At 57.3% G+C, this 115,343-nt stretch carries 104 protein-coding genes and 2 pseudogenes (2 of these 106 cut by a window edge); 74 read left to right on the top strand and 32 right to left on the bottom strand.

The genetic code is table 11. The features are described from left to right. On the bottom strand, positions 1-333 hold the beginning of the coding sequence (locus ABH912_RS20115; protein WP_033059745.1) for a TerC family protein. 435 nt of this gene lie to the left of the window's left edge; only the first 333 of its 768 coding nucleotides appear in the window; it begins with the start codon at positions 331-333; its stop codon lies off the left edge, out of view. Positions 334-417: 84 nt separating this feature from the next. Then, a complete protein-coding gene (locus tag ABH912_RS20120; protein ID WP_033059743.1) occupies positions 418-1,725 on the bottom strand; it encodes a CitMHS family transporter in 1,308 nt (435 codons plus the stop codon). 319 nt (positions 1,726-2,044) lie between these two features. Here ABH912_RS20120 and ABH912_RS20125 point away from each other — a divergent pair, with 319 nt between their 5' ends. Beyond that, positions 2,045-2,446 carry a GFA family protein gene (locus tag ABH912_RS20125; protein ID WP_429511462.1) on the top strand — a complete coding sequence of 134 codons (402 nt, stop codon included), beginning with the start codon at positions 2,045-2,047 and terminating at the stop codon, positions 2,444-2,446. A 5-nt stretch (positions 2,447-2,451) separates the two neighbouring features. Here ABH912_RS20125 and ABH912_RS20130 read toward each other — a convergent pair whose 3' ends face one another. Then, entirely contained in the window at positions 2,452-2,778 is a 327-nt protein-coding gene (locus tag ABH912_RS20130) for a DOPA 4,5-dioxygenase family protein (RefSeq protein WP_429511463.1), read from the bottom strand. Between the two features lie 82 nt (positions 2,779-2,860). On the opposite strand from ABH912_RS20130, the gene ABH912_RS20135 reads away from it, so the two are divergent. Then, complete coding sequence (locus ABH912_RS20135) at positions 2,861-3,532, top strand: NAD(P)-dependent oxidoreductase (RefSeq protein ID WP_429511464.1); 672 nt, start codon at positions 2,861-2,863, stop codon at positions 3,530-3,532. Here the strand turns inward: ABH912_RS20135 and ABH912_RS20140 are convergent. Beyond that, complete coding sequence (locus tag ABH912_RS20140) at positions 3,519-4,469, bottom strand: choline sulfate utilization transcriptional regulator (protein WP_429511465.1); 951 nt, start codon at positions 4,467-4,469, stop codon at positions 3,519-3,521. The genes ABH912_RS20135 and ABH912_RS20140 overlap by 14 nt on opposite strands. Before the next feature lie 114 nt (positions 4,470-4,583). Here ABH912_RS20140 and betC point away from each other — a divergent pair, with 114 nt between their 5' ends. From betC to ABH912_RS20155, 3 genes are all read left to right on the top strand, one after another. Continuing rightward, positions 4,584-6,098 carry a choline-sulfatase gene (gene betC / locus ABH912_RS20145; RefSeq protein ID WP_429511466.1) on the top strand — a complete coding sequence of 505 codons (1,515 nt, stop codon included), beginning with the start codon at positions 4,584-4,586 and terminating at the stop codon, positions 6,096-6,098. A gap of 16 nt (positions 6,099-6,114) precedes the next feature. Then, the gene (choX, locus tag ABH912_RS20150) at positions 6,115-7,035 is read left to right on the top strand and encodes a choline ABC transporter substrate-binding protein (RefSeq protein WP_008155658.1); all 921 of its coding nucleotides are present in this window, start codon (positions 6,115-6,117) and stop codon (positions 7,033-7,035) included. A gap of 263 nt (positions 7,036-7,298) precedes the next feature. Beyond that, on the top strand, positions 7,299-8,867 hold the full coding sequence (locus ABH912_RS20155; RefSeq protein WP_429511467.1) for a SulP family inorganic anion transporter: 1,569 nt from the start codon (positions 7,299-7,301) through the stop codon (positions 8,865-8,867). A 41-nt stretch (positions 8,868-8,908) separates the two neighbouring features. Here the strand turns inward: ABH912_RS20155 and aroE are convergent, their stop codons facing one another. Beyond that, positions 8,909-9,730 carry a shikimate dehydrogenase gene (gene aroE / locus ABH912_RS20160; RefSeq protein WP_429511468.1) on the bottom strand — a complete coding sequence of 274 codons (822 nt, stop codon included), beginning with the start codon at positions 9,728-9,730 and terminating at the stop codon, positions 8,909-8,911. Between the two features lie 13 nt (positions 9,731-9,743). Next, on the bottom strand, positions 9,744-10,658 hold the full coding sequence (gene hemF / locus ABH912_RS20165) for an oxygen-dependent coproporphyrinogen oxidase (protein WP_033059730.1): 915 nt from the start codon (positions 10,656-10,658) through the stop codon (positions 9,744-9,746). Positions 10,659-10,836: 178 nt separating this feature from the next. Between hemF and ABH912_RS20170 the strand changes: the two genes are divergently transcribed. Further along, positions 10,837-11,814: an NADPH:quinone reductase gene (locus tag ABH912_RS20170; protein ID WP_429511469.1), complete on the top strand. Its 978-nt coding sequence runs from the start codon at positions 10,837-10,839 to the stop codon at positions 11,812-11,814. Between the two features lie 105 nt (positions 11,815-11,919). On the opposite strand, the gene ABH912_RS20175 is transcribed toward ABH912_RS20170, so the two are convergent. From ABH912_RS20175 to ABH912_RS20185, 3 genes are all read right to left on the bottom strand, one after another. After that, complete coding sequence (locus ABH912_RS20175; RefSeq protein ID WP_429511471.1) at positions 11,920-12,477, bottom strand: L-threonylcarbamoyladenylate synthase; 558 nt, start codon at positions 12,475-12,477, stop codon at positions 11,920-11,922. A 54-nt stretch (positions 12,478-12,531) separates the two neighbouring features. Further along, a complete protein-coding gene (gene dprA / locus ABH912_RS20180) occupies positions 12,532-13,632 on the bottom strand; it encodes a DNA-processing protein DprA (RefSeq protein WP_429511472.1) in 1,101 nt (366 codons plus the stop codon). A gap of 80 nt (positions 13,633-13,712) precedes the next feature. Continuing rightward, the gene (locus tag ABH912_RS20185) at positions 13,713-14,738 is read right to left on the bottom strand and encodes a LysM peptidoglycan-binding domain-containing protein (RefSeq protein WP_033059722.1); all 1,026 of its coding nucleotides are present in this window, start codon (positions 14,736-14,738) and stop codon (positions 13,713-13,715) included. 172 nt (positions 14,739-14,910) lie between these two features. On the opposite strand from ABH912_RS20185, the gene def reads away from it, so the two are divergent. The 5 genes from def to ABH912_RS20210 all read left to right on the top strand — a co-directional run bounded on the left by def (position 14,911) and on the right by ABH912_RS20210 (position 19,627). Continuing rightward, the gene (gene def, locus ABH912_RS20190; protein WP_033059720.1) at positions 14,911-15,417 is read left to right on the top strand and encodes a peptide deformylase; all 507 of its coding nucleotides are present in this window, start codon (positions 14,911-14,913) and stop codon (positions 15,415-15,417) included. Positions 15,418-15,474: 57 nt separating this feature from the next. Further along, positions 15,475-16,434, top strand: coding sequence for a methionyl-tRNA formyltransferase (gene fmt, locus ABH912_RS20195; RefSeq protein WP_429511473.1), 960 nt, complete (start codon positions 15,475-15,477; stop codon positions 16,432-16,434). After that, positions 16,431-17,741, top strand: coding sequence for a 16S rRNA (cytosine(967)-C(5))-methyltransferase RsmB (gene rsmB / locus ABH912_RS20200; RefSeq protein ID WP_134421100.1), 1,311 nt, complete (start codon positions 16,431-16,433; stop codon positions 17,739-17,741). Before fmt ends, rsmB begins: the two co-directional genes overlap by 4 nt. Before the next feature lie 22 nt (positions 17,742-17,763). Next, positions 17,764-19,137 (top strand): Trk system potassium transporter TrkA, encoded by a 1,374-nt coding sequence (gene trkA, locus ABH912_RS20205; RefSeq protein ID WP_033059713.1) that lies wholly within the window; start codon positions 17,764-17,766, stop codon positions 19,135-19,137. A 175-nt stretch (positions 19,138-19,312) separates the two neighbouring features. After that, complete coding sequence (locus ABH912_RS20210; RefSeq protein ID WP_429511474.1) at positions 19,313-19,627, top strand: tetratricopeptide repeat protein; 315 nt, start codon at positions 19,313-19,315, stop codon at positions 19,625-19,627. Here the strand turns inward: ABH912_RS20210 and ABH912_RS20215 are convergent, their stop codons facing one another. From ABH912_RS20215 to tag, 3 genes are all read right to left on the bottom strand, one after another. Continuing rightward, entirely contained in the window at positions 19,628-19,867 is a 240-nt protein-coding gene (locus ABH912_RS20215) for a PilZ domain-containing protein (RefSeq protein WP_033059710.1), read from the bottom strand. It lies immediately after the preceding gene. 71 nt (positions 19,868-19,938) lie between these two features. After that, the gene (locus tag ABH912_RS20220; RefSeq protein WP_429511475.1) at positions 19,939-20,826 is read right to left on the bottom strand and encodes a lysophospholipid acyltransferase; all 888 of its coding nucleotides are present in this window, start codon (positions 20,824-20,826) and stop codon (positions 19,939-19,941) included. Positions 20,827-20,866: 40 nt separating this feature from the next. After that, on the bottom strand, positions 20,867-21,424 hold the full coding sequence (gene tag, locus ABH912_RS20225) for a DNA-3-methyladenine glycosylase I (protein WP_033059707.1): 558 nt from the start codon (positions 21,422-21,424) through the stop codon (positions 20,867-20,869). 81 nt (positions 21,425-21,505) lie between these two features. On the opposite strand from tag, the gene glyQ reads away from it, so the two are divergent. From glyQ to ABH912_RS20245, 4 genes are all read left to right on the top strand, one after another. Beyond that, a complete protein-coding gene (gene glyQ, locus ABH912_RS20230; RefSeq protein ID WP_003213601.1) occupies positions 21,506-22,459 on the top strand; it encodes a glycine--tRNA ligase subunit alpha in 954 nt (317 codons plus the stop codon). Next, positions 22,456-24,510 (top strand): glycine--tRNA ligase subunit beta, encoded by a 2,055-nt coding sequence (gene glyS / locus ABH912_RS20235; protein ID WP_033059705.1) that lies wholly within the window; start codon positions 22,456-22,458, stop codon positions 24,508-24,510. Before glyQ ends, glyS begins: the two co-directional genes overlap by 4 nt. A gap of 4 nt (positions 24,511-24,514) precedes the next feature. Beyond that, the gene (gene gmhB / locus ABH912_RS20240; RefSeq protein WP_197281768.1) at positions 24,515-25,054 is read left to right on the top strand and encodes a D-glycero-beta-D-manno-heptose 1,7-bisphosphate 7-phosphatase; all 540 of its coding nucleotides are present in this window, start codon (positions 24,515-24,517) and stop codon (positions 25,052-25,054) included. 82 nt (positions 25,055-25,136) lie between these two features. Beyond that, positions 25,137-25,916 carry a lysophospholipid acyltransferase family protein gene (locus ABH912_RS20245; protein WP_429511476.1) on the top strand — a complete coding sequence of 260 codons (780 nt, stop codon included), beginning with the start codon at positions 25,137-25,139 and terminating at the stop codon, positions 25,914-25,916. A gap of 286 nt (positions 25,917-26,202) precedes the next feature. Here ABH912_RS20245 and gyrB read toward each other — a convergent pair whose 3' ends face one another. The 4 genes from gyrB to dnaA are packed head-to-tail and all read right to left on the bottom strand — an operon-like array spanning position 26,203 to position 32,419. Further along, entirely contained in the window at positions 26,203-28,626 is a 2,424-nt protein-coding gene (gyrB, locus tag ABH912_RS20250) for a DNA topoisomerase (ATP-hydrolyzing) subunit B (RefSeq protein WP_008155700.1), read from the bottom strand. 5 nt (positions 28,627-28,631) lie between these two features. Then, complete coding sequence (recF, locus tag ABH912_RS20255) at positions 28,632-29,735, bottom strand: DNA replication/repair protein RecF (RefSeq protein ID WP_007969883.1); 1,104 nt, start codon at positions 29,733-29,735, stop codon at positions 28,632-28,634. A 20-nt stretch (positions 29,736-29,755) separates the two neighbouring features. After that, positions 29,756-30,859, bottom strand: coding sequence for a DNA polymerase III subunit beta (gene dnaN, locus ABH912_RS20260; RefSeq protein WP_008155702.1), 1,104 nt, complete (start codon positions 30,857-30,859; stop codon positions 29,756-29,758). 39 nt (positions 30,860-30,898) lie between these two features. Next, positions 30,899-32,419, bottom strand: a complete 1,521-nt coding sequence (dnaA, locus tag ABH912_RS20265; protein ID WP_429511477.1) for a chromosomal replication initiator protein DnaA — start codon at positions 32,417-32,419, stop codon at positions 30,899-30,901. A 567-nt stretch (positions 32,420-32,986) separates the two neighbouring features. Between dnaA and rpmH the strand changes: the two genes are divergently transcribed. The 30 genes and pseudogenes from rpmH to ABH912_RS20415 all read left to right on the top strand — a co-directional run bounded on the left by rpmH (position 32,987) and on the right by ABH912_RS20415 (position 66,800). Beyond that, entirely contained in the window at positions 32,987-33,121 is a 135-nt protein-coding gene (gene rpmH, locus ABH912_RS20270) for a 50S ribosomal protein L34 (RefSeq protein WP_003213577.1), read from the top strand. Between the two features lie 16 nt (positions 33,122-33,137). Then, positions 33,138-33,539: a ribonuclease P protein component gene (gene rnpA, locus ABH912_RS20275; RefSeq protein ID WP_033059892.1), complete on the top strand. Its 402-nt coding sequence runs from the start codon at positions 33,138-33,140 to the stop codon at positions 33,537-33,539. After that, positions 33,532-33,777: a membrane protein insertion efficiency factor YidD gene (yidD, locus tag ABH912_RS20280; protein WP_074872215.1), complete on the top strand. Its 246-nt coding sequence runs from the start codon at positions 33,532-33,534 to the stop codon at positions 33,775-33,777. Before rnpA ends, yidD begins: the two co-directional genes overlap by 8 nt. 2 nt (positions 33,778-33,779) lie before the next feature. Then, positions 33,780-35,465, top strand: coding sequence for a membrane protein insertase YidC (gene yidC, locus ABH912_RS20285; RefSeq protein ID WP_033059691.1), 1,686 nt, complete (start codon positions 33,780-33,782; stop codon positions 35,463-35,465). Positions 35,466-35,544: 79 nt separating this feature from the next. Next, positions 35,545-36,915 (top strand): tRNA uridine-5-carboxymethylaminomethyl(34) synthesis GTPase MnmE, encoded by a 1,371-nt coding sequence (mnmE, locus tag ABH912_RS20290; protein ID WP_429511478.1) that lies wholly within the window; start codon positions 35,545-35,547, stop codon positions 36,913-36,915. Positions 36,916-37,466: 551 nt separating this feature from the next. Beyond that, positions 37,467-39,365, top strand: a complete 1,899-nt coding sequence (gene mnmG, locus ABH912_RS20295) for a tRNA uridine-5-carboxymethylaminomethyl(34) synthesis enzyme MnmG (RefSeq protein WP_033059688.1) — start codon at positions 37,467-37,469, stop codon at positions 39,363-39,365. After that, positions 39,362-40,006, top strand: a complete 645-nt coding sequence (gene rsmG, locus ABH912_RS20300) for a 16S rRNA (guanine(527)-N(7))-methyltransferase RsmG (protein WP_429511479.1) — start codon at positions 39,362-39,364, stop codon at positions 40,004-40,006. The genes mnmG and rsmG overlap by 4 nt, the downstream gene beginning before the upstream one ends. Positions 40,007-40,024: 18 nt before the next feature. Further along, positions 40,025-40,822 (top strand): ParA family protein, encoded by a 798-nt coding sequence (locus ABH912_RS20305; protein WP_008155709.1) that lies wholly within the window; start codon positions 40,025-40,027, stop codon positions 40,820-40,822. 9 nt (positions 40,823-40,831) lie between these two features. After that, positions 40,832-41,704, top strand: a complete 873-nt coding sequence (locus ABH912_RS20310; RefSeq protein ID WP_033059686.1) for a ParB/RepB/Spo0J family partition protein — start codon at positions 40,832-40,834, stop codon at positions 41,702-41,704. 148 nt (positions 41,705-41,852) lie between these two features. Beyond that, complete coding sequence (locus ABH912_RS20315) at positions 41,853-42,260, top strand: F0F1 ATP synthase subunit I (protein ID WP_007948092.1); 408 nt, start codon at positions 41,853-41,855, stop codon at positions 42,258-42,260. 16 nt (positions 42,261-42,276) lie between these two features. Next, a pseudogene (gene atpB, locus ABH912_RS20320) lies at positions 42,277-43,147 on the top strand (F0F1 ATP synthase subunit A). Between the two features lie 133 nt (positions 43,148-43,280). Next, the gene (gene atpE / locus ABH912_RS20325) at positions 43,281-43,538 is read left to right on the top strand and encodes a F0F1 ATP synthase subunit C (protein WP_002555987.1); all 258 of its coding nucleotides are present in this window, start codon (positions 43,281-43,283) and stop codon (positions 43,536-43,538) included. A 56-nt stretch (positions 43,539-43,594) separates the two neighbouring features. Continuing rightward, positions 43,595-44,065, top strand: a complete 471-nt coding sequence (locus ABH912_RS20330) for a F0F1 ATP synthase subunit B (protein ID WP_008027535.1) — start codon at positions 43,595-43,597, stop codon at positions 44,063-44,065. 12 nt (positions 44,066-44,077) lie between these two features. Continuing rightward, the gene (locus tag ABH912_RS20335) at positions 44,078-44,614 is read left to right on the top strand and encodes a F0F1 ATP synthase subunit delta (RefSeq protein WP_033059683.1); all 537 of its coding nucleotides are present in this window, start codon (positions 44,078-44,080) and stop codon (positions 44,612-44,614) included. 21 nt (positions 44,615-44,635) lie between these two features. Further along, positions 44,636-46,180 (top strand): F0F1 ATP synthase subunit alpha, encoded by a 1,545-nt coding sequence (gene atpA, locus ABH912_RS20340; protein ID WP_033059681.1) that lies wholly within the window; start codon positions 44,636-44,638, stop codon positions 46,178-46,180. A 50-nt stretch (positions 46,181-46,230) separates the two neighbouring features. Continuing rightward, positions 46,231-47,091 carry a F0F1 ATP synthase subunit gamma gene (gene atpG / locus ABH912_RS20345; protein ID WP_033059680.1) on the top strand — a complete coding sequence of 287 codons (861 nt, stop codon included), beginning with the start codon at positions 46,231-46,233 and terminating at the stop codon, positions 47,089-47,091. Between the two features lie 27 nt (positions 47,092-47,118). Further along, positions 47,119-48,498 carry a F0F1 ATP synthase subunit beta gene (atpD, locus tag ABH912_RS20350; RefSeq protein ID WP_033059678.1) on the top strand — a complete coding sequence of 460 codons (1,380 nt, stop codon included), beginning with the start codon at positions 47,119-47,121 and terminating at the stop codon, positions 48,496-48,498. A 45-nt stretch (positions 48,499-48,543) separates the two neighbouring features. Further along, entirely contained in the window at positions 48,544-48,969 is a 426-nt protein-coding gene (locus ABH912_RS20355; protein ID WP_033059677.1) for a F0F1 ATP synthase subunit epsilon, read from the top strand. Positions 48,970-49,085: 116 nt separating this feature from the next. Next, a complete protein-coding gene (gene glmU / locus ABH912_RS20360) occupies positions 49,086-50,453 on the top strand; it encodes a bifunctional UDP-N-acetylglucosamine diphosphorylase/glucosamine-1-phosphate N-acetyltransferase GlmU (RefSeq protein WP_429511480.1) in 1,368 nt (455 codons plus the stop codon). A gap of 203 nt (positions 50,454-50,656) precedes the next feature. Next, entirely contained in the window at positions 50,657-51,433 is a 777-nt protein-coding gene (locus ABH912_RS20365) for a DeoR family transcriptional regulator (RefSeq protein WP_033059674.1), read from the top strand. A 1-nt stretch (position 51,434) separates the two neighbouring features. Then, a complete protein-coding gene (gene glmS, locus ABH912_RS20370; protein ID WP_429511481.1) occupies positions 51,435-53,267 on the top strand; it encodes a glutamine--fructose-6-phosphate transaminase (isomerizing) in 1,833 nt (610 codons plus the stop codon). A gap of 279 nt (positions 53,268-53,546) precedes the next feature. Further along, positions 53,547-54,401 carry a TnsA endonuclease N-terminal domain-containing protein gene (locus ABH912_RS20375; protein ID WP_429511482.1) on the top strand — a complete coding sequence of 285 codons (855 nt, stop codon included), beginning with the start codon at positions 53,547-53,549 and terminating at the stop codon, positions 54,399-54,401. Further along, positions 54,398-56,566 carry a Mu transposase C-terminal domain-containing protein gene (locus ABH912_RS20380; RefSeq protein WP_429511483.1) on the top strand — a complete coding sequence of 723 codons (2,169 nt, stop codon included), beginning with the start codon at positions 54,398-54,400 and terminating at the stop codon, positions 56,564-56,566. Before ABH912_RS20375 ends, ABH912_RS20380 begins: the two co-directional genes overlap by 4 nt. Continuing rightward, positions 56,563-58,014 carry an ATP-binding protein gene (locus ABH912_RS20385; RefSeq protein WP_429511484.1) on the top strand — a complete coding sequence of 484 codons (1,452 nt, stop codon included), beginning with the start codon at positions 56,563-56,565 and terminating at the stop codon, positions 58,012-58,014. Before ABH912_RS20380 ends, ABH912_RS20385 begins: the two co-directional genes overlap by 4 nt. A gap of 15 nt (positions 58,015-58,029) precedes the next feature. Then, the gene (locus ABH912_RS20390) at positions 58,030-59,697 is read left to right on the top strand and encodes a TnsD family Tn7-like transposition protein (protein WP_429511485.1); all 1,668 of its coding nucleotides are present in this window, start codon (positions 58,030-58,032) and stop codon (positions 59,695-59,697) included. A 395-nt stretch (positions 59,698-60,092) separates the two neighbouring features. Beyond that, positions 60,093-61,724, top strand: coding sequence for a TniQ family protein (locus ABH912_RS20395; RefSeq protein ID WP_429511486.1), 1,632 nt, complete (start codon positions 60,093-60,095; stop codon positions 61,722-61,724). A 411-nt stretch (positions 61,725-62,135) separates the two neighbouring features. Then, a complete protein-coding gene (locus ABH912_RS20400; RefSeq protein WP_429511487.1) occupies positions 62,136-63,302 on the top strand; it encodes an SAVED domain-containing protein in 1,167 nt (388 codons plus the stop codon). Next, positions 63,303-64,553: a nucleotidyltransferase domain-containing protein gene (locus ABH912_RS20405; protein WP_429511488.1), complete on the top strand. Its 1,251-nt coding sequence runs from the start codon at positions 63,303-63,305 to the stop codon at positions 64,551-64,553. Beyond that, a complete protein-coding gene (locus tag ABH912_RS20410) occupies positions 64,537-66,321 on the top strand; it encodes a HesA/MoeB/ThiF family protein (RefSeq protein ID WP_429511489.1) in 1,785 nt (594 codons plus the stop codon). Before ABH912_RS20405 ends, ABH912_RS20410 begins: the two co-directional genes overlap by 17 nt. Continuing rightward, positions 66,318-66,800 (top strand): Mov34/MPN/PAD-1 family protein, encoded by a 483-nt coding sequence (locus ABH912_RS20415; RefSeq protein ID WP_042556859.1) that lies wholly within the window; start codon positions 66,318-66,320, stop codon positions 66,798-66,800. Before ABH912_RS20410 ends, ABH912_RS20415 begins: the two co-directional genes overlap by 4 nt. A gap of 28 nt (positions 66,801-66,828) precedes the next feature. Here the strand turns inward: ABH912_RS20415 and ABH912_RS20420 are convergent, their stop codons facing one another. After that, positions 66,829-67,377, bottom strand: a complete 549-nt coding sequence (locus ABH912_RS20420) for a 3'-5' exonuclease (RefSeq protein ID WP_010565120.1) — start codon at positions 67,375-67,377, stop codon at positions 66,829-66,831. A gap of 227 nt (positions 67,378-67,604) precedes the next feature. Here ABH912_RS20420 and ABH912_RS20425 point away from each other — a divergent pair, with 227 nt between their 5' ends. Further along, the gene (locus tag ABH912_RS20425) at positions 67,605-68,237 is read left to right on the top strand and encodes an antitoxin Xre/MbcA/ParS toxin-binding domain-containing protein (protein ID WP_429511490.1); all 633 of its coding nucleotides are present in this window, start codon (positions 67,605-67,607) and stop codon (positions 68,235-68,237) included. A 122-nt stretch (positions 68,238-68,359) separates the two neighbouring features. On the opposite strand, the gene arsH is transcribed toward ABH912_RS20425, so the two are convergent. From arsH to ABH912_RS20450, 5 genes and pseudogenes are all read right to left on the bottom strand, one after another. Continuing rightward, the gene (gene arsH, locus ABH912_RS20430; protein ID WP_429511491.1) at positions 68,360-69,073 is read right to left on the bottom strand and encodes an arsenical resistance protein ArsH; all 714 of its coding nucleotides are present in this window, start codon (positions 69,071-69,073) and stop codon (positions 68,360-68,362) included. A 29-nt stretch (positions 69,074-69,102) separates the two neighbouring features. Continuing rightward, a pseudogene (locus tag ABH912_RS20435) lies at positions 69,103-69,405 on the bottom strand (arsenate reductase ArsC); the annotation flags it as partial. A 225-nt stretch (positions 69,406-69,630) separates the two neighbouring features. Further along, on the bottom strand, positions 69,631-70,098 hold the full coding sequence (locus ABH912_RS20440; RefSeq protein ID WP_429511492.1) for a hypothetical protein: 468 nt from the start codon (positions 70,096-70,098) through the stop codon (positions 69,631-69,633). A 201-nt stretch (positions 70,099-70,299) separates the two neighbouring features. Beyond that, positions 70,300-71,181 (bottom strand): NmrA family NAD(P)-binding protein, encoded by an 882-nt coding sequence (locus tag ABH912_RS20445; protein WP_429511493.1) that lies wholly within the window; start codon positions 71,179-71,181, stop codon positions 70,300-70,302. Positions 71,182-71,449: 268 nt separating this feature from the next. Next, a complete protein-coding gene (locus ABH912_RS20450) occupies positions 71,450-72,079 on the bottom strand; it encodes a glutathione S-transferase family protein (protein ID WP_429511494.1) in 630 nt (209 codons plus the stop codon). A gap of 166 nt (positions 72,080-72,245) precedes the next feature. On the opposite strand from ABH912_RS20450, the gene ABH912_RS20455 reads away from it, so the two are divergent. Both ABH912_RS20455 and ABH912_RS20460 read left to right on the top strand, forming a co-directional pair. Next, positions 72,246-72,671, top strand: a complete 426-nt coding sequence (locus ABH912_RS20455) for a MarR family winged helix-turn-helix transcriptional regulator (protein WP_026139907.1) — start codon at positions 72,246-72,248, stop codon at positions 72,669-72,671. Between the two features lie 64 nt (positions 72,672-72,735). After that, positions 72,736-73,284 carry a nuclear transport factor 2 family protein gene (locus tag ABH912_RS20460; RefSeq protein WP_017846011.1) on the top strand — a complete coding sequence of 183 codons (549 nt, stop codon included), beginning with the start codon at positions 72,736-72,738 and terminating at the stop codon, positions 73,282-73,284. 95 nt (positions 73,285-73,379) lie between these two features. On the opposite strand, the gene ABH912_RS20465 is transcribed toward ABH912_RS20460, so the two are convergent. Further along, a complete protein-coding gene (locus ABH912_RS20465; RefSeq protein ID WP_056855752.1) occupies positions 73,380-73,967 on the bottom strand; it encodes a TetR/AcrR family transcriptional regulator in 588 nt (195 codons plus the stop codon). 172 nt (positions 73,968-74,139) lie between these two features. On the opposite strand from ABH912_RS20465, the gene ABH912_RS20470 reads away from it, so the two are divergent. The 4 genes from ABH912_RS20470 (at position 74,140) to ABH912_RS20485 (ending at position 80,424) form a co-directional block, all read left to right on the top strand. Continuing rightward, the gene (locus tag ABH912_RS20470) at positions 74,140-74,418 is read left to right on the top strand and encodes a LysR family transcriptional regulator (RefSeq protein ID WP_017846009.1); all 279 of its coding nucleotides are present in this window, start codon (positions 74,140-74,142) and stop codon (positions 74,416-74,418) included. Positions 74,419-74,558: 140 nt separating this feature from the next. Next, positions 74,559-75,803, top strand: a complete 1,245-nt coding sequence (gene mexE, locus ABH912_RS20475; protein ID WP_429511495.1) for a multidrug efflux RND transporter periplasmic adaptor subunit MexE — start codon at positions 74,559-74,561, stop codon at positions 75,801-75,803. Between the two features lie 11 nt (positions 75,804-75,814). After that, positions 75,815-79,009, top strand: a complete 3,195-nt coding sequence (locus ABH912_RS20480) for an efflux RND transporter permease subunit (RefSeq protein ID WP_429511496.1) — start codon at positions 75,815-75,817, stop codon at positions 79,007-79,009. Then, entirely contained in the window at positions 79,006-80,424 is a 1,419-nt protein-coding gene (locus tag ABH912_RS20485) for an efflux transporter outer membrane subunit (protein WP_017846006.1), read from the top strand. Before ABH912_RS20480 ends, ABH912_RS20485 begins: the two co-directional genes overlap by 4 nt. Before the next feature lie 173 nt (positions 80,425-80,597). Here the strand turns inward: ABH912_RS20485 and ABH912_RS20490 are convergent, their stop codons facing one another. Beyond that, positions 80,598-81,161 carry a TetR/AcrR family transcriptional regulator gene (locus ABH912_RS20490; RefSeq protein ID WP_017846005.1) on the bottom strand — a complete coding sequence of 188 codons (564 nt, stop codon included), beginning with the start codon at positions 81,159-81,161 and terminating at the stop codon, positions 80,598-80,600. Between the two features lie 98 nt (positions 81,162-81,259). Between ABH912_RS20490 and ABH912_RS20495 the strand changes: the two genes are divergently transcribed. From ABH912_RS20495 to ABH912_RS20535, 9 genes are all read left to right on the top strand, one after another. Next, a complete protein-coding gene (locus ABH912_RS20495; protein WP_017846004.1) occupies positions 81,260-81,904 on the top strand; it encodes a glutathione S-transferase in 645 nt (214 codons plus the stop codon). 71 nt (positions 81,905-81,975) lie between these two features. After that, on the top strand, positions 81,976-82,947 hold the full coding sequence (locus ABH912_RS20500; protein ID WP_429511497.1) for an alpha/beta fold hydrolase: 972 nt from the start codon (positions 81,976-81,978) through the stop codon (positions 82,945-82,947). Between the two features lie 113 nt (positions 82,948-83,060). Next, the gene (locus tag ABH912_RS20505) at positions 83,061-84,059 is read left to right on the top strand and encodes a quinone oxidoreductase family protein (RefSeq protein WP_429511498.1); all 999 of its coding nucleotides are present in this window, start codon (positions 83,061-83,063) and stop codon (positions 84,057-84,059) included. Positions 84,060-84,178: 119 nt separating this feature from the next. Then, complete coding sequence (locus ABH912_RS20510) at positions 84,179-85,120, top strand: alpha/beta fold hydrolase (RefSeq protein ID WP_429511499.1); 942 nt, start codon at positions 84,179-84,181, stop codon at positions 85,118-85,120. A gap of 17 nt (positions 85,121-85,137) precedes the next feature. Further along, the gene (locus ABH912_RS20515) at positions 85,138-86,358 is read left to right on the top strand and encodes an MFS transporter (protein WP_429511500.1); all 1,221 of its coding nucleotides are present in this window, start codon (positions 85,138-85,140) and stop codon (positions 86,356-86,358) included. A 258-nt stretch (positions 86,359-86,616) separates the two neighbouring features. Continuing rightward, on the top strand, positions 86,617-86,922 hold the full coding sequence (locus ABH912_RS20520) for a hypothetical protein (RefSeq protein ID WP_429511501.1): 306 nt from the start codon (positions 86,617-86,619) through the stop codon (positions 86,920-86,922). A gap of 127 nt (positions 86,923-87,049) precedes the next feature. Beyond that, the gene (locus ABH912_RS20525; protein ID WP_429511502.1) at positions 87,050-87,595 is read left to right on the top strand and encodes an arsinothricin resistance N-acetyltransferase ArsN1 family B; all 546 of its coding nucleotides are present in this window, start codon (positions 87,050-87,052) and stop codon (positions 87,593-87,595) included. A gap of 68 nt (positions 87,596-87,663) precedes the next feature. Next, positions 87,664-88,110 carry a DUF6957 family protein gene (locus ABH912_RS20530; protein WP_429511503.1) on the top strand — a complete coding sequence of 149 codons (447 nt, stop codon included), beginning with the start codon at positions 87,664-87,666 and terminating at the stop codon, positions 88,108-88,110. Between the two features lie 400 nt (positions 88,111-88,510). After that, positions 88,511-89,335: a MarR family transcriptional regulator gene (locus ABH912_RS20535; protein ID WP_429511504.1), complete on the top strand. Its 825-nt coding sequence runs from the start codon at positions 88,511-88,513 to the stop codon at positions 89,333-89,335. A 9-nt stretch (positions 89,336-89,344) separates the two neighbouring features. Here ABH912_RS20535 and ABH912_RS20540 read toward each other — a convergent pair whose 3' ends face one another. Continuing rightward, complete coding sequence (locus ABH912_RS20540) at positions 89,345-90,634, bottom strand: ATP-binding domain-containing protein (protein ID WP_429511505.1); 1,290 nt, start codon at positions 90,632-90,634, stop codon at positions 89,345-89,347. Beyond that, a complete protein-coding gene (locus tag ABH912_RS20545; protein WP_429511506.1) occupies positions 90,631-92,418 on the bottom strand; it encodes an ATP-dependent nuclease in 1,788 nt (595 codons plus the stop codon). Before ABH912_RS20545 ends, ABH912_RS20540 begins: the two co-directional genes overlap by 4 nt. A gap of 172 nt (positions 92,419-92,590) precedes the next feature. On the opposite strand from ABH912_RS20545, the gene ABH912_RS20550 reads away from it, so the two are divergent. From ABH912_RS20550 to ABH912_RS20575, 6 genes are all read left to right on the top strand, one after another. Continuing rightward, the gene (locus ABH912_RS20550) at positions 92,591-92,896 is read left to right on the top strand and encodes a DUF6957 family protein (protein WP_429513133.1); all 306 of its coding nucleotides are present in this window, start codon (positions 92,591-92,593) and stop codon (positions 92,894-92,896) included. Positions 92,897-93,156: 260 nt separating this feature from the next. Continuing rightward, entirely contained in the window at positions 93,157-94,059 is a 903-nt protein-coding gene (locus ABH912_RS20555; protein WP_429511507.1) for a LysR family transcriptional regulator, read from the top strand. Positions 94,060-94,190: 131 nt separating this feature from the next. Next, positions 94,191-94,817 (top strand): glutathione S-transferase family protein, encoded by a 627-nt coding sequence (locus ABH912_RS20560; RefSeq protein WP_033059670.1) that lies wholly within the window; start codon positions 94,191-94,193, stop codon positions 94,815-94,817. A gap of 63 nt (positions 94,818-94,880) precedes the next feature. Continuing rightward, positions 94,881-96,911 carry a pyridoxamine 5'-phosphate oxidase family protein gene (locus ABH912_RS20565; RefSeq protein WP_429511508.1) on the top strand — a complete coding sequence of 677 codons (2,031 nt, stop codon included), beginning with the start codon at positions 94,881-94,883 and terminating at the stop codon, positions 96,909-96,911. Positions 96,912-97,081: 170 nt separating this feature from the next. Continuing rightward, positions 97,082-98,275, top strand: a complete 1,194-nt coding sequence (locus tag ABH912_RS20570) for a DUF3142 domain-containing protein (protein ID WP_429511509.1) — start codon at positions 97,082-97,084, stop codon at positions 98,273-98,275. Continuing rightward, positions 98,262-100,376, top strand: coding sequence for a hypothetical protein (locus tag ABH912_RS20575; RefSeq protein ID WP_429511510.1), 2,115 nt, complete (start codon positions 98,262-98,264; stop codon positions 100,374-100,376). Before ABH912_RS20570 ends, ABH912_RS20575 begins: the two co-directional genes overlap by 14 nt. A gap of 3 nt (positions 100,377-100,379) precedes the next feature. Here ABH912_RS20575 and ABH912_RS20580 read toward each other — a convergent pair whose 3' ends face one another. Then, a complete protein-coding gene (locus tag ABH912_RS20580; protein WP_156363942.1) occupies positions 100,380-101,009 on the bottom strand; it encodes a LysE family translocator in 630 nt (209 codons plus the stop codon). 145 nt (positions 101,010-101,154) lie between these two features. Between ABH912_RS20580 and ABH912_RS20585 the strand changes: the two genes are divergently transcribed. Then, positions 101,155-101,631 carry an Lrp/AsnC family transcriptional regulator gene (locus tag ABH912_RS20585; protein ID WP_033059662.1) on the top strand — a complete coding sequence of 159 codons (477 nt, stop codon included), beginning with the start codon at positions 101,155-101,157 and terminating at the stop codon, positions 101,629-101,631. A gap of 42 nt (positions 101,632-101,673) precedes the next feature. Here ABH912_RS20585 and lpdA read toward each other — a convergent pair whose 3' ends face one another. Beyond that, positions 101,674-103,074, bottom strand: coding sequence for a dihydrolipoyl dehydrogenase (gene lpdA, locus ABH912_RS20590; RefSeq protein WP_429511511.1), 1,401 nt, complete (start codon positions 103,072-103,074; stop codon positions 101,674-101,676). 217 nt (positions 103,075-103,291) lie between these two features. Here lpdA and hflK (ABH912_RS20595) point away from each other — a divergent pair, with 217 nt between their 5' ends. From hflK (ABH912_RS20595) to cfaB, 5 genes are all read left to right on the top strand, one after another. Continuing rightward, positions 103,292-105,250 carry a protease modulator HflK gene (gene hflK / locus ABH912_RS20595; protein WP_429513134.1) on the top strand — a complete coding sequence of 653 codons (1,959 nt, stop codon included), beginning with the start codon at positions 103,292-103,294 and terminating at the stop codon, positions 105,248-105,250. Further along, on the top strand, positions 105,247-106,287 hold the full coding sequence (hflC, locus tag ABH912_RS20600) for a protease modulator HflC (protein WP_429511512.1): 1,041 nt from the start codon (positions 105,247-105,249) through the stop codon (positions 106,285-106,287). The genes hflK (ABH912_RS20595) and hflC overlap by 4 nt, the downstream gene beginning before the upstream one ends. Beyond that, entirely contained in the window at positions 106,284-107,342 is a 1,059-nt protein-coding gene (hflK, locus tag ABH912_RS20605) for a protease modulator HflK (RefSeq protein WP_429511513.1), read from the top strand. The genes hflC and hflK (ABH912_RS20605) overlap by 4 nt, the downstream gene beginning before the upstream one ends. Then, positions 107,339-109,249, top strand: coding sequence for a cation-translocating P-type ATPase (locus ABH912_RS20610; RefSeq protein ID WP_429511514.1), 1,911 nt, complete (start codon positions 107,339-107,341; stop codon positions 109,247-109,249). The genes hflK (ABH912_RS20605) and ABH912_RS20610 overlap by 4 nt, the downstream gene beginning before the upstream one ends. Before the next feature lie 225 nt (positions 109,250-109,474). Continuing rightward, positions 109,475-110,659 carry a C17 cyclopropane fatty acid synthase CfaB gene (cfaB, locus tag ABH912_RS20615; RefSeq protein ID WP_429511515.1) on the top strand — a complete coding sequence of 395 codons (1,185 nt, stop codon included), beginning with the start codon at positions 109,475-109,477 and terminating at the stop codon, positions 110,657-110,659. Here cfaB and cls read toward each other — a convergent pair. Further along, on the bottom strand, positions 110,656-112,095 hold the full coding sequence (gene cls / locus ABH912_RS20620; RefSeq protein ID WP_429511516.1) for a cardiolipin synthase: 1,440 nt from the start codon (positions 112,093-112,095) through the stop codon (positions 110,656-110,658). The two genes, cfaB and cls, sit on opposite strands and share 4 nt — an antisense overlap. Before the next feature lie 132 nt (positions 112,096-112,227). On the opposite strand from cls, the gene ABH912_RS20625 reads away from it, so the two are divergent. Next, the gene (locus ABH912_RS20625; RefSeq protein WP_033059649.1) at positions 112,228-112,749 is read left to right on the top strand and encodes a DUF3617 domain-containing protein; all 522 of its coding nucleotides are present in this window, start codon (positions 112,228-112,230) and stop codon (positions 112,747-112,749) included. Between the two features lie 23 nt (positions 112,750-112,772). Here ABH912_RS20625 and ABH912_RS20630 read toward each other — a convergent pair whose 3' ends face one another. The 3 genes in view from ABH912_RS20630 to ABH912_RS20640 are tightly spaced (at most 17 nt apart) and all read right to left on the bottom strand, a layout consistent with a single transcriptional unit that may run on beyond the window. Then, positions 112,773-113,654 (bottom strand): His/Gly/Thr/Pro-type tRNA ligase C-terminal domain-containing protein, encoded by an 882-nt coding sequence (locus ABH912_RS20630; RefSeq protein ID WP_429511517.1) that lies wholly within the window; start codon positions 113,652-113,654, stop codon positions 112,773-112,775. Positions 113,655-113,671: 17 nt separating this feature from the next. Beyond that, positions 113,672-115,009 carry a dihydroorotase gene (locus ABH912_RS20635; RefSeq protein ID WP_429511518.1) on the bottom strand — a complete coding sequence of 446 codons (1,338 nt, stop codon included), beginning with the start codon at positions 115,007-115,009 and terminating at the stop codon, positions 113,672-113,674. 2 nt (positions 115,010-115,011) lie between these two features. Continuing rightward, a protein-coding gene (locus tag ABH912_RS20640) for a DapH/DapD/GlmU-related protein (protein ID WP_429511519.1) crosses the window boundary here: on the bottom strand, positions 115,012-115,343 show its 3' portion. Its footprint extends 229 nt past the window's final position; the window shows 332 of its 561 coding nt (coding positions 230-561); the start codon falls outside the window, past its right edge; it ends in the stop codon at positions 115,012-115,014.

Raw genomic sequence — 115,343 nt, forward strand, 5'->3', positions numbered from 1 at the left:
ACCTTCCAGCGCGTGGTACATCTCTTGCGAGCTCTTCCACAGCAGGAACAGACCACCGAAGAACAGGATCAGGTCTCGCCCGGAAAAACCCTGGCCGAGCACTTCGAACAAGTCAGCGGTAAGGCGCATGACCCAAGTGATCGACAGCAGCAACAGAATCCGCGTAACCATGGCCAGCGCCAGGCCGAAAATCCGGGTGCGCTGTTGCATGTGCTTGGGCATGCGGCTGACCAGGATCGAAATCATGATGATGTTATCGATACCCAGAACGATTTCCAGGGCGGTCAGGGTGAAGAAGGCAACCCAGATTTCAGGGTTGGTCAGCCATTCCATGTGTATTCCTTTGTGCGTGTGTTAAACCACGAAGGGCCCAGGCTTCAAACAACAAAGCCTGGACCCGTCATGGTGAGTCTTGGGCTATAGAGTGCTGAACAGCGGAAAAATCCCCATCAGCAAGGCGGCGACCAGTATGCACATGCAAACCAGCACTGCCCACTTCAGGGTGAAACGCTGGTGATCACCGAAGTCGATACCGGCCAGGGCCACCAACAGGTAGGTCGAAGGTACCAACGGGCTCAACAGGTGGACGGGCTGACCGACGATCGAGGCACGTGCCATTTCAACCGCGGTTATACCGTAATGGCTGGCGGCTTCCGCAAGTACCGGTAACACGCCGTAATAAAATGCATCGTTCGACATGAAGAACGTGAACGGCATGCTCACCAGTGCAGTGATCACGGCCAGGTACGGGCCGAGGAAGTCCGGGATGACTGCCAACAGGCTTTTCGACATCGCATCGACCATGCCGGTGCCCGACAGGATACCGGTGAAGATACCGGCCGCGAAGATCAAGCCGACCACCGCCAGCACGCTACCGGCGTGGGCCGCGACGCGGTCCTTCTGCTGTTGCAGGCACGGGTAGTTGACGATCATCGCGATACTGAACGCCACCATGAACAGCACCGGCAGCGGCAACAGACCGGCGACCAGGGTTCCCATCAGGACCAGGGTCAGGGCGCCGTTGAACCAGATCAAATTCGGACGACGGGCATCCGGGAATTGCGAAACGGTGATTTCACTGTGGTCGACTTCATCACCGACCAGATGCAATTCACCAAGACGTGCACGCTCGCGTTTACCGTAGAAGTAGGCAATCGCCAGGATCGCCACCACGCCGGCCAGCATTGCCGGAATCATCGGTACGAAGATGTCGGACGGGTCCACATGCAGCGCACTGGCGGCACGAGCAGTCGGGCCGCCCCATGGCGTCATATTCATCACGCCACCGGCGAGGATGATCAGGCCGGCCATGATCCGTGGGCTCATGCCGATACGGGCGTAGAGCGGCAGCATGGCGGCCACGCAGATCATGTAAGTGGTGGCGCCATCACCGTCCATGGACACGATCAGCGCCAGCACGGCAGTACCGACCGAAACTTTCAACGGGTCGCCCTTGACCAGTTTGAGGATCTTGCGCACGGCCGGGTCGAACAGGCCAGAGTCGATCATCAGGGCAAAGTACAGAATGGCGAACATCAGCATCACACCGGTCGGTGCGAGCTTGGTGATGCCTTCGAGCATCATCGGGCCGATCTTCGGCGCGAAACCACCGAACAGCGCGAACAGGATCGGGATGATGATCAGAGCGATCAGCGCGGAAAGGCGCTTGGTCATGATCAGGAACATGAACGTGATGACCATGGCAAAGCCAAGGAAAGTCAGCATGGGAATACTCCAGGCATAGCGCGGCTAGGGAATGGGCGAACCGGGTGGGTCAGCGCAGAACGGGAAGCACGAGGCGTATGGGCGGAGTGACAGCGAAGTGGCGGGTAGCAAAGGACATCAGGATCACCATTGTTGTTGTTAAATGGGCTGTGCGAGCGATAAAACACTGGCATTGGCCGACCGGTCTGTTGCCGGTAGTGGGGGCGATCCTAATCGGGGAAGCTTTCAGCCAGCTTTCGCGGATGAAAGCATTGACCAGATGTGCAACCGGTCGTCGGACGGGTTCAAAGTCCCTGAATACGGGGCAGGAGGTAAAAACATGGCCGACATTCATACAGGCGGCTGCCATTGCGCACATCTGCGCTATCAATTCAGTGGGCCTTTGCACGACATCGCCCACTGTCATTGCTCGATTTGCCGACGGGTCAGCGGCGGGATCGTGACCACCTGGATCACTATTCCCACCTCAGCCTTTGAATGGGTGAAGGGGATACCCGCGCAGTACGACTCTTCAACAACCTGCGTGCGGTATTTCTGCGGCAACTGTGGGGCGCAGCTGGCGCTGATCTCGCACCTGAGCCCGGACAGCATCGACGTGACCATCGCCACCCTCGATCATCCCGAGCAGGCACCCGCGGAAAAGCATATCTGGACTGACAACCGACTGCCCTGGCTGCATCTGGACGAACATTTGCCCGGTGAAGCCGAGGAACAGTTGTAAACTGATCAAAAAATAGACAGATCCAGTGGTCGAATCGCGCCCATCCAGATGGCGTGCTCGGTGTGGTCCAGCAGATCGTCGCCGGTGACCGGGTGCAGGAACACCACCAAACCCTTGCGGTTGAGCGCAAGCCAGGGCAGCACGTCGCTGATGTATTGCGGCTCGAAAGCCAACTGGCAGCTCCAGTCCGGGTGCGGGCCCACCGGGCGTTCATGGACGCGACCCATCTTCACTGGAAACAATTGCGCTGCCTGCTCACACAAGGCTCGCGCCTGAGGAAGGGTAGTGGCGTCGAAGTAGACATGGGCGTGGTAGCCCTTGATCTGCTGCATTTGAAACCCTCTGAACCGAGTCGAACCGGCGTTGTTTCCCACAGGTCACACGCCATAGAGATAGGAAGAACGGAGCACGGCCATGAAAAATGCCGAAACCCCGGTGGTAAAAGTGGTGCTTTATGGTGCCATGAGTAGCCTGGGCAGTGCGCTGATGGCTGAAATGCTGCGGCGCCAACATGAAGTGATCGCGATTCTCGATGATTTGACGGCGCTCGCGCCGCGCCCGGGATTGCGGACCAAGACTGGCGATTTGTTCGACGCCAAGCGGGTCAAGCAGAGTGTCGCCGGTTGTTCGGCGGTGATCTGTCTGCTGGATGCACCCGGGTTGCCGATGAGCAGCGAGCACGTGGAAAAATCCATCGTGCCGGGCCCGGTCGAGCAAGTGCTGGCGGTGGATGCGCTGATCGATGGCATGCAGGCCTCGGGGATTAGCCGGCTGTTTCTGGTGGGAGATTTCGAGGTACTGGACGATCCGGAGATAGAAGATCGACTGCAACTCCACGCCGCCGAAGAAATCCGCGAGGCCCTGCAAAGCAGCACTTTGCACTGGACACTGATCAATGCGCCGCGCGGGGTGCCCGGGCTGACCATCGAGCACTTCAGCCACATCAGCCGCAGCCTGGAGCCGGGCCTCGCCGAACCGCTTGAACGGTTGAGCCGGGTGGCGACAGGGATTGCCGATGAGTTGCGGTTGAACCTGCATGTCGGCGAACACGTAACCTTCGTCGCGACCGAGGCTATACAGCGATAGACGGCAACGGCAGGCCATTCAACGATTGCGCACTGCTGGCCTGCTCAGCCATCAGCCAGTCCACAAACTGTTGAATCAGCGCACCACGCCGTTTTCGCTGGGGCAGGACCACGTAATAGCCGAGCCTGGAAATCACCGTTTCCGCAATCGGTCGGCATAACAATCCCTGCGCCAGCAAGTTATCCACAAGGTGCCGCCAGCCGATGGCCACGCCCTGGCCGCCAATCGCCGCTTGAATCAGCAACGTGTAATTGTCGAAGCGCAATTGCCCGGGCGCAGGTGCCGAAGCGATCCCCAACTCTCGAAACACGCCGCTCCAGTCGAACCAGTTGCTGCTGTTTTCGCCTCGAAGGTGCAGCAGCGGGAACTCGAGCAATGACTGGGCCGGCAAGGGCAGGGGGCGATCCTTCAACAGCAGCGGGCTGCACACCGGAAACACTTCTTCGCTGAACAGCCAATGGCTTTCACCCTGCTTGAATCGGCCATCACCAAACAACACCGCCACATCAATATCGGTGCGCAGCATATTGAGGCTGCGTTCGCTGGTGACCAGGCTGACATCCACTTGAGGATTGGCGGCATGAAAGCGGTGCAGGCGCGGCATCAGCCAATACGCGGCGAAGGCGAAATCGGTGGCGACCTGCAACACTTCGTGTTGGTGCTGTGCGCTGATCGCGCTCAATCCTGCATCGATATTCTGCAACCCGAGCTGAACCTGCTCAAACAGGATCGTCCCGGCCTCGGTCAGTTCGATGCCGCGATAAATCCGGTCGAACAGCCGCGTCCCGAGTTGTTCTTCCAACCGTTTGATCTGCTGGCTGATGGCCGGTTGCGTGGTGCCAAGTTCCACCGCGGCAGCCGTGAAGCTGCGCTGTCGGGCCGCCGCTTCAAAGGCGCGAAGCAAATCCAGAGACAAATCACCAAGGGCGTAATACATAAGCTGTGCTTATCCTAGTCATTGCCGTGCATGGGCTTTACCACAAAATGCTTGGGCTACATGCTCGATCGCAGCACTCTCGCATAAATATTCACTATGGAATGCCGCGATCACATGAAGCGCAAGAATATTCTTTTCATCATGGCCGATCAGATGGCCGCGCCAATGTTGCCGTTCTACGGCCCTTCGCCCATCAAGCTGCCCAATCTCAGCCGCCTCGCCGCCGAAGGCGTGGTGTTCGACGCCGCCTATTGCAACAGCCCACTGTGCGCGCCGTCACGTTTTACCCTGGTCAGCGGTCAGTTGCCGAGCAAGATCGGCGCCTACGACAACGCGGCCGATTTCCCCGCCGATGTACCGACTTATGCCCACTACTTGCGTCGACTCGGCTATCGCACCGCTCTGTCGGGCAAGATGCATTTCTGCGGACCGGATCAGTTGCACGGCTATGAAGAACGCCTGACCAGCGACATATACCCGGCCGATTACGGCTGGTCTGTGAACTGGGACGAGCCGGACGTGCGTCCAACCTGGTTTCACAACATGTCGTCGGTGCTGCAAGCCGGGCCGTGCGTACGCACCAATCAGCTGGATTTCGACGAAGAGGTGGTGTTCAAGGCCCAGCAATACCTGTTCGACCACATCCGCGAGGATGGCGATCAGCCGTTCTGCCTCACCGTTTCCATGACTCACCCACACGACCCGTACACCATTCCCAAGGCTTTCTGGGATATGTACGACGACGCCGACATCCCATTGCCTGAAACCCCGGCCCAGTCCGAACTCGATCCGCACTCCCAGCGTTTGCTCAAGGTTTACGACCTGTGGGACAAACCGCTGCCTGTGGATAAGATTCGCGATGCACGCCGCGCGTACTTCGGTGCTTGCAGCTATATCGACAGCAACGTCGGCAAACTCCTGCAAACACTCGAGGAAACTGGCCTGATCGATGACACCATCATTGTGTTCTCCGGTGACCACGGCGACATGCTAGGCGAGCGTGGGCTCTGGTACAAAATGCACTGGTACGAAATGGCCGCCCGCGTGCCGCTGTTGATCAGTGCGCCGGGGCAATTCGGCGCTGGCCGGGTCAGCGCGGCGGTCTCCACCGCCGATCTGTTGCCGACCTTTGTGGAACTGGCCGGCGGTTCGCTGGAGCCGGGGCTGCCGCTGGACGGCCGCTCGCTGGTCTCGCACCTGCAAGGGCAGGGCGGTCATGACGAGGTCTTTGGCGAATACATGGCTGAAGGCACCATCAGCCCGCTGATGATGATTCGCCGCGGCGCCTACAAATTCATCTACAGCGAAGACGACCCTTGCCTACTCTTCGACGTACACAACGACCCGCGCGAACTGGAAGAACTCAGTCAATCGCCACAACATCGCTCGCTTTTCGATGAATTTCTCGCTGAAGCCCGAGCCAAATGGGATATCCCGGCGATCCACCAACAAGTGCTCGCCAGCCAGCGGCGTCGACGTTTTGTCGCCGATGCATTAACCATCGGCAAGCTGAAGAGCTGGGATCACCAGCCACTGGTGGACGCCAGCCAGCAGTACATGCGCAACCACATCGACCTCGACGATCTGGAGCGTAAAGCACGTTATCCACAACCCTGCCAAAACCAATAATGTTAAGGGGAATGCCATGCGTAGGTTATCCACAGCAATGACGGTCGGGCTTCTGGCTCTGGGCAGTGCATCGGCGTATGCCGATCAGAGTTGCGAGACGGTGAAAATGGCCGACCCTGGCTGGAGCGACATCGCCGCGACCAACGCCATCACCGGGTTTCTGCTGGACGGCATGGGCTACAAGGCCAAGGTCGACACGCTGGCCGTACCGATCACCTTTGGCGGCTTGAAAGATGGTCAGGTCGACGTGTTTCTCGGTAACTGGATGCCAGCACAACAGGGTTTCTACGACAAGTTCGTGGCCACCGGCGATGTCACGCAATTGGCTAAGAACCTCGATGGCACCGAATTCACCCTCGCCGTCCCGGATTACGTTTGGGATGCGGGTGTGCATAACTTTTCCGACCTGAACAAATACGCCGACAAGTTCGACAAGAAGATCTACGGCATCGGCTCCGGCGCTCCCGCCAACATCTCCTTGCAGGAAATCATCAAGAAGAACGACTTCGACATGGGCCAGTGGAAACTGGTCGAGTCCAGCGAGCAGGCAATGCTGGCCGAAGTGTCTCGCGCGGTGAAAAAACAGAAGTTCGTGACCTTCCTCGGCTGGACCCCGCACCCGATGAACGTGCAGCTGAAAATGCATTACCTCAAGGGCGGCGAGAAGTACTTCGGCGATACCGGCAGCGTCCATACCCTGACCCGCAAAGGTTATGCACAGGCCTGCCCGAACGTCGGCAAACTGCTCACCAACCTGAGTTTCACCCAGGAAATGGAGAACAGCATCATGGCCGAGGTGGTGAACAAGAAGGTCAGCAATGCTGATGCGGCCAAGGCGTGGATCAAGGCTAATCCGGCGGTGCTGGATAAGTGGCTGGATGGGGTGAAGACCGTGGATGGGAAGGATGCGTTGGGGGCGGTGAAAGCGAAGCTTTGATCGGGTGATCGTGGATTGTGTGTCGGGCTCAGGATCGCCCCCTCACCCCAGCCCTCTCCCCACGGGGGAGAGGGGGAAAGGGGGCCGATCTGTGTTGTTATTAAATCTGGTGTTCGACTCGATAATTCAGGTCGCAGGATTTCTTGCCATCACCTCGGTCAGTCCCCTCTACCCTCTGGGGAGAGGGTTAGGGTGAGGGGTGGATTCATCTGACACCCCTCACACCCTGCTACCCTTGCCCAAACCCCCACCCGAGAGGACCCATGGCCTTCCCAAGCCGCCATTCGCTCTTCCCCTTCCTCAGCTGGTTGCCCCGGCAAACCCGCGCCAGCGTCGGTCGCGACCTGATCGTCGGCCTCAGCGGTGCGATTCTCGCGTTGCCGCAATCCATTGCCTACGCGCTGATCGCCGGCCTCCCACCTGAATACGGTCTGTACGCGGCGATTATCCCGGTGCTGATCGCCTGTCTCTGGGGTTCTTCGTGGCACCTGATCTGCGGTCCTACGGCGGCGATTTCTATTGTCTTGTACGCCAGCGTCAGTCCACTGGCCGTTCCTGCGTCAGAAGACTACGTCACCCTGATCCTGTTGCTGACGCTGCTTGCCGGCATTTTCCAGTGGCTGCTCGGTTTGCTGCGCTTCGGCGCCTTGGTGAATTTCGTCTCGCACTCAGTGGTGCTGGGTTTCACCCTCGGCGCGGCGGTGGTGATTGCCATCGGCCAACTGCCAAATTTGTTGGGGCTGGAATTGCCCAACCAGGCAACAGCGCTGAACAGTTTGATGATGCTCTTCAGTCATCTCGGCGAAGTGGATAAACCGTCGCTAATGCTGGGCCTGGCGACGGTCGTCGTGGGCGTGATCCTGAAATTGCTCCTGCCGCGCTGGCCGACGCTGTTGATCACCCTGGCGCTGAGCGGATTGCTGGTCTGGCTCTGGCCATCGATGTTCGGCCATGTGAGGTTGGTCAGCGCGTTTGTCGGGCGGCTGCCGCCCTTCAGCCCGCTGCCGCTGGATCTGGACCTGATTCTGCGCTTGCTACCCAGCGCGGTGGCGGTGGGCATGCTCGGGCTGGTCACCAGTCTGTCGATTGCCCGATCCTTGTCGGCCCGTTCTCAGCAGTTGCTCGACGCCAACCAAGAGGTCCGCGCCCAGGGTTTATCGAACATGGTCGGAGCGTTTTTTTCCGGCTCGCTGTCAGCCGGTTCCTTCACCCGCTCGGGGCTGAGCTACGAGGCGGGTGCCTGTTCGCCGATGGCCGGCGTTTTTTCAGCGTTGTGGGTGGCGCTGTTCGCTATCTTTGGTGCGAATTTGATCGCGCACATTCCGATCCCGGCCATGGCCGGAAGCATTCTGTTGATCGCCTGGGGGCTGGTAGATCATCGCGGCATTCGCGCGTTGTTGCGGGTCAGCCGCGCCGAGTTCCTGGTCATGGCGCTGACCTGTGTCGCCACGCTGCTGCTGGAATTGCAGACCGCGATCTACGCCGGGGTGCTGGCTTCGCTGTTCTTCTACCTCAAACGCACCTCGCAACCGCGGGTCCAGCATTGGCGGGATGGGGATGAAGACATTTTGCGGGTTGGCGGTTCGATCTTTTTTGGCGCCAGCCATTACCTGCAAGTACGCCTGCAGCGGATGCACGGCGCGAGAGTGGTGATCGAAGCGCAGCAGATCAACTTCATCGACTATTCAGGCGTGGAGATGCTGCATCAGGAAGCGCGACGGCTATTGCGCCAGAATCGCAGCCTGACCCTGCGACGGGCACGGCCGCAGGTGGTGGAAGAGTTGAGGAAACTGGAAGGGGCGGAGAAATGCCCGATCCGGTTTGAGGACTAAACGAATCCTTGGATAAAACACCAATCCCTCGCCACAAAGAATTACAGGGCTAGTTGGCGGCGAAGTTCGGCCAGCACCGGCGTCGTATCCGGGCGCACCCCGCGCCACAGGAAGAAGGCTTCCGCCGCTTGTTCAGCGAGCATCCCCAACCCATCCATCGACACCGCCGCGCCATGTTCACTGGCCCAACGGCAGAACGACGTGGGCTCCTTGCCGTACATCATGTCGTAGCACACCGTTTTGCCCGGCTCGATCAAACTGCTGGCAATCGGCGGTACATCCCCTGACAGACTGGCGGACGTTGCGTTGATGATCAGGTCTACCGACTCCTGCAACCAATCAAAACCACTGGCCGACACCGGCCCCAGGTCTGCGAACAATTCCGCCAACAGTTCGGCTTTTTCCACCGTGCGGTTGGCGATGATCACCGACGCGGGTTGCTCGGCCAGCAACGGCTCCAGTGCACCGCGCACCGCGCCGCCAGCACCGAGCAGCAGGATGCGTTTGCCCTTGAGGCTGAAACCGGCGTTGACCGTCAGGTCCCGCACCAGTCCGGCGCCATCGGTGTTGTCGCCCAGCAGGCTGCCATCGGCCAGTTTGCTCAGGGTGTTCACCGCACCAGCCCGCTGCGCCCGCGCCGTCAGACTGTTCGCTAGACGATAGGCCTCTTCCTTGAACGGCACCGTCACATTCGCCCCGCGACCTTCGAGGAAAAACGTCCGGGCGCAGGTGGAAAAATCGTCGAGGGGCGCCAGCAACGTGCTGTAGTCGAGTTTTTGAGCCGTCTGCTCGGCGAACAGACGGTGGATCAGCGGCGACTTGCTGTGGCCAATCGGGTTACCAAATACGACATAACGGTCCATCAGGATTCCTCGTTCAGGCCTTGGCCAACCAATCGCGGTCTTGCAGGAAGTACTCGGTCAGCCGTGCTTCTTCGCTGCCCGGCTCGGCTTTCCAGTCGTAGCTCCAGCGTACTTGCGGTGGCAGGGACATCAGGATCGACTCGGTACGCCCGCCCGATTGCAGACCGAACAGCGTGCCGCGGTCGTAGACCAGGTTGAATTCAACGTAGCGCCCACGGCGAAATTCCTGGAATTCACGCTGTTTGGCGGTAAACGCATCATTTTTGCGGCGCTGCACGATCGGCAGGTAGGCGTCGATGAACGCGTCACCGATGGCGCGCATGAAAGCGAAGCTGGTGTCGAAGTCCCACTCGTTCAAGTCATCGAAGAACAGGCCGCCGATACCGCGCGGCTCGTGGCGATGCTTGATGTGGAAGTAGCTGTCGCACCAGGCCTTGTAGCGCGAGTAAACATCCGGACCGAACGGCGCGCAGGCCTGCTCGGCGACGCGGTGCCAGTGCACGCAGTCTTCTTCATTGCCGTAATAAGGGGTCAGGTCGAAGCCACCACCGAACCACCAGACCGGTTCTTCGCCTTCTTTTTCAGCGATGAAGAAGCGCACGTTGGCGTGGGACGTCGGCACATACGGGTTGTGCGGGTGAATAACCAAAGACACGCCAAGCGCTTCAAAGCCACGGCCGGCTAGTTCTGGCCGATGAGCGCTGGCGGAGGGTGGGAGACCGCTGCCGAAGACGTGGGAAAAGTTGACGCCGCCCTTTTCGATGACCGCGCCGTTTTCAATCACCCGGGTGCGACCGCCACCGCCGGCAGGTCGGGTCCAGGCGTCTTCGACGAACTGCGTGCCGCCGTCTTCAGCTTCGAGGGCCGCGCAAATGCGGTCTTGCAGGTCGAGCAGGTAGGCTTTTACGGCCTCGGTGCGGGTCGTCATGTCATCACCTTGAATCGGGCAAAGCTACGCGGCGCTCCATGGGAGCAGGGCCGGCGCAAATGGGCGCGTAGCATAACATCGCAGATGGGCCTGCCGCAGTTGACGAAGATCAAGCATGGGAGTTCGATAGGGAGCTTCGCGCTACAACTCCAGTAGCCAAGACCTAAGGAGAGTTCTGATGGCTAAGCGTATCCAGTTCCGCGCTCATGGCGGCCCCGAAGTGCTCGAGTATGTTGACTACCAACCCGCCGAGCCCGGTCCGCAGCAGGTTCGCGTGACCAACAAGGCCATCGGCCTGAATTTCATCGACACCTATTACCGCAGCGGCCTCTATGCGCCGCCAGCCCTGCCATCCGGCCTGGGCTCGGAAGGCGCGGGCGTGGTCGAGGCGGTGGGCAGTCAAGTCACCCGGTTCAAAGTGGGTGATCGCGTGGCGTATGGCAGCGGTCCATTGGGCGCTTACAGCGACATTCACGTGTTGCCGGAGGCCAATCTGGTCCTTCTGCCGGACGCGATCAGCTTCGAACAGGCCGCTGGCGTAATGCTCAAGGGCCTGACCGTGCAGTACCTGCTGCGTCAGACCTATGAACTCAAGGGTGGCGAAACCGTCCTGTTTCACGCTGCTGCGGGTGGCGTCGGTTCCCTGGCTTGCCAATGGGCCAAGGCCTTGGGCGTGAAGTTGATCGGCACGGTCAGCTCACCGGAGAAAGCCGCACTGGCCAAGGCCAACGGCGCTTGGGCGACCATCGACTACAGCCATGAAAACGTCGCACAGCGCGTACTGGAATTGACTGACGGGAAAAAAGTCCCGGTGGTGTACGACGGCGTGGGCAAGGACACGTGGCTGACTTCGCTTGATTGCACGGCGCCTCGCGGTCTGGTGGTGAGCTTCGGCAATGCGTCGGGCGCGGTAGACGGGGTGAACCTGGGCATTCTGTCGGCAAAGGGTTCGTTGTACGTGACCCGGCCTACGCTCGCGACTTACGCCAACAATGCCGAGAACCTGCAGCGTATGGCGGATGAGCTGTTCGAGATGATCATCAGTGGCAAGCTGAAGGTGGACATCAGCCAGAAGTATCCATTGGCTGAAGCGGCGAAGGCACAGACCGAGTTGTCGGCGCGGCGCACGACGGGTTCGACTGTTTTGTTGCCTTGAGGACGCCTTCGCGAGCAAGCCCGCTCCCACATTTAACCTCATTCCTCTGAGGAAACTCGGTCAACTGTGGGAGCGGGCTTGCTCGCGAATAGCCGCACCTCGGTCTTAATCCGGGCGGATGACGTTGCCCGTCGCCACATCGCGAATCACGCTCGGATTCTTGCGCCCGCCCAGATTCCCACCCAACACGTGATCCACCTGCCCACGGAAATACTGCTCGACGCGAATCCGCGTCCGCGCCGCCGGTTGGCCCTGCGGGTTGGCCGACGTTGAAACCAACGGCCCGACCACCGCGCACAAATCCCGCACCAACGGGTGATCGCTGACCCGCAGCGCCACCGTTTCATGCACACCGGTAATCCACTGCGGCAACATATTCTGATGCGGCACCAGCCAGGTGTTCGGCCCTGGCCAGGTACTGGCCATGCGATCCATCCACAATTCAGGAAAGTCTTCGAAGAGGAAGTCGAACTGGCGAATGTTGTCGGCCACCAGAATCAACCCTTTTTCCACCGACCGCCCCTTGATCGCCAGCAGACGATAGACCGCTTCTTCGTCCCACGGGTCGCAACCCAGGCCCCAGACGGCTTCGGTTGGGTAGGCAATCACCGCGCCTGCGCGAATGGCTCGTGCGGCTTGTTGCACACGCCAACTGTTAACCATGAAAAACTCTCCGGAATAAGGCTCTGCGCAGTTTACCGATCTTCCTTATAAAACCTAGCTCACCCGTGCAAACCAGCGCCCGCTTTCGCAGACCGCCCGGCCGTCCATTTCCAGTTCCGTCAGTGCCGCCAGCACTTTCGGCAAGGCCCAGCCGCTGGTGGCGGACAACGCTTCACTGGTGTGCGGCGCGGCATGCAGCAGCATGAGCAACGGATGTGTCACCGCGGGTGTCGCTGTGGATAACGGCAACTGCTGCCAGCCGCGCAACGCTTCGAGGATATGCTCGATGGTTTCCACCAGCACCGCACCGTCGCGGATCAGCTGATGACAACCCTTTGCACCAGGGTGGTGGATCGACCCTGGAATCGCATACACCTCGCGCCCTTGTTCCGCCGCCAGCCTCGCGGTGATCAGCGAACCGCTGGCGACACTCGCCTCGACCACCAGCACGCCCAGGGATAAACCGCTGATGATCCGATTGCGCCGGGGGAAGTTACTGGCGGTCGGCCCGGCGTCCAGCGGGAACTCCGAAAGCACCGCGCTGCCCGAGGCGATCATCGCGTCTGCCAGCCGTCGATTGCGCTGTGGATAAAACTTTTCAAGTCCCGTGCCAAGTACACCGACCGTTCGCCCGCCCACGTCCAAAGCGGCTTGATGCGCGGCGGCATCGATGCCCAGCGCCAGACCGCTGGTAATGACAAAACCGGCGCCGGCCAAACTGCGGGAAAATGCGGCAGCAGTGTCCATGCCCGGCCGCGAAGCGCGCCGGCTGCCGACCATCGCCAGCTGCGGTTTTTCCAGAATGCCGGGATCGCCCGCCACGAATAACAGCGGCGGCGCATCACTGATTTCCGCCAGCAGTGCCGGATAGTCAGATTGGTCCCACATCAGTAAATGCTGGCCCGGACGCTCTAACCAGGCCAACGCATGGCTCGCGCCATCACGGATTTCACTCGAGCGCCTGGCCTCTGCGCAAGCGAGGGGTAAACCCAGCGAGCGCCAGGCACTGGCCGGCGCGCTGATCGCCTTGGACGCCGAGCCGAAGGCCTCAAGCAATTTCTTGAAACGCGCAGGACCGAGTTCCGGCAGGCGATGCAAACGTAAACGAGCTTCCAGTTCCGCAGGGGAAACCGGTGCAAAAGCAGACAGCGACATGGATCATCCTTGATCGTTATGAGCCCCGTTCAAACGGGAATAAGCTGTGGATAACTCTGTTGGTAACTTGTGGAGCCTGCTTATGGATTTCGCACCTTGTCCAGCACCGCCAACGAGCGCGAGGCGTAGAGCACCAGCCCGTAGCTGAGCTTGTCGTAGGTGCGGAATACCATCAGCAGACCGGCACGCTCATCGGGGATTTTCAGTGGCTGACCGGTGATCCGGTCACGCACGGTTTCGCCGGTTTTCATCACCACCAACACATTGCCTTCGGCCAGGCCATCGCGCTGGCCCTTGTTCAGCGTGACCACGTCCATCGCGCCAATCTGGGTCACCCCGCGCGGCACATCGATGATCAAGCCCGAGACAGGCGTTTTCGGTGCACTGGGCATGAAGGTCGAGTTGATGGAGCGCTCTTCACCGCTGAACAAGCGGTCACCGAGTCGAACCTCCTGGGTAGTGCGTTGCAGGGCGAGGGTGGCGACATCGCCTTCAGTGGCGACAATCTCGCCGCCGCCGATGTCGTCGGCATTGATCCCCAGGAACTCCTTGGTCTCGGGGTCGGTATAGACCTTGCCTTGACGGAAGATGCCGTAGACCGGCTGGTTCGGGTCGAAATGGCCACGGGCGAAGATGCGGTCACCCGTGCCGCTGAGCACGCGCTCGGCATCTCCGGCGACGATGTAGGGCGCCTTGTCGAAATCCTCGACTTTGTCGACGATGCGGTTGCTCAGCAGAAAACTGTTGATTGATCGCAGCGGAATGCTCGGAATCGCATCGGCCACCGCCGAGCTGCGCACCCGTGGCGAAAGCTTGATGGTGCCCCGGGAAGCGCCGCGATTGAGGGTCAGGCGCGGCTGGCCATTGACGTAGACCAGCGTCAACGAATCCCCGGGATAGATGAGATTGGGGTTTTCGATCTGTGGATTGGCTTGCCAGAGCTCCGGCCACTTCCACGGCTCTTGGAGGTATTTTCCCGATATGTCCCAGAGTGTGTCACCCGATACCACGGTGTATTGCTGTGGAAAACCTTCCTTGAGTTGCACTTGCCCGTGCGCCAAACCGGCCGAGGCCAGAAGGAGCAAGGCGAGTAGTGATTTCCTCATGCGGTGAATCCCTTTATTATGTGCATTCGCGTAGAACGCCAGAGCCCTCGTGGCTCGCTCCCGACTCTTAACCAAAAAGAGAAGGAAGCTACGTTTTACAACGGTAGCCTGCATCTTCGGACCCGCCAGGCCATCGACCCGACATTACCTCAAACGTGCAGCAATTAAGCTTATGGCCATTTTAGACATCCTCGAATTCCCCGATTCGCGCCTGCGCACTATCGCCAAACCTGTGGCTGTAGTGGACGACGAAGTGCGTCAGTTGGTCGATGACATGTTTGAAACAATGTATGAAGCGCCAGGCATCGGCCTCGCCGCGACCCAGGTCAACGTGCACAAACGTATCGTCGTGATGGACCTCTCCGAAGACCGCAGCGAACCACGGGTGTTCATCAACCCCGAGTTCGAAACCCTGACCGACGAGATGGAGCAATATCAGGAAGGCTGCCTCTCGGTGCCGGGCTTCTACGAAAACGTCGATCGCCCACAGAAGGTCAAAATAAAGGCCCAGGACCGCGACGGCCAGCCTTACGAACTGATCGCCGAAGGACTGCTCGCCGTGTGCATCCAGCATGAATGCGACCACCTGAATGGCAAATTGTTCGTCGACTACCTGTCCAATCTCAAACGCGACCGAATCAAGAAGAAACTGGAAAAGCTCCATCGCCAGAACGCTTGATGCCCTCCTTTCAAAGGCTTGCTGCGGCAAGCCTTTTTCTTTTGCGAGACCTTTTGAATGACTGAGCCACTGCGCATCGTCTTTGCCGGCACCCCGGAATTCGCCGCCGAACACCTCAAGGCCCTGTTCGACAGCCCTTACGAGATCGTCGCGGTCTACACCCAACCGGACCGTCCGGCGGGTCGCGGGCAAAAGTTGATGCCAAGTCCGGTCAAGCAGTTGGCTCTGGAAAACAACATTCCTGTGATGCAACCGCCAACCCTGCGCAACGAAGACGCTCAGGCTGAACTGGCCGCGCTCAAGCCGGACCTGCTGGTGGTGGTCGCCTACGGCCTGATCCTGCCGCAAGTGGTGCTGGATATTCCGCGCCTGGGTTGCATCAACAGCCACGCCTCGCTGTTGCCACGCTGGCGCGGAGCGGCGCCGATCCAGCGCGCCGTTGAAGCGGGCGACAGCGAAAGCGGTGTGACCGTGATGCGCATGGAACTGGGCCTCGACACCGGGCCGATGCTGCTCAAAGTCACCACGCCGATCACCGGTGAAGACACCGGCGGCAGCCTTCACGACCGTCTGGCGGAAATGGGCCCGCCAGCCGTGATTCAGGCGATTGCCGGCCTCGCTGCGGGCACTTTGGAAGGCGAAGTGCAGGACGACAGCCTCGCCACTTATGCTCACAAATTGAACAAGGACGAAGCGCGCATCGACTGGAGTCGCCCGGCGGTTGAGCTGGAGCGCCTGGTTCGAGCCTTCAACCCATGGCCGATCTGCCACAGCACGCTGAATGGCGAAGCATTGAAGGTGCTGGCCGCCAGCCTCGCTGAAGGGCAGGGCGCTCCCGGTGAAATTCTCAGCGCCAGCAAGGAGGGGTTGATCGTCGCCTGCGGTGAGCAAGCCCTGTGTCTGACTCGTCTGCAATTGCCCGGCGGCAAGGCGCTGAACTTCAGCGACTTGTTCAACAGCCGTCGTGAGAAATTCGCCGTCGGCACCGTTCTCGGGCAAGCGGCGGACGCTCAATGAATCCACGTCTGGCCGCCGCCAAGGCACTTGCTGCTGTTCTTAACGGAAAAGCCTCACTCAACAGTTCCCTGCCGACACAAATGGACAAGGTTGAAGACCGCGATCGCGGCTTCACCCAGGACCTGGCGTTCGGTACCGCGCGCTGGCAGCCACGTTTGTCGGCGCTGGCGGCCAAGTTGCTGCAGAAGCCGTTCAAGGCAGCCGACGCCGATGTCGAAGCGCTGTTGCTGGTCGGTCTCTACCAATTGCTCTACACCCGGGTTCCGGCACACGCAGCCATCGGTGAAACCGTGGGTTGCGCCGACAAGCTGAAAAAGCCCTGGGCCAAGGCCTTGCTCAACGCCGTGCTGCGCCGCGCCCAGCGCGAAAGCGAAGCGCTGCTGGCCGAACTGGAACACGATCCAGTGGTGCGCACTGCCCACCCGCGCTGGCTGCAAAAATCCCTGAAAGCCTTCTGGCCGGAACAGTGGGAAGCCATTTGCGCGGCGAACAACGCGCATCCGCCGATGATCCTGCGGGTCAACCGTCGTCATCACAGCCGCGATGCTTACCTCGGGTTGCTGACCGACGCCGGCATCGCCGCCACGCCATGCGTTTACAGTCAGGACGGCATCATTCTCGACGCCGCCGCCGATGTGCGCAGCTTGCCGGGTTTCGCCGAAGGCTGGATCAGCGTGCAGGACGAAGCCGCGCAACTGGCCGCCGATCTGCTCGACCTGGCTCCGGGCCAACGGGTGCTGGACGCCTGCTGCGCACCGGGCGGCAAGACCTGCCACATCCTTGAAGCCGAGCCGGCACTCGCCGGCGTGGTCGCGGTGGACCTGGAAGCCAAGCGTCTGGTGCGAGTGCGGGAAAACCTCGCACGCCTGGGCCTGAGCGCCGAACTGATCGCCGCCGACGGCCGCGACACCGCCACCTGGTGGGACGGCAAACCGTTCCAGCGCATTCTGCTGGACGCGCCGTGCTCGGCCACCGGGGTGATTCGTCGTCACCCGGACATCAAGCTGACTCGCCAACCCGACGACATCGCCGCACTCGCGGTTCTGCAGGGCGAACTGCTCGATGCCATGTGGATAACGTTGGAGGTCGGCGGCATCCTGCTTTACGCCACCTGCTCCACGCTGCCGACCGAAAACACCGAAGTCATCGAAGCCTTCCTCGCCCGCACGCCGGGCGCCCGTGAACTGGACCTCGCCACTCAAGCCGGTATCAAGCAACCTCATGGTCGCCAACTGCTGGCCCAGGAAGGCGGCCACGACGGGTTCTACTACGCCAAGCTGATCAAGATCGCCGCCGCGCGCGGTTAATGGGTTTTAAGGGAGTGACTGGATGAAAATCATCATCCTCGGCGCAGGGCAGGTCGGCGGTTCGCTGGCAGAACACTTGGCCAGCGAGGCCAACGACATCACCGTGGTCGACACCGACGGCGAACGCCTGCGCGACCTCGGCGATCGGCTGGACATCCGCACCGTGCAAGGCCGCGGCTCGCTGCCGACGGTGCTGCGTCAGGCCGGCGCGGACGACGCCGACATGCTGGTGGCGGTGACCAACAGCGACGAAACCAACATGGTTGCCTGCCAGGTTGCCCACACCCTGTTCCACACCCCGACCAAAATCGCCCGGGTTCGCGAAGCCGCCTACCTGACTCGCTCCGAGCTGTTCGACAATGACGCGATTCCGGTGGACGTGCTGATCAGCCCGGAGCAAGTGGTCACCAATTACATCAAGCGCCTGATCCAGCATCCGGGCGCCTTGCAGGTGATCGACTTCGCCGAAGGCAAAGCCCAATTGGTGGCGGTCAAGGCGTACTACGGCGGCCCGCTGGTGGGTCAGCAACTGCGTCAGTTGCGTGAACACATGCCAAATGTCGAAACCCGTGTGGCGGCGATTTTCCGTCGTGATCGGCCGATCCTGCCGCAGGGCGATACGGTGATCGAGGCAGACGACGAAGTCTTTTTCATCGCCGCCAAGGCGAATATTCGCGCCGTGATGAGCGAAATGCGCCGCCTCGATGAGAGCTATAAACGCATCGTCATCGCGGGCGGCGGGCAGATCGGTGAGCGTCTGGCCGAGGCCATCGAAAGCCGTTACCAAGTGAAGATCATCGAGATGAACCCGGCCCGCTGCCGTCATCTCTCGGACACCCTCGACAGCACCGTGGTGTTGCAGGGCAGTGCCTCCGACCGCGACTTGCTGATGGAAGAGAACATCGCCGACGCCGACCTTTTCCTGGCCCTGACCAACGACGACGAAGCCAACATCATGTCGTCGCTGCTGGCCAAGCGCCTGGGTGCGAAGAAGGTGATGACCATCATCAACAACCCGGCCTACGTCGACCTGATCCAGGGCGGCGACATCGACATCGCCATCAGCCCGCAATTGGCGACCATCGGTACTTTGCTGGCCCACGTGCGCCGTGGCGATATTGTCAGCGTGCACTCATTGCGCCGGGGCGCGGCGGAAGCCATCGAGGCGATTGCCCACGGTGACGCGAAGTCGAGCAAGGTCATCGGCAAGGCCATTGAGAACATTGGCCTGCCACCGGGAACCACGATTGGCGCGATCATCCGTGACGAAGAAGTGATCATTGCCCACGACGATACGGTGATTGCGGCGGGCGACCATGTGATTCTGTTCCTTGTGGATAAAAAGCATATTCGGGATGTGGAGAAGCTGTTCCATGTGGGGCTCAGCTTCTTCTGATCCGGGATTTGCGGTGGCCGGGCGGGCCTCTTCGCGGGCAAGCCCGCTCCCACAGGTTCTCGGGCGTGCACAAATTTTATGTTCACTGAAGATCACTGTGGGAGCGGGCTTGCCCGCGAAAGCGATCTCATGACCACATAGGCATCTCTGAATAACCTCATCAAGGAATCCACACATGCTCGAATCCCTGGAAAAAATGCTCGCCAAGGGTGTGGATAACTCATTGCTACGCTTCGGGCTGGGCAAGGGTTATCTGGACCTTGGGGAATACGCCAAGGCCGCTGAGCATTTCCAGCGTTGTGTCGAATTTGATCCGAAGTATTCAGCGGCCTGGAAGCTATTGGGCAAGGCCCATCTGGGGCTGAAGGATTTCGCGTCCGCGCGTCAGGCGTGGGAACAGGGCCTGGAAGCCGCTCGCGCCCATGGCGACAAGCAGGCCGAAAAGGAAATGACCGTGTTTCTGAAGAAGCTTGAGCGTCAGGCTCACTGATCAGAGGTAGCGCAGGCCAATGCCCTCTGCATCCACCAGCACCACTTCCATGCGCACCCGCGGCGCGCTTGTGGGTAAGTCCTGCACCTGACCGTACACCACCGCGCCCTTGGGTAATGTCGACAGGCCCGGATGCTTGACGTAGACGCCTGTCGTCGACAGGTTACGCGTCTGGCCCAGGCATTCGCCGAAGCTGTGGTGACTGATCTTGATACGAAATGATTTGCGGTGTTCGGACATCTTCTGCGCCCTTTATTGAACGGTTGTGGATAACCCTGGCCCTGGGTTATCCACAGATCATGCCAATCGACTCAGTACCAGCGTTCTTCACCTGGCGGGCGCTTCTTGAAGCGTTTCATGCTCCACATGTATTGGCTCGGATACGCCCGCACATAGCGCTCGACCACTTGGCTCATAGCCGCACAGGAGGTCTCTGTATCGGTGCTGTACATGGCCTCTGGAGCAGCTTCGAGGATCACTTTGTAACCCGAACCGTCCGGCAGCCGCAGCGCATGCAGGAATACGCCGACCGCTTTGCCGCCGGCGAGCATGTTCGGTACGAACTTGCTGGTCAGGGCCTGGGTGGCGAAGAACGGTACGAAGATCCCGGCGGACTCGGACGGTTCCGGGTCAGCGGGAATGCCCACTGCACCACCTTTGCGCACTTCCTTGATAACACTGAGGATCCCTTCCTTGGTGGAAGCGGCTACCCGATTACCTAATTGCACCCGTTGCTGGCGCAGCAAATCATCCACAGCCTTCAGCTTTGGCGGACGATAGAAGATGATCGGTTTGCACTGGTTGCAATAGAAGTGGTTCAACACTTCCCAGTTGCCCAAGTGGCTGGTGATACCGACGACCCCTTTGCCGGAGGCGAGGGCGTCCCTCAATACCTCAAGACCTTCGACTTCACGCACCAAATCGATGGAGCGCTGGGCCGGCCAGATCCAGGCGCAGGCGCTTTCGGTCAGGGACTTGCCGATGTCTTTAAGGCTCTGACCGACCAGTTGCTCCCGCTCGGCCGCGTCCATGTCCGGGAAACACTTGGCGAGGTTGATCCGCACCACATCGCGGGAACGGTTGGGGGTTTTCCACATGAACCAGCCGATGGCCGAGCCCACTGCCTGCACTGCCCGCCACGGAAGCAGGGCAAACAGCCGCAGAGCGCCTACCAGCAAGGCGCCTTTAAACTTATCCACAGGTCACTCCTGATCTTGTGCTGTGCGCGAGGCGGCTATTCTAACCGCCGTTCGCCAGCGCCGCGTAGCGATCGCAATCCTGGGTGTGGTCCATGACCATGCCCGAGGCCTGCATCAGCGCGTAACAAATGGTCGGGCCGACGAACGTGAAGCCGGCCTTTTTCAGGCCTTTGCTCATCTCCACGGCGGTCGGCGTCACGGCCGGCACTTCGCTGCGGTCCTTGAAATGGTTGATCACAGGCTTGCCGTCGACGAAGGACCAGAGAAACTCCACCGGATCCTCCAGCGCCAGCCAGGCCTGGGCATTGCGCCGGGCGGCGTTGAGTTTGAGGCGATTGCGAATGATGCCCGGATCGAGCATCAATTCATCGATTTCAGCGTCGCTCATCTGCGCCACGCGCTGTACGTCAAAGCCGAACATTACCTGACGATAGTGCTCGCGTTTACGCAGCACGGTGATCCAGGAAAGGCCGGCCTGGAACCCTTCGAGCAAAAGCAACTCGAACAATCCCTGCGCATCGCGTAGCGGCGTACCCCACTCCTGATCGTGATAAGCCATGTACAGCGGATCTTCGGAACACCAAAAGCAGCGTGGCATAAGGCTCCAGGGGGCGTGCGCAGGACCGAATCGGGTATACTCCCGCTCTTTAAATCGCAGCCCAAGAAACAGGTGAATTTCGTGAGCCAGCCTACGCCAGCCGTGCGTACCTTCCAAGACTTGATCCTCGCCCTCCAGCAATACTGGGCCGAGCAAGGTTGTGTGGTACTTCAGCCCTACGATATGGAAGTAGGCGCCGGGACTTTCCACACTGCCACGTTTCTGCGCGCCATTGGCCCGGAAACCTGGAACGCAGCTTATGTGCAGCCCAGTCGTCGCCCGACTGACGGCCGCTACGGCGAAAACCCGAACCGTCTGCAGCACTACTACCAGTTCCAGGTCGTGCTGAAGCCGAACCCGGACAATTTCCAGGAACTGTACCTGGGCTCCCTCAAGCATGTCGGCCTGGACCCGTTGGTCCACGACATTCGCTTCGTTGAAGACAACTGGGAATCGCCGACCCTCGGCGCCTGGGGTCTGGGCTGGGAAGTCTGGCTCAACGGCATGGAAGTGACGCAGTTCACTTACTTCCAGCAAGCGGGCGGCATTGAGTGCTACCCGGTGACCGGCGAGATCACTTACGGTCTTGAGCGCCTGGCCATGTACCTGCAAGGCGTGGACTCGGTCTACGACCTGGTCTGGGCTGACGGTCCGTTCGGCAAAGTGACCTACGGCGACGTGTTCCACCAGAACGAAGTGGAGCAGTCGACCTACAACTTCGAACACGCCAACGTCGAAAAACTGTTCGAACTGTTCGATTTCTACGAAAGCGAAGCCAAGCGCCTGATCGAACTCGACCAGCCGCTACCGTTGCCGAGCTACGAAATGGTGTTGAAGGCCTCCCACACCTTCAACCTGCTGGATGCGCGCCGGGCCATCTCGGTGACCGCGCGTCAGCAATACATTCTGCGTGTCCGCACCCTGGCGCGTTCCGTTGCGCAAGCCTACCTGCTGGCTCGCGCCAAGCTGGGCTTCCCGATGGCGACCCCGGACCTGCGTGACGAAGTGTTGGCTAAGCTGGAGGCTGCACAATGAGTGCTCAAGATTTTCTGGTTGAACTGGGCACCGAAGAACTGCCACCCAAAGCCCTGAACACCCTGGCCGACGCGTTCCTGGCCGGTATCGACAAGGGCCTGCAAGCCGCTGGCCTGAACTACGAGACCAAAACCGTCTACGCCGCGCCACGTCGTCTGGCTGTGCTGATCACCGATCTGGCGACTCAGCAGCCGGATCGCAGCATCAACCTAGATGGCCCGCCACGTCAGGCCGCGTTCGATGCCGAAGGCAACCCGACTCAAGCGGCATTGGGCTTCGCCAAGAAGTGCGGCGTCGACCTGAGCGAAATCGATCAGAGCGGTCCGAAACTGCGTTACAGCCAAAGCATCGCCGGTAAACCGACCGCGAGCCTGCTGCCAACCATCGTCGAAGATTCCCTGAACGACCTGCCGATTCCCAAGCGCATGCGCTGGGGTGCTCGCAAAGAAGAATTCGTTCGTCCGACCCAGTGGCTGGTGATGCTGCTCGGTGACCAGGTCATCGATTGCACGATCCTTGCCCAGAAGTCCGGCCGCGATTCCCGTGGTCACCGCTTCCACCACCCGGAAAGCGTACGCATCACCTCGCCGGCCAACTACTTGACCGACCTGCGTGCCGCTTACGTATTGGCCGATGCCAACGAGCGTCGCGAGCTGATCAGCAAGCGCATCGAAGAGCTGGCGACGATGCAGGAAGGCACGGCGATCGTTCCGCCAGCCCTGCTCGACGAAGTGGCCGCGCTGGTTGAATGGCCGGTGCCGCTGGTGTGCTCGTTCGAAGAGCGTTTCCTCGACGTGCCGCAAGAAGCCTTGATCACCACCATGCAGGACAACCAGAAGTATTTCTGCCTGCTGGATGCCGACGGCAAGTTGCTGCCACGTTTCATTACCGTGGCCAACATCGAAAGCAAAGACCCGCAACAGATCATCGCCGGTAACGAGAAAGTGGTTCGTCCACGCCTGACCGACGCCGAGTTCTTCTTCAAGCAAGACAAGAAGCAGAAACTCGAAGACTTCAACCTGCGCCTGCAGAACGTGGTGTTCCAGGAAAAACTCGGCAGCGTCTACGACAAGGCCGAGCGCGTTTCCAAACTCGCTGCGTTCATCGCTCAACGCATTGGCGGTAACGCCGCATGGGCTTCCCGTGCCGGCCTGCTGTCCAAGTGCGACCTGGCGACCGAGATGGTCGGTGAGTTCCCGGAGATGCAAGGCGTCGCCGGTTACTACTACGCCCTCAACGACGGCGAGCCGGAAGAAGTTGCACTGGCACTGAACGAACAGTACATGCCGCGCGGTGCCGGCGCTGAACTGCCGACCACCCTGACCGGTGCGGCCGTGGCGATCGCGGACAAGCTCGACACGCTGGTGGGCATTTTCGGTATCGGCATGCTGCCAACCGGTAGCAAAGACCCGTACGCCTTGCGCCGTGCTGCGCTGGGTGTATTGCGGATCCTGATCGACAAGAAGCTCGACCTCGACCTGAACGACGCCGTGGCGTTTGCCGTGAATGCGTTCGGTACCAAGATCAAGGCTGCCGGCCTCAACGATTCGGTGCTGGAGTTCATCTTCGACCGTCTGCGTGCCCGTTACGAAGACGAAGGCGTTGATGTCGGGACTTACCTGTCGGTTCGTGCCCTGAAACCGGGTTCGGCGCTGGACTTCGATCAGCGCGTACAAGCGGTAGAAGCCTTCCGCAAATTGCCGGAAGCCGCTGCCCTGGCCGCCGTGAACAAGCGTGTTTCGAACTTGCTGAGCAAGGTCGAAGGCTCTGTTCCTTCGGTCGTGGAAGCCAAGTACTTCGACAACGCCAACGAGTTCTCCCTGTACTCGGCAATCCAGCAGGCTGACCAGGCTGTCCAGCCGATGGCCGCTGCGCGCCAGTACAGCGAATCGCTGGCACGTCTGGCTGCCTTGCGCGAGCCGGTGGACGCGTTCTTCGAAGCCGTAATGGTCAATGCGGAAGATGCCAAGGTCCGCGCCAACCGTTATGCGTTGCTGTCGCGTCTGCGTGGGCTGTTCCTCGGCGTCGCCGACATTTCGCTGCTGGGTTGAGGGGCTGCTGTTGAAACTGCTGATTCTCGATCGGGACGGGGTGATCAATTACGACTCCGACGCTTACATCAAGTCGGTGGAGGAGTGGATTCCGCTCCCGGGTTCGATCGAAGCCATCGCGCAGTTGAGCAAGGCCGGCTGGACGGTGGCGGTCGCTACCAACCAGTCGGGCATCGCTCGCGGCTATTACGACATCGCCACCCTGGACGCCATGCACGAGCGCTTGCGCTCGCTGGTGGCGGAGCAGGGCGGTGAAGTCGGGCTGATCGTCTATTGCCCACACGGGCCGGACGATGGCTGCGATTGCCGCAAACCAAAACCCGGGATGTTGAAAACCATCGCCGCGCATTACAACGTATCGCTGACCAATCTTTGGTTCGTCGGCGATACCCTTGGTGACCTGGAGGCCGCCAAAGCCGTCGATTCTCAGCCAGTTTTGGTAAAGACCGGAAAAGGCGAAAAGACTTTGGGCAAGACCCTACCGGTAGGCACCTTGATTTTTGACGATCTAGCGGCGATTGCCGCAGAACTTATCCACAATTAGAGTGCTTCGATTGTTCCTGACCAAGGATTGATCGGGAGTGCGCTTTATATAGACGGGCAGAGCCCGCACGGTAAACGTCGCCATGTCGATATTGCAGGCCATCAGAACCTTCCTCTTTTACCTGCTGCTGGGCACCAGCTCGTTGCTCTGGTGCAGCCTGAGCTTTTTTATCGCGCCGTTTCTACCGTTCAAGGCGCGGTATCGCTTCATCAATGTGTACTGGTGCCGCTGCGCCTTGTGGCTGAGCAAAGTTTTCCTGGGCATCAGCTACGAAGTGAAGGGCGCCGAGAACGTGCCTGATCAGCCCTGCGTGATTCAGTCGAACCACCAGAGCACCTGGGAGACGTTCTTCCTCTCCGCTTACTTCGAGCCCTTGAGCCAGGTGCTCAAGCGCGAACTGCTCTACGTTCCATTCTTCGGCTGGGCCATGGCCATGCTGCGGCCGATCGCCATCGACCGCGACAACCCGAAAGCGGCGCTCAAGCATGTGGCGAAGAAGGGCGATGAACTGCTGAAAGACGGCGTCTGGGTCCTGATCTTCCCAGAGGGAACGCGCGTTCCTTACGGCACCATCGGAAAATTCTCTCGCGGTGGTACCGCTTTAGCCGTCAACGCCGCACTTCCCGTGCTGCCGATTGCGCACAATGCTGGCAAGTTCTGGCCGAAAACCGGTTGGGCGAAGAAGCAGGGCGTCATTACCGTGATCATCGGCGCACCCATGTATGCAGAGGGTAGCGGGCCGCGAGCGATTGCAGATCTGAATGATCGGGTCCAAGCCTGGAACGAGCAGATGCAACGCGAAATGGGCTCGCTGCCACCCGCCCCGCAAGCCCCGACTCCTACCGATCAAGTGGCTGTCTGAGATTTTGTGGATAACCTGTGTACTGTTTTGTTGAAAAGCGTCGGATTTTGTTTTTAAGCTTATGATTTATATACATATTTTATAAACCCATAAAAAACCGAAAAAGGTGCATAAGTTTTTTTCGGACGTAAAAAAACCGGCTGATATAGCCGGTTTTTTTATGCCTGCGGTGACGTGTTTCAATGGTTGAACAACAGCGGGATTGGTTTATTACCCGAGCCAATAACGGACAATAAAAAAGGCCAACGCTAAGCGTTGGCCTTTTTCGTTTGGCAGGCTTGCTGGATCAGAAGTCCAGGTTGGAAACCGCCAGGGCGTTGCTTTCGATGAAGTCACGACGAGGCTCGACCGCATCACCCATCAGGGTGTTGAAGATCTGATCCGCGCCAATGGCGTCTTCGATGGTCACTTTGAGCATCCGGCGCTGGCTTGGGTCCATGGTGGTTTCCCACAGCTGATCCGGGTTCATCTCACCCAGACCTTTGTATCGCTGGATGGTGTGACGCTTGGTGCTTTCGGCCATCAGCCATTCAAGGGCTTCCTTGAACTCGGTCACCGGCTTCTTGCGCTCGCCACGCTGGATATACGCGCCGTCGTCCAGCAAGGTGCTCAATTGAGCGCCCAGAGAAACAACAGTCTTGTAATCGTTGCTGCCGAAGAAGTCGCGGTTGAAGGTGACGTAGTTCGACAAGCCGTGGGAGATCAGTTCGACCTCAGGCAGCCAGACATTACGTTCACGGTCTTCACGCAGACTGGCTTTGTAAACCAGGCCGGACTTCTCGACGGTGCGCAGACGAACTTCGTACTGGGCCATCCAATCCTGCATCGCAGCGTGATCGGACAATTGCTCCAGGCTAACGGCAGGCAGGTAGATGAAGTGCTCGGTCAGCTCCTGTGGGTACAGGCGCGACAGACGCTTGAGGGTCTTCATTACCAGACGGAAGTCATTCACCAGACGCTCGAGGGCTGGCCCGGAAATACCCGGGGCTTCCTCGTTCAGGTGCAGGCTCGCATCTTCCAGGGCCGACTGCGTCATGTACTCTTCCATGGCATCGTCGTCTTTGATGTATTGCTCTTGCTTGCCTTTCTTGACCTTGTACAGCGGTGGCTGGGCGATGTAGATGTAGCCGCGCTCGATTAGCTCCGGCAACTGACGGAAGAAGAAGGTCAGCAGCAGGGTACGGATGTGCGAACCGTCGACGTCAGCATCGGTCATGATGATGATGTTGTGGTAACGCAGCTTCGCGATGTTGTACTCGTCACGGCCAATGCCGCAGCCCAGCGCGGTGATCAAGGTGCCCACTTCTTGTGAAGAGATCATCTTGTCGAAACGCGCCTTCTCGACGTTCAGGATCTTGCCCTTGAGAGGCAGGATGGCTTGGGTCCGACGGTTACGTCCCTGCTTGGCGGAGCCGCCAGCAGAGTCACCTTCCACGAGGTACAGTTCGGAAAGGGCAGGGTCTTTTTCCTGGCAGTCAGCCAGTTTGCCCGGCAGGCCGGCGATATCCAGCGCGCCTTTACGACGGGTCATCTCACGGGCTTTACGCGCCGCTTCACGAGCGCGGGCCGCATCGATCATCTTGCCGACGACCAGTTTGGCTTCGTTCGGGTTTTCCAGCAGGAAGTCGGAGAAGTACTTGCCCATCTCCTGTTCGACCGCGGTCTTCACTTCGGAAGAAACCAGCTTGTCTTTGGTCTGGGAGCTGAACTTCGGATCAGGCACTTTTACCGAGATGATCGCGGTCAGGCCTTCACGGGCGTCGTCACCGGTGGTCGCAACTTTGTGCTTCTTCGCCAGACCTTCGGCTTCGATGTAAGTGTTCAGGTTACGCGTCAGTGCGGAACGGAAACCCACCAGGTGAGTACCGCCATCGCGCTGTGGAATGTTGTTGGTGAAGCACAACAGGTTCTCGTTGAAGCTGTCGTTCCACTGCAGGGCGATTTCCACGCCGATGCCGTCTTCGCGCTGGATGTTGAAGTGGAACACTTGGTTGACCGGGGTCTTGTTGGTGTTCAGGTATTCAACGAACGCACGCAGGCCACCTTCGTACTTGAACAGCTCTTCCTTGCCGCTGCGCTCATCCTTGAGGACGATGCCGACACCGGAGTTGAGGAAGGACAGTTCACGAATCCGCTTGGCCAGGATGTCCCAGCTGAAGTGGATGTTCTTGAAGGTCAGGTCGGACGGCTTGAAGTGAATCTGGGTACCGGTGGTTTCGCTTTCGCCAACGATTTTCATCGGCTCTTTCGGAACACCGTGAATGTAAGTCTGTTCCCAGATCTTGCCGCTGCGGCGAACGGTCAGGACCAGCTCTTCGGACAGGGCGTTCACCACCGACACACCTACACCGTGCAGGCCGCCGGATACTTTGTAGGAGTTGTCGTCGAACTTACCGCCGGCGTGCAGCACGGTCATGATGACCTCGGCTGCCGAGACGCCTTCTTCTTTGTGCACGTCTACCGGGATACCACGACCGTTGTCGCGAACGGTGATGGATTCGTCCGGATGGATGATGATGCTGATGTCGTCGCAGTGGCCAGCGAGCGCCTCATCGATGGAGTTGTCGACTACCTCGAAGACCATGTGGTGCAGACCGCTACCATCGTCGGTGTCACCAATGTACATACCGGGACGTTTGCGTACGGCATCCAGGCCTTTCAGCACTTTAATGCTCGTTGAGTCGTAGGTATTCGTATTTTCTTCGCTCAATGCCTTCACTCCCGATGGTCGTGGGTCTGGGTGATACGGCCCTGTTCCACGTGGAACAGAGCGACTGGCGTTTCCGTCTGCCAGCCTTCCCTCAATAATTCGTGATCTACACAGGTGATAAACACCTGGCAGCGTAAGTCTTCCAGCAAGCGGCAAAGCGCGCGGCGGTGGTGCTCGTCCAGTTCGGACGGCAGGTCATCCACCAGATAAATACACTGGCCGCGTCGGGCCTGGCTGACCAAGTGCCCTTGGGCAATCCGCAATGCACAGACCACCAGTTTCTGCTGACCGCGAGACAAGATGTCCGCGGCGTTATGTGCGCCCAATCTAAGACGCAAATCAGCACGCTGTGGTCCTGCCTGGGTATGACCCATTTGCTGATCCCGCTGAAGGGACCCGGCGAGCACTGCACTCAGTTCGCGGTCTTTGTCCCAACCTCGGTAATAGCTGAGCGTTAAGCCCTCGAGCTCAACCAGTTCGCTCAAGGTCTGTTCAAAGACTGGTTTCAAGGCTTTGATATAAGCGCGGCGGTATTCATCAATTTCAGCGCTGGCCTGGCACAGTTCCCTGTCCCAAACCGCTTGCGAAACGGCGTCAAGTGTACCATGCCGCAGCCAAGAGTTTCTCTGGCGCAGGGCCTTCTGCAAGCGCTGCCAGGTGGACATGAATCGTGGTTCCACGTGGAACACGCCCCAGTCAAGAAACTGCCGGCGAATCTTCGGTGCGCCTTCCAGCAAGCGGAAGCTATCGGGGTTGATCAGCTGTAGCGGCAGGATTTCCGCCAGTTGCGCCGCGCTACGAGCGTTCTGCCCGTCGATGCGAATCTGGAACTCCCCTTGACGGTCTCGGGATATCCCCAACGCGCTGTGGCCACCCTCGGCCAACTCGACCTGACCAAACACCGTACAGGCGAGCTGCTCATACTGGATGACCGGTAACAGGCGGGTGCTACGAAACGAACGGGCAAGCCCCAGCAGATGAATGGCTTCCAGAACACTGGTTTTGCCGCTGCCGTTGGCGCCGTAAAGAATGTTGATTCGGGGGGAGGGGGAGAAGGTCACCGGGTGCAGATTGCGCACCGCGGTGACCGAGACGCGACTTAAGGACATCTAGCTTCTGCTGAGCATGATTACAGACGCATCGGCATGACAACGTAGGCCGAGTCGTCGTTGTCGGACTCTTGCACCAGCGCACTGCTGTTGGAGTCGGACAGGATAAGACGCACCTGCTCAGTCGTCATGACGCCCAACACGTCCAGCAGGTAGCTCACGTTGAAGCCGATTTCCAGATTGCCGCCGTTGTACTCGACGCCCACTTCTTCTTCCGCTTCTTCCTGTTCCGGGTTGTTCGCCTGGATCTTCAGCTGACCATTGGCCAGTTGCAGACGGATGCCGCGGTACTTCTCGTTGGACAGAATCGCGGTACGGCTGAACGCTTCACGCAGGGCCTGACGATCGCCGAGTACCAGCTTGTCACCGCCCTTAGGCAGAACACGCTCGTAGTCCGGGAATTTGCCGTCGACCAGTTTCGAGGTGAAGGTGAACTCGCCAGTGGTCGCACGAATGTGGTGCTGACCCAGTACGATACTGACGATGCCGTCCGGCTCAGTCAGCAGGCGCGCCAGCTCAAGGATACCTTTACGTGGCACGATGACCTGATGGCGATCTGGCTGACCGATATCAGCCTTCATCGAGCACATGGCCAGACGGTGACCGTCAGTGGCTACGGCGCGGATGATGCCTTCAGAAACTTCTAGCAGCATACCGTTCAGGTAGTAACGCACGTCCTGCTGGGCCATGGCGAAGCTGGTGCGTTCGATCAGACGACGCAGTTTGCTTTGCTCAAGGCTGCATGTCAGCGAGCCGGGGCCTTCTTCCACAGTCGGGAAGTCATTGGCTGGCAGGGTCGACAGGGTGAAGCGGCTACGGCCGGCTTTCACCACGAGCTTCTGCTCGTCGACCTTGATGTCGATCAGCGCGTCGTTCGGCAAGCTTTTGCAGATATCCATCAGCTTGCGCGCAGGCACAGTGATGGAACCTGGATCGGCAGGCTCTTCGAGTTGTACACGACCGACCAGCTCGACTTCCAGGTCGGTACCGGTCAGCGACAGTTGCTGGCCTTCGACAACCAGCAGCACGTTGGAGAGCACCGGCAAGGTCTGTCGGCGCTCGACGACGCCTGCGACCAGTTGCAGGGGTTTCAACAGGGCTTCGCGTTGAATGGTGAAATGCATGGTCTAGTCCCTTGCCTTAATAAGCTGCGCTGGTGTTCATCAAGTGGTCAGTGTACGCAGCAGGTTCTTGTAGTCCTCGCGGATGTCCGCGTCGGATTCCTTAAGTTCGTTGATCTTGCGGCAGGCGTGCAAAACAGTCGTGTGGTCCCGGCCGCCAAACACGTCGCCGATTTCCGGCAAGCTGTGGTTGGTCAGTTCTTTGGACAACGCCATGGCGACCTGACGCGGACGAGCTACCGAACGCGAACGACGTTTGGACAACAAGTCGGAGATCTTGATCTTGTAGTACTCGGCGACCGTGCGCTGAATGTTATCCACAGAGACCAGTTTGTCTTGCAGTGCCAACAGATCTTTCAAGGACTCGCGGATCAACTCGATGGTGATATCGCGGCCCATGAAGTGCGAGTGGGCGATCACGCGTTTGAGCGCGCCTTCCAGCTCACGGACGTTGGAACGAATACGCTGGGCAATGAAGAACGCCGCGTCATGGGGCAGATCGACTTTGGCCTGATCGGCCTTTTTCATCAGGATCGCCACACGGGTTTCCAGTTCCGGCGGCTCGACGGCTACCGTCAGGCCCCAGCCGAAGCGGGATTTGAGGCGCTCTTCAAGGCCTTCAATTTCTTTCGGGTAGCGGTCACTGGTGAGAATGACCTGCTGGCCACCTTCAAGCAGGGCGTTGAAGGTGTGGAAAAACTCTTCCTGGGAACGTTCTTTGCGAGCGAAGAATTGAATGTCATCGATCAGCAATGCATCCACCGAACGGTAGAAGCGCTTGAACTCGTTGATGGCGTTCAGCTGGAGGGCCTTGACCATGTCGGCCACGAATCGCTCGGAATGCAGGTACACAACCTTGGCATTCGGATTCTTCTTTAACAGGTGGTTACCCACAGCGTGCATCAAGTGGGTTTTACCCAAACCAACGCCACCATAAAGGAAGAGCGGGTTGTAACCGTGCTTGGGATTGTCCGCCACTTGCCAGGCCGCAGCCCGGGCCAGTTGGTTGGACTTGCCCTCGACGAAGTTCTCGAAGGTAAAGGTGCGGTTCAGGTAGCTGGTGTGCTTGAGCGCGCCTTCGACCTGCACCGTACGCTGTTCGGCACGAATCGGAGCTTGTTGCGAACTGGCCCCGGCCATCGGGTCGAAGCTGTCGCGCGATGGCTCTTCATTAACCTCGGTAACTTTTTGCGTCGCACGCTTGGTCGGAGCGGCTACCTGGGCTGGCGCCGGGGCGCTGACAGGGGCTTGAGCGGCCTGAGCCTGTGAAGCAGCGGCGGCCAACGGAGCATTCGGGGCGGCACGTGGTGCCGAACTGCGCTTGCTGCCTATTAATAAGGACAGCGCCGGCGCCATGCCATTGCCATGCTCATCCAGCAGTTCAAGGACGCGGCCCAGGTACTTTTCGTTGACCCAGTCGAGAACAAAACGATTCGGTGCGTAGACACGCAACTCGTCGCCTTCGGCTTCGACCTGTAGTGGACGGATCCAAGTGTTGAATTGTTGGGCAGGCAGCTCATCGCGCAAAAGCTCCACGCACTGCTGCCAAAGTTCCACTGACACGGATATCCCCTAAGTTGAAAGCCGGTGAGGCAAAAACAAGCCGCCATTGTAGCCGACCCAGCCCCGACTTATCCACACGAAGGTTGTGCACCTCCCATGAAGAATCAGTGATTTATACGAATAAAAGGCGACCAGCGGTCTGTGCATAAGCTCTGTGGATAACCGGGCCTAAGGTCGTTGTACAAGTGGGGGCGAAACTCGGTGGATAACCACGCTGTGGATAAGTACCTCTTTCACACACAGCTTATCCGACAGCGCAGCACAGGGTTACCACCGTTTTCCACCGTAGTTGTCATTCTCTGTACATCACGACTTTAAAGGGCTTATGGCAGTTATCCACAGATGATCGTGTCCCTAGCTTTTATAAGCTTTACAGAAAAGCTTTAAATACTTTCCTTCTTAATTTCTATATCTAGCCAATGAGCCCGGCAGGAAAAACGTCTGGATATCTATTTATAAGGAAACGCTGGTTGGAAATTGACCTAGAGGCTTGCTTTCTCTAGAATCCCCGGTCTCTTAAAACGGGGGCCATTCCGGCCCGTTGTGGACGAACCAGGTAACACGACAATGAAACGTACTTTCCAACCAAGCACTATCAAACGCGCTCGTACCCACGGTTTCCGTGCTCGCATGGCTACCAAGAACGGTCGTGCCGTCCTGTCGCGTCGTCGCGCCAAAGGTCGTGCGCGTCTGGCAGTTTGATAATCCGGCACTGGAGGTGAGTCAGGACTTCAGTCGGGAAAAGCGTCTGCTTACTCCCCGGCATTTCAAGGCAGTCTTTGACTCCCCTACCGGCAAGGTTCCGGGGAAAAATCTCCTGCTCCTTGCGCGCAACAACGATCTTGATCACCCCCGTCTCGGGCTGGTTATCGGGAAAAAGAGCGTAAAGCTCTCCGTCGAGCGCAATCGCCTCAAACGTCTGATGCGCGAATCGTTCCGTCTGAACCAGGAATCACTGGCCGGCTGGGACATCGTTATCGTCGCGCGCAAAGGTTTGGGTGACGTAGAAAACCCCGAATTGATTCAGCATTTCGGCAAACTCTGGAAGCGTCTGGCACGCAGCACGCCGGTACCAGCAGTCAAAACCGAAACTGTAGGGGTAGACAGTCCCGATGCGTAAACTGGCACTCGTTCCGATCCAGTTTTATCGCTATGCCATTAGTCCTCTGATGGCCAGTCACTGTCGTTTCTACCCCAGTTGTTCCTGCTACGCGTATGAAGCCATAGAAAATCATGGCCTTCTGCGCGGTGGCTGGCTGGCCTTTCGTCGTTTAGGTCGCTGTCATCCGTGGAATCCCGGTGGTTATGACCCGGTTCCATCTATCCCTACCTCCCGTTCTTCTTCGATGGCCGAGTAATCATGGATATCAAACGCACGATCCTGATCGTCGCCCTGGCAATCGTGTCCTACGTTATGGTTCTTAAATGGAACCAGGACTATGGCCAGGCTGCCCTGCCGACTCAGAATGTTGCTTCCAGTACTACCGCACCGGGCTTACCGGATACGGCGACTGGCAATAATGCTTCTGTCAGTGACGACATTCCACGCGCCGCAAGCGATACCAGTGCAACTGCACCTGCTGAAACTCCAGTAGCTGCAAGCAAAGACCTCATCCAGATCAAAACGGATGTGCTCAACCTGGCAATCGATCCACAAGGTGGTGATGTTGCGCAGTTGACGCTGCCGCTGTATCCACGTCGCCAGGACCATCCGGAAATTCCATTCCAGTTGTTCGATAACGGCAACGAGCGGACTTATCTGGCTCAAAGCGGTTTGATCGGCACCGACGGTCCGGACGCAAGTCCTGCCGGTCGTCCGGTTTACTCCTCGGAGAAGAAGATTTACCAACTGGCTGACGGTCAGGACCAATTGGTCGCAGACCTGAAGTTCAGCAAGGACGGCGTCAACTACATCAAGCGTTTCACCCTGAAACGTGGCCTGTATGACGTAACCGTTTCCTACCTGATCGATAACCAGAGTGCCAAACCCTGGTCCGGTGCAATGTTCGCGCAATTGAAGCGTGACGCCAGCTCCGATCCTTCTTCCAGCACTGCCACCGGCACCGCGACTTACCTGGGCGCCGCCCTGTGGACAAGTAACGAGCCGTACAAGAAAGTGTCCATGAAGGACATGGACAAGGCTCAGCTGAAAGAAACCGTTAACGGTGGTTGGGTTGCATGGTTGCAGCACTACTTCGTGACCGCGTGGATTCCGGCGAAAGGCGAGAACAACCTCGTCCAGACCCGTAAAGACAGCAAAGGCAACTACATCATCGGCTACACCGCACCGGCAATGACTGTCGCGGCAGGTGCAAAAGCCGAGACCAGCGCTGTTCTGTACGCAGGTCCGAAAAGCCAGGCCGTGCTGAAAGAGTTGTCCCCAGGTCTGGAACTGACCGTCGACTACGGCATTTTGTGGTTCATTGCCCAGCCAATTTTCTGGCTGCTGCAACACATCCACGCGCTGGTCGGTAACTGGGGCTGGTCGATCATCTTCCTGACCATGCTGATCAAAGGGATCTTCTTCCCGCTGTCGGCAGCCAGCTACAAATCCATGGCGCGCATGCGTGCAGTGGCACCGAAACTGGCCGCGCTGAAAGAGCAACATGGCGACGACCGGCAGAAGATGTCGCAATCCATGATGGAGCTGTACAAGAAAGAGAAGATCAATCCGCTGGGTGGTTGCTTGCCAATCCTCGTGCAGATGCCAGTTTTCCTTTCGTTGTACTGGGTTCTGCTGGAAAGCGTTGAAATGCGCCAAGCGCCGTTCATGCTGTGGATTACTGACCTGTCGATCAAGGATCCGTTCTTCATTCTGCCGATCATCATGGGTGCAACCATGTTCATCCAGCAGCAGCTGAACCCGACGCCTCCGGATCCGATGCAGGCCAAGGTGATGAAGCTGATGCCAATCATCTTCACCTTCTTCTTCTTGTGGTTCCCGGCTGGTCTGGTGCTGTACTGGGTAGTGAACAACTGCCTGTCGATCGCCCAACAGTGGTACATCACTCGTAAGATCGAAGCAGCTACCAAAGCAGCTGCCTGATTTACACTGTGGATAACCACTCAAAACGCCCCCTAGTGGGGCGTTTTGCTATCTGTCACTTTTGTCTGGATAACGGTTTATGAGCGTTCCTCGTGAAACCATCGCCGCCGTCGCCACCGCTCAAGGTCGCGGCGGTGTGGGCATCGTCCGTATTTCCGGACCGCTGGCGAGTGTTGCGGCCAAGGCTTTCAGCGGCCGTGAACTCAAGCCAAGGTTTGCCCACTACGGCCCATTCCTCAGTGAAAACGATGAGGTGCTGGATCAAGGCATCGCCCTGTATTTTCCGGGCCCGAACTCGTTCACTGGCGAAGATGTGCTGGAACTCCAGGGCCATGGCGGTCCGATAGTTCTGGATATGCTGCTCAAGCGTTGCCTGGAACTGGGCTGTCGGTTGGCCAGGCCGGGTGAATTCAGCGAGCGTGCGTTCCTCAATGACAAACTCGACCTGGCTCAGGCCGAGGCGATTGCCGACTTGATCGAGGCAAGTTCTGCACAAGCTGCACGAAATGCCCTGCGTTCCTTGCAAGGCGCATTTTCCGAGCGTGTGCATAACCTCACCGAGCAACTGATTGGCCTACGCATCTATGTCGAAGCGGCGATCGACTTCCCTGAAGAAGAAATCGACTTCCTCGCCGATGGTCATGTACTGAGCATGCTCGACAAAGTGCGTGACGAGTTATCCACCGTACTACGCGAAGCCGGGCAAGGTGCCTTGCTGCGTGACGGGATGACCGTGGTGATCGCCGGGCGGCCAAACGCCGGTAAGTCCAGCCTGTTGAATGCACTGGCCGGTCGTGAAGCCGCGATCGTCACCGAGATCGCCGGCACCACCCGGGACATTCTTCGTGAACATATCCACATCGATGGCATGCCGCTGCACGTGGTCGACACCGCTGGTCTGCGAGATACCGACGACCAGGTGGAAAAAATCGGCGTCGAACGGGCGCTGAAAGCAATCGGCGAGGCTGATCGCGTGCTGTTGGTGGTCGATGCGACGGCTCCTGAGGCACTTGACCCGTTCGCGTTATGGCCTGAATTTCTGGAAATCCGTCCCGATCCGGCAAAAGTCACGCTGATCCGAAACAAGGCAGACCTCACTGGCGAAGCCATTGCCCTGGAAGTCAGCGAGGATGGCCACGTCACCATCAGCCTGAGCGCCAAATCTGCAGGTGAGGGGCTGGAATTGCTGCGCGACCATCTCAAGGCCTGCATGGGCTACGAACAGACCTCGGAAAGCAGCTTCAGTGCTCGCAGGCGTCACCTTGAAGCGTTGCGTCACGCCAGTGCTTCCCTTGAGCACGGCCGTGCACAGCTGACCCTGGCGGGTGCCGGTGAACTGTTAGCCGAGGATTTGCGACAAGCCCAACACACTTTGGGTGAAATCACCGGTGCATTCAGCTCCGATGACCTGCTGGGACGGATCTTTTCCAGCTTCTGTATCGGTAAATAAGACTCTCCGTTGTCCACAGACAGGCCATTCGTGCCTGTCTGTTCCCTCCTTTTCCTGAATTCTCTTCCAGTGCTGAGCAGATTCTTTCTGCTTGAGCGGATTTTCCGTGCCCGGGATTTGCTCATTCAGCAGTTTTCTGTGGATTAAGCCCTGTGAATAACTGCCTCTAAGGGCAGTTGATAACAGGGCCCCAAAACTGAAGATAACCGCCCCTGTGGATAAGCACCCCTTTCATCCACAGGCTTAAACCGGTTATCCAAGGGCCTCCTTGCCACATGACCACAGGGTTTTGAATCTCTGTACACATTGAATATAAAGGCCTGTATAGATCTATCCACAGAAAGGTGGCTCAGTAGAAATAAACATAAAAACAAAGATTTAATAAATTTCTTTCTTTTTAATTTCTATAACCGCGACTTCTCCACAGCTGGTTAAATTTTGTGCAAAGGGTTCTTTAGGAAGGGCGAAGTCCCTATACTTGCCGACCAGGTCCAAAAACCTGAGCTCAAACTATTCCTGATTACCTAACTAAAGCAGGCACGAGGTGCGTGGTGGATTTCCCTTCCCGTTTTGAAGTGATCGTCATCGGCGGCGGTCATGCCGGTACCGAGGCAGCACTGGCCTCAGCACGTATGGGTGCAAAAACCCTGTTGCTGACGCACAACGTGGAAACCCTCGGTGCCATGAGTTGCAACCCCGCTATCGGTGGGATCGGCAAAAGCCATCTGGTCAAGGAAATCGATGCCCTCGGCGGCGCGATGGCCATGGCTACCGACAAAGGCGGGATTCAATTTCGCGTATTGAACAGCCGCAAAGGCCCGGCCGTGCGTGCAACCCGCGCTCAGGCTGATCGGGTTCTGTACAAGGCCGCTGTCCGCGAAATCCTTGAAAACCAACCTAACCTGTGGATATTTCAACAGGCCGCCGACGACCTGATCGTCGAGCAGGAACAAGTGCGCGGTGTTGTCACCCAAATGGGCCTGCGTTTCTTCGCGGACTCCGTGGTGTTGACCACTGGCACTTTCCTCGGTGGACTTATCCACATCGGCTTGCAGAATTTTTCCGGCGGCCGTGCCGGTGATCCACCGTCGATCGCCCTGGCTCACCGTTTGCGTGAATTGCCACTGCGCGTGGGTCGCTTGAAAACCGGTACACCACCGCGTATTGACGGTCGTTCTGTGGATTTCTCGGTGATGACCGAGCAAGCAGGCGATACACCGATCCCGGTGATGTCGTTCATGGGTTCCAAAGAGCAGCACCCGAAACAGGTCAGCTGCTGGATTACCCACACCAACGCCCGCACCCACGAAATCATTGCCGCCAACCTGGATCGGTCGCCGATGTATTCCGATGCCGGGTTGATCGAAGGTATCGGCCCGCGTTATTGCCCGTCGATCGAAGACAAGATCCATCGCTTTGCCGACAAGGAAAGCCATCAGGTCTTCATCGAACCGGAAGGCCTGACGACCAACGAGCTGTACCCGAACGGGATATCCACATCCCTGCCGTTCGACGTGCAACTGCAGATCGTGCAATCGATCCGCGGCATGGAAAACGCGCACATCGTTCGTCCGGGTTACGCCATCGAATACGACTACTTCGACCCGCGTGACCTGAAGTACAGCCTGGAAACCAAAGTTATCGGCGGTCTGTTCTTTGCCGGGCAAATCAACGGCACCACCGGTTACGAAGAAGCCGGCGCCCAGGGTTTGCTGGCCGGGGCCAACGCCGCACTGCGTGCTCAGGGCAAAGATGCCTGGTGCCCGCGTCGCGACGAGGCGTACATCGGAGTGTTGGTCGACGACCTGATTACCCTGGGTACCCAGGAGCCGTATCGGATGTTCACGTCCCGCGCCGAATACCGCCTGATCCTTCGCGAAGACAACGCCGACCTGCGCTTGACCGAAAAAGGTCGCGAACTGGGTCTGGTGGATGACGCGCGTTGGGCTGCGTTTTGCACCAAACGCGAAAGCATCACGCTGGAAGAGCAACGCCTGAAAAGTACCTGGGTTCGCCCGGGCACCGAGCAAGGCGATGCGATTTCCGAGAAGTTCGGCACGCCGCTGACCCACGAATACAACTTGCTCAATCTGCTGAGCCGTCCGGAAATCGACTACGCTGGTCTGATCGCCGTGACCGGTGGCGGCGCAGAAGATCCACAAGTCGCCGAGCAGGTCGAAATCAAGACCAAATACGCCGGTTACATTGATCGCCAGCAGGATGAAATCGCGCGACTGCGGGCCAGCGAAGACACAAAACTGCCTGTGGATATCGATTACACGAATATTTCCGGTCTCTCCAAAGAGATCCAGAGCAAGCTCGGTGCGACCCGTCCAGAGACTTTGGGCCAGGCGTCGCGTATCCCGGGTGTGACGCCGGCAGCGATTTCGCTGTTGATGATTCATTTGAAAAAACGCGGCGCGGGCCGTCAGTTGGAGCAAAGCGCTTGAGTTCGTTGGTCACCTCGCAACACGCAGAAGAGTTATCCACAGGTGCTCGCCAGCTCGGTGTCACGCTGACAGAAACCCAGCACGCACAGCTGCTGGGTTATCTGGCCCTGTTGATAAAATGGAACAAGGCTTACAACCTGACTGCCGTACGCGACCCGGATGAAATGGTTTCCCGTCACTTGCTCGATAGTTTGAGCGTGATGTCGTTCGTCGAAAACGGTCGCTGGCTGGACGTCGGCAGCGGTGGCGGCATGCCGGGTATTCCGTTAGCCATCCTGTTTCCAGAGTCCCAAGTGACCTGCCTGGACAGCAACGGCAAGAAAACCCGCTTCCTGACCCAGGTCAAACTCGAACTCAAACTGGATAACCTGGAAGTTATCCACAGTCGCGTCGAAGCTTTTCAGCCTGATCAGCCATTCAACGGGATTATTTCCCGGGCGTTCAGCAGCATGGAGAACTTCAGCAACTGGACTCGCCACCTCGGCGACACCGAAACACGTTGGCTGGCAATGAAGGGCGTTCATCCCGCCGATGAGCTGGTAGCATTGCCGGCAGACTTCCACCTCGATAGCGAACACGCCCTGGCCGTACCCGGTTGCCAAGGCCAACGTCATCTGCTGATACTGCGCCGCATGGCATGATTGGGAACACAAGCAAGAATGGCTAAGGTATTCGCGATAGCGAACCAAAAGGGTGGTGTGGGCAAGACCACCACCTGCATCAACCTCGCAGCTTCCCTGGTCGCTACCAAGCGTCGGGTGCTGTTGATCGATCTCGATCCACAGGGCAACGCCACCATGGGTAGCGGTGTGGATAAACACGGCCTGGAAAACTCGGTCTACGACCTGCTGATCGGCGAATGCGATCTGGCTCAGGCCATGCATTACTCCGAGCACGGTGGTTACCAACTGCTGCCGGCCAACCGCGACCTGACTGCGGCCGAAGTGGTTCTGCTGGAAATGCAGATGAAGGAAAGCCGTCTGCGTAGCGCGCTGGCGCCGATCCGTGAAAACTACGATTACATTTTGATCGACTGTCCACCGTCGTTGTCGATGCTGACGCTGAACGCTTTGGTCGCCGCTGATGGGGTGATTATCCCCATGCAGTGCGAGTACTTCGCGCTCGAAGGCTTGAGCGACCTTGTGGATAACATCAAGCGCATCGCTGAGTTGCTGAACCCGAACCTGAAAGTCGAAGGCCTGTTGCGGACCATGTATGACCCGCGCCTGAGCCTGATGAACGATGTTTCGGCGCAGCTCAAGGAACACTTCGGCGAGCAGCTCTACGACACGGTGATTCCGCGCAACATCCGCCTGGCTGAAGCACCAAGCTATGGCATGCCGGCGCTGGCGTACGACAAATCATCGCGGGGCGCCATTGCCTATCTGGCATTGGCGGGCGAGATGGTTCGTCGTCAACGCAAAAACTCACGCACTGCCGCTGCTCAGGCAACTTAAGGAATCCCCATGGCCGTCAAGAAACGAGGTCTCGGACGTGGACTGGATGCACTGCTGAGTGGTCCGACTGTCAGCTCGCTGGAAGAACAAGCGGTGCAGGCTGATCAGCGTGAGCTGCAGCACCTGCCCCTGGACCTGATCCAGCGCGGCAAGTACCAGCCGCGCCGGGACATGGACCCTCAGGCGCTGGAAGAGCTGGCGCAGTCGATCAAGGCTCAGGGCGTGATGCAGCCGATCGTGGTTCGTCCGATTGGCAGCGGTCGCTTCGAAATCATCGCCGGTGAACGCCGCTGGCGCGCCAGTCAGCAGGCTGGGCAGGAAACCATCCCGGCAATGGTTCGCGATGTGCCGGATGAAACCGCGATCGCCATGGCGCTGATCGAGAACATCCAGCGCGAAGACCTCAATCCGATCGAAGAAGCGGTGGCTTTGCAGCGTTTGCAGCAGGAATTCCAGCTGACGCAGCAACAAGTGGCCGAAGCTGTGGGCAAATCCCGCGTGACCGTAGCCAACCTGCTACGCTTGATCGCGTTGCCGGAAGTCATCAAAACCATGCTGTCCCACGGCGACCTGGAAATGGGTCATGCCCGTGCTTTGCTCGGTTTACCGGAAAATCAACAGGTTGAAGGGGCGCGACACGTTGTCGCACGGGGGCTGACCGTACGCCAGACTGAAGCACTGGTTCGCCAGTGGTTGAGTGGTAAACCGGAACCTGCTGAACCGGTAAAGCCGGACCCGGATATTGCTCGACTCGAACAGCGTCTGGCTGAGCGCCTAGGCTCTGCGGTGCAGATTCGCCACGGGAAAAAGGGGAAGGGGCAGTTGGTGATCGGTTACAACTCCCTGGATGAGCTTCAAGGTGTACTTGCACACATCCGCTGAAACATTTCCTCATGTAGCGTGGAGTCGGAAATCACTACCTGACAGTTGAATAGGGGCAGAACCGCCCCTATACTCTGCGCGCATTTTGTCGGCACAAATTATGCCAAGTTATTGAATTCTGGCAGCCGATCATTGGGGAGCAAAAACGATGGAGAGCCGCACGCCAAACCGCTTGCCGTTCCATCGCCTGGCAGTTTTTCCGGTCCTACTGGCTCAATTTGTCGTTTTGGTACTGGCCGCTTTGGCGCTTTGGTACTGGCATGGAGTCGTAGCCGGGTACTCAGGACTCTGCGGAGGCCTGATAGCCTTGCTACCCAATGTTTATTTCGCTCACAGGGCATTTCGGTTTTCCGGCGCCCGAGCAGCTCAAGCCATCGTCCGGTCTTTTTATGCCGGCGAGGCGGGCAAACTAATTTTGACGGCAGTGCTCTTTGCACTGACGTTTGCAGGTGTGAAGCCATTGGCGCCGCTAGCTGTATTCGGCGTCTTCGTGTTGACCCAACTGGTCAGCTGGTTCGCGCCCCTGCTGATGAGAACAAGACTTTCGAGACCTTAGGGCGTTTGAGGCAACCATGGCAGAGACAACCGCTTCGGGCTATATCCAGCACCACTTGCAGAACCTGACCTTCGGTCAGCACCCAACTGGCGGGTTGGGGTTTTGCCCACACCGCAGCAGAAGCCAAAGAAATGGGCTTCTGGGCTTTCCACGTCGATACTCTCGGCTGGTCGGTCGCGTTGGGTCTGATCTTCGTTCTTCTTTTCCGCATGGCGGCAAAGAAGGCGACTTCCGGTCAGCCTGGCGGCTTGCAGAACTTCGTCGAGGTTCTGATCGAGTTCGTCGACAGCAGCGTGAAAGATACCTTTCACGGCCGTAATCCATTGATCGCACCATTGGCACTGACAATTTTTGTCTGGGTGTTCCTGATGAACGCCGTCGACCTGGTTCCGGTCGACTGGATTCCGAAAGTGGCTGCCTTCATTACTGGCGACCCACATCTGGTCTTCCGTGCTGTTCCAACCACTGACCCGAACGCGACTCTGGGTATGTCCCTGTCGGTGTTCGCGTTGATCATTTTCTACAGCATCAAGGTCAAGGGCATCGGCGGCTTCATCGGCGAACTGACCCTGCACCCTTTCGGCAGCAAGAACGTCTTCGTTCAAGCCCTGCTGATTCCGGTGAACTTCCTGCTGGAGTTCGTGACGCTGGTTGCCAAGCCAATCTCCCTGGCACTGCGTCTGTTCGGCAACATGTACGCCGGCGAACTGGTCTTCATTCTGATTGCTGTGATGTTCGGCAGCGGTCTGCTCTGGCTTAGCGGCCTGGGCGTAGTTCTGCAGTGGGCGTGGGCTGTGTTCCACATCCTGATCATCACCCTGCAGGCGTTTATCTTCATGATGCTGACCATCGTTTACCTGTCGATGGCGCACGAAGAGAACCATTAAGACCAGTCTCGACTAGTCTGATGTCCCACTCGGTCAAACGAGTGGGTGCCCGAACAGGGCTATGAAACGATTTGTTTTACCGCTTTAAAATCTAAAAAACCTAAACCATACGACGTAAAAGTCGGGAGGAAAGATGGAAACTGTAGTTGGTCTAACCGCTATCGCTGTTGCACTGTTGATCGGCCTGGGCGCACTGGGTACCGCAATTGGTTTCGGCCTGTTGGGTGGCAAGTTCCTGGAAGGCGCAGCGCGTCAGCCAGAGATGGTTCCAATGCTGCAAGTCAAAATGTTCATCGTTGCCGGTCTGCTCGACGCCGTAACCATGATCGGTGTTGGTATCGCTCTGTTCTTCACCTTCGCGAACCCATTCGTTGGTCAACTCGCTGGCTAATTACTCGAACCTTCGAGTAATTGGTGTGATGTGCAACGAACGAGCGAGGTGTTGGCGTGAACATTAATGCAACCCTGATTGGCCAGTCCGTTGCGTTCTTCATTTTTGTACTGTTTTGCATGAAGTTCGTGTGGCCTCCGGTCATCGCGGCTTTGCACGAACGTCAGAAGAAGATCGCGGATGGACTGGACGCTGCCGCCCGAGCAGCTCGCGACCTGGAGTTGGCCCAAGATAAAGCGGGTCAACAACTGCGCGAAGCAAAAGCTCAGGCAGCCGAAATCATTGAGCAAGCCAAGAAACGCGGTAACCAGATCGTCGAAGAGGCTGTTGAAAAAGCCCGTATCGACGCTGACCGTGTGAAGGTTCAGGCTCAGGCCGAGATCGAGCAGGAACTGAACAGTGTCAAAGACGCGCTGCGTGCCCAGTTGGGTGCTCTGGCCGTTGGCGGCGCCGAGAAGATCCTGGGTGCCACAATCGATCAAAACGCGCACGCGGAGCTGGTAAACAAACTGGCTGCTGAAATTTAAGCGAGGGCGATCATGGCAGAATTGACCACGTTGGCCCGACCTTACGCTAAGGCAGCCTTCGAGCACGCCCAGGCCCACCAGCAACTGGCCTCTTGGTCAGCCATGCTCGGCCTGGCTGCAGCAGTGTCGCAAGACGACACCATGCAGCGCGTGCTCAAGGCCCCGCGACTGACGAGCGCAAACAAGGCCACCACGTTTATTGACGTGTGTGGCGACAAGTTCGATGCGAAGGCACAGAATTTCATTCACGTCGTTGCCGAAAACGACCGTCTCCCGCTGTTGCCGGAGATCGCCGCTCTGTTTGACCTGTACAAGGCCGAACAAGAGAAATCGGTAGACGTGGACGTAACCAGTGCTTTTGCATTGAACCAAGAACAGCAAGACAAACTCGCCAAGGTTCTCAGTGCACGGCTCGGCCGGGAAGTGCGACTGCACGCTGCGGAGGATGCCACCCTTATTGGTGGTGTCATCATCCGCGCCGGCGACCTGGTAATCGATGGCTCGATTCGCGGCAAACTCGCGAACCTTGCCGAAGCATTGAAATCTTGAGTTTGAAGGGGCAGCAGAGCAATGCAGCAACTCAATCCTTCCGAAATAAGTGAAATTATCAAGGGCCGCATCGACAAGCTCGATGTGACCTCCCAAGCCCGTAACGAAGGCACTGTCGTCAGCGTATCTGACGGTATCGTGCGGATTCACGGTCTGGCCGACGTAATGTACGGCGAGATGATCGAGTTTCCGGGCGGCGTCTTCGGTATGGCTCTCAACCTGGAGCAAGACTCTGTAGGTGCCGTTGTATTGGGCTCCTACCAGTCTCTGGCTGAAGGCATGAGCGCCAAGTGCACTGGCCGCATCCTCGAAGTTCCGGTTGGTAAGGAACTGCTGGGTCGCGTAGTCGACGCACTGGGTAACCCAGTTGACGGCAAAGGTCCGCTGAACAACACCGAGACCGATGCGGTCGAGAAAGTTGCTCCAGGCGTGATCTGGCGTAAGTCGGTAGACCAGCCTGTACAGACTGGCTACAAGGCTGTCGATGCCATGATTCCTGTCGGCCGTGGCCAGCGTGAGCTGATCATCGGTGACCGTCAGATCGGTAAAACCGCTCTGGCGATCGACGCGATCATCAACCAGAAAAACAGCGGTATTTTCTGCGTCTACGTAGCGATCGGTCAGAAACAATCGACCATCGCTAACGTGGTTCGCAAGCTGGAAGAAAACGGCGCACTGGCTAACACCATCGTCGTTGCCGCGAGCGCTTCGGAATCTGCAGCACTGCAGTTCCTGGCACCGTACTCCGGTTGCACCATGGGTGAATTCTTCCGCGACCGCGGTGAAGACGCGCTGATCGTTTATGACGATCTGTCCAAGCAAGCAGTGGCTTACCGCCAGATTTCCCTGCTGCTGCGCCGTCCACCAGGCCGTGAAGCTTACCCAGGCGACGTGTTCTATCTCCACTCCCGTCTGCTGGAGCGCGCATCCCGCGTTTCGGAAGAGTACGTAGAGAAGTTCACCAACGGCGCAGTGACCGGCAAAACCGGTTCCCTGACCGCACTGCCGATCATCGAAACCCAGGCTGGCGACGTTTCCGCGTTCGTTCCGACCAACGTGATTTCCATCACCGACGGTCAGATCTTCCTGGAATCGGCCATGTTCAACTCCGGGATCCGTCCTGCTGTGAACGCCGGTGTTTCGGTATCCCGTGTGGGTGGTGCCGCTCAGACCAAGATCATCAAGAAGCTCTCCGGTGGTATCCGTACCGCTCTGGCTCAGTACCGTGAACTGGCGGCATTCGCCCAGTTCGCTTCTGACCTGGACGAAGCGACCCGTAAGCAACTTGAGCATGGTCAGCGCGTTACCGAGCTGATGAAGCAGAAGCAATACGCACCAATGTCGATCGCTGACATGGCGCTGTCGCTGTATGCCGCTGAGCGTGGGTTCCTGACTGACGTTGAAATCGCCAAGATCGGCAGCTTCGAACAAGCGCTGATTGCTTTCTTCAACCGCGATCACGCCGAATTGATGGCGAAGATCAACGTGAAGGGTGACTTCAATGACGAAATCGACGCTGGCATGAAAGCCGGTATCGAGAAGTTCAAGGCCACCCAAACCTGGTAAGCCGCAGCGGGAGCCGCAAGGCTCCCGCTTGCTAACCTGATAGGTGTTACATGGCAGGCGCAAAAGAGATTCGCAGTAAGATTGCGAGCATCAAAAGCACGCAAAAGATTACCAGCGCCATGGAAAAAGTGGCGGTCAGTAAAATGCGCAAGGCACAAATGCGCATGGCTGCTAGCCGTCCTTACGCGGAGCGCATCCGCCAGGTTATTGGTCATTTGGCCAACGCCAACCCGGAATATCGCCACCCCTTCATGATCGAGCGTGAAATCAAGCGCGTCGGTTATGTCGTAGTGAGCAGTGACCGTGGTCTGTGTGGTGGCTTGAACACCAACCTGTTCAAGGCCCTGGTCAAGGACATGGCGGTAAACCGCGAAAACGGCGTCGAGATCGATCTGTGTGTTGTTGGTAGCAAGGGTGCGGCTTTCTTCCGCAACTTCGGCGGTAACGTCGTTGCAGCTATCAGCCACCTGGGTGAAGAGCCGTCGATCAATGATCTGATTGGCAGCGTCAAGGTGATGCTGGATGCCTACCTGGACGGCCGTATTGATCGCCTGTCCGTGGTGTCCAACAAGTTCATCAACACCATGACGCAACAGCCTACTGTGGAGCAGTTGATTCCACTGGAGGCAACCCCGGATCAATCGCTCAAGCACCACTGGGACTATCTCTACGAACCGGATGCCAAAGAGCTGCTTGACGGCTTGATGGTCCGCTACGTTGAGTCGCAGGTCTACCAGGCGGTGGTCGAGAACAACGCGGCTGAACAGGCTGCGCGGATGATCGCGATGAAGAACGCTACCGACAACGCCGGTGATTTGATCAGCGATTTGCAGCTGGTCTACAACAAGGCGCGTCAGGCTGCGATCACCCAAGAGATCTCGGAAATCGTCGGCGGCGCTGCCGCGGTTTAACGGTTCAAATATTCAGAGGATCCAGCTATGAGTAGCGGACGTATCGTTCAAATCATCGGCGCCGTTATCGACGTGGAATTTCCACGCGACAGCGTACCGAGCATCTATAACGCGCTGTTGGTACAAAGCGCGGCAGGGACCACTCTGGAAGTTCAGCAACAGCTGGGCGACGGCGTGGTTCGTACCATTGCGATGGGTTCCACCGAAGGCTTGAAGCGCGGTCTGGAAGTCAAGGACTCTGGCGCAGCCATCTCCGTACCGGTCGGTAAAGCGACCCTGGGCCGGATCATGGACGTACTGGGCAACCCGATCGACGAAGCTGGCCCGATTGACACCGAAGAGCGCTGGGGCATTCACCGTCCTGCGCCAACCTTCGCTGAACAAGCTGGCGGCAACGACCTGCTGGAAACCGGCATCAAGGTTATCGACCTGGTTTGCCCGTTTGCCAAGGGTGGTAAAGTCGGTCTGTTCGGTGGTGCCGGTGTAGGCAAAACCGTAAACATGATGGAACTGATCCGTAACATCGCCATCGAGCACAGCGGTTATTCCGTGTTCGCCGGTGTGGGTGAGCGTACTCGTGAGGGTAACGACTTCTACCACGAGATGAAGGATTCCAACGTTCTGGACAAAGTGGCACTGGTTTACGGTCAGATGAACGAGCCGCCGGGTAACCGTCTGCGCGTAGCACTGACCGGCCTGACCATGGCCGAGAAGTTCCGTGACGAAGGTAACGACGTTCTGCTGTTCGTCGACAACATCTATCGTTACACCCTGGCCGGTACTGAAGTATCCGCACTGCTGGGCCGTATGCCCTCCGCAGTAGGTTACCAGCCGACCCTGGCCGAAGAGATGGGTACTCTGCAAGAGCGTATCACTTCGACCAAAAACGGTTCGATCACCTCGATCCAAGCGGTATACGTACCTGCGGATGACTTGACTGACCCGTCGCCAGCGACCACTTTCGCCCACTTGGACGCCACCGTCGTTCTGTCCCGTGACATCGCTTCCCTGGGTATCTACCCAGCGGTCGATCCACTCGACTCGACTTCGCGCCAGCTGGACCCGAACGTAATCGGCCAGGACCACTACGACACCGCTCGCGGCGTACAGTATGTTCTGCAGCGTTACAAAGAACTGAAGGACATCATTGCGATCCTGGGTATGGACGAGCTGTCGGAAGCCGACAAGCAGTTGGTAAACCGTGCTCGTAAGATCCAGCGTTTCTTGTCGCAGCCGTTCTTCGTGGCTGAAGTCTTCACCGGTGCTTCGGGTAAATACGTTTCCCTGAAAGACACCATTGCTGGCTTCAAAGGCATCCTCAACGGTGACTACGACCACCTGCCAGAACAAGCGTTCTACATGGTCGGCGGCATCGAAGAAGCGATCGAGAAAGCCAAGAAACTGTAATCCCGGCGCCCGGCAACGGGCGCTAATTTAGGTTGAGGCAATCAGATGGCTATGACAGTCCATTGCGATATCGTCAGCGCGGAAGGGGAAATCTTCTCCGGCCTGGTCGAGATGGTGGTTGCGCACGGTGCACTGGGTGATCTTGGTATCGCCCTGGGTCACGCGCCGCTGATCACTAATCTCAAGCCGGGCCCGATCCGCCTGATCAAGCAGGGCGGGGAAGAGGAGGTGTATTACATCTCTGGCGGTTTCCTCGAGGTTCAGCCGAACATGGTCAAGGTACTTGCCGACACTGTGCAACGTGCTGCCGACCTGGACGAAGCCTCCGCTCAGGAAGCCGTTAAGGCTGCCGAGAAGGCCTTGCATGACCGTGGTGCAGAATTCGATTACGGTTCTGCTGCCGCACGTCTGGCCGAGGCGACAGCTCAGCTGCGCACCGTCCAGCAGATCCGCAAGAAGTTCGGCCACTAATAGGCCGTCGCTTGTTGTGCGATTGATTAAAAAGGGTAGCCTCGGCTACCCTTTTTTCTTTTTAGATATTCACAACCTGGTCGCAGCCGCTGACCATCCAGGATTGGTAGCCAGTTATGTCTTTAGAAATCGTTATCCTCGCTGCTGGTCAAGGCACTCGCATGCGTTCTGCTCTGCCGAAAGTGCTGCATCCGATTGCCGGCAACTCGATGCTCGGCCATGTTATCCACAGCGCCCGGCAACTTGATCCACAGCGCATCCACGTAGTGATCGGTCATGGTGCCGAGGCAGTGCGCGAGCGTCTGGCGGCTGATGATCTGAATTTCGTCCTGCAGGACAAACAGCTTGGGACTGGCCATGCGGTTGCTCAAGCGGTGCCTTTCATTGAGTCCGACACCGTTCTGATTCTTTATGGTGACGTGCCATTGATCGAAGTCGAGACCCTGCAGCGTTTGCTCAAGCAAGTAGCGCCGCAGCAACTGGGTTTGTTGACAGTCGAACTGGACGACCCGACCGGCTATGGCCGCATCGTCCGCAACGCTGACGGCGAAGTGACAGCCATCGTCGAGCAGAAAGACGCTAACGAAGCCGAACGCGCGATCACTGAAGGCAACACCGGCATTCTGGCGCTGCCGTTCGCGCAATTGGCTGGCTGGATGAGCCGTCTATCGAACAACAACGCCCAGGGCGAGTACTACCTGACCGACGTGATCGCGATGGCAGTCAGCGATGGTCTCGTGGTTGCCACCGAGCAACCGCATGACGCCATGGAAGTGCAGGGCGCTAACGACCGCAAGCAGCTTTCCGAGCTTGAGCGTCACTATCAACTGCGCGCCGGTCGTCGTTTGATGGCTCAGGGCGTGACCCTGCGTGACCCGGCTCGATTTGATGTGCGCGGCGAAATCACCGTCGGCCGCGACGTGCTGATCGACATCAACGTGATCCTCGAAGGCAAGGTCGTTATCGAGGACGACGTGGTGATCGGCCCGAACTGCGTGATCAAGGACAGCACCCTGCGCAAAGGTGTGGTGATCAAGGCCAACAGCCACATCGAAGGCGCGATTCTCGGCGAGGGCAGCGATGCCGGCCCGTTCGCTCGTTTGCGTCCAGGCACCGTGCTGGAAGCACGCGCTCATGTGGGTAACTTTGTCGAGTTGAAAAACGCTCACTTGGGCGAAGGCGCCAAGGCCGGTCATCTGACTTATCTGGGTGATGCCGAGATCGGCGCGCGTACCAACATCGGCGCGGGCACCATTACCTGCAACTACGATGGCGCGAATAAGTGGAAAACCGTGCTGGGCGAAGATGTGTTCATCGGTTCCAACAACTCGTTGGTTGCGCCTGTGGATATCTCTTCGGGGGCAACCACGGCGGCGGGTTCGACCATTACGCAGAATGTGAATAACGCTCAGTTGGCTGTGGGCCGTGCGCGGCAGAAGAATATCGATGGCTGGAAGCGGCCTGAGAAAATCAAGAAGAGCTAAGTTATCCACAGTTCTTGAAGATCAAAAGATCGCAGCCTGCGGCAGTTCCTACAGAGTGAACACGAACTCAATGTAGAAGCTGCCACAGGCTGCGATCTTTTTATGGGTTATCCACAGGCCTTTTTATCGCCTCACACTTGACGAAGTTTCGACAATAGGTTTTGATTGCTTCCGTTATCTTTCGAATCGAAACTTACCAAGCCATGTCGAAGCGCAATACACCTCAACGCCGTCACAACATCCTCGCCTTGCTCAATGAGCAGGGCGAAGTCAGTGTGGATGAGCTGGCCAAGCGCTTCGAAACCTCGGAAGTTACGATCCGCAAGGATCTCGCGGCGCTTGAGACCAATGGTTTGCTGCTGCGCCGTTATGGCGGAGCGATTACCCTGCCTCAAGAGCTGGTGGCTGACCTTGCTCAGCCGGTGTCCAAATACAAGCAGGCCATTGCCCGCGCTGCCGTTGCGCGGATTCGTGAGCATGCGCGGATCATCATCGACAGCGGCAGCACCACGGCGGCGATGATTCCGGAACTCGGCCAGCAACCGGGTCTGGTCGTGATGACCAACTCGCTGCATGTCGCCAATGCCTTGAGCGAACTTGAGCATGAGCCGGTACTGTTGATGACCGGCGGCACCTGGGACCCGCATTCCGAGTCTTTTCAGGGGCAGGTGGCGGAGCAGGTCCTGCGCTCTTACGATTTCGACCAGTTGTTCATCGGTGCCGATGGCATCGATCTGGTTCGCGGTACCACCACCTTCAACGAACTGCTGGGGCTGAGTCGGGTCATGGCTGAAGTCGCCCGGGAAGTGGTTGTCATGGTGGAGGCCGACAAGATCGGCCGCAAGATTCCCAACCTGGAGCTGCCCTGGAGCAGCGTCCATACCCTTATTACCGATGATCGCCTGCCACTTGAGGCACGGGATCAGATTCAGGCCCGCGGAATCAATTTGATCCTCGCGGCTGTCAATCAGGAGAAATAGCATGTGTGGAATTGTCGGCGCAGTCGCAGAACGTAATATCACCGCCATCCTGCTCGAAGGCCTGAAACGCCTGGAATACCGTGGCTATGACAGTGCCGGTGTAGCGGTCTACACCAATGACGAAAAGCTTGAGCGCCTGCGTCGTCCGGGCAAGGTCAGTGAATTGGAACTGGCGCTGGCCGAAGAACCGCTGGTCGGCCGCCTGGGTATCGCCCACACCCGCTGGGCCACTCACGGTGCGCCGTGCGAGCGTAACGCTCACCCGCATTTCTCTGGTGATCTGGCGGTGGTGCACAACGGCATCATCGAAAACCACGAAGCCCTGCGCGAGCAACTGAAAGCCTTGGGTTACGTATTCACCTCGGACACCGACACCGAAGTCATTGCTCACCTGTTGAACCACAAGCTCAAGGATCTGCCTGATCTGACTGTGGCCCTGAAGGCTACTGTCAAAGAGCTGCACGGTGCTTACGGTCTGGCAGTCATCAGCGCTCAACAACCGGATCGTCTGGTGGCGGCCCGCAGCGGCAGCCCGCTGGTTATCGGTCTGGGCATGGGTGAAAACTTCCTGGCTTCCGATCAGCTGGCCCTGCGCCAGGTCACTGACCGCTTCATGTACCTGGAAGAAGGCGACATCGCTGAAATTCGCCTCGACAGCGTGCAGATCTGGGACGTGAGCGGCCAAGTAGTCAAACGCGAATCCGTGCAGTACCGCGATGGCGCCGAAGCCGCCGACAAGGGCGAATTCCGCCACTTCATGCTCAAGGAAATTCACGAGCAACCGGCTGTGGTGCAGCGCACCCTGGAAGGTCGCCTGAGTCCCAACGGCGTGCTGGTGCAAGCGTTCGGTCCACAGGCTGCCGAGCTGTTCGCCAAAGTGCGTAACGTGCAGATCGTCGCGTGCGGCACCAGTTACCACGCCGGCATGGTTGCCCGTTACTGGCTCGAAGAACTGGCCGGCATCCCGTGCCAGGTCGAAGTCGCCAGCGAATTCCGCTACCGCAAGGTAGTGGTGCAGGCGGACACCCTATTCGTGACCATCTCCCAGTCCGGTGAAACCGCTGACACCCTGGCCGCTCTGCGTAACGCCAAAGAGTTGGGGTACCTCGCCAGCCTGGCGATTTGCAACGTCGGCATCAGCTCATTGGTGCGTGAATCCGATCTGACGCTGCTGACCCAGGCCGGTCGCGAAATCGGCGTGGCCTCGACCAAAGCCTTTACCACTCAACTGGTCGGTCTGCTGTTGCTGACTTTGTCCCTGGGCCAGGTGCACGGCACGTTGGGCAAAGGCGTCGAAGCCACATTGGTTGAAGAGCTGCGTCGCCTGCCAACCCGCCTCGGCGAAGCCCTGGCCATGGACGGCACCGTCGAAAAAATCGCCGAGCTGTTCGCTGAGAAAAACCACACCCTGTTCCTCGGCCGTGGCGCGCAATTCCCGGTGGCGATGGAAGGGGCGCTCAAGCTCAAGGAAATCTCCTACATTCACGCTGAAGCCTATCCGGCCGGCGAACTGAAACACGGTCCGTTGGCGCTTGTGGATAACGACATGCCGGTGGTCACCGTGGCACCGAACAACGAACTGCTGGAGAAGTTGAAATCCAACCTCCAGGAAGTCCGCGCCCGGGGTGGCGAGCTGATTGTCTTCGCAGACGAGCAGGCCGGCATGACCAATGGCGAAGGCACTCATGTTGTGCAAATGCCACACATTCACGACATCCTGTCGCCGATCCTCTACACCATTCCACTGCAATTGCTCTCGTATTACGTTGCCGTATTGAAGGGTACTGACGTTGACCAGCCGCGTAACCTGGCGAAGTCGGTGACGGTGGAATAAGTTATCCACAGCTGATGGAAACTGGTTTTGAACAATATAGATTGACACTAAACAATAAAGTTTGACACGCGGAAACATAGATTGACACAAGGCTTAAACCCCCGTATCTACGGGGGTTTTTTCTTCCCAGGCTTTCCCTTTGGTCTGGATTCATCGCTTCAGTTTTCAGCGGGTGTAGTCTAGAAATGCTCTGAATATGGTCGCTACGGTGGCCATATTCTTCTACGACTCTTTCTCGGCGAGAAGTGAAGCGGTCCGCATCAACTGAGGAGGCGTGGGTTGCGAGGTCGTAAGTTTGCATCACAGCAGGACATTGAACGGCACATTGCAAATGGATTTGGCGCAGGCGCCGGGGCAAGCTACGTGCCTTGGCTGCGGGTGCAGGACGTTCCTTCGATTGGTCGTTCGCATAAGATCCAAGGTGTCAAGATCGACAGGATCCATCACTTGCTGTCAGATCTCGAGCGGTCTTACTTCCTTGTGTGTGAATTTTCTGAAGACGTCGTGGATATTCGTGAGCAATACCCATTACTCCCCACAGAGCATGCGCAAGCGATAGCAACGTCAATAGATGTACGCTATCCCAGGTACCCTAGAACAACACTGCCGTATGTGATGACGACAGACTTTCTGCTAACTGTTAAACACCTGAACGGAAATTTCAGGTCGGTAGCTAGGACGGTAAAGTATCGTTCTGATCTAGTTGGTAAAGGAAGTAAACGGACACTCGAAAAACTTGAGATTGAAAAGCGCATTTGGCAGAGCCAAGGTGTTGATTGGAAAATCGTGACAGATGAGTTTTTCACACGAGATTTGATAAAAAACCTCGGACTAATCAGAAGGTACTCGAATCTCCCTCGTGATTTAATGAAAGTACCGCTTCATTCGAATTTTATTGACTGCCTGGAAAACAGCCGGGAATATTCGTGGACCTTGGCTACTTGTTTGAGGAAAATTGCGTCTCTTTTATCCATTTCCTATGTCGACGCTCAAGCAATATTCTTCTATCTGGTGTGGAACAAGGTACTGAAAATCGACTTGGCTGGCGCTCCTCTCAACCTTACTGGTTCAGTTCCTCACTTCGAGGTTTTCCAGAACCCTGTCCAAGTTTCGTTGAAGGAGAAAATGTCATGAGTTTTTTCGTTAATGACGTTTTTGAGCCTGTTACCGATTTGTCGGTCATTGCCTCGATAGTTAGGCTTATTCACCTTGATGAAACGCATGACCTGGCTGTTGTTATAGATCTAGCTGATCCTCCCAGGCAGCCGTACGCTGTTGGTCTTGAAGAGTTGCATCGTTCGTTAGCATCTGGTCATACGAAACCAGTAACCGTCGCCACGCCCGAGTTCATGCTTGTGCTTGAGGATCAGTTGGACGAGACAGCCAAGCAAGGCCGAGACAAAAAATGGGCCATCATCGCCCCTCTCCTAGATCCTGACTACCCAGGGCGAATATTCGCGCGGGGGGAATTAGGTCGGTTGGTCAGCACAAGAGCCTCGGAGTTGGGAGTTCAGCGGAAGAAAATTTATAGACTTCTGTACCGTTATTGGATTTATGGTCAAGTTAGAAATTCATTGCTTAATAATTACTCGGCGGTAGGTGTTGCTGATAGGAAATATGATCCGAGTAAGCCTCCTGGGCGAAAGCCTAAATTCCAAGGCGTTCTTACACCGCCTTCCAAGATGCTCAGCGCGGTTGACAAACGATGCATTCGGGTTGGGTATGCCCTTTATGTGAAAGATAAAAAATCTTCTATTTCGAGCGCATATGACGAAATGTTGAGGAGATTCTACTCGGTTCGAGACATCTCTAAAAACAGCGAAGAAGAGCTTCGTTTGCTTCCAAGTTTAGAGATCCCCAGCTTGAGGCAGTTTAGGTATTGGGGCCAGATATTTTTCGACGAAATCGAAACTGAGCGTGGCCGTAAAGGGCTGAGGAGGTGGCTAAAAGACAGTCGTCCGCTTTCAGGTACTGTTCGCGATTGGTTGCGCGGACCATGTCACCAGTTTGAAATCGACGCAACTATTGCCGACATTTATTTGGTCAACAGTTACTCTAGGCGGATGCTCATAGGCCGGCCCGTAGTTTACATCGTCGTAGATAGTTTTTCGGGAATGATTGTTGGTCTATATGTCGGATTGGAAGGCCCTAGTTGGAACGGGGCGAGACAAGCGCTATTCAACGCGTTTACTTCCAAAGTCGAGTTTTGCGCTCAGAACGGCGTTGAAATCAACTCAGATGACTGGGATTGTCACCACTTGCCCCACCAGATTTACGCCGACAGGGGGGAAATGCTGTCACTGGCAGCAGAGGGGCTTTCGTCTGGCTTGGGAATTGAGATGGGTACCGCCCCGCCTTATCGGCCAGATTGGAAGCCAATGGTAGAGAGTCGGTTTGGCATTTTGAATGATCTGACGGGCATCAGATGGCTACCTGGTGGGGTAGCCGCGCGCGATAAAGAGCGAGGCGAGCGAGACTATCGACTAGATGCCACGCTCAACCTCAAAGAGTTCACTCAGATACTCATCAACTGCGTGCTCCACTATAACCGGCATCATCGACAGCCTGATCGATTGACTCAGGCGATGATGAATGACGGCGTTGAGCCTACGCCCAGCGGTATATGGAGTTGGGCTTGCGAGAACGACCTGATCGAATCCAATAAACGCCCTGACGAGTTGGTTTACCTCCACCTATTGCCCCGAGAGCGAGCAACCGTTCAAAAGGGCGGAGTGATGTTCCGCGGCATGCACTACGTGTGTGATATGGCCGTAGAGAAAGATTGGTTTGCCAAGGCTCGCAAAGGGGGAGTTTGGTCAATAGAGTGTTGGTTCGATCCGAACTCTGCGGCGCACATCTGGATCCAGGGTGATGCCAAGCAGTTTATCCGCTGTGATCTTCGACGATCGGATGTCGGTTACGCGAATTATCGTTCGGACGAGATTTTTGACCTGCTCGAAGCCTATCGCCAGAAACCACCAGCTAGCCGACGAGCTGAGCTGGAAAGCCGCGTGCAGCTTAGCGATCAAGTCCACCAGATCGTCACCAATGCTCTTGCGGAAAGAAAGCTGGAACCTGCTCCGCCCACCAAGGCCGAGGCCACAGGAAACATCCGTGAAAACCGCGCCGAAGAACGTCTCCTCGAGCGTGACAATGCGGTCGTCCCTGACGGTGTCAGGGCGGAGCCAGCTTCACGACAAACTGAATCGACACCGAAAGCGCATGACTCATATGCAGGCGAGCGCACCGCGCAGGTTATCGATTTGCTCAAAAGAATTCGGCCAGGACAGGCACAATGAAAGGTGCGCAGACGTTTGCCAATTACGTCAAACAGGATATTCGTGAGTATGCCGGAAATCCGCTAATTGAAGCTTTGCCTCCGATACTCTCGGAGGCGGCGGCTATAGAGCTGATCTCGAATTTTCCTCAGCCGGTGGATCCTAAAGAGCTGACCCTGGAAGGGGCCACTCGAATTCACTGTATCGACCGTTTGAGAACCGTGGTGCAGCCGTTTCTGTTGCACTTGGAACTGGAGGCTCTGTTCTCGCTGCTCATCCGTCGAGGGTACGTAGGGCGTAATCCGATGTCGCCCGCTACCGTCCGGCATTTGCATTCTTTATCTGGGGCTCAGCGTTACCACGATGCGTTCAAGTCCACTGCAGAGACGTTTACCGTCGTCGGCCTGAGCGGCATTGGGAAGTCGACGGCACTCCACGCTATTTTGAGCCTCTATCCACAGACAATTCGTCATGAGCGCTATGAGGGAAGGCAGTTTGTTCATACCCAAATTACTTGGCTAAAGCTTGACTGCCCTCGGGATGGATCACTGGCTGGATTTTGCCAGCAGTTTTTTTATGCGGTTGGGGATGCTCTAGGAGACAAGGACTACCACAAGCGCTACAGGCACCGAAATATCAATGATGCGCTGCAACAGATGGAACAGGTGGCCAGTACATTCTTCATCGGCGCCTTGTTGATCGACGAGTTGCAAAACCTCCACCTGGCGAAAACTGGTGGTAAGGAGAGCATGCTGAATTTTTTTCTGCACTTGGTGAACAACATCGGTATTCCGGTCGTTTTCAGTGGCACGAACTCGATGATTAGCTTGTTCTCAGAAGTCATGCGAACTGCCCGCCGAGTCTGTGGTGCCGGTACGCTCGAATTCAAACGCTTTGAGAAAGATGATGAGGAGTGGCGGTTGTTGGTCGAAAACCTCTGGAGCTATCAGTGGTGCAAGCAGACCGCTGAACTGACCGACGAAATTTTAGACACACTGTACGAACACACCCAAGGCGTCACAGATTTTCTGGTCAAGCTGCTGGTATTGAGTCAGCGGTATGCGGTTCAGAGTGGCTCGGAGTGTTTGACTGCCGAGATTATGGTGAAGGTCAGCAACTCTAAAATGCAGATTCTGAAGCCGGCTCTTTCGGCTCTGCGTAGCCGAGATCCGAAGCGGATGCGGCAGTTCGACGATTTGCTGCCGATTGAGGAGCAACTGAACGAAATGATGGTCTTCGACGGCTTGGAACGAGCGGACCGCCTTTCCTTACTTCGAAGCGTTGTTTCCCGTGAAAAGCCGGCAAATACGTCTCCCGCGAGAGAGCACCAATCGCCGGTTGCTGTTGCAGTAGAGAATTCAGAGGCTAAGTCGTTAAGTGAACACGAAGCTCCCCTCGATGCACTGCGAGCTGCGGGCTGGCTCAACGAGGATCTATTTGAGTTCTCACCGATGTATCAAGAAAAGTGAGTCGGGGGTGGTGAAGTGCACCTTGAACTCCATTTCTTCCCTACAGCATTTCCAGACGAAACTTTGCACAGTCTGGTTTCTCGCTATGCCCGTCTTTGCGGTGTTCGTAGCTGCCGGGCAGCATTCGCCGGACTGAAATCGGCGGCGGCATTTTCGCAGAATGTCGCCTTCCCAAGTCATCTAAGGGATTTTGTCGACGCGCTACCCAGCGGTTCCGAGCTATCGGTAGCCGAGATTATTATGCGCCATACGTTATTACCCTACTACGCGCCGTTTTTGAGTATGCGCCAGGTAGAACACGCTCGTGCGTTGATGACCGCTGATGGGAAAGGCCTGATGTTGAAGATGGGTGTCAACGCGAGCCGTATTGGATTCGCCTCAAGAGTGAGGTTATGCGCAGAGTGTATTGCCCAAGATGAGCTACAACAGGGCGTTGCTTACTGGCATCGAGTTCACATGCTTCCGGGAGTGCTGGTCTGTCCGCATCACGGCACACCTCTCAGAATCCTTGATCATCGCTGGTTGAGCCGCAACTCTCGACAACTCAACCTGCCGAGTGACGAGCATGTGCAAGCACACACGATCCTTCTTGATATCCCGTCGGTGTGCATGCCGCCGCTCCACGGTATAGCGTTGCGCTCGCTTCAGGTGATTGAATCTGAAGTCAGTGCTTTGTCGGCGGATGCGCTGCGCTACACGCTTATGCAAAGGGCAACGCAGCTTAATCTTGCTTCTGGAAACCACCGGTTGTATCTGCAAATGCTGGCACAGCACATGGTCAATTTTTTTGCAGCTCTCCCTCGAGATTGGGAATTTTCTGTACTCGGGGAGGTTCGTGGGGATATACCCGCCACATGGGTTACGAAGCTGCTTCGTAAGCCAATCACCTCTCATCATCCGCTCAAATACATTTTATTGGCCGGTGCACTGGACGTAGACATGGCGAGCTTGCTGCATGACCAACGCCCGCTAGAGCGGGAGATGGCGTCTGGTCCGCAAGCGCACCTTCGGCTACCCGAGGACGATCCACCGGTGGTGTCGAATGAAGGACTGGACTGTTCGTCGGCAGCTATATGGAATTATGCCCTTGAGGGAACTGATGCCAAAAAGATTGCAGCCGTTCTAGGCGTTTCATTGGCGTATGTCTATCGTCGCATCCGCAACGTACCTGGCGGTCAAGATGCTTGGAGGAAGGCTCGATTTCAAATTGAGCTAAGCGCAAGACGCAGGATCTTCGAGGCTGATTACCGCTTGCATAAAGCGCATGCATGCAGAGGGTACGCTTGGTTATATCGACATGATAAGCAGTGGCTGTCGAAATCAACTGCAAACCCAAGTCCCCATCGTGCGCCCCGAATAAATAGTTCGGAGATGTTTACCGCTCTCGATGAGAGACTCGCCGGGGAAGTCCGGCAGTGTGCTGATGTTCTCTATACTTTTAAAGGTAAGCCGGTCCGCGTTTCACGTACCAAAATTGGGCGAGAACTTCATGTTTTGTCTCGTTTCGAAAAGCAACTCTGCAAGCTTCCTCTCTGTGCAGCAGCCCTCGACATGGTATGTGAATCAGTTGAAAACTTTCATAACCGACGTTTACGGTGGGCTAGGTGCAAATTGCTCTCGGAGGGCAAGCCCGTAACACGTTCTTCGCTCTATAGGCTCGCGAGCATTCGGCTTACGGTGTAACCAGCCGGTAATAAATCACCACTCGACACCCCCGCATTCAACTCATTGTGCCACAGGGCATTCCACAAAAATCCTATTACTTCTCAAAAATAGCTGGGAGTAAGCTACGCGGATCGCGATATGAGAAGTATGTTTCATCTAGCGATCAAAATAATCTTAATTGTGTATTCCTCATGCACTGAACTGCGGGTGCTGGCTATTGATACGTGTTTTGGATTCAGTGAATACTGCTATGATTGCGGTTAGGTAATTCATTACAATTCAGAGTAGAGTGGTGCACTATGGCGTAGTCGTTTTCAAAAATCCTAACCCCGGTACAGAATTTAATGTGTTACCTATATACTAGATCTTTGATCCACGTTCCCTTCGAACCCTACTTTGTTAATCGGTAAATGATGTCTGATCTACTATTTTTCCCTGTGTCGATGCCGGATGAAATGCTTCACTCTCGCGTCACCCGCTATCACTACCTCTCAGGCAATAGAACAGCGGCGGAAACCTACCGTGATTTATTCGCATCGAAGCCATTTAGCATCGGTGGCATCGTTCCTCAGCAGATTGAGAGGCTTGCCGACAGGCTACCAGGGCAACTGGAGAGCAATCTCGCAGAACTGATCAGTAACAACACCACGTTTCCTGCGTACAGGCCTTTTCTAGGTGTGAGGCAAGGACCGGAGGACCATTCTGGATCGCACGCTTTTGAGGGGGTGGTACGAATTCCTCGTCGCGAAGATTCCATCCATGGAAAAGCTAAGCTTTGCCTTACCTGCGTTCAGGAGGATTTGATCGATTGCGGTTCTGCCTACTGGCATCGATCACACCATATACCCGGTGTTGCAGTCTGCTGGCGCCACGGGGACTCGCTGATCCATGCTTGCCCCAAGTGCTCCCATCCTTTCTATCGAAAATTGAAGCTGCTTCCAAATCTGACTGAGCCATGCGCATGCGGGTGGAATCCGCTCAACGCTAAGACGACGAATAAGGGCTCGGATCTGGAAAAGAAGGTCGCGCTGTTCGCGCACAATATCTTGCAACGAAAGATCCCGCCCATAGGGAGCGCGGTATTGAGTTCTTGTTATGTGCGGCAATGTAAGAAACGTGGATTTGTATTTGGAAACAATGCGGGCATTGCGAAACTTTTTGATAGTATTCAAAGTGCTTATGGCGATGAGTATTTATCGCAAATTGATCCGGCCTATAATAACGGAAAACATGCGCAATGGATTAGGCTGAAGTCAGACAAGGGTCAGCTTAATATGCCGCTAGCGCGACATTTGATTATCGCGCTTCATTTATTTTCCAGTGCTGATGATTTCGAGGGAGCGTTAAAGAAGGAGTCTATCCTGCTAAGTGCTTCGAGTTCGCCAAGACCTTCAAAAAATGAAGATGCGCATTCCGGTAAAATGATTAAGTACCGTCAAAAAATCGAGATGCTTTTGGCGCTACGCTCCGAGGCTGATGTGGAGTACCTTTGGAAAAAAGCCTATAAACCAACTCATTGGCTAATGGAAAATGATAATGCATGGCTGATTGAAAGACTTCGCATGCCTAAGAAGGTTGCCGTTAAGGTTGAGAAGACTATCGACTCAAGAGACGCTGCTTATGCAGCCATTATTGAAGCGGGCGTGGATGAGTTGTATAGCGTTGCGAAATATCCTAAAAGGGTGAACATTCGAAATTTGCAGACGCTGCTCCCAAACTCGTTACCTCACGGCCTAGAACTGCGTAAGCAGAGGTTTCCCCTTACTTATCACCAGATCAAGCGTCACCAAGAGTCAGTGTGGTATTTCCGATTGAGGACATTGGTGTGGACCATCTCTGAAATCATAAGAATGAAGCTGCCGGTGAATTATTCGACTGTACGATTGACCTCGGCGGTAGCAAGCAAAGTTTTCTTGGTTTTTTCCAGCTTCTTCGAGTGGGATCTGGAAAGCTTGGCGAGAACTGGCGTGGATGCAGGGGCCTTGCTCAAGTCTGCCGGCGTATCGAGAAGTTGGGAGGGACCACCGATTGCGATTAGCTTCTGAAGGCTTCTGCGCTCCATCAGCGAGGAACGTCCTCAGGGCTGGAGCAACAGATTTAAGAACCGATTATGGCGCAGTGGTTTCTTTAGCTGAATCTTGTGGGGGCGCGCGGAGATTGACGTCGTATGGTTTTGAGGGAGATATGTATCGAAATTAGCGAGTTTATGTCTTCAGCATAAACTCGCTAATTTCGATACATACGCTTTGGTCAGCGCCATTACCCATCAGCATTTTCCAGAAAGCGAAAGCTGCCATCACTCCGTTTCGATGAGTCAAAACAAGCGTCCTGCTCGAAGCTGGCTCAGCATTGGTCACCACTCAGATCTCTCTTGAATTTGAGGCAAATGACCTTAATATGATCTTATCTTGCCATCATCGTTTTCAATCATGGATGTTTCTCGGGGGTAGGTCGAAATGGCAAAACCAGAAGACGCTAAGCCCGCGAGTGGGCGCTTTAACACGAATGATGAGACGAAGCGGATCGTATGGACACAGACCGCTGGTCATTGCGAACTGTGCGGCACAGATCTAACGTTCGACTATCGTGCCGGCAAGCCAATGAAATGGGGCGAAGTGGCGCATATCCTACCCGCCAGTCCCAAGGGGCCTCGGGGACGCGCGGATCATGATGCTGAGGCGCACACGAACGATACTGCTAACCTGATGCTCCTGTGCCCAGGCTGTCATGACAAAATTGATCGTGACGCAGACGGTTATCCTGAAAATGATTTGAGTGGTTTACACCAAGCATACCTAGAGCGCATCCGAATCGCCGCAACGACCCCAGATGGTGGCAGAGCGATTCCTCTCATTGTCCAGAGTCAGCATTTCCAGACGATCAACGATATTCCCGTTCGCGATCTGTTGACTGCGATGTCTGCGGAGGGATTAACCGCCTTCGATCAAGGCATCAAAATTGCCTTCCCTGCGCCCGGACCGCGCGGCAGGGACACTGCCTATTGGCAGAACGTCAAAGACAGCATCCAGTATGAGCTGGAGCAGCAACTCAAGCGTCGCGGCGGCACCTATGGCGACTCGCCCGCGCTAGCAGTAGTAGGCTTGGCCGATATCCCAGCTTTGATGATGTTGGGCCAGAGCATCGGCGATCGTTCCAAACGCTTAATCTTCTCTTTTCACCGCGAGCATCTTTTGCGCTGGCCCGATCAGTCTGCTGAGCCGCCCAGTTTTCTGTTTACGCCTCCACCCAACGGCGATGGTCCACTGTCGTTGGTGCTCTCCATTTCTGCGCAAGTTCCAGTTCGCGACGTGACCGACGCTCTACCCGGTGCACGTATTGCAGAGCTGTCGATTCCTGAACCAAGCTACGCGATGGTACAGAACCGTCGGGTGATTCATGCCTTTCGCGACGCACTCCAAATACGACTGAGCCAGCTTGAGGCTCTGACTCCTGATCCTATCCACGTCTTCGCCGCCATTCCTGCGGCACTGGCCATCGAGTTTGGCGCGTTGCTCACAACGCAGCATCAACATACGTACCTGATCTTCGATCGGGACAAGGAAAACCAAGATCGGTTTACGCAAACACTGCAATTGGGCTCGGTGGCCCAGGAGGCTATGTAAATGCTTTTGAGCAACGAACAGACCAAGCGCAGCAGTTGGGAATATTTTCTGCTTCGCGCCGCGCGGGAAATCTCGCTGTCGGAAGCGCAGTACGAAAAAATCAACGACCGCTACTCCCAACTGGAAAAAATCCTCTCGGCTTCTGGCAATCCGTTGCTCGCTGAGGCCCATATCTTCGTTCAGGGCTCAATGCGGCTGAAAACCACCATCAAGCCAATTCCCGGCGCGCCTGCGGATCTGGACACCATTGATGCGGACGCGATTATCTGGCTCCCTCACGCTCAAGGCGCTGGTGCGAAGGAAGTTCTAGAGGCGATTGAACAGCGTTTTAGAGAAGGCTCCCGCGTTCAGGAAGAAGTTAAGCAACTACGTCGTGGTATTCGGATCGTTTATGCCGATGAAAATCCAGGTTTTCACATCGATGTCACACCTGCCCGCGCGATCAACGGAAATGGCGAAGCAAACGGCGAGGGAAAGCTGGAGGTTCCGGATCGGGTCACAGGGTGGAAAGCAAGCAGCCCTATTCCTTACTCGAATTGGTTGCAGGTCGCTTCCGCCCAGGAAATCTCCTTGGAAAGCTTGGTGATTGCCAAAAGCCAGCGAATGCTTGATGCCGCGACACAAGATCCTTTGCCGCATTATCAGGACTACATCGATCAAGATCCCCTGCGTGCGACCATAAAGCTGCTTAAGCGGCATCGCGATGAATGGGCCATCAAAACAAGGAGCGCTGATACTCGGCCCATATCTGCAGTTATCACCACTCTGGCCACTCACGCGTACCTGGATGTCGTGAAGGAGTCCCAGTCGAAGCCTCTGGCACCGCTCGATGCAATTCTGGAAATCGTTCGCAGAATGCCGCAGCACATCGCGCAAAGAGGTAGCGATTGCTTTGTCTGCAACCCTGCCGATAACGGCGAAAACTTTGCAGAGAAGTGGAATCGACCGGGCGAGGGGCAAGGCTATCGCCAAGCATTTACCAAGTGGCATGCGGACGCCAGTGCATCTGTGTCATTGGGTTTGGAAAGTTTTGAATCCAACGATTCCTTTGCCGAGGCAGTGAAAAAGAATTTCGGTATTGCACCGGCATTCATTACGGCAGTGAACAATGAGATCCCTGCGAATTGGACGATGCCCGGTCGACCGGATGGCACTACTCGAAACTCTGCTTCGATGGGTTCGCTCTTCGGAGGGGCCAGCGGTGGCGGAACCTCTCAGTCGAGCGTAAAGCCAGTTGGACGCCTTGGCTGATCCTCTTAAGACGCCATTGCAGCGCGGAATCGCAGCACTGCGAAATACCCTAGGTCAGGATGCAGCCGATGCATTGCTCCAGCCCGCACCCATGCGGGCTGACGAAGCGGCGTGCTTTCACTTCCCCTTGCCCATCGATTACACGGGGCAGGAGCGGCGACTGCGTATTGGTTTCCCCTCCAACTTTCCCCGTGGGCTCTTGCGGCTGAACGTCGAACCTTCTCCATGGCTGGTTTGGCCGCATGCCACTAAGTCGGGGCTTTGCCTTCATGGCTTTCAGGAACGCCCCATTATGGGCTCTCCGGAGGTCGTGGTAGAGGACAGCCTTGCTCGCTTGGCCCACATCGTTTCGTTGTCCAAGATGGGATCAAGTCAGGCAACGCGCGATATCGAATTTCAGAATGAGATCACTACCTACTGGTCTTTTCAGCACGGACAGTCGTACCAGAACCTTTTACTTTTGGATCGACCTCAGGCTGCCTCGCAGTTGTTTGCTCTCAGCGATCCGCGCCGGGCTCTGCCATCCGGTCAGGAAACGGTTTGGCTAGCATCGAACATAGCTGCACTCAAAGGGCATTACCGACGGGTTGTCGGGCGCTCCGCTGTCATTCGCGCGGCCGAAACTCCTGGTTTTTACGTCAAGCTTGAGACTTATCCGGATATCCGCACCCCGGATCCAGAAGATTTATTGCTGTGGCTCACGCCACACCTTCAACCAGACGATGCCGAGCAATTGCTGGCATGGTTTGAGCTGCATGGAACGTTGGCGAGTCGATGGATTGTCCTGGAGCTTCCTGGGGGGAGGGATGCTCCAACTTATTGCCTCAATGTGCGCTCGCTTGGCGTACAGCAAGAGCGGGGGGCAAAGTTTGGCTTGCGCACAGCGCGCCGCCGGCCAGCCATCGCAAATGCACATCCACCGGCACTTGTCCGCGCAACTGCCCTAGACGTGCTTGATCGTGCGTCCATTCTGTCCCGCGATATAAGCGGCACTGCAAAGCACCTTGAAAATGCTCGGGTCGTTTGTGTTGGCGTTGGCTCGTTAGGCAGTGCGGTGGCAATACAATTGGCACGCTCCGGTGTCGGCCACCTTACCCTCATCGATCCTGACACTCTGGTGTCAGCCAATCTGGGTAGACACGTTCTGGGAGCGGATAGCCTAGGGAGGCTGAAAGCCTCAGCGTTGAGGGACAAGATTCTGTTAGATCTTCCGACTACAGAATGCACCGCTTATTCGACTTTCGCCGAAGTAGTTATGAGCAGCAAACCAGAAGTGTTCGATAACGCAGATCTTGTGGTGATTACGACAGCAGACTGGCAGTCGGAGGTCACTGTATGGCGAGCCAAATCCAGCGGCGTTTCTTGGGGACTTTTACAAGCCTGGAGCGAACCGTATACCCAGGTAGGCCACGCGCTATTCGCACCAGCCGGTACCTTTGATGGCCGTCATTTATTCACGGACATCGGCGATTTTCTTCATAAGTTTACAGAGTGGCCGGGAGGAGGTGTGGTTCCACTGCCGGCGTGTGGGGAGAGCTTTATTCCAGGCGGATCACTGGGGATGACCAATATTGCCTCTATGGTGTCGCACACGGCTTTACGCGCATTGACCGGCAACATTGCCACTGCATCTTGGGTCAGCAGTATCTACAGGCCTGAAGATGTGCCGAGCCTAGGAGGCCAATACCATGGGCCCAAACTGCCAGAGGGGGCGCAGCAACTCCTACTCGAGCGCGGATGGCCGGAACCTAAGGATGAAATGGTATGACGGATATCGCTTGGCGCTGGAGATGGGCGGAGGTGGATTCCGAGTTATTGGTGTCGCAAGCTGTCGCGGACATCTTGGATAGTCATCGGCAGGGCCTTTTTGGCGTGGAGCGAGGGGGACAGTTATTCGTCAACCCGGTTAATCCGAAAGGGTTGCTGCTGGCCTTGGCCACGTTGCCTCATCGCGCCGATCGGTCAGGCTGGTCTTGGCTAGAGTTGGATGCGGAGCGGTGCCGTCAGGAGATCCAAGCTGCCAACGAACAAGGGTTACGTCTGGTGGGCTATTGGCATACGCATCCCCAATCTGTTCCGGTGATTTCTCCGGCAGACATAGGAAGTTTCTCCAGATTTGCTGCGCGTTACACGCAGGATCTGCCGCACCCAATAGCCGTTATCGTTGGCAAGTCCGAAAAACCAGAAGGCATCAAGGCTTGGTCGTTCAGGGGCGGCAGATATGTTGAGGCAACCTGGCTTAGATAAGCTTCAAGTCGGTGCCATGGGAGGCACGTCAGCGGTTACCTTTACCCGCCAGCATTAGCGCGAAGAGCTCTGCCTGAAAGCGAGCATCATCCAATGCGTTATGGTTCGGTTCGCTGAGTGGCTTCAGCGCAGCGGTCATCTTGGATGATTTTGTTTCCTGCCAGCTGCAACCTACAGCTCCCATAAAGTAGGCCTTCATGTCGATAGCGGTAAAACCAAAGGGGTTGGTTTCCAAGTATTTGTGGAAGTAGTAGTTGACGAATGACCAGTCAAACGGTGCATTGAGTCCTACGAAAATGACCTTCTGCCCCGTTTGGCAGGATGATTTCAGCCATTCACCAAATGTCAGCATCGCCTGTTGCGGAGTGAGTCCTTCGCGCTCCAGCTTCTCCAGACTCAGCCCCGATACTGCCAGTGCTTCTGGGTCGTGTTTTGGACTGTCAGGTCGTAGTTCAAGATAGATGGACGTGGCAGGTTGATCTACAAGGCAAGCTCCAATGGAAAGCAGACTGTATTCGCCTGGTATAGGTCCAGAAGTCTCGACGTCGACGGAAACATAAAGCTCATCAGGGTTCATGTCATATCCTTTTCGTGTAGTTGCCAGATCACGCTCAAGCTCGTAACCATGTGACGGTGGAAAGGCGGCAAAGCCATTGCCCCATTTTTTGCTGTTGCACTCGCTATCCGGCGTTCGAGCAGCGGCAGTGCATGTCTACCGGAGGAGTGCACGTTCCTTTGGTCAGCTCTGCGCCCGAGCATAATGATGTGTGTCATTCTCTAATCGCGGATGAGGGCCGGACAATCATGAGCGAGCGTTGGATAGTCAAGTGCCAGAATACTGAGGACGGTACTGGCGACATCATCATTGATCTACCTCCAGAGTTGCTTGACCAAATGGGGTTAGGTGTTGGGGACGACCTGGAGCTAACGGTAGCGAATGGCACATTAGTGCTGACGCCCATGGACAACGCAGCATCAGTGCGGCCCATGTTTGCTGGCGTCCTGCGTCATGATGCCTATCATGCTTACCGCACGCGTCTGGAGGCGCTTCTTTATATCTCCGTCAATGCTTCGGATCTGGACATTCACGACATGATTGTAGCTGGCTTCTCGGCCAGCCTGATCAAGGTGCTTTGTGATGATGGAACCCTAAGCGACGAAGAACGCGACAGAATAATTCACCCAAAAGCGCTCAAAACAAAATTGGCAGCCAATCAGCTTTTAACGTTGCATGAGAGTGACCGCCTGTTCCGGTTTGGACACATTACCGCCATGGCCGAGGTGATCTTCGGTGACAAAGGGAAGGCCAAACAATGGCTTTCGAAACCCAAAGCCCGTTTTTTGGGAGAAAGCCCATCGGCGATGGTCACTACATCTCACGGCACACATCTAGTCGAAGAAATGCTGATTCAGGTGTCTGAAGGCATGTCATTTTAATCCAGCCGCAGCCGAGTAGAATCAACCCAGGCGAGTACGCGATCGCAGCTGGCATTGTTAAGGCGGCGCGCTCCGTTAACTCGGGTGCCCACGGAATTGCTGAATATTTTTCTAACCTATCTTCAGATGGAGCGCTGATTCACTCGTTTCGACAGCTCTTCAGCCGCCTCTTTGCGTTCCGAGTAACGGTCTACCAAGTAGTCCTGACGGTCACGCAATAGCAGGGTTAACTTCATCAGCTCCTCCATCACGTCGACCAGGCGATCGTAGTAGGACGAAGGCTTCATACGTCCATTCTCGTCAAACTCGGTAAACGCTTTGGGCACTGAAGACTGATTGGGGATCGTCACCATGCGCATCCAGCGACCCAGTACCCGCAACTGATTCACCACGTTGAAAGACTGAGAGCCGCCGCACACCTGCATAACGGCCAGAGTTTTACCTTGGGTCGGACGCACTGCGCCCATCGCCAATGGCACCCAGTCGATCTGAGCTTTAAAGACAGCGCTCATCGATCCATGACGCTCCGGAGAACACCACACCTGCCCTTCAGACCACTGCATTAGCTCGCGGAGTTCCGCGACTTTGGGGTGGGTATCCGGAGCATCATCAGGCAGTGGTAATCCTGACGGGTTGAAGATTCGTGTTTCCGCATCGAAGTGCTCCAGCAACCGAGCTGCTTCTTGGGTAACCAACCGGCTGAACGAACGCTCGCGGGTCGACCCGTAGATCAGAAGGATGCGCGGTTTATGCGTGGACGGCTCACGAGGAGTGAGTCGTTCCATGCTTGGGACGTCGATGAGATCTGCTTCGATGTTTGGGAAATGGTCTTTCATAGTGACTCCTGGCACCAGCGGGACATGGCCTACAACGTGCCGATGCGGGCTAGCTCAGTTTTAAGGTCTTCTGTGTTCAACGTAGCGATAGGCAACGAAATGAAGGCGTTTACCCGCTCCTGGATTTTGCTAAGGGTTTGCTGGAATGCCGCCTCGATTTGCGCTTCAGATCCCGTAGCTTCAGAAGGATCTGCCAGCCCCCAATGAGCCTTGAGCGCCGGGCCGAAGAAAATCGGGCAGGCTTCGCCGGCAGCGCGATCGCAAACGGTAATCACGATGTCTGGTGGCGATCCTTCAAAGGCGTCTGACGCTTTACTGCTAAGGCCTTCCGTAGGGATACGTGGCGGCTCAAACAACGGGTGCAATCTTCGGAGTATTCGCTGCGCATTTCATGTTCGAGCTGCCTGTGGTCGAGTTTGCGAAATTGCACTCCCCTTGCCCCACCCGTTTGCATCCGACCTGACCAGTCATTTGCATTCGATCTGACCACCGATGGCGTCGGATTTGACCAGCAAGCTTCGAACCATGAGCGGCAAAAAACGACCCTTAGCTGCCGCTCATGAAGTCGTGTCCCAATAGAAATGGATGTACTCATCTTCATACTCCGCGAACAGCGAAACGATAAATTCCGTTTTCATTGAGTACATCAATAGCGCTCCCACGAAGCCCGTCGACTCATGCAGCGGTTGTTGGAGCGGGGCGATCAATTCGATCGCCTGATCTGCAACCATCTGATTGAAAACTGCTTCAGAGATTTCCTCAAACTGAGCGTCGGAAACGTATCCTGGGAAATAACTTTCTCCTCCCAGCCGCCAATCCATCCATTCCGCGAAAAGCCAGAAACTTAATCCGTTCTCCCCTTGCCGCTTGGGGGCACGAGTTATCCTGATGCACTGCTGAGATTCCTCAATTCGAAAAGCCATTCCTGGATAAACGACGTAATAGAGACCGGGACAACGATTGTGCGCTGTCCAAAAAGTCAGTTGCTCACTGGAGAGTTGATCAAAGTCGCGTCTGTCGAACATGGAAGGACCTAGTGTTGGCGTCGCGCTAATGGGCAAGAGCGCCCGATAGTAGCAAAATGGTTTCAATGGTGTTTTTCGGGAACCGTCCGCTTCTGGCCGATTACTGTCCTTCGGACAGACTGCGGTTGGCCGTATGCGGGCGACGACGAACGTCCGCTTTTTCCGCCCAAAGCAGTCATTCGCGGCCGCCAAGTAAAAGCTTTATCTGGTGAGCAGTTCCTTGTGCAAGGTCACGAACGCTTGAACAGTCATCGGTGGCTGTCCCGTAACCTCGCCAATAATGGAATCCTCACCCTCGAACACGCCGTGCTGGTAGTCCTTTGCAACTTCCAGCAGATGCTGAATGAGGAAAGGCTGTAGGCCATCGCTCTGCAGCTCCTGGCGGTACTGATCCAGTGTTATCGCCACGTACTTGATCTCACGACCCAATACTCTGCCGACTTCGTCAGCTATGGCCTGCTGGTTCAGTTCAACCGGACCGTGCAGCGGGTACGTCCTGCCCTTGTGGGATTGTGGGTTTTCCAAGATTGCAGCGATCAGTCGAGCCTGATCCTCTGCTGCGATCGGGGCGTGACGACCTGAACCAAACGGCAGGCGAATCTCGCCATGTTCAACAATATGTTTGCGCCAGTGCGGGTAGATCAGCCACTGTGCAAAGTAAGTCGGTCGCAGGTGCGTCATATCCAGGCCCGACCAGTCAAACACTCGCTCGGCAGTGTAGTGATTAAGGGCCGCGTGACTCTGGGCCACGCGACGTGCGGAAATTTGAGACATGTTTACAACTGACTCTACCCCGGCTTCTTTAGCAGCCAGAGCGAAGTGGGCAGTCGCTTCAATCAAGCCAGGTGCGATTGGGTAAACGAAATAAGCTCGCTTGATGCCTTCAAGCGCTGCTCGAACAGCGTTCAAGTCCAGCAGGTCCGCGACCACAACTTCGGCGCCCAATTGGCGCAGTTTGGCCGCTCGATCATCGTCCGTGCGGACTAGCGCACGGACCGCGTGTTTTTTCTGGCGCAGTATTTCAACGGTTCTCCGGCCGGTAAAACCACTGGCGCCGGTAACGAGTATGGTGGGGCTTGTCATCGACCTTCTCTCTCTTTTGGTTTTCGACTGCATAATGGCCATGGTTCGTATGATGGCTGTAATATGGTTATATGATAGCTATCATCTTTGTCAACGTGTTCTTTAGCTCTAGGGAATTCAGAACGTAAGTTTTAGGGGGGGTAGGCAGTGTAGGCGGGGACTGGAGGGACGTCAGCAATCTGACGAGAGGGCTGGCAACCACCGGAATGAGTGTACCGCACGCCTAACGAGGGTCCGAAGACAAAGTCGGCGGGTTGATGGATCATTTTCACGATGACGGCTTGGATTCAAATGCTTGCATGCCCAGCTTCACTGCAGGTCGGGCCTCTATCAACGCCAGCCAGCGTGCCATGCGGGGCAACTTTTCCCAATGAATTTGGTCACGCACCGATCTTGCAAAAGTGAACGCAGAAATATCGGCCATTGAAAAGGTATCGCCCGCTATGTACCCGCCCTCGAGAAATGCCTCTGCCGTCATCAGATGTTCCAACGCTCGTCGGCTTAATGGTGCAGATGCATCTTGCTGCCCTATCTGGCGCAGAAAAAAAGCAGCGTGGCTTGGGGCGATGACATCCGTGACGAAGAAATAAAACCGGTCATAGACCCGGTACCGTTGAGGACTCGGCTCTCTGGGCGACAGCCGACCAGGGGCGTGTTCGTCAGCATACTGAATAATGCCATTTGACTGATTGATTACAAGGGGAGGTGAGACGCTGTGATTTACAAATGTCGGAGCCTTACCTAACGGGTTAAGCGCCAGATATTCTGGGGCACGCTGATCGCCAGAGAGAAGGTCAAGGCACCTCGGGGTAAATTCTATGCCCGCTTCAGCCAAGGCGATTGCAGCTCGTACACTATTCCCCGTTGATGCGCCATAAAGCTCCCGTACCTCAGACATAAAGTTCTAACCTCGTAAAATTGGTTACGCGAATGCGTCCACGAAGGGACGATGTATGACGGTTTCAGCAATTTTGCTGACCTCTTAGGACTCGTCGGCGCTGAGCACAGCCTCAGTGCCTCAATTTGTACTTGACTGGTGTGTATTTACACATATGATGGACGTCATGAAAAGCCCCCATGGCGCCGACCTTTGTCATTGCCTCGCCGCGAGACGCCATGCGCGTCTGCTGACCCGCCTCTACGATCGGCATCTGTTTGCTGCGAAACTCACTGTCTCGCAGTTTTCGACTCTTGCGTTGATCAATGAGCATCCCGGGATCCTGATCGCCGAATTGGCTGAGGTAATGGTCATGGAACGAACTACGTTGGTTCGGGCACTGAAGCCACTGCAGAACGAAGGTTATGTCGCTAGCCATGCCGAAGGGCCGCGTTCTGCCATCAGGCTCTCGCTGTCTGCGCAAGGACGAGCGAAGTTGGAGGAGGCCGAGCCCTATTGGAAAGCCGCGCAGCGTGAGCGTGAGGATCAAATCGGCGGGGTCGCAGCAGTTCTGATTCGTAACTCACTTCTTCAGCAGGCCGGTGGCGAATAAATTTTTTTGCGTGTTTGGTGTGTAATTGCACATATGATTCTTACCCAGAAATGAGGAAGTACTCATGAAAGCTTTTCCAAGAGTTCCGTCCCAGAGCGCTGTCGATCCAGCGGAGCGAATCAGTGCGATCGACTTCGTGAACAGGCTCAATTGGTGGTTCGAGACTTGGGATGTGGAGGCAATGGTCGATGCTTTTCTACCGGACGCCGTCGCGTACCACTTCCATGGCACCATTCGTGGCCACGATGAGATTCGCCAGTTCTTCAAGAAGGACTATCCGTATCTGATTCCTGGGGTCAGCCGACACGCTACCAATCACATTGTCGATGTCGATGAAGACGGTGTGGTGGTGCGCTATCAGAATTTGCTTGTGCGCTACGCCACCCCAGAGTCGGCAGCGATACTGGGAGATGGCCAAGCCATCGATAGCCCCGATGATTTGCCTGCCATCTGGCTCTACTCGCCAATGATGGATCGCTTGCGTCGAACTGAACACGGCTGGAAAGTCTTCGAGCGGTTCATAGGTGGTTCAGCCATCAACACGAGGCTTAACCCACCGATAACTGATCCTGCTCAACTTGCCAAGTACATGCCCCAATTAAAGCAAGCGTAAGACCTGCCATCGTCGAGTAGAAATGAAAGGGGGGGCGTTCCACACATATTCGGATTAGCGAAGCCCTTGCTAACAGTAAGTCAGTCTTCATCCTTTCAGCGGCGCTTAGCAGCCCGCTCTTTTTTTGTGGGAGTGACAGGCCAGGCATTAATGACCGATTGTAGAAACTGCTCAGACAGTTCGGGGCTATCTAGCGCTCTGGCAATTAGCATCGCCCCCGCGATCGATGACAGGACGCGTAGTGACTCTTGGTACTTCTCTTCATGATTTTCGCCTTCGACCAACGCCATCAGGGTGTCAATCAAATGCTCGACGCCTCTGGTGAAGGAGCTGCTGACGGTGCCACCGGTACGCGCGACATCCGCACCCAATGCAGGAATGGGACAACCCTCGGTCCAGTTATCCAGATGCGCTTGTGTCAGATACGTCTTGACGAGCTCGGGAATAGATTTGGCATTTTGCCAATCCTGAATATTGGACTCGAATGTCCGGCTGACCGCTTCTGACGCGAGCTGTTCCTTGCCACCCGGAAACTGTCCGTAGAACCCGCCATGGGTCAGGCCAACCGAGCGCGAGAGCTCACCGATACCAATTCCGTCGATGCCTTTTTCCCGATACAGCCGTGACGCTGCAGTAAGGATGGCTTCTTTGTTGGCAGCGGCCTGGTCTTTCGTCACTTTCATGAAATTGCTCCTGTGGCCAGGTTGGCATCGCCTGGACATAACGATGTAGATGGGCTGGCTTTCATGATATTCGTCATATAAAGTTGCTGCAATGGCTGTATAGGCATCTGCAGAAGTCTCGCGGATCCCATGGCTTTAGCTCAAGTCAATAACTCCCCGGTGGACCGGCCCCATGAAACGGAATGATCTGCGCTGTATCGATCTGAATCTGCTGGTGGTGTTCGAAGCGCTTATTCAGGAGCGCAACCTTACCCGCGCCGCTGAAAAATTATCTCTTGGTCAGCCAGCGGTCAGCGCTGCGCTGGTGCGTTTACGCAGGTTGTTCAACGACCCTCTGTTCGAGCGCATCGGTCGTCGAATGGTGCCCACCTCACGAGCATTGCGTGCTGCACAGACGCTCGGGCCGGCGTTGGATTGCGTGTGTACTGCAATCACCGACACCAGGGTTTAACCGGGCTGATCCCTTTTTTTGTCATTAAACATGACGACCATCATTATTGATGATAGCCAACTTCACTCCCTTCGATTCGTCGTGACCTCGCGCGAGGCCGAGAATCCGCAAATTCCCAAACTGTCTGGCGGACACAACCCATGGAACAGTCACTCAAACCTTTGCGTTATCCCCTTGCTGCGTTGGCGCTGGTAGCGCTTGCCGCGTGTGAACGCACACCCGATGCCGCGCAGGCTCCCGGGGCGCCGCACGTCACCGTCGCGAAAGTGCTTGAGCAACCCATTACCGAGTGGGATGAAGTCACTGCTCGCCTGGAAGCACCAGAAACCGTAGAGGTTCGCCCACGGGTGTCGGGCCAGATCGAACGCGTTGCTTTTACCGATGGTGTGCTGGTGAAGAAGGGCGATTTGCTGTTCCAGATCGATCCGCGTCCGTTCGAACATGAAGTGCATCGCATCGAGGCGCAGCTGCAACAGGCACGCGCCACTCTGGTCCGCACTGGCAACGAAGCGCAGCGCGGCCAGCGTCTGTTAGGCAGCAACGCGATCTCCGCCGAGCTCGCCGACACTCGCACGACCACCGCGCAGGAAGCCCGGTCCGGTGTCGATGCGATTCAGGCGCAGCTGGATCTGGCGCGTTTGAATCTCAGCTTCACCCGCGTCACGGCGCCCATCACCGGTCGCGTCAGCCGCGCGGAAATCACCGCCGGCAACATCGTCACCGCCGACACCACCGCGCTGACCAGCGTGGTCTCCACCGACAAGGTCTACGCCTACTTTGATGCGGACGAACGCATGTTCCTCAAGTACAGCCTGCTTTCCCGCCAGGGCCAGCGCGGCCAGACCACACCGGTGTATATGGGCCTGTCGAACGAGGATGGCAACACGCACCTTGGGCACATGAACTTTGTCGACAACCAGGTAAACCCGAAAACCGGCACCATCCGAGGCCGCGCGGTTTTTGATAACGCCGACGATCAGTACACCCCTGGTCTGTATGCGCGCTTAAAACTGGTGGGCAGCGCTGCCTATCCCGGTCTGTTGATCAAAGACGAGGCGGTGGGCACCGACCTCGGCAAGAAATTCGTACTGGTGGTCGACCAGGACAACAAAGCGGTTTATCGCAGCGTCGATCTGGGGCCGAAACTGGAAGGCTTGCGCATCGTGCGCAACGGCTTGCAGAAAGAGGATCGCATCGTCATCAACGGCTTACAGCGCGTTCGTCCCGGTGCGTTGATCGATCCACAGGACGCGCCGATGGCCAGCCCGGAAACGGTCGCCACACTGGCCCGCCAGCGTCAGGCGATCGAAGCCGCCAATCAACCTGCTTCAGCTAAATCGCCTGCGCTGGTGAAAGCTGAATCTGCCGCTGCACCTCGCGGATAAGGAGCACTGACATGAAGTTCTCCCAGTTCTTCATCACGCGGCCAATTTTCGCCGCCGTGCTGTCGCTGCTGATCCTGATCGCCGGCGCCATCTCGCTGTTCCAGTTGCCGATCAGCGAATACCCGGAAGTGGTGCCACCAACCGTGGTGGTCCACGCCAACTACCCAGGCGCCAACCCCAAGGTCATTGGCGAAACGGTTGCCGCGCCACTTGAGCAAGCCATCACCGGCGTCGAGAACATGCTGTATATGTCCTCGCAATCCACAGCTGACGGCCGGCTCACCCTCACCGTGACATTCGCCTTGGGCACCGACCTGGACAACGCCCAGGTGCAGGTGCAGAACCGTGTGACCCGCACCGAACCGAAGCTGCCCGAGGAAGTGACACGCATCGGTATCACCGTCGACAAAGCTTCACCCGAGCTGACATTACTCGTGCATCTAGTGTCGCCGGACAAGCGTTACGACATGCTTTACCTGTCCAACTACGCGATCCTTAACGTCAAGGATGAGCTGGCGCGTTTGAACGGTATCGGTGATGTTCAGCTGTTCGGCATGGGCGATTACTCGCTGCGTATCTGGCTTGATCCGGATCAAACCGCGTCACGCAATCTGACCGCCATCGATGTGGTCAATGCGGTGCGCGAACAGAACCGTCAGGTCGCTGCCGGGCAACTGGGTTCGCCTCCTGCGCCGAATGCCACGAGCTTTCAGATGTCGATCAACTCGCAGGGGCGATTGGTCAGCGAAGAAGAGTTTGAAAACGTGATCATCCGAAGCGGCCCGAAAGGCGAAATCACGCGCCTGAAGGACATTGCCCGGATCGAACTGGGTTCCAATCAATACGCCTTGCGCGCCTTGCTCAATAACCAGGAAGCGGTGGCGATGCCGATCTTCCAGCGTCCGGGTTCCAACGCCATCGACATCTCCGACCAGGTGCGAGCGAAGATGGCCGAGCTGAAGAAAAACTTCCCGGAAGGCATGGATTTCGAGATCGTCTACGACCCGACCATCTTCGTCCGCAGTTCGATTGAAGCGGTGGTGCACACGCTGTTCGAAGCACTGATCCTCGTGGTGCTGGTGGTGATTCTGTTCCTGCAAACCTGGCGCGCCTCGATCATTCCGCTGGTGGCCGTGCCGGTGTCGCTGATCGGTACGTTTGCCGTGATGCACTTGCTCGGCTTCTCGCTCAATGCGCTGTCGTTGTTCGGTTTGGTGTTGGCCATCGGCATCGTGGTCGACGATGCAATTGTGGTGGTGGAGAACGTCGAACGAAACATCGAGTCCGGGCTGGAACCGGTCGAGGCGACCAAGAAAGCCATGGGCGAAGTGACCGGACCGATCATCGCCACGGCGCTGGTGCTGTGCGCGGTGTTCGTGCCAGCGGCTTTCATCTCGGGCCTGACGGGGCAGTTTTATAAACAGTTCGCGTTGACCATTGCCATTTCCACGGTGATCTCGGCGTTCAACTCGCTGACCTTGTCACCGGCGTTGGCCGCGGTATTGCTCAAGGCCCATGGCGCGCCGAAAGACCGCTTTTCCAAAGTGCTCGACCGCTTGCTCGGTGGCTGGGTGTTCAAGCCATTCAACCGCTTCTTCGAAAAGGCCAGCCATGGTTATGTGGTTGCGGTGGCGAAAATCGTGCGCGGCAGTAGTGTCGCGTTGTTGATCTACGCTGGCCTGATCGCCATGACCTACATGGGTTTCAGCACCACGCCGACCGGCTTTGTGCCGACCCAGGACAAAAAGTACCTGGTGACCTTCGCGCAACTGCCGGATGCCGCGAGTCTCGATCGCACGGAATCGGTGATCCGACGCATGAGCACCATCGCCATGAACGAGCCGGGTTTCGACAGCGCCGTGGCTTTTCCGGGCCTGTCGATTAACGGTTTTACCAACAGCCCGAACGCCGGCATCGCCTTCATCGGCTTGCGTCCCTTCGATGAGCGCAAGGACTCGGGGCTGTCCGCCGGGGCGATTTCCGCCTCGCTCAACGCCAAGTTCGGTGGAATTCAGGACGCCTATATCGCCGTCTTCCCGCCACCACCGGTGCAGGGCCTCGGTACCATCGGCGGCTTCCGTTTGCAGATCGAAGACCGTGGCAACCTCGGGTATGACGAGCTATACAAAGAGACCATGAACATCATCGGCAAGAGCCGCATTGTTCCAGAGCTGGCCAACCTGTTCACCAGCTACACCGTCAACGTGCCGCAGGTCGAAGCGGCGATCGATCGGGAGAAAGCCAAGACCCACGGCGTGAAGATCAACGACATCTTCGACACCTTGCAGGTCTACCTGGGCTCGCTGTACGCCAATGACTTCAACCGTTTCGGCCGGACTTATCAGGTCAACGTACAAGCCGAGCAACAGTTCCGCCAGGAACCGCAACAGATCGGCCAGTTGAAGGTGCGCAATGATCGCGGCGAGATGATCCCGCTAGCCACGTTCGTCAAGGTCAGCCCGACATCAGGCCCTGACCGGGTCTCGCACTACAACGGTTTTCTCACCGCAGAAATCAACGGCAGTGCAGCACCCGGCTACAGCTCCGGCCAGGCACAGGCCGCCATTGAAAAACTGCTGAAGGCAGAATTGCCCAACGGCATGACGTACGAGTGGACTGACCTGACCTACCAGCAGATCTTGTCGGGCAACACGGCTTTGCTTGTGTTCCCGCTTTGCGTGCTGTTGGCGTTCCTGGTTTTGGCTGCGCTGTATGAAAGCTGGAGCCTGCCATTGGCAGTGATTCTGATCGTGCCGATGACCCTGCTGTCGGCGATTGCCGGAGTGATCATTTCCAAGGGCGACAACAACATCTTCACCCAGATCGGCTTGATCGTGCTGGTCGGCCTGGCCTGCAAGAACGCGATTCTGATCGTCGAGTTCGCCAAGGACAAACAAGACCAGGGCATGTCGCCGTTGGAGGCGGTGCTGGAAGCCTGCCGCATGCGTCTGCGGCCGATTCTGATGACGTCCTTCGCCTTCATCATGGGTGTGATTCCATTGGTGACATCCACTGGTGCCGGCTCGGAGATGCGTCGTGCGATGGGTGTCGCGGTGTTCTCCGGAATGCTCGGTGTGACCTTCTTCGGGTTGCTGCTGACGCCCGTGTTCTTCGTTCTGATCCGTCGCTACATCGAGCGCAAAAATGCGCGCAGCGTCACCAAGGCCGATCAGGCAAACGCACTCAATCAGGAGGCACATTCATGAACACCCTGAAGCTTTTTTTACCCAGCCTTCTGGTCGTCGCGCTCGCCGCCTGCACGGTGGGCCCCGACTACAAAACGCCCGACACCGCGCCTGCCAACATAGAGTCGGCGCAAGCCGGCCACTATGATCAATCGCGTTTTGAAACGGTGTGGTGGCAGCAGTTTGATGACCCCACGCTGAACCAGTTGGTGAGTAAATCTCTGGAAGGCAACCGCGACTTGCGCGTCGCGTTTGCCCGCTGGAAAGCGGCCCGTGCGATTCGTGACGACATCAGCAACGACAATTTGCCGGTCGTCACTAGCCGCGTCAGCAGTCAGCAGGGCAAGTCCCAAGTGCCGGGCCAGACCGACAGACGAGTTAATATCGAGCGTTACGATCTGGGCCTAGACATGGCGTGGGAAGTAGATCTCTTCGGCCGGATCCAGCGCCAACTGGAATCCAGTAACGCCCAGGAAGATGCTGCGGCGGCAGACTTGTATCAGCTTCGCGTCACGATGATTGCCGAGCTGGTGGATGCCTACGGCCAATTACGCGGCGCGCAGCTGCGGGAAGAAATTGCCTTGGCGAATTTGAAGAATCAGCAAGACTCGCGCAACGTGACGGTCAGCCTGCGCGACGCGGGCGTGGGCAACGAGCTCGACGTGGTGCGTGCCGACGCACGTTTGGCGGCTGTCGAAGCGACTGTTCCGCAACTGCAAGCGGAGCAGGTACGGCAGAAAAACCGCATCGCAACACTCTTGGGTGAGCGCCCGGATACATTGAGCGTGTCGTTGAACCCCGCCGAGTTGCCCGCTATCGCCAAAGCACTGCCGATCGGTGATCCCTCCGAGTTGTTGCGCCGGCGTCCCGATGTGCTAGCCGCCGAGCGCAGGCTGGCTTCCGCTACAGCAGATATTGGCGTGGCCACCGCAGACCTGTTTCCAAGGGTGAGCTTGAGCGGATTCCTCGGTTTCACCGCCGGCCGTGGTTCGCAGATTGGCTCCAGCGCGGCCAGAGCCTGGGGCTTGGGACCGAGCATTACCTGGGCGGCCTTTGACCTGGGCAGCGTACGGGCGCGCCTTCGGGGTGTCGACGCCAATGCCGAAGGCGCCTTGGCCACTTATGAACAACAAGTACTGCTGGCGCTGGAAGAGTCGGAAAACGCCTTCAGCGATTACGGAAAACGCCAGCAGCGGTTGCTGTCGTTGATCAAGCAGAGTGAGTCGAGCCGTGCGGCGGCAGACCTGGCGGCTATCCAGTACAAGGAAGGCACGGTGGATTATCTGGTGCTGCTGGATGCACAGCGTGAACGGCTGAACGCCGAGGACGCTCAAGCACTGGGTGAAATTGATGAGTACCGGGGAATAGTCGCGATTTACAAAGCGTTGGGGGGAGGTTGGGACAGCGGTGATGGCAGGGTCGCGAGCATTTATTGATAGACCGATCGAAACCCCTTGGCGGAATCTCTGGCGTTAGATCAGAAGCGGTTCAGAGAGGGTGCAGCGTTTGCCTCATCTGATCGTTCGTCATTGTGGTTCCAGCAGCGATTGCTCGCCCATCGCTGCTGGTCTGGACTCCACAGTTAAGGTGTGTCGAGAACTGCGGCACCTTAAGGTAATAGGCCTGCCGAGCGATACGTCTCGATTGTCTTGTCATAAACGCTGATGTCATCACGCCCCCGAGCGATCAACTGAGCGCCCTCCACCGCCGCATAGATCGCCAGCGCCTGCTGCTGTCGTTCCTCGAGGCTCAACTGTGGCCGGCAAACAGACAACACTTCCGTCAGCCAGCGCACATTCAGTTCGGTGAAGCCGTCAACCTCTGTCCTCACCTCTGGAGGTAAGTCATCGTATTCGGCGGACATGATCCCGCACAGGCACATGCGATTGTCGTTGACCAGTGCCATGCGAAATACGTCGGTGTAACCCTTCATCCAAACATTTAAATCTTCGGAATGGCCTCGTAAACCTTCAAGGTACTGAAGACCATCCTCGGTGTAACGTTTGGCCAAAGCCGCACCCAAGTCACCCTTGGTAGGGAAGTGGTAGTGAATGCTCGCGCTCTTGATGCCGACCTCTTTGGCCAGTTCACGAAAGCTCAAGCCGTTGTAGCCTCGGGTCTGCACCATTTTTCGGGCAACCGCCATGATCGTTTCTCGCGTATCCGTCGTCACAACTTTACCTTTCTATCGATAGATAGACGTTGACAGTGGAAATGTTCTTGTCGTAGCTTATACCTATCGATAGGTAGATAGATAGTTATGGAGCTCGTATGAAGATTTTTGATATTCCTGGTTTTCCTAACCCGCTGCGCATTCGTATTGTTCTGGCCGAAAAAGGCCTGGGCTCGCAAATAGAGTTTATCAAGATCGACCTGCCCGCAGCGGAACACAAGCAACCCGCATTCCTAGCGATCAACCCGCTGGGTACCGTCCCAGTTCTGCAACTGGATGACGGGACCAACATTTCTGAATGTACCGCAATCACCGAGTATCTGGACAATCTGGACGGCAACCCGATTCTCACCGGCAAGACGCCGAAGGAAAAGGCCATCATCCACATGATGCAAAAGCGCGCGGAGTCCGAACTAGCGGATCCGGTCGGGTTTTACTTCCACCACGCCACGCCGGGGCTCGGTGCCGCTCTGCAGCCATACAAGAGTCCTGAATGGGAAGGCCGTTTCGATTGGGGCAACCGTCAACGCGACAAAGCGGTCGCTGGAATGCACTACTTCGATCAGGTCCTACGCAGCCAGCCCTATATCGCCGGGGAGCAATTTTCCATGGCCGACATCACCGTACTTGCGGGGCTTGTGTTCGCCGGGTTCGCTTCTATCGCCATTCCCGAAGAGTGCACCGCGCTCCTTGCCTGGCAAACCAAGGTGCAGCAACGCCCGAGCGTGAAAAGTCCCGCTTGATCCTGCTCCGCCCCGTCGCCAACCCGTCCGGGGCGGACCTTACACCCACCGTCTTTATCAGGTACATCTCTATGACCGTATTCAACACCCGGTGGGCGTTGCGCCGTACCTTCGCCCTCGTCGCGCTGGCGACTACCTGCTCGACACTGGCGGTTCATGCCAGCGCCACCCCGGCAGAGCCCAAAGTGACTTCCAGCTACACCCATCAAACCGCGCCGACCCGATTCGTCGAAGTGGATGGTGCGCGCCTGGCTTACCGCCGATTTGGCAAAGCCGGTGGCGTACCGCTGGTGTTTCTCCAGCATTTCGTCGGCAACCTCGACAGTTGGGACCCGAAAGTCATCGACGGTTTTGCCCGTGATCGCGAAGTCATACTTTTCGACAATGCCGGCGTCGCCAGCTCAAGCGGTGAAGTGCCGAATAATATCCAGGGCATGGCCAAATACGCCACCGGGCTGCTCCAGCGGCTGGGTGTAAACAAGGCTGATTTACTTGGCTTTTCCATGGGTAGTCTGATCGCCCAGCAAGTGACGCTTGATCATCCGGAACTGGTACGTCGTCTGATTCTGGTCGGCTCCTCACCTCGTGGTGGTGTAGGCATGGCTTCGCTGACGCCGGAGTTCCAAGGCTACCTGGCGAAAAAACGCGACATACCGGATGAGCTGCTGTTGGACGTGTTTTTCACCCAAACCGCAGAAAGCCAGGCCGCCGGACGTGAGTTCCTTACCCGTCTGCGTGCACGCAAGGTCAATCGCGATGTCGACGTCGATAGCAAGACGGCACCAGCGCAAGCAACCGCCATCGCTGGCTGGGGAGCGCCGGCCGACAACGCCAACGACTACCTGAAAGGCATCAAGCAACCGACGATGGTAGTCGCCGGCAGCCAGGACATTGTCTTCTACACGGCCAATGACGTGACCCTGCAGCAGACTTTGCCCAACGCCCAGCTGGTGATCTACCCGGATTCAAACCATGGCGCGATCTATCAATACCCGGATCTGTTTTTGAAACACGCCACGCTGTTTCTCAATGGGGTGAAGTAATCGAAACAATGCACTGACGATTTGCTCGACAGCACATGCCGCACCACCGATTAGGCTCCAAGTCAGGCCTGCGTCTACAGATCTGACGAGCGAAGAATCCAGGATCTCAGATTATGAAAGCGATTCAGTTCCGTAGCTTCGGCGGCCCCGAAGTACTCGAGTACGTCGACTTGCCAACGCCCATACCGGGGCCCGGAGAGGTATTGATAGACACCTCTGCGATCGGGGTGAATTTTCCAGATATTCGTGAACGGTTGGGCATGTATAACCGGCCCGAAACACGCGTTGGTGGTGTCACGCTGCCGCATGTAGCCGGACTTCAGGTGGTCGGACGCGTTTCGGAAACAGGGGCGGGCGTTGACCCTGCCGTTGTCGGGCGCAAGGTCATGGCCTTGATGTCTAAAGGCGCATACGCACAACAGGCTATTGCCCGTGCTGACATGCTGGTAATGCTGGATGAGTCGGCGAACGACGTCGCCATGGCGGGTTTACCTTGTCAGGGAGTGACTGCGTTCCTCGCTCTACGCACATGCGCGCATTTACAGTCAGGTGAAAGCGTTTTGATTCAAGGTGCCGCCGGGGGGGTTGGCAGTCTGGCTGTGCAGATCGCTAAAGCCATGGGCGCACAGACAGTTTTCGGTACGGCCAGCACTGAAAGTCGACGCGCATTTGTACGCAGCCTCGGGGCCGACTATGCCATTAGCTACGACACTCCCCAATGGCCGGAGCGGGTGCTTGAACTGACCGAGGGGCGTGGAGTTGATGTGATTCTCGAAACCATCGGCGGCGAAGTGTTCGATCAGAACTTTGAGTGTCTCGCAATGCTGGGGCGTTGTGTGGTGGTGGGCTCCACAAGGGGGCCAGGCGAGGCATTGGCGCCTCGTCGGTTGATGGCCAAAGCGCAAACCTTGGCCGGCGTGTACCTGCCGACGTTCTTCCAGCGCCCAACGTTGATTTGCGAGGCTTTGCAATTCCTCGCTGATGGCGTTTCAGGCGGAGTGATCAGACCAGTCATCGGCGCGACGTTACCCCTCAGCGAAACGGGGCTGGCGCACGCCTTATTGGAGCGAAGGGAAGTGCAAGGCGTCATTGTGCTGGATCCAAACCTCTAAGAGTGGATCACCGATTCCCCTGAATTTTCTTGCGAACTAGGGACACTGGAGCTTCTGTGGTGTTGATCAGGCGGCCACATGCTCATCCGTAAATACGTCCATCACGAGAGGAGCGCGCTATGCGCCGTCACGGCTTCACTGCAAGTGCAAGATGTTTGACGCTCGGACTGATGCTCGCTTGGGGCGGCCATGCGACGGCAGCCGATATTCACTACCGGTTCATCACGGTCGCTGGCAACAATCTGTTTTATCGGGAGGCCGGCGATCCTCATAAACCAACCATTCTGCTGCTTCATGGTTTTCCGTCGTCTTCGCACATGTTTCGCGACCTGATCCCTGAGCTAGCACCGTATTTTCACGTGCTGGCCCCTGATTACCTCGGTATGGGAAACAGCGCCGTCCCCAACGCAGCACCCTTGACGCCGCTTACCTTCGACGCGTTAGGTCAATCGATGGAAGAGTTGGTTCGGGAGTTAGGAATTAAAAGCGCGGTGATCTTCATGCAGGACTTTGGCGGCCCTGTCGGAATGCGTCTGGCGACACGTAATCCACGGTGGGTGCGGGGACTGGTCATCCAGAACACGCCGATTACGCTGGATGGATGGGAGCCCGCGAGGTTGAAAGCGATTCAGGCAAACGTTGGTCCGCAAACGCCTGAGAAACGTTCAGCCGCCCAGGCGCGGGTTGTTCTGGCGACTGACCTGTTTCTTTATCAGCACGGTGCTCGCAATCCCGATGACCTTAATCCTGACGCGTGGGCAAACGATGCCTTTGCGCTCAGCGATCCTGAGAAACGGCGAGCCATGACGGATCTGCAGCTCGATATCGGATCAAACCTCGCGTTGTACCCGCAATGGCAAGCTTACTTGCGAAAGGCTCAACCCACCACGTTGGTGGTCTGGGGAGATGGCGACCCGATTTTTACGCCGCGAGGTGCCGATGCCATCAAGGAGTTCGTACTCGGGGCTCAGATCCACCATTACAACACCGGGCATTTTGCGCTGGAGGAAGAGCATCGCGACATCGCCCAACGCATTATTCAGGTCTTTGCCGGGCAATGAGGCATCAGGAGATTGGCATGTCGGATAGAGGTAATTCCCCAACAGGAGAGACAGCTCGCCGGGCAGATGCTTTCGCCTTCCCGTTATTGGCCATGGTGCTGTTCGCATTCTTCTTTGCTGCGAGCACACCTTCGCCTCTGTTCGTGGTGTTTCAGCGTGAATGGGGATTCTCCTCCGCGATGCTGACCGTTGCGTTCTCGGTGTACGCCATCGCGCTGTTGGTCGCTCTACTCAGCGCCGGGTCGTTGTCGGACCATATCGGTCGACGTTCGGTGGTTATCGGCGCGCTTGGTTTGCAGACCCTGGCGATGATTCTTTTCGTGTATGCCGGTGATATAAATCAACTTATTGTGGCGCGTTGTTTCCAAGGGTTGGCGACGGGAATTGCCAGTGGTGCATTGTCGGCGGCTGTGGTCGAGGCAGCACCTGTCGGCCAAAAGAAGGCAGGGGTACTGTTCAGCAGCATCGCTCCGTTAGCAGGATTGGCCACAGGATCGTTAATCACAGGATTGTCTATGTACTGGATCGGGCGACCGGAGGTGATGGTATTCGCGGTGCTGGCGTTCATTTTCTCGATTGCGGCGGTGGGTGTTGCGACGGTCCCGGAAACGGCGACTCGGCGTGCCGGTGCTTTGGGATCGTTGAAGCCTCGTATTTCGGTGAATGCCAGGGCCCAGACTGCTTACGTTCGAAGCATACCGCTGTTGCTAGCCATCTGGGCGCTGTGCGGCCTGTACATGTCACTGGCGCCCTCGATTCTTTATGGAATATTCAACGTGAACAGCGCCGGACTCAACGGTCTGACAGTGGCTGCGTTGTGCGGTCCCGCAGCCATTGCAGCAGCAGTTTTGGGCCGTTTCCTCACGCTCTCTCTTTGCGCTGCAGTGGGCGCTATAGCCATGGTCGTTGGGCTGAGTGTCCTGATCATGTCTCTGTTGGGAGGAGGGGTCGTAGTATTTTTCATCGGCACGCTAATTGCGGGAGTGGGATCTGGAGCGGGATTCTCGGCGGTTCTGCAAACGCTGGCGCCACTCGCCGAAGAACATGAGCGAGCAGAGCTCTTCGCGGCGATTTTTGTGGCCTGTTATTTGTCGTTGAGCCTCCCTCCTGTCATGGCCGGATTCGGAGTCGGAGTTTTCGGCCTGCTAGACACCAGCTGGGTTTATCTCGCCGCGCTGTTACTGGTAGCACTGACCACCAGCCTGACGCATTGGCGAGTGTATCGTGGTAACAATTAGCAAGTCAGCTGACCAGTCAAAGGCTAATGGACTGCAGGGAAAGGAAACCTCCAAGCCATGCTTTGCAGGTAAAGGTCGAAAGCGGACGAAGTCGAACGTCTGCTATTGGCCGTTCTCTGCCGGTCGTCACTACGGCGCGTGCTGGTCAAGTCGAATGCAAACGGGTGGTCAAGTCCATGCAATTACGCAGAGTTCTCCCATCATGTTCGCACCGGGCCGTCGCAGTGGTTCAGTGAGTACCTGGCAACGTCGGGATTGGTGCTGACAATTCTGCTGTGCGATAAATATCACAAAGCAAAAGTGCCTCAGGTGGTTGCCGCGTATGTTGTCGCAGCCTACTGGTTCACGTCCTCTACGAGCTTTGCGAATCCAGCGGTGACGATTGCTCGCGGGTTCACCGATACGTTCTCGGGGATACGGATATCAGACGTAGCGCCGTTTATCATTGCGCAGTTTTTCGGTGGGCTGACGGCGCTGTTCCTGGCGAAGGTTCTCGGTGGTAAAGAGGTCGTCGTGGATATCCCACAGCCTGGTCTCCACGAGCAGAAGCTACCAATTCAGTGAACGGTTCGTGGGTGCGGTGAGCCAGTTTGAGGCAAAGTTTACGGTTCTATCGCGACATTCTGAAGGGCTGAGCCTTAGGTGTTTCAGCCCTTCGAACGCGGTACTTTAAGGGGCAGGAAGGAAAGACATGAATTATAAAGTGAGGGTTGCTACACCCGCTCATGCCTCTGCCATCCAAGCTATCTATGCACCAATGGTTCTGGAAACCGTCATCTCGTTTGAGCTGACGCCACCGACTGTCGAAGAGATGGCAGCACGAATAGCCGCAACACTGCCAACGTATCCCTATCTGGTAGCAGAGATGGACGCCAAGGTCGTTGGATACGCTTATGCCAGCCAGCATCGAGCCAGGGAAGCCTATCGTTGGTCGGTGGATGTCACCGTGTATGTCGACCCATCAGTGCACCGAAAAGGGGTTGGTCGTGCCCTTTATCAGCAGCTTCTACCAGTCCTAGAGAAACAGGGGTTTCACGCAGCCTATGCCGGCATCGCCTTACCCAACGCGGGAAGCATAGGCATCCATGAAGCGCTCGGGTTCACCCACATCGGCACCTACCCCGAAGTAGGGTTCAAGCACGGCCAATGGCATAGCGTGGGTTATTGGCGCAAACCACTTTGTACGGTGGCGCCGCCAATAGAAATCATCCCGTTCAGTGAGATAAAGGGAGAGTAGAGGAACGAGATGTGAGATGACCTAGCTGCTATTCGTCGCCATCGATACTAGGCGATTCGCCGGGAGCTATGCTGAAGGATGCTTCTCATTCGAATCGGTTTTTTGATTGGCCGGAGGAACGAATGAATTTGGCAGGGTTTACTTCACTGCTTTCTGCAGGGGAGAAAACAAGCGGGTGCCAACTCGCCAACCCAGATGCTGTGGCCCTGGCCAATCTGCACTTCCCTTCCCGTGCCTGCTGTCTTGTCGCTGATTGGGCAATATTGGACATCGAAGTTACAACCCGTCAGAGAAAAGCCATCACCGATAGAGGGTTAATCCCTGCTCTGGTTTACGCTTTGACCGTTATCCAAGATAGCAAAGGCCGCTTCCCACCTGGCGATTGGGTTCGAACAACTTTGGCGGTTTCTTTCACTCATGGGTGTCTGTTTGAGACGAAGAATACGATTTATGTATTGATGGGGTTCGGTCGAAGGCTTCGTACAGATCTCGATATAGCACTTAGCCTATGTTGAGCCGTTGCAACAGTGAGTGCTCATAAGTCAGCTGGTTTCACTGCACATGTGCTCGTTCGATAGGACGCGCTGGAGCGCATTGGAATTTAAAATTGAGTTCAAATTGATCAAAAAACAGGCAAAAAACCGCGTCTCAAGCTTATCTCAAATTAACTAATAGTTTTGCCAGTATCTTCATATTTAACAGATAGTTATGAAGATTCTGATGGGCGCCTCTATCTAGATAGCAACTGCGCTTGGCGATAACGTTTCTCCTGTAGCCATTTTTTTTGAGGTTCCAGGCAATGAATTCCGTCCTGTTTGTGATTGATAGAGCGCTCTCGGCTGATCCGTTGAAGCTAGCGTTGTGCTGTATCTTGCTTCTGAGTGCTGGTTTGCTGATGCATGCGTGGAGGTCGAAATGAGCGAAGTCGAAATGGGTCGTCCCGTGTCTGAATGGGCCAAAATGCCTGTCGATTGGATACGTGCAGGCGAGCTAGTCAACTTTGCGGATGAGTCCTATTCGGTAAAGCCGATGTGGTTGAAGGAGGATAAGTCCGCAAGAAACGCATGCATTTCCTCGCTCAAGCTTTACCTAGCGCTGTGCTGTCGAGCAGATTTCATAACTGGAAATGCGAGCGTGACTTATGAGGAGCTGATTCGGCTCACTGGCTTGTCTCGGCCAACTGTTGCGAAGGCGTTGACGCGACTAGAAGTAGAGGGGCTTATTCAGCGAAAAGCACAGGCCCTCAGGAAGGGGTCGAGCATCCTGATTTGCGGCTGGCTTGAAAGTAAAAGCTGGGCGAAGATCCCGAAACGCTGGCTCTACGATGGCTCGTCTGGCGCGAAAATTCTCATGCTTACTGAGTTCAACTTCAGCAGAGCGTCATTGTCGGCATTAAAGGTGTACGTAGCCTTACTTGCCTACAGGGACTCAAATCGAGGTGGCATCGCTATGCTGTCCTATGACCGGTTAGCGCTGATTACCGGTGTTAAGAGACACCACATCGCGGACGCCATTACTCGATTGTACGATCTGAGAATGATTTCATTCAGACAGGGTGACTTTTCAGAGGCATCTGATTTTTCTAGAACGAACCGCTATCTGGTTCGCGGACTCGGAGTTCGGTGGACTAAGGCAGACGAATTTGAGATACCTCAAAGCTCGACTCATAAAACTCGTCCTGGTGCTGCTGACATTGCGGCAGCTAATCGTTTTGTCTCAACCTCACCTAAAGTTACGTAGTGCTAGGGGCTAGTTCTCGTTTAAAGCTAACTCCTCTCGAACGGAGAAAGGAGGAAGTGTCATTGCTCTCGGGAGTTGTACTAGTACCAGACACTGGTGCTTTGCTCTGGTAACGGCATTGTAAAGTAGCCGTCTCTGCTGCTCGTCATTTCCACGAATTGCCGCAGGCCAAAGAACAATTACTAGATCAAATTCTCTGTTTTTTGCTCCATGAACGGTTAGCGCTCGAATACCTGGCCCATCTCGTGAGCTTAGACGTCGTTGGTTTGAAAATGAGTGCCGTATTGTGTCCTCCATTTCTTCGCGAAGGACATGAGTCCTTCCCTTAGTCCGACGCTGTTTCTCTAGCCAACGCACGAAGTCTTGAGCAATCGGTGCAGGTTTTTCCGCCATCAATGCGAAAGCTTCCGCCAATGTGGCTTGATCCGGCAAAGCCAGATCGTTAACGAATGTGTCGGCAAGCTTGGACTCTGACTCTTCCAGAATTATGTTGTAGGGGCCGTTTCCTCTGCCTGTTGTTCGGGTGGCGACCCACGTGAGGATACCGTGGGCAAATTGCCCCATTGTTGGGGTGATAATCGCGACCCGATTCCCCCCTCTATTCCAACCAATGCCATTAGAAACGTAAGAAGCGGCGAGAGCTGGTGTGGGTGTGTGGAAAATCTTAAAGAGCCCATTTGATGCTGGAGCCTGTGCTGATCGGATAGCACCGGCGGCGGCAAGGAGATTACGATCTGAGGTGCGCCAAGGCTGCTGAAGAAGTGCGTCGTGGCCAACAGCAGTTAACCAATCGCAGGCTGGATTAGGACGTAGCTCCTCGATGAGACATTGAAACTCATCTGCAGCAATTAGAAGGTCCACATGGGGAGCCATTGCCTGCACTATCCGCAGTCGGTTTGGCGTGAGATCTTGTGCTTCATCCACGACCACAATGGGATACGTCGCGGCGATCCAGCGGACAACGATATCGTGAGAAAGGAGATCCGCGGCGACCTGACATACCGCTTCATAATCATTGACTCTTGGATGCCCCATCTCTAATTGGGTTATTAGTGCTTGCCATCTGCTGACGATTCGCCAAGCGAATCCATCGATTGTTGTGCACTCGTACTGTCGGCGCAGAAGCGCAACACCGCCCAGCCGATCGTCCAAGCGACGGCGCGACCCATGCATAAAGGTTAACGCCAAAACTTTCTGAAACGCCTGTAGAGGATGTCTTTCTAATCTCGTGGCTAGGTTTGCCATCAACTGATGAGTTTTTCCACAGCCTGCCGCGCCTGAAAAAGATTGAATTGTCATGGTTGGAATACCCAGACACCCTCTGGGTCTTCGACGAAATGTGCACTAGCAGTTCCCGCGCACGCCATAGCCAAACAGCTGAACAACTCTGCTGCTCTGGCACGGCAGAGAGGTGAGTTAACTATCGCGTCTGCCACCGACTCGTAGCAGATCACGTCCACTTTTTTATTTTTTAAGTGGGTGACGATGTCGGACACAGTCGAGGGGGCAACCTCCGTCAACTCCCAAAGCCTCCCAACAACGTCGTCTTCATCCGCAGCCAAAATCCAGCCGATGGCGTCTTCGATCATCTCGTCGTCAGCCCACCGTATTATTGATGAGGGAGCAGTGGGTTCTGCCAGAAGGCTGGTGATGTAGCGTTTACCATCTCTGTCGCCGTCCACCAAGCAGCAGACCTTGTGATGAGTGGCTGACAGTAACTGGAACGTCTCTACCACCTTGGCGTCCTCAGTTGGAACGACGCCGACCTCCAGTCCAAACATAGATGGCATGCTCGTGGACCAACCCTCGGTCAACATCAAGGGTCGTAGCACCGTTTTCAGTAACAAGAAATCAGCACGGCCTTCAGGCACCAATACACACGGGTGCATTAAAGCCGACAGGACGTCCACACGACTTTGCTGATAAAACTTCCTCTTCCAATTCTGGGCATTTGGTAGCAAGGGCTCTGATAAAAAAGGAAGGGCCGAGAGATGACCGTCGACATTTCGGAGAATCAATACAGAGGTTGGATCTGATACCGCAGCAATCAATGGGGAATGCGTAGTAATGAAGGTTTGGGTCGAGAGTGCTTGCACTCGTTGTACCAGCTGTTGCTGACCTGCTGGGGGCAGGTGAAGCTCGGGCTCCTCCAAGGCCATTAGAAATCCTTCACCAGCGGCTGCACGTCCTCGACCTAGTTCCAGTAGTAGTAACAAACCTTGCAGAGAAACCAAGCCGCTGCCCTGTCTGGCGGCGGGTACGCCCAGTCCTCCGACGACAGCGAAATGTGCAGCGACAGAGTCAAGAAGCGATCGGCTATCAGTGCTCGTCACCCGCAGTTGAACATGTGGCGCGTTCGGTATGCATCTCGCTAACTCAGCGTTGACGTTCTGTATCAGTGGTGAAATTCGATCATCGTTCTCGATGGGGGCTTCCGGGCGCCTGAGCCGATCGCGCTCAGCTAAAATCGCTTCGGACGGTTGGGCTGCGGCTGCTTGCAGCGTGCGCCGGAATAGCTCACTGCCCCATGAAAAAACCTTGTCCCAGGTACGGCTCGCTCGTACGAGATAAAACCCAATCTCTTTTATGAGGCGTGGAGGAACGCCTACGGGCGAGTCGTCGGCGAAGGGATCCATCGGGCTATCGTGATCGTGGAAGTAACGAACCATCTCGACCGAGAGTGAGTCGCGGTCGAAATAAGCTTGAGCGCCAATTTGGCAGCATAGCTTCGATGCCTCCTCGGTTCGAACCGCGCTGATCGTACCGTTGGCTTCGTCCAGCCATTTAGGCACGCCTCTGCCGTCTCTAAACCAATCGGTATTCTGATAAGGGTCTTCGGAAGGAAAATCTGTGATTGTGGCTACAAGCTTTATTCGGTCGGCAGGCTGGGGATCTGAACCGTAAAAATCGTGTTCGGTGAGTTCCCTGATCATCCGCTCCCTTCCTAGAAGAAGCGTCAAAGCTTCTATCACCGTAGTTTTCCCGGTGTTGTTGGACCCGATCAGCACAGGATGGTCTTTAAAGCGAACGCTTCCTTCACGGATACCGCGGAAGTTTTGGATATCCAAGATCGCTACTCTCATCACATTTCCTTTGGACTGAACGAGCGAATAGAGAAGATTTCCTTCCTGGGTGCCGAACCGCTTCGGCCTCCGAGATAGTGAATATAGGAGATATTCGGGCCAGTCCCACCTGCAATTGATGCAGGATTAGGAGGCAGGTTTGAATCGATTTCGCAGACACCACTTCCCTGTGATGCCTCGTTCTAGCTTGAGTCTGCGAATTTTTCCTTTGCTTGGTGAACCGCCATTCAGGTTGGTAGTGGACACCGACGAACGAACAGCCATCACCGATAGAGGGCTTATCCCTGCCCTGGTTTATGCATTGACCGTTATCCAAGATAGTAAAGGCCGTTTTGCACCTGGTGATTGGGTCAGATCAACGTTGGAGGTTTCCTTCACCCACGACTGCTTATTTGAGACGAAAAACACGGTTTATGTGCTTACGGGAGCAGGCCGTAGGTTGCGCGCAGATTTAGACATCGCACTGAGCTTGTGCTGAAGACAGCAGCTTATGGGCTCTCCCTTCATGACTGCTTACTTCTAGCTCTTCGTGTCAAACTATGTTGTGAGCAATCGGTCCCTGTATTTCAAGCGCAGCCCATCTGGGTCAATCTATGTTGCTGTTGTCTTTACTCTGAATCATCCTACAGACCCCGATTTATGCGAGGGGTTGTGTCAAACTATATTGTTGGTACCCAGAAACATTAAAAATCGCAGCCTACGGTTGCGATTTTTTTTATCTGAATTGAGGACATGCCCATGGACCGATTCCAGGAAATGCAGGTCTTCGCTGCCGTCGCCCAACACCAAGGGTTCTCGGCGGCGGCGCGGCGTCTGGGCCTGTCGGCAGCCAGCGTGACTCGCGCGGTGGCTGCGCTGGAGAAACGCATCGGCACGTTGCTGCTGACGCGCACCACCCGCAGTGTACATTTGAGCGAGGCGGGCCAGCGTTACCTGGAGGACTGTCGGAGGATTCTCGCCGAGGTGCAGGAAGCCGAGGATTCGGCGGCGGGCAGTCACGCTCAACCGCGTGGGCAGCTGACAATCACCGCGCCGGTGTTGTTTGGAGAGTTGTTTGTCACGCCAGTGATGGTGAATTATCTGACGCAATTTCCTGAAGTCAGCATCAATGGGTTGCTGGTCGATCGAGTGGTCAGCATGGTCGAGGAGGGTATCGATGTCGCCGTGCGGATTGGTGAGTTGCCCGACAGTAACCAGCACGCGATTCGGGTGGGTGAGGTTCGGCGAGTGGTATGCGGCTCGCCGGACTTTCTGACGGCCCGTGGTCGACCTCGACATCCTCAGGATCTGGTTCAGGCGCCGGTTATTGCGACGTCCTCTATCGGTCAGTCGAGAACCTGGCCGTTCCTCGAAGGGGGAGAGCCGCTGAGTGTTCGACCCTCGCCGCGCCTGGTGGTGACGGCGAATCAGGCCGCCATTACGGCGGCATGCCTGGGGTTGGGGTTGACCCGGGTTTTGTCTTATCAGGTCGCGAGTAAAGTCGCCTCCGGTGAGCTGGAAATCGTTCTGGCGGACTTCGAACTGCCGCCATTGCCTATTCATGTGGTCTATCAGGGCGGGCGCAAGGCCCCTGCGCGGATTCGCAGCTTTGTGGATTTTGCAGTGAGCGCGCTGCGTGAGCATCCGTCCTTGCAGGCGTGATGGTTTATTTCACCCGGTGAAATAATGGATTGCGTTGGCTGGTTATTCTGTTGTTTTGGTGGCGGGTGGAAGATAGCTCCCCATCGGTGCTGAACACTGTTCAACAGCGCCACCACCCAGCGGAGTCGACCATGCAAGCGATCAAACTCTACAACTTCCCTCGTTCCGGCCACGCTCATCGTGTAGAGCTGATGCTGTCCCTGCTGCATCTGCCGACCGAGCTGATCTTTGTCGACTTGCCGAAGGGCGCGCACAAGCAGCCGGATTTCCTCGCGCTCAACGCTTTTGGTCAAATTCCGGTCATCGATGATCAAGGCGTTGTACTGGCCGACTCCAACGCGATTCTGGTTTATTTGGCGCAAAAATATGGCGATGGTCGTTGGCTGCCAGCCGATCCGGTCGGGGCGGCCAAGGTTCAGCGCTGGTTGTCGATTGCCGCTGGGCCGATTGCCTTTGGCCCCGCCAGAGCGAGGCTGATCACGGTGTTTGGTGCGGCTTACAACGCTGAAGAAGTGATCGCTTATTCCCACACCTTGCTCAAAGTGATCGATCAGGAACTGGCAGCAACGCCCTATCTGGCTGGCGCCGAGCCAACCATTGCCGACGTTTCGGCCTACAGCTACATCGCCCATGCGCCGGAAGGCAACGTGTCGCTGGAGGACTACGCCAACATCCGCGCCTGGCTTGCGCGGGTCGAAGCGTTGCCAGGGTTTGTCGGCATGCCGCGCACCGTTGCCGGTCTGCAAAAAACTGCCTGATGCTTACGGCCCGACACTGTCGGGTCGTTCACACTGCGCCGATGGCGCAGGGGAGAAGTCGTTGTGGATCGTTCACCCTGGCACGCCGGCGAGAAACAATTGCAGGCTCATGTGGGCATTGCCGAGCGAATGGAGGTGCTCGGTCGTAAGGTGATTCGCAGCGAGATGCCGGATCAGCACCGCACGTTCTATGAGCAACTGCCGTTCATGCTGTATGGCGCGGTGGACGCCGACGGTCATCCTTGGGCCAGTATTCTTGAAGGGCCACCGGGGTTCGCTCATTCACCCACGCCGGGTGCGCTGCAATTCAGCAGCCTGCCGGGCGCTGATGATCCGGCGCAATTGACGGAGGGCGCAGCCATCGGCCTGTTGGGGATCGAACTGCACACCCGTCGCCGTAACCGCCTCAATGGGCGAGTCGGCGCGATGACGGCAAGCGGCTTCGATGTGACAGTGGAGCAGTCCTTCGGCAATTGCCCGCAATACATCCAATTGCGGCAGTTTCGCTCGGTGCCGTTGGCGGATCCGTCGACTCGCATCGCGCAACACCTCAACGGGCTGGATGACGCGGCCAAAACCCTGATCGCGGGAGCCGATACGTTCTTTGTCGCCAGTTACGTGGACGTTGATGGGCATCGCTCGGTGGACGTTTCTCACCGCGGCGGCCAGGCCGGTTTCGTACACGTAGAAGGCAATCGCCTGACCATTCCGGATTTCGCCGGCAATCTGTTTTTCAACACCTTGGGCAACCTGCTGCTCAATCCCCGGGCCGGTTTGCTGTTTATCGATTTCAATTCGGGAGACCTGTTGCACCTCAGCGGTCGCACCGAAGTCATTCTTGAAGGCCCAGAGGTCGAGGCGTTTCAAGGGGCCGAGCGCTTGTGGACAGTCGAGGTGGAAAGCGTGGTACGTCGCCCCGCCGCGCTTGCGTTGCGGTGGCGCTTCGACGGTGTGTCGCCCACCAGTTTGCTAACCGGTAACTGGGAGCAAGCCAACGCCCGTCTGCAAGCCCAGGCCTTGGGCGATCGTTGGCGGCCGCTGCGAGTGGCGCGGATCAAAGAGGAAAGCCACAACATCCGCTCGATCTATCTGGAGCCTGCCGATGGGGCGGGGTTGCCCGTGTTTCAGGCCGGGCAGCATTTGCCGCTGCGCTTCAACATTGCCGGCGAGGTGCATATCCGCACGTATAGCCTGTCGAGTGCGCCGTCCGATGATTTTTTCCGCATCAGCGTGAAGCGTGACGGTTTGGTGTCTTCGCACCTGCATGAACAGGTGTGCGTCGGTGATCTGTTGGAAGCCCGTGCGCCTCAAGGGCATTTCACCGTGGCGCCTAATGAGCGTCGGCCGCTGGTGCTTTTGGCTGCCGGTGTCGGCATTACGCCGCTGCTGTCGATGCTGCGCGAAGTGGTTTACCAAGGCTTGCGCACCCGCCGCATCCGGCCGACCTGGTTCTTCCAGAGTTCGCGCACGCTGGCTGATCAAGTGTTTCGTACTGAGCTGGATCGCTTGCTCGAGGACGCCGGTGATGCGGTCAGGGTGTTGCGTCTGGTGAGTCAGCCGGAAGCCGGGGCCTTGGAGGGTGAGGGTTTCGACCTGACGGGGCGGATCGACACAGCGCTGCTCAAGACCCTCCTTGAAGTGGGGGACTACGATCAGCTGGATTTTGTCCTCTGTGGTCCGGGCAGTTTTACCCAAGGGCTGTACGACGGCCTGCGGGAACTGGACATCCGTGACGCAAGGATTCACGCCGAAACCTTCGGTCCCTCGACCTTGCGCCGGGTGCCGGACCCCGACGCGGTGATCATCGAGCAACCGCCCGCGGCGACGACCTCGGTGCCGGTGGTGTTTCAGCGCTCGGCGAAAGAGGCCCGCTGGCAACCCGACGGTGGCAGTTTGCTGGAGTTGGCGGAAAGCCGTGGGCTGCGCCCGGAATTCAGTTGCCGCGGCGGTTCCTGCGGGACCTGCAAGACCCGGCTGATTAGCGGCCAGGTGAATTATCCACAGCCGCCAGCCGAAGTGCCGGATGACGGACACGTGCTGATTTGTTGTGCGATTCCGGCGCAAGGGTCGCAGCCTTTGGTCCTCGATTTGTAGCAGCTGCCGAGCCTGCGAGGCTGCGTTCGGCTGCGAAGCAGTCGTAAAATCAGACACAGCGGTTCTTCAGATACACCGTGCACGTAGTATTGGCGACTGCTACGCAGCCGAACGCAGCCTCGCAGGCTCGACAGCTGCTACAAAGGATCTGATTCGGCTCAAGGGGCTTTATGTATTTTTTCGCTCGTCTGTCGGCGTTGATTGTCGCGATGGCATTGCTCAACGGTTGCGAACGACAGGACGCGCCCGCGCTCGATCAGCAACTCTACGTCTGGCAACGGCAATGGACACCGGCCCACGAAGCGTCGCTGAGGGACAGTCGCGCTGACTTTTCCACTCTGCGGGTGCTGGCCTTGCAGGCATTCCCTGAGGCGGGTTGGCGCCGGGCGCGGATTGCCCCGGCGTTGCTCAAACGTGATGGTCGGCCGCTGATCGCGGTGATTCGTCTCGATGGCCAACTCAAGTCGCTGGATCGGGACGAAGTCACCGCGCAGATCCTGCAGGTACTCGGCGATTGGCAAGGGCAGGGGTTGAATCTCTCCGGCGTGGAAATCGACCACGATGCCGGTACTGCTCGGCTACCGGCCTACCGCGAATTTCTTACGAACCTGCGCGCAGTTCTGCCGGCCTCTATTGCGCTGAGCATCACCGCGTTACCGGCCTGGCTCGACAGTCCCGAGTTGCCGGCGTTGTTATCCACAGTCGATAGCAGCGTGTTGCAGGTGCACGCGGTGAGCGATCCGCGTCTTGGTTTGTTTGATGCGGATCAGGCCCGACAATGGACCAAGGCCTGGAGCCGAATCACTTCGAAACCTTTCTATCTGGCGCTGCCGGCCTACGGTGTGGCGTTGTTGCCGGGTCGTGGTGCGCCGGTAGTGGAAAGCGAAGTGCCGATAGAACGGGGTGGCAAACGCAGGGAATTACTCGCCGATCCGCAGCAACTGAGCCGGCTCGGGAGCGAATTGCGCAACGATCCACCGACGCATCTGGCAGGCCTGATCTGGTTTCGTTTGCCACTGGCCAGCGACCGCCGGGCCTGGAGCCTGACGACCCTGAGCGCCGTGGCGCGTGGCGATGCACTCGACAGTCGACTGGCGCTGAAACTCTCCGAGCAAGAAGGCCTTTATGACATCACCCTCAGCAATCAGGGCAACCTCGACAGCGCCTGGCCCGAACGCCTGACACTCGCGGTGCAGGGTTGTGATGGTGCCGATGCGCTGGCTGGTTATGCGTTGCAACAGCGTCCGGATCTGCTTACCTTCACCCGCCTGCGCGACGGTCGAATACCGGCCGGCGGGCAGCGCGCCATGGGTTGGGCTCGTTGCGCACATATTGATCAAGGAGGTTCGAATGTTGACCCGTAACTGGCCCCGCCATCTGCTTTGCCTGAGCCTCAGCCTGCCGCTGGGTTCGGCGCTGGCCTGCGGGCCGGATTTCCCTATGCGTCTGCTGGACAACCGCGGCCAGTCGCTGGCGGAGCTGCCGGAAGGGAACTTCAGATTTGAAATCCGTCGCCTCGGGCATGCGGTCGCCGGGCTGAAGAACGTCACCGAAACCGCCTATAACATGGATGCGCCCGACTACGCAGAACAGCGGGACAAGGCTGAACAATCCGGTTTGACGGCTGAGCAGCAGGTGCTGGTGAAACAGTTACGCAGCCTGACCGATGCGCATGAAGTCGAGAGTCAGGGCACGAGCCTGCCGGCTGAACTCAAGCTTTATCTGGCTGGCGCTGTGGCATTCAATGCCGGTGATCATGGACTGGCAGCCGAGTACTTCCAGAAAGTGCTGGCATTGCCGGCGGATCAACGGGCGTTGCGCAGCACTTGGGCGGCTTACTCGTTAGGCCGGGCGCTGTTTGCCATGAGCGCGGAAGCGGACGCTGGTCCTGACCTGCTGGCTCAATCTCGAAAGGCTTTCGAGCAGACCCGTCAGCTAAGCATCGACGGTTTTAGCGATCCACTGGAACTGGGCGTCGCCAGTCTTGGCGAAGAGGCCCGCGTCGCCCGCACTGACGGCGACTGGAACCGCGCCATCGAACTCTACGCCACGCAAAACCTTCAGGGTTCGGCGGTGGGTTATACCTCGCTGAAACTGTTGGTGGCCGACCTCGCGGCGATGCCTGACGATCAACTGGCCGTGTTGCTCAAGGGCAAACCGGTGCAGCAACTGGTGACCGCGTCGTTGATCAGCCGACTGGGTTGGTCATTCGGTGATCAACCGCCGAACGAATTGAAACTGATCAAACTGCTGCAAAACAGCACCCGCGGCAGCCTCGATAACGCTGATCGGCTGGCAGCGGTGAATTATCAACAGGGTGATTACGCCAGCGCCAAGGCGTTCCTCGAACACGCCGGTGATGGCGGACTGGCGTGGTGGCTGCGGGCCAAACTGGCCGTGCGCGATGGCGATAAAAACGCGGCTGCCGCAGCGTACGCCAAGGCTGCCCAGGCCTTCCCGCAGAACGAGTCGTGGGGCGAGCGTCGCACGCCAGACTGGGACTTCGAAACGCTTCAACCCAAGTGCCGGGTTGAAGGGGAAAGCGCAATCCTGGCGTTGCAACGTGGGGATTACCTGCAAGCGTTCGATCAGCTTTATCGCAGTAAAGATATCTATTGGTACGACGCTGCCACGGTCGCCGAGCGCGTGTTGACCGTCGATGAGCTCAAGCAATACGTCGACACTCAAGTGCCGGCGCCGCCCCCTCTGACTCAGCAGGATCGCGATAGCTACGTACCATTGCCGGTGGCGGCGAAACTGCGCAATTTGCTCGGGCGGCGCTTGCTGCGCGAAGAGCGGTATGACGAAGCGCCGGCCTATTTCGATAACCCCGATTTGCAGGCCACGGCCAAGTGGTACGGGCAGTTGCGCAACGACGCTGAATCAAAGTGGTGGCCGACCAAACGGGCATTCGCTTATTACCAAGCCGCGACACTGGCTCGTTTCGGCGGAATGGAGTTGTTGGGCTACGAGATGTCCCCGGATTACGCCACTTTCAGTGGCAATTACAGTCTGGAAGCGCCCGAACTCAAGGTCGGACCACTGATAGCCGAGGGTGAAGTGCGGCGCCAGCAAGCCACGGTGGCGCAACCTGATGAGCGTTTCCACTACCGTTTTGTCGCCACGGCGCTGGCGAGCAAGGCCGCTGATCATCTGCCCCACAGCAGTCAGGCGTTTGCTTCGGTGCTGTGCAAGGCTTCGTCGTGGGGCACCAGCCTGCAAGAGCAAAGCGCGTTCTACCGTCGGTATGTCGAAGAAGGCCCGTATGTGGTCTGGGCTGGCGATTTTGGTCATCAGTGCCACGAACCGGACTTTCAGAACGTCGACAAGCGCTATGTGACCCAAGTTACCAACGCTGTGCGTTCGCAGCTGCGGCCCTACAAAATACCGTTGCAGATTGGCGGTGTGATAGCGGTCACGGCAGCGGCGCTGTTGCTGATCAATCGCCGCCGCAAGACGCGGTAAGGCTCAAGCCTGTTGCACAAAGGTCAGCCGCACGGCGAAACCGATCAACAGGCTGCCAAACAGCCACTGCTGCAGGCGTTGGGCCGAAGGACTGCGTTGCAGCCAACGGCCAAGCGCTGCGCCAGTCAGAGCGTAAGCGCTGTCGAACAACAGCCCAACGCCAACTAACACCACGCCCAGGGTCGCAAATTGTGCGAGCACCGGCCCGGCGTGTGGATCGATGAACTGCGGCAGCAGCACCGAGCAAAACAGCAACGCCTTGGGGTTGAGCAGGTTGGTCAGCAAACCGCGCTGGATCGCTGCGCGCCAGCGAGGTTTCTCGGTGGTGGTGCCTGCTGCGTTCAAACTCGGCAACATTGTGGTTCGCAGGCATTGAATGCCGATCCACAGCAGATAGGCGGCCCCCGCCAGGCGCACCGCGTCGAACGTCCAGGGTGCAGCCTTGAACAGTGCCGCCAACCCCAGCGCCGCCAACGCTACATGGCATCCCCGGGCAACACCCAGACCCACCGCAGTCGCCAGCGCCGCGCCTTTGCCCTGACGGGCTCCGGTCTGCAACAACAGGATCATGTCCGGGCCCGGCAACAGATAGACCACCGCCAGCGCCATGAAAAACACCCACAGTCCTGCCATGTCGCACCCCATTCGTTGTCGATTCGGTACGGCCAGTCTAGGGCTGAAGGGTAGGGCAGGTGGTTGCGTAGTTCGCTTCTAAAATGCTTTGGGTTGGCATAACCTGCCACTCAATTGCAGGTAAACCATCAGGATCTGCCAAACCATGAAACTCGACGCCTACGACCGCAAGATTCTCGCAGCGCTGCAACGGGACGGTCGCCTGAGCAATGTGCAACTGGCTGACGAGATCGGTCTGTCCGCCTCGCCTTGTTTGCGCCGGGTACGGATGCTCGAAGAAGCCGGGGTGATACGCGGTTACCAGGCGAATCTGGATCGCGACGAAGTAGGGCTTGGGCTGACGGTGTTTGTCGGGGTCAAGGTCGAGCGGCACAACGATGAGCAGGCCGAATCCTTTCGCCTGGCCGTGACGGCGTTGCCCGAGGTGATTTCGGCCTTTCTGGTGTCAGGGGAATCGGATTTTCTGCTGCAAGTAGTGGTGCCGGACCTGCGCGCCTATGACCGTTTCCTCACGGGGAGGTTGTTGAAATTGCCGGGTGTAAGTGACATTCGCAGCAACTTTGCAATTCATACGGTGAAGACGCCGGGCGCGTTGCCGTTGGAGCATTTACCGGCGAACTAAGATCATTCCCACGCAGAGCGTGGGAATGTTCAGGCAACTCCATCACATCTGAGTCGCCATCCCCTCCACATTCATCGCCGCCTGGCGCAAGGCCTCGGAGCGGGTCGGGTGTGGGTGGCAGGTCAGGGCAATGTCTTCGGCAGAGGCGCTGAACTCCATGGCCACGCAATATTCGCCAATCATTTCACTGACGCTTGGTCCCACAAGGTGCACGCCGAGAATCTCGTCGGTGCGCTCATCGGCGAGCACTTTGGCGAAGCCTTCGGTCTCGTGATTGATTTTTGCCCGGCTGTTGGCGGTGAAGGGAAACTTGCCGACCTTGTAGGCACGACCTTCGGCCTTCAGTTGTTCTTCGGTCTTGCCGACGCTGGCCAGTTCGGGTTTGGTGTAGATCACGTTGGGGATCAGGTCGTAGTTGACCTCGGCCGCCTTGCCGACAATCTGCTCGATGCAGACCATGGCCTCATCTTCGGCCTTGTGGGCGAGCATCGGCCCGGACGTGACGTCGCCAATCACCCAGATGCCAGCCGCTTCAGTGCGATGACCCTTGTTGGCGAGCATGCCGCGCTTGTCCGTGGCGAGACCGACGTTTTCCAGCCCCAGGCCTTGTGTGTAAGGCCGGCGTCCGATAGACACCAGCACGTAATCCGCTTCAATCGTTTCGGCTGTGCCACCAGCGGCGGGCTCGACGCTGAGTTGAACGCCGGTCGCCGAGGTTGTGGCGCTGGTGACTTTGGAACTCAATTTGAAGTTGATGCCCTGTTTACTCAACGAACGTTGCAGGGTTTTGCCGGCTTCACCATCCACACCGGGGCAAATCCGGTCGAGAAACTCGATCACCGTTACTTGAGCGCCCAAACGCCGCCACACGGAACCCAGTTCCAGACCGATCACCCCGGCGCCGATCACTACCAGATGCTTGGGCACTTCGGTCAGCGACAACGCGCCCGTCGAATCGAGGATGCGTTTGTTGTCGATGTCCACACCGGGCAGGGGAGTGGGCTCTGAGCCGGTGGCGATGATGATGTTCTTGGCGTTCAGTTCGGTCTTGCCGCCCTGGCTGTCGGTCACCGTCACTTTGCCGGGCCCGTCGATGTGGCCCCAGCCCCTGATCCAGTGGACTTTGTTTTTGCGAAACAGAAACTCGATGCCCTTGGTCAACCCGGCAACGCTTTCATCCTTTTGTTTCATCATTTGCGCGAGGTTGAGTGTGGGTTTGACTTCAATCCCCAGGTTGGCGAATTCCGTGCCCATGGCGGCGTCGTAGAGTTCGGAGGCGTGCAGCAACGCTTTTGACGGCATGCAACCGACGTTCAGGCAGGTGCCGCCGAGGGTTGCGCGTCCTTCTATGCAAGCCGCTCTGAGGCCCAACTGCCCGGCGCGGATCGCCGCGTTATAACCACCGGGGCCTCCGCCCAGAATCACGACGTCATAGATGCTCATGGTTGTACTCCTGGAGTGAACGGGGATCGGAATGGGTAAACGTAGTCATTGAATAAAATTACGAACGTAATATGTGCGTTCTGCAGCATTTCGGTCAAGGCTTCAGGCAAGCGACAGGTTGAGCGCCTTTAGATACAGCATTTAAGAACGGAAATTTCACGGCTTTCGTTATACCGTAACGTATTGCGATATGAGCAACGATAAACACTGGGGTGGTATGCAAGTTGATCTCGATGTCGATGGGACGCAAGTAGCCGGGCTGCCGCGTTTCCAGCAGGCGGTTTTTCAAGGGCGACGATTGCGTCAGTTCGCAATCGGTCTGGGCGCTCTTGCGGCGGCAGGTTGGTTACTGGCGTTTTTTGTCGGGCTGTTTGCGCCGCAGTCGCTCTGGCCCGCGTTGCTGGTCAATCAGAGCGCCGGTTTGCTGGTGCTGGTCGCCGGTTTGCAATCGGCCTGGTGGGTGACGCAGTGGCGCGCGCGGGCGTTGAACCCGGTCGTGCAGGTCGTCGTGGCTGACGAAGTCGTTGCCCCAGTGGGCTGGTACGAAAGGCTGCTGGATCGGCTAAGCCAGCGATGGTTGCGAATGTTGGTGCAGATTGGCGCCCCGACGCTATGGCTCGCCGGTTGGTCGCTGTTGACGTTGTTGAGCATCGAACAAGTCTGGAACCTTGCACTGCCACCAGCAGCACTGGGGGTGTCGGCCAGTGTCGGTGCGGCGCTGTCGTTGCTGCTGGCCTTCGGTTTGCTGGTGCTGGAACGTCAATTGGCGCAGGAAAACGTCGCGCAATGGCCCGAAGCAGCGTCGTTGGCGCAGCTGACTCGAGTGGCGATCATCTGCCTGGTACTCAGCGCTTTGTGCCTGTTGCTGGGTGGCGAAACCTCAGTCTGGCCGGTGCGTCTGGCGGTACTGATCGGCTTGCTGCCAGGATTGGTCGCCGCCGAGTTGCTGTTGCGCGCCCTGCTGTCGTTATTCAGTCCGCAACGCGAACAACTCGAACCTGCCTTGCTGGCGCGCAGCTTCGTCGCCGACATGCTGCGCTGGCCGCCGCAACCCTTGTTGGCGTTGCAGCACGAATTGCACAACCGCTTCGGCATCGACCTGCGGCAGATCTGGGCCTTCACCTACATGCGTCGGGCATTTTTTCCGGTGCTGGCCGTAGTCTCGATAGTGGGTTGGTCACTGACCGGCATTCACGAAATACCGCTGCAAGGGCGGGGCATCTACGAGCGATTCGGCAAACCGGTGGAGGTATTCGGTCCTGGTTTGCACGCAGGATTGCCCTGGCCTCTGGGCCGTGTGTTGAGTGTCGAGAACGGTGTGGTCCACGAGTTGGCCACCAGTGTTGGCGATACACCGGCGCCGGTCGTGGCCGAACCCGCCGAAGGCCCGGCGCCCGCGATTGCCAATCGCTTGTGGGACGCCAGCCATGTGAACGACAAATCCCAGGTCATTGCCAGCAGTCGAGCCGACAAGCAGAGCTTCCAGATCGTCAACATGGACGTGCGTTTCGTCTATCGCATCGGCCTGAGCGATCAAGCGGCGTTGGCTGCGACCTATAACAGCGCCGACGTCCCGACACTGATCCGCAGCACCGCCAGCCGGATTTTGGTCCACGATTTCGCCTCGCGAACCCTCGACGGTTTGCTCGGCGAAGACAGGGTAGGGCTCGCCGAAGAAATTGGTCGGGCGGTACAGGCCGACTTGCAGAAACTCGACAGCGGCGTGGAAATTCTCGCCACCGTGGTCGAGGCGATTCATCCGCCGGCCGGTGCCGCCAATGCCTATCACGGTGTCCAGGCTGCGCAGATTGGCGCCCAGGCATTGATTTCCCGCGAGCGCGGTGCGGCGGCGGAAGCCACTAACCAGGCGCAATTGCAGGCCAGCATCGCTCGCGATCAAGCGACGGCCAGCGCTCGTGAAATCAACGCCACTGCCCAAGCGGCGGATCTGCGGTTCAGCGCCGAGCAAAAGGCCTACGCCAGCGCCGGCCAGGCCTTCGTGCTGGAACAGTACTTCAGCCAACTGTCCCAAGGCCTGGCCAATGCCAGGTTGCTGGTGCTCGACCATCGTCTGGGCGGCAGCAGTAACGCGCCGACCATAGACCTTCGTACATTCACGCTGCCGGCTGACCTTGCGCCGGCGCGTAAAACCGCTCAGCCAGGAGCTGCCAATTGAGCCAGTCGCACACTCATGATCACGATGACCACACTGGCCACGATCACGGCCATGGCGGGCATCACCACGGACATCACCATCACCACCACGGTGATCCCCAAGAAGCGGGCCCGTTCCCGTGGCGGCGAATGGGCTGGGCAGCGTTGCTGGTGGCGTTCGCCATAGCGGCAGCGAGCCTGGTGCAAGTGCGTTCGGGCGAGGCGACGGTGATCACGCGTTTCGGTAATCCGTCGCGGGTACTGCTGGAACCAGGTCTTGGCTGGCGTTGGCCTGCTCCTTTTGAAGCGGCGATTCCTGTCGATCTGCGACTGCGCACAACCTCGAGTGGTTTACAGGACGTGGGTACGCGGGACGGTTTGCGCATCATCGTTCAGGCTTACGTGGCCTGGCAGGTGCAGGGTGATCCGGACAACGTGCAACGCTTTATGCGCGCTGTACAGAATCAGCCGGACGAAGCCGCGCGGCAAATTCGCACGTTTGTTGGCTCGGCGCTGGAAACCACGGCCAGCAGTTTTGATCTGGCTAACCTGGTGAACACCGACGCCAACAAAGTACACATCGCTGATTTTGAAGCGCAGTTGCGTCAACAGATCGATCAGCAGCTGCTCACGACTTATGGCGTGCGGGTGCTGCAAGTCGGCATCGAGCGACTGACCTTGCCGTCGGTAACCCTCACCGCTACGGTCGATCGCATGCGCGCCGAGCGTGAAACAATCGCCACCGAACGCACGGCCATTGGTAAGCGCGAAGCGGCGCAAATCCGTTCTGGCGCAGAGCGTGACGCGCGCATCGTGCAGGCTGATGCCACGGTAAAAGCGGCGGACATCGAAGCTCAATCGCGCGTCGAAGCCGCGCAGATTTATGGCCGCGCCTACGCCGGGTCGCCACAGCTCTACAACCTGCTGCGCTCCCTCGACACGCTAGGCACGATCGTCACGCCAGGCACCAAACTGATTCTGCGCACCGATGCCGCACCGTTCCGGGTGTTGGTTGACGGCCCGCCGACCCTCGATAACAAGTCTGGGTCGCAGCCATGAAATTGGTTCCACGTGGAACAAATGAGTTAAGCAGTCCCTGGATTCAGGCTGGGCGACTGGCTTTCTTGGCCCTTTACGCCGTGACGGTACTGGCCGCTTTGGTCTGGGCATTTTCCAATGTGCGGCAGATCGATCCACAAAATCGCGCGGTGGTTTTGCATTTCGGCGCGCTGGATCGCATCCAGAATGCTGGCCTGCTATTGGCTTGGCCACGTCCGTTTGAGCAGGTGATTTTGTTGCCCGCGGCGGACCGGGTGATTGAGCGTCGGGTGGAAAATCTGCTGCGCACCGATGCCGCGTTGCAGGCAGACCGGGCAGCAAGTTTCGCTACACCGATCAGCGATGCACTCGCCGGCTCCGGTTATTTGCTCACCGGTGACGCGGGTGTGGTGCAACTGGATGTGCGTGTTTTCTACAAAGTCACCGAGCCCTATGCCTTCGTCCTTCAAGGCGAACATGTGTTGCCGGCACTGGATCGACTGGTGACCCGCAGCGCCGTGACGCTCACGGCGGCGCGAGATTTGGACACTATTCTGGTCGCTCGGCCAGAGCTGATCGGCGCCGATAGCCAGGCAGCCGAACGCCGCGAACGGTTGCGCGGTGATCTGGTGCAAGGCATCAATCAGCGCCTGGCTGCCCTGACCGCGACCGGGCAGGGGTTAGGCATTGAAGTGGCGCGAGTCGACGTGCAATCGAGTCTGCCAGGCCCGGCGGTCAACGCCTTCAACGCTGTTCTGACCGCCAGTCAACAAGCCGATAAAGCCGTGGCCAATGCTCGCACTGAAGCCGAGAAACTGACTCAGACGGCCAACGAACAAGCCGATCGCACGCTGCAAGTCGCTCACGCCCAAGCGAGCGAACGTCTGGCCAAAGCGTCGACGGACACCGCCACGGTATTGAGCCTGGCCAAGGCGCAGCAACAAGGGACCGACCCGCAAATGCTGCTGCGCATCTACCGCGAGCGGATGCCGAAGATTCTCGGTCAGGCCGGCTCGGTGACCACGGTCAATCCGAAAGACGATTCCCGCCTGATCATTCAGGGAGCTGCACAATGACCACCCCAACCGCCGCCGCACCGAGCATGTTGTCCTCGGCTGAACAGCGCAGCGCCGCCCGGCAATTGACCCTGGCCATGCTCGCATTGGGCCTGCTCGCGCTCGGCCTGACCTGGCGCTGGATGTCGCCGGAGCAGACGGGCGTCAGTCAACTGCTGCTGGGCTTTGCTTCGTTATTGGTGGCCGTGCCCGTGATGCGTTCGGCCTGGTACAGCCTGCGTTATCCGAGCCTGCACGGGATCACTGATCAATTGATCGCCCTGGCCATGCTCGGGGCGTGGGCCACGGGTGATCTGCTGACCGCGGCGTTGCTGCCGATCATCATGATCTTCGGTCACGTGCTGGAAGAGCGCAGCGTGATCGGCTCTCAAGAGGCGATTCGCGCCCTCGGCAAACTGACGCGCAGCCACGCGCGCAAGGTTCAGGCCGATGGCTCCATCGTCGAAGTCGATAACGGCACACTCAAGGCCGGTGATCTCGTCGAGGTGCGCGCGGGTGATCGGGTGCCGGCGGATGGTCGGGTGTTGTCCGGTCAGGCGAGCCTGGACACCGCTTCGATTACTGGCGAATCGGTGCCGATGGAGGCGGGCATCGGCATGCAAGTATTCGGCGGCGCGATCAACCTCGACGGTCTGCTGCGCATCGAAGTGACTCGCACCGGCAATGAGTCGACCCTCGGCAAAGTCATTGCGCTGATGCAAAGTGCCGAGCGTTCCAAACCACCGATCACGCGTTTGCTGGAACGTTACGCCGGCAGCTACATGGTGCTGGTGTTGCTGTTGGCCGCCGTAACCTGGTTCGTCACTAACGACGCCCAGGCCATGCTCGCGGTGTTGGTGGCGGCCTGTCCTTGTGCGCTGGTGTTGTCCGCGCCGGCCACGGCGATTGCCGGGGTGGCGGTGGCGGCTCGTCATGGGATTCTGATTCGCAGCTCCGCGTTCCTCGAAGAGTTGGCAGACCTGACTTCGCTGGTGGTCGACAAGACCGGAACCCTGACCTTTGGCACCTTGCGTTTGCAATCCATCGACAGCCCGATCGAGGATCGCAGCCACGTTCTTAAACTCGCTGCCAGCCTTGGTTCTGCCAGCAGTCATCCGGTCAGCCGCGCGCTCGCCGGGTTGGTCGCCCAGGAACATTTTCTGCTGCTCTCCGATATCCACGAACGTCAGGGGCTGGGCGTGGTGGCGATGACGGAGCAGGGCGAAGCGGCGCTCGGTCGTCCGGAGCTATTCGCGCAATTGGGTATCGCCACTTCAAGTGTCCCCGATCACGATGGCCCGATTGCCGGGCTGGCGCTCAACGGTGAATTCCTCGCCTGGCTGTTGCTGGCCGACAGCGTAAAACCCGAGGCTCGATTTGCGTTGAGCGAGCTACGCGAATTGGGGTTGGGCCGGCAGTTGCTGCTGACAGGTGATCGGCAAAGTGTCGCGCACACATTGGCGCGAGATGTCGGGATCAGTGACGTTGAAGCTCAAGCGTTGCCCGAGGACAAACTCAATCGTGTGTTGAAAGAAATCGGCAGCGGCTTCCGGCCGATGGTCGTGGGAGACGGGATCAACGATTCGCTGGCGCTCAAGGCCGGTGTGGTCGGCGTGGCCATGGGCGCGGGCGGGGCGGACATCGCGCTGGCCTCGGCCGACATCGTCCTGATCGGCAGCGACCTGCGTCGACTCGGCACGTGTGTGCGTTTGAGTCGCCAATGCCGGCAGACGTTGCAGGTCAATGTGATCATCGGTCTGGGCTGGACGCTGGCGATTGTGGCCTTCGCTGCCTTCGGCTGGCTTGGTGCTGCGGGCGCGATGATTGCTGCGCTGTTGCACAACTTCAGCACCTTGCTGGTGTTGGGGAATGCCGGGCGTTTACTGCGTTTTCAAGAACCATTGCTCAAGCTTGAGGATGAGGATTGAGCACTCTGGTGAGTGCTCTAAACAGCGCGATCAGGGGCGATTTCAAGTTTTCAGAACTGTACGACGAATTCGTAGTCATCTAGATGAGGGCAATCACTTTTGAGAATTCGTGACGGTTGGTTCGAGCGTTACGAATCATAGAAAAGGGCTATTAATTCGGTAGCCAGCTATTTTTCAAGGATGGACTACCCTCACATCAGACGTCTGAAACAAGAGGGTCTATCCATGCTCGCGCATCTTCCTCCGGCCTTACAGAATCTGCAGTTACCGTTACGCCTGCGACTCTGGGACGGCCATGAATTCAATCTGGGGCCGACGCCTAGCGTCACAATTGTGGTCAAGGACCCACAAATGGTTACCCAGTTCACTCACCCAAGCCTGGACACGCTCGGAGCGGCGTTTGTCGAAGGCAAACTTGAGCTGGAAGGCTCCATCAGCGACGTGATCCGCGTCTGCGATGAGTGGAGCCAGGCGTTGCTCGGCGATCAAGACAGTCAGCCAGTGCGCACCCCTCACGACAAAGAAGCAGACGCCAAGGCGATTTCCTACCACTACGACCTTTCCAACGCGTTTTATCAACTGTGGCTCGACAGTGACATGGCGTATTCCTGCGCCTATTTCGAGACCGGCAGCGAAACGCTGGAACAAGCCCAGCAAGCCAAATTCCGCCACCTGTGCCGCAAGCTGCGGCTGCAACCAGGGGAATATCTGCTGGATGTCGGTTGCGGTTGGGGCGGACTGGCACGGTATGCCGCCCGGGAGTTTGGTGCGAAGGTGTTCGGGATCACGCTCAGTAAAGAGCAACTCGCACTTGCCCGCGAACGGGTGACCGCCGAAGACCTGGACGATCTGGTCGAACTGCAACTGCTCGACTACCGCGACCTGCCTCAGGACGGCCGTTTCGACAAAGTGGTCAGTGTCGGCATGTTCGAACACGTTGGCCACGCCAATCTGGCCGAGTACTGCAAGACCTTGTTCGGTGCGGTGAAGGAGGGTGGCCTGGTAATGAACCACGGGATCACCGCCAAGCACATCGACGGCCGTCCGGTGGGGCGCGGTGCCGGCGAATTCATCGAGAAGTATGTGTTCCCCAATGGCGAGCTGCCGCACCTGTCGATGATCTCTGCCGAGATCAGTGAAGCAGGGCTGGAGATCGTCGACGTCGAAAGTCTGCGCCTGCACTACGCGCGTACCCTGGACCACTGGAGCGAACGCCTGGAAGACAATCTGGAAGCGGCTTCCCGGCTGGTGCCAGAGCAAGCCTTACGGATCTGGCGGCTGTACCTGGCGGGATGCGCTTACGCGTTCGCCAAGGGCTGGATCAATCTGCACCAGATTCTCGCGGTGAAAGCCCACCCCGATGGCAGCCATGAACTGCCATGGACGCGAGACGATATCTACAACCCTTAAAGTATCGGTGAAATAAGCCGGGCGACCCGCATGCCGACCTGTTGCAGGCGGCGGGTCTCCCGGCTTTCTTCTTTGGCGATCTCGTGAGCCTGGGCGAAGTCATCGTTGAGCATCTGTTCTACTTCGGCGGCAAAGGCGCTGTCGACCGTCAACAACATCACTTCAAAATTCAGCCGGAACGAGCGGTTGTCCAGATTGGCACTGCCAATGGCGCTGATTTCGCTGTCGATCAACACCACTTTCTGATGCAGGAAGCCAGGCTCGTAGCGGAACACCCGCACGCCGGCGCGCACGGCTTCGAAGGCATACAGGCTGGAGGCGGCGTAGACGATTCGGTGGTCAGGTCGAGAGGGCAGCAGCAGCCGCACATCCACGCCTCGCAGAACGGCCAGCCTTAACGCGGCGAACACGGCTTCGTCGGGGATGAAATAAGGGCTGGTGATCCACACCCGCTCGGTTGCCGCATGGATGGCTTCGACGAAGAATAACGAACAGGTTTCGTAGGAATCCGCCGGACCGCTGGCGAGCAATTGGCAGAGCACGCCGTCGTCCGGGTAAACGTCCGGCAGGATCAGCGGCGGCAATGAGCGGGCGGCCCAAAACCAGTCTTCAGCGAAAGATTCTTGCATGCAGGCCACCACCGGCCCGCGTACTTGCACATGGGTATCGCGCCACGGCGCCAGGGGTGGTTTCTCGCCCATGTATTCGTCGCCGACGTTGTGCCCACCGACGAAACCCAATACGCCATCGACCACCACAATCTTGCGGTGGTTACGGAAGTTGACCTGGAAGCGGTTGAGCCAGCCGCTGCGGGTCGCAAAGGCTTTGACCTCGACGCCGGCATCGCGCAGTGGCTGCACGTAACTGTGAGGCAGGGAGTGGCTGCCGATGCGGTCGTACAATAAATAAACCGCCACGCCTTCGGCGGCTTTCTGCAGCAGCAAGGTTTGCAGGCGTTGGCCGAGTCGATCGTCGTGGATGATGAAAAACTGAATCAGCACCGCTTCCTTCGCGTTGCTGATGGCGTCAAAAATGGCGTTGAAGGTGGCCTGGCCGTCGATCAGCAAACGCACTTCGTTGTTCGCCAGGCACGGCATGCGTCCCAGTTTCGGCATCGCCCTCAAGGACGCGTAAGCACTTGAGGCGCGAGCGGTCAGCGCCTCTTCTACCCAAGGGCGCCAGTTGAGCTCGGAGATTGCCTTGCGCATTTCTTCGTTGGCCTGCCGCCGAGCCTTGATGTAGCCATCGAAGGTACTGCGGCCGAAGACCAGGTAGGGGATGAGTGTGAGGTAGGGAATAAACAGCAACGACAGGGCCCAGGCGATCGATCCCTGGGCGGTCCGGACGGTGAGCACGGCGTGGATGGCAGCGATCAGGCCCAGCGTATGAAGCAGTGCAATCATGTAGCCAAAAATATGCGGTCCAAAGTAATCCATGGGGGCAGCCTTGCTCCTGAAGATTCAATGCTTAACAGACCATGTTCCGTGCAGAATGTCGCTATTTAATTGGCCCATGAACCGAAGCCATTCGCTGACGTCTAACGGCCACAACTGATCAGGAGTTACTCGATGAACGTTCGTCTGCTGGGTTTGGCCATGGCTGTTGGTTTGTCACTTCCTGTGGCCGCTCAGGCGCAGATGTTGCAGCCCGGCTTGTGGGAAATGACCACAAGCAACATGAAGGTCGATGACCAGAATCTCCCGGATTTGCAGCTGATCCTTGGTCAGCTACAGAGCCAGATGACCCCTGCACAGCGTGCGCAGCTGGAGAAGCAGGGCATCACCATGGGCGGCAAAGGGATTCGGGCTTGCTTGACGCCGGAACAAGTGAAGACCAACGACATTCCGCTGACCGATCCACAGTCTGGCTGCAAGCAGGAAGTCACCGACCGCACCGGGAATCAGTGGAAATTCCGCTTCAGCTGTCCAAAAGCGCAGGGCACCGGTGTCGCTACTTTCCTCAGTGATCGTGAGTTCACCACTAAGGTTAACGGCACGTTCAATGCCACCGGCATTCAGCAGAAGGGCAGCCTCGATAGCCGCGCCGTGTGGTTGGGGCAGGATTGCGGGACCGTCAAGCCAAGAGCTTAAAAGCCCGCCAGCAGGCCCGCGCCCTACATGACTGTGTGGGCGCGGGCCTGATTCAACCACTCACACACCCTCTCAACCCCCATCCTCCCGAAGTCCTCACCTGTGCGACTACGCACACTGACAAACCCGCCTGCTTTTTCTTTCTCCCCGATCACCACCAGATACGGCACGTGCTGACTGTGCTCGCGAATCTTTTGGCGGACTTTCTCGTGACGCAGATCCGCACGGGCGCGCACGCCGCTTCGACGCAATGCCTCGGTCACCGACTGCGCGTAATCCGCCTGACGTTCGTCCATGCTGACGATCATGACGTGCGGCGGTGTCCGCCAGTTTTCCAGCTCTTGCTGGCACGACCAGCACGTACCGTAAATCCGTTGCGGCAACGTACCGCTGATGTGGTCGAGGGTGAACGCTTGCAGCACTCTGGTTGCGGGGACATGCGGGCCAGCGGTCGTCGATTGGACATTCCCCAGGCGGTACAGCGGCGTCTTTCCTTGACGGCGAATCGAGTGATTGGTCGCCGCCAGAGCCTGCATGCGGGCTTCGATCAGTGGCAGGTCTGCGGGCATTAAGGATGGCTCGACAGAGAACTCATGAAAGAACCCGTCGCCCAGCGCCGTTCCTGCGTGCAGTTGCACCTGTGGATGAAGTTGTTTAACGGCCATGGCCAGCATCAGTACACAGGAGCGTCGCAGGATCTCCAGCCCATCGGGCTCTTGAGGCGTGACGATGCTGACCCTGGCATCGGCTTCGATCATGTACTCACAGTCCACCAGGATGCCGTCCACTCGGCCGGCCACCGCCGCTTTTGCCAGCCCGGGTCCGATACTCGCGGCGAGCTCGTACACCGACAGTGGCTGGTCGTATTCACGCAATGAACCATCGCTCAGGGTGATGTGAATCATGTCGGTGCCCTCGAGTGCTAGCGCATAAACCGTAGTGGTAAACCCTGGCAGTTGTCATTAAGACGTTTGTCGTGCCAGGCAATTTGCCCCGACACGATCGTGGTGCTGACACTGTGGCGGAAACGCTGCCGGGCAAAAGGCGTCCAGCCGCATTGAGACAGAATCGGCTGCTGGGAAACGGCGACGCCGCCGGGTTCGGGTTTGATCAGAACGAGGTCGGCCCAATAGCCTTCGCGCAGATAACCGCGGTCAGGAATGGCGAACAGATCGGCGACCCGGTGACTGGTCTTGGCCACGAGTGTAGTGATCGGCAAAACTTTATCCGCGACCAGTTCCAGCAGCGCGGGCAGGGCGTGTTGCACCAGTGGCAAGCCGGAAGGCGCCTGGCTGTACGGCCGCTGTTTTTCGGCCCAGGTGTGTGGCGCGTGGTCGCTGCCAATCACGTCGAGCCTATGGCTCAGCAACGCTTTGCGCAAGGCATCGCGGTCGGCCTGGGTTTTGATCGCCGGGTTGCACTTGATGAGGTTGCCGAGGCTCGGGTAATCCCGGTCATCGAACAGCAAGTGGTGCAGGCAGACTTCGGCGGTGATGCGTTTCTGGGCGAGTGGCTTGTCTTCGAACAACGCCAGTTCGCGGGCGGTGGTCAGGTGCAGAACGTGCAGTCGGGTGCCGTGACGCTTGGCCAGGTCCACGGCCATTGAGGAGGAGCGGAAGCAGGCCTCGGCGTTGCGGATCAGCGGGTGGGCCGCCGCAGGAATGTGTTCGCCGAACAAGTCACGCAGGTTCGCGGCATTGGCGTCGATGCTGGGCGTGTGTTCACAGTGGGCCAATAAAAGGGTCGGCACCTCGGCGAATAACCGCTCCAGAATCTGTGGGTCATCGACCAGCATGTTGCCGGTCGAAGCGCCCATGAACACTTTGACGCCGGCTACTTCACAGGGGTTGAGCCTGGCGACGGTGTCGAGATTGTCGTTGCTCACGCCGAAATGAAAGCCGTAATTGGCGACGGAGTTGATCGCCGCGCGACGCTTTTTGTCGGCCAGTGCGCTGAGGGTCAGGGTCGCCGGATGGGTGTTGGGCATGTCCATGAAGCTGGTGATGCCACCGGCCACCGCAGCCCGGGATTCGGTGTAAAAGCTGCCCTTGTCTGGCGAGCCTGGATCGCGGAAGTGCACTTGGTCGTCGATCATTCCGGGCAGCAGCCATTGCCCTTGTGCATCGATTTCCACGTCGGCATTTTCACCGTGGATGCTGCTGGCGATCTTCACGATTCGCCCGTTGCTCACCAACAGATCACCGTCAAACTCACGGCCTTCATTCACCAGCCGGGCATTGCGAATCAGCGCGCTGCTCATGGTCAGAACTCGTTCTGCAGGGCTTTGTAGCCAAGCACCAGATCGACGTTGGTGCGCGCCACGTCCTCGGAAAATTCCGAGGCGCTGACGCTTACCGGTGGGAACTGCGACAGATCTGTCTTCGGGCCGATGCGGGTGGTGGAGGGCACATAGAAGTCTTCGGGCAAGTCGCGACCATCGACCACCGAGTTGTGCCGCACCACGCAACCGTCACCGACTGCGCAGTTGAACAGCACGCTGTTGAACCCGATAAACACCCGGTCGCCCACCGAGCACGGACCATGAACGATCGAGCGGTGGGCGATAGAGCTGAACTCGCCGATGGTCACTGCCG

The organism is Pseudomonas sp. BT76 TE3572 (assembly GCF_050435365.1).
Lineage (GTDB): Bacteria > Pseudomonadota > Gammaproteobacteria > Pseudomonadales > Pseudomonadaceae > Aquipseudomonas > Aquipseudomonas fluorescens_W.

What these genes read in the sequence shown, in the direction of transcription:
- glmS (WP_429511481.1), top strand. Translation starts at nt 51,435, where the DNA reads ATGTGTGGAATTGTCGGCGCAGTCGCAGAACGTAATATCACCGCCATC.
- ABH912_RS20540 (WP_429511505.1), bottom strand. Translation starts at nt 90,634, where the DNA reads ATGACAATTCAATCTTTTTCAGGCGCGGCAGGCTGTGGAAAAACTCAT.
- mexE (WP_429511495.1), top strand. Translation starts at nt 74,559, where the DNA reads ATGGAACAGTCACTCAAACCTTTGCGTTATCCCCTTGCTGCGTTGGCG.
- def (WP_033059720.1), top strand. Translation starts at nt 14,911, where the DNA reads ATGGCCATTTTAGACATCCTCGAATTCCCCGATTCGCGCCTGCGCACT.
- ABH912_RS20155 (WP_429511467.1), top strand. Translation starts at nt 7,299, where the DNA reads ATGGCCTTCCCAAGCCGCCATTCGCTCTTCCCCTTCCTCAGCTGGTTG.
- ABH912_RS20465 (WP_056855752.1), bottom strand. Translation starts at nt 73,967, where the DNA reads ATGAAAGTGACGAAAGACCAGGCCGCTGCCAACAAAGAAGCCATCCTT.
- fmt (WP_429511473.1), top strand. Translation starts at nt 15,475, where the DNA reads ATGACTGAGCCACTGCGCATCGTCTTTGCCGGCACCCCGGAATTCGCC.
- ABH912_RS20400 (WP_429511487.1), top strand. Translation starts at nt 62,136, where the DNA reads ATGGCAAAACCAGAAGACGCTAAGCCCGCGAGTGGGCGCTTTAACACG.
- hemF (WP_033059730.1), bottom strand. Translation starts at nt 10,658, where the DNA reads ATGACGACCCGCACCGAGGCCGTAAAAGCCTACCTGCTCGACCTGCAA.
- glyS (WP_033059705.1), top strand. Translation starts at nt 22,456, where the DNA reads ATGAGTGCTCAAGATTTTCTGGTTGAACTGGGCACCGAAGAACTGCCA.
- ABH912_RS20440 (WP_429511492.1), bottom strand. Translation starts at nt 70,098, where the DNA reads ATGTTCGACAGACGCGACTTTGATCAACTCTCCAGTGAGCAACTGACT.
- ABH912_RS20425 (WP_429511490.1), top strand. Translation starts at nt 67,605, where the DNA reads ATGAGCGAGCGTTGGATAGTCAAGTGCCAGAATACTGAGGACGGTACT.
- ABH912_RS20170 (WP_429511469.1), top strand. Translation starts at nt 10,837, where the DNA reads ATGGCTAAGCGTATCCAGTTCCGCGCTCATGGCGGCCCCGAAGTGCTC.
- ABH912_RS20550 (WP_429513133.1), top strand. Translation starts at nt 92,591, where the DNA reads ATGCCTCGTTCTAGCTTGAGTCTGCGAATTTTTCCTTTGCTTGGTGAA.
- ABH912_RS20395 (WP_429511486.1), top strand. Translation starts at nt 60,093, where the DNA reads ATGTCTGATCTACTATTTTTCCCTGTGTCGATGCCGGATGAAATGCTT.
- ABH912_RS20530 (WP_429511503.1), top strand. Translation starts at nt 87,664, where the DNA reads ATGCTGAAGGATGCTTCTCATTCGAATCGGTTTTTTGATTGGCCGGAG.
- ABH912_RS20335 (WP_033059683.1), top strand. Translation starts at nt 44,078, where the DNA reads ATGGCAGAATTGACCACGTTGGCCCGACCTTACGCTAAGGCAGCCTTC.
- ABH912_RS20130 (WP_429511463.1), bottom strand. Translation starts at nt 2,778, where the DNA reads ATGCAGCAGATCAAGGGCTACCACGCCCATGTCTACTTCGACGCCACT.
- ABH912_RS20175 (WP_429511471.1), bottom strand. Translation starts at nt 12,477, where the DNA reads ATGGTTAACAGTTGGCGTGTGCAACAAGCCGCACGAGCCATTCGCGCA.
- atpE (WP_002555987.1), top strand. Translation starts at nt 43,281, where the DNA reads ATGGAAACTGTAGTTGGTCTAACCGCTATCGCTGTTGCACTGTTGATC.
- lpdA (WP_429511511.1), bottom strand. Translation starts at nt 103,074, where the DNA reads ATGAGCATCTATGACGTCGTGATTCTGGGCGGAGGCCCCGGTGGTTAT.
- yidD (WP_074872215.1), top strand. Translation starts at nt 33,532, where the DNA reads ATGCGTAAACTGGCACTCGTTCCGATCCAGTTTTATCGCTATGCCATT.
- ABH912_RS20185 (WP_033059722.1), bottom strand. Translation starts at nt 14,738, where the DNA reads ATGAGGAAATCACTACTCGCCTTGCTCCTTCTGGCCTCGGCCGGTTTG.
- ABH912_RS20380 (WP_429511483.1), top strand. Translation starts at nt 54,398, where the DNA reads ATGAGTTTTTTCGTTAATGACGTTTTTGAGCCTGTTACCGATTTGTCG.
- cfaB (WP_429511515.1), top strand. Translation starts at nt 109,475, where the DNA reads ATGCTCGCGCATCTTCCTCCGGCCTTACAGAATCTGCAGTTACCGTTA.
- ABH912_RS20510 (WP_429511499.1), top strand. Translation starts at nt 84,179, where the DNA reads ATGCGCCGTCACGGCTTCACTGCAAGTGCAAGATGTTTGACGCTCGGA.
- aroE (WP_429511468.1), bottom strand. Translation starts at nt 9,730, where the DNA reads ATGGACCGTTATGTCGTATTTGGTAACCCGATTGGCCACAGCAAGTCG.
- ABH912_RS20495 (WP_017846004.1), top strand. Translation starts at nt 81,260, where the DNA reads ATGAAGATTTTTGATATTCCTGGTTTTCCTAACCCGCTGCGCATTCGT.
- ABH912_RS20245 (WP_429511476.1), top strand. Translation starts at nt 25,137, where the DNA reads ATGTCGATATTGCAGGCCATCAGAACCTTCCTCTTTTACCTGCTGCTG.
- ABH912_RS20420 (WP_010565120.1), bottom strand. Translation starts at nt 67,377, where the DNA reads ATGAACCCTGATGAGCTTTATGTTTCCGTCGACGTCGAGACTTCTGGA.
- ABH912_RS20625 (WP_033059649.1), top strand. Translation starts at nt 112,228, where the DNA reads ATGAACGTTCGTCTGCTGGGTTTGGCCATGGCTGTTGGTTTGTCACTT.
- ABH912_RS20500 (WP_429511497.1), top strand. Translation starts at nt 81,976, where the DNA reads ATGACCGTATTCAACACCCGGTGGGCGTTGCGCCGTACCTTCGCCCTC.
- ABH912_RS20535 (WP_429511504.1), top strand. Translation starts at nt 88,511, where the DNA reads ATGAGCGAAGTCGAAATGGGTCGTCCCGTGTCTGAATGGGCCAAAATG.
- choX (WP_008155658.1), top strand. Translation starts at nt 6,115, where the DNA reads ATGCGTAGGTTATCCACAGCAATGACGGTCGGGCTTCTGGCTCTGGGC.
- ABH912_RS20460 (WP_017846011.1), top strand. Translation starts at nt 72,736, where the DNA reads ATGAAAGCTTTTCCAAGAGTTCCGTCCCAGAGCGCTGTCGATCCAGCG.
- ABH912_RS20575 (WP_429511510.1), top strand. Translation starts at nt 98,262, where the DNA reads ATGTTGACCCGTAACTGGCCCCGCCATCTGCTTTGCCTGAGCCTCAGC.
- ABH912_RS20560 (WP_033059670.1), top strand. Translation starts at nt 94,191, where the DNA reads ATGCAAGCGATCAAACTCTACAACTTCCCTCGTTCCGGCCACGCTCAT.
- ABH912_RS20120 (WP_033059743.1), bottom strand. Translation starts at nt 1,725, where the DNA reads ATGCTGACTTTCCTTGGCTTTGCCATGGTCATCACGTTCATGTTCCTG.
- ABH912_RS20210 (WP_429511474.1), top strand. Translation starts at nt 19,313, where the DNA reads ATGCTCGAATCCCTGGAAAAAATGCTCGCCAAGGGTGTGGATAACTCA.
- ABH912_RS20515 (WP_429511500.1), top strand. Translation starts at nt 85,138, where the DNA reads ATGTCGGATAGAGGTAATTCCCCAACAGGAGAGACAGCTCGCCGGGCA.
- ABH912_RS20415 (WP_042556859.1), top strand. Translation starts at nt 66,318, where the DNA reads ATGACGGATATCGCTTGGCGCTGGAGATGGGCGGAGGTGGATTCCGAG.
- ABH912_RS20570 (WP_429511509.1), top strand. Translation starts at nt 97,082, where the DNA reads ATGTATTTTTTCGCTCGTCTGTCGGCGTTGATTGTCGCGATGGCATTG.
- ABH912_RS20610 (WP_429511514.1), top strand. Translation starts at nt 107,339, where the DNA reads ATGACCACCCCAACCGCCGCCGCACCGAGCATGTTGTCCTCGGCTGAA.
- ABH912_RS20485 (WP_017846006.1), top strand. Translation starts at nt 79,006, where the DNA reads ATGAACACCCTGAAGCTTTTTTTACCCAGCCTTCTGGTCGTCGCGCTC.
- ABH912_RS20310 (WP_033059686.1), top strand. Translation starts at nt 40,832, where the DNA reads ATGGCCGTCAAGAAACGAGGTCTCGGACGTGGACTGGATGCACTGCTG.
- ABH912_RS20135 (WP_429511464.1), top strand. Translation starts at nt 2,861, where the DNA reads ATGAAAAATGCCGAAACCCCGGTGGTAAAAGTGGTGCTTTATGGTGCC.
- ABH912_RS20125 (WP_429511462.1), top strand. Translation starts at nt 2,045, where the DNA reads ATGGCCGACATTCATACAGGCGGCTGCCATTGCGCACATCTGCGCTAT.
- ABH912_RS20480 (WP_429511496.1), top strand. Translation starts at nt 75,815, where the DNA reads ATGAAGTTCTCCCAGTTCTTCATCACGCGGCCAATTTTCGCCGCCGTG.
- ABH912_RS20555 (WP_429511507.1), top strand. Translation starts at nt 93,157, where the DNA reads ATGGACCGATTCCAGGAAATGCAGGTCTTCGCTGCCGTCGCCCAACAC.
- ABH912_RS20455 (WP_026139907.1), top strand. Translation starts at nt 72,246, where the DNA reads ATGAAAAGCCCCCATGGCGCCGACCTTTGTCATTGCCTCGCCGCGAGA.
- dprA (WP_429511472.1), bottom strand. Translation starts at nt 13,632, where the DNA reads ATGTCGCTGTCTGCTTTTGCACCGGTTTCCCCTGCGGAACTGGAAGCT.
- ABH912_RS20315 (WP_007948092.1), top strand. Translation starts at nt 41,853, where the DNA reads ATGGAGAGCCGCACGCCAAACCGCTTGCCGTTCCATCGCCTGGCAGTT.
- ABH912_RS20635 (WP_429511518.1), bottom strand. Translation starts at nt 115,009, where the DNA reads ATGAGCAGCGCGCTGATTCGCAATGCCCGGCTGGTGAATGAAGGCCGT.
- ABH912_RS20305 (WP_008155709.1), top strand. Translation starts at nt 40,025, where the DNA reads ATGGCTAAGGTATTCGCGATAGCGAACCAAAAGGGTGGTGTGGGCAAG.
- recF (WP_007969883.1), bottom strand. Translation starts at nt 29,735, where the DNA reads ATGTCCTTAAGTCGCGTCTCGGTCACCGCGGTGCGCAATCTGCACCCG.
- ABH912_RS20585 (WP_033059662.1), top strand. Translation starts at nt 101,155, where the DNA reads ATGAAACTCGACGCCTACGACCGCAAGATTCTCGCAGCGCTGCAACGG.
- betC (WP_429511466.1), top strand. Translation starts at nt 4,584, where the DNA reads ATGAAGCGCAAGAATATTCTTTTCATCATGGCCGATCAGATGGCCGCG.
- hflK (WP_429511513.1), top strand. Translation starts at nt 106,284, where the DNA reads ATGAAATTGGTTCCACGTGGAACAAATGAGTTAAGCAGTCCCTGGATT.
- mnmE (WP_429511478.1), top strand. Translation starts at nt 35,545, where the DNA reads ATGAGCGTTCCTCGTGAAACCATCGCCGCCGTCGCCACCGCTCAAGGT.
- glmU (WP_429511480.1), top strand. Translation starts at nt 49,086, where the DNA reads ATGTCTTTAGAAATCGTTATCCTCGCTGCTGGTCAAGGCACTCGCATG.
- yidC (WP_033059691.1), top strand. Translation starts at nt 33,780, where the DNA reads ATGGATATCAAACGCACGATCCTGATCGTCGCCCTGGCAATCGTGTCC.
- ABH912_RS20580 (WP_156363942.1), bottom strand. Translation starts at nt 101,009, where the DNA reads ATGGCAGGACTGTGGGTGTTTTTCATGGCGCTGGCGGTGGTCTATCTG.
- cls (WP_429511516.1), bottom strand. Translation starts at nt 112,095, where the DNA reads ATGGATTACTTTGGACCGCATATTTTTGGCTACATGATTGCACTGCTT.
- hflK (WP_429513134.1), top strand. Translation starts at nt 103,292, where the DNA reads ATGCAAGTTGATCTCGATGTCGATGGGACGCAAGTAGCCGGGCTGCCG.
- rsmB (WP_134421100.1), top strand. Translation starts at nt 16,431, where the DNA reads ATGAATCCACGTCTGGCCGCCGCCAAGGCACTTGCTGCTGTTCTTAAC.
- atpD (WP_033059678.1), top strand. Translation starts at nt 47,119, where the DNA reads ATGAGTAGCGGACGTATCGTTCAAATCATCGGCGCCGTTATCGACGTG.
- ABH912_RS20525 (WP_429511502.1), top strand. Translation starts at nt 87,050, where the DNA reads ATGAATTATAAAGTGAGGGTTGCTACACCCGCTCATGCCTCTGCCATC.
- arsH (WP_429511491.1), bottom strand. Translation starts at nt 69,073, where the DNA reads ATGAAAGACCATTTCCCAAACATCGAAGCAGATCTCATCGACGTCCCA.
- rpmH (WP_003213577.1), top strand. Translation starts at nt 32,987, where the DNA reads ATGAAACGTACTTTCCAACCAAGCACTATCAAACGCGCTCGTACCCAC.
- ABH912_RS20405 (WP_429511488.1), top strand. Translation starts at nt 63,303, where the DNA reads ATGCTTTTGAGCAACGAACAGACCAAGCGCAGCAGTTGGGAATATTTT.
- ABH912_RS20545 (WP_429511506.1), bottom strand. Translation starts at nt 92,418, where the DNA reads ATGAGAGTAGCGATCTTGGATATCCAAAACTTCCGCGGTATCCGTGAA.
- ABH912_RS20445 (WP_429511493.1), bottom strand. Translation starts at nt 71,181, where the DNA reads ATGACAAGCCCCACCATACTCGTTACCGGCGCCAGTGGTTTTACCGGC.
- ABH912_RS20365 (WP_033059674.1), top strand. Translation starts at nt 50,657, where the DNA reads ATGTCGAAGCGCAATACACCTCAACGCCGTCACAACATCCTCGCCTTG.
- ABH912_RS20140 (WP_429511465.1), bottom strand. Translation starts at nt 4,469, where the DNA reads ATGTATTACGCCCTTGGTGATTTGTCTCTGGATTTGCTTCGCGCCTTT.
- trkA (WP_033059713.1), top strand. Translation starts at nt 17,764, where the DNA reads ATGAAAATCATCATCCTCGGCGCAGGGCAGGTCGGCGGTTCGCTGGCA.
- ABH912_RS20505 (WP_429511498.1), top strand. Translation starts at nt 83,061, where the DNA reads ATGAAAGCGATTCAGTTCCGTAGCTTCGGCGGCCCCGAAGTACTCGAG.
- ABH912_RS20385 (WP_429511484.1), top strand. Translation starts at nt 56,563, where the DNA reads ATGAAAGGTGCGCAGACGTTTGCCAATTACGTCAAACAGGATATTCGT.
- ABH912_RS20215 (WP_033059710.1), bottom strand. Translation starts at nt 19,867, where the DNA reads ATGTCCGAACACCGCAAATCATTTCGTATCAAGATCAGTCACCACAGC.
- ABH912_RS20470 (WP_017846009.1), top strand. Translation starts at nt 74,140, where the DNA reads ATGAAACGGAATGATCTGCGCTGTATCGATCTGAATCTGCTGGTGGTG.
- dnaN (WP_008155702.1), bottom strand. Translation starts at nt 30,859, where the DNA reads ATGCATTTCACCATTCAACGCGAAGCCCTGTTGAAACCCCTGCAACTG.
- atpA (WP_033059681.1), top strand. Translation starts at nt 44,636, where the DNA reads ATGCAGCAACTCAATCCTTCCGAAATAAGTGAAATTATCAAGGGCCGC.
- ABH912_RS20450 (WP_429511494.1), bottom strand. Translation starts at nt 72,079, where the DNA reads ATGTCTGAGGTACGGGAGCTTTATGGCGCATCAACGGGGAATAGTGTA.
- tag (WP_033059707.1), bottom strand. Translation starts at nt 21,424, where the DNA reads ATGCCACGCTGCTTTTGGTGTTCCGAAGATCCGCTGTACATGGCTTAT.
- ABH912_RS20630 (WP_429511517.1), bottom strand. Translation starts at nt 113,654, where the DNA reads ATGATTCACATCACCCTGAGCGATGGTTCATTGCGTGAATACGACCAG.
- ABH912_RS20355 (WP_033059677.1), top strand. Translation starts at nt 48,544, where the DNA reads ATGGCTATGACAGTCCATTGCGATATCGTCAGCGCGGAAGGGGAAATC.
- atpG (WP_033059680.1), top strand. Translation starts at nt 46,231, where the DNA reads ATGGCAGGCGCAAAAGAGATTCGCAGTAAGATTGCGAGCATCAAAAGC.